The following is a 113,932-nucleotide window of genomic DNA, read 5'->3' on the forward strand; positions in this document are numbered from 1 at the left end:
GTTCGCCATCCTGGTCGGCGTGAGCTTCCTGCTGGTGCTGTGCACCAATGCAAGGACCGTGTGGTTGTCGTTCGGTGCAGTAGCCCTGGCATTCTGCTACCCGTTCATGAAGCGCTACACCTATTACCCCCAGGTGGTGCTGGGCGCTGCTTATTCCTGGGGCATCCCCATGGCCTTCACCGCCGCAGGTGGCGAGCTGCCGGCCAGCGCCTGGCTGCTGTACATCGCCAACCTGCTGTGGACCGTGGGCTACGACACCTACTACGCCATGGTCGACCGCGACGATGACCTGAAGATCGGCGTGAAGTCCACGGCGATCCTGTTCGGCGAGGCCGACCGGACGATCATCCTGACACTGCAGATGCTCTCGCTGGGGTGCCTGCTGCTCGCCGGCAGCCATTTCGACATGGGCGGCTGGTTCCACCTGGGCTTGCTGACGGCTGCGGCGTGCTTTGCCTGGGAGTACTGGTCGACGCGCAGGCTGGACCGGGAGTCGTGCTTCAAGGCGTTCCTGCACAATCACTGGGCGGGGATGCTGATCTTCATCGGCGTGGTGCTGGATTACGCGTTGCGCTGAAGGGGCTCAGGGGGCTGCCTTGCAGCCCAATCGCCGGCCCCCACCAGGGCTCAGTGCCAACAACATGTGGGAGCCGGCTCGCCGGCAATTGGGCGCAGCCTCAAGGCTTGGCGATATGCCAGACGTCCTTCACGCCATCGCCGGTCTTGTCCCCGGCCTTCTTGTCCTTGATGAAGGTGTACAGCGGCTTGCCGTCATAGGCCCACTGCTTGGCCCCGTCGTCACGGGTGACCTGGGTCCATTTGTCCTTGGCGGCTTCGTCGTCGGGCTTGACCAGCAGCGGCGGCCAGTTCTTGGCGCATTCGCCGTTGCACATGGACTTGCCGTCGGCATCCTTGTCGAATGTGTAGAGGGTCATGCCGGCATGATCGACCCACATGCCATCCTTCTCCATCGCGTGGTGGGCAGACGCCACCCCCGGTAGCGCCAGCGCAGCGAAAAGGGCCATCCAGCTCAGCGTATATCGTGTCATTGGAATCACCATCGTTTCGGGGGGAGTGGGAGCTGAAACACCGCCTCGGCGGCCCTTTCAAGCCTAGCCCAGTCATGGAATGTCGCCATAAACGCCAATGGCCTGTCACACAGCTGCAATAATTCCGTTATCTAATGCGGGCCAGACACAGTTCCTGGGAGAGGTATCAAGCATGGTTGGCAGAAACATTCTGATCGTCGACGACGAAGCGCCCATTCGCGAGATGATCGCCGTTGCATTGGAAATGGCCGGCTATGACTGCCTGGAAGCGGAGAACTCCCAGCAAGCCCACGCCATCATTGTCGACCGCAAGCCGGACCTGATCCTGCTCGACTGGATGCTGCCCGGCACCTCGGGCATCGAACTGGCGCGGCGCCTCAAGCGAGACGAGCTGACCGGCGATATCCCGATCATCATGCTCACCGCCAAAGGTGAAGAGGACAACAAGATCCAAGGCCTTGAAGTCGGCGCCGACGACTACATCACCAAGCCGTTCTCGCCGCGCGAACTGGTGGCCCGGCTCAAGGCCGTGCTGCGCCGCACCGGCCCGAGCGACAGCGAAGCGCCGATCGAAGTCGGCGGCCTGCTGCTCGACCCGATCAGCCACCGCGTCACCATCGACGGCAAGCCGGCCGAGATGGGCCCCACCGAGTACCGCCTGCTGCAGTTCTTCATGACCCACCAGGAACGCGCCTATACCCGCGGCCAACTGCTCGACCAGGTCTGGGGCGGCAACGTCTATGTCGAGGAACGCACGGTCGACGTGCATATCCGTCGCCTGCGCAAGGCATTGGGTGAAGCCTACGAAAATCTGGTACAAACCGTCCGGGGCACCGGCTACCGCTTCTCTACCAAGAGCTGATCCAGCCCGAAGCCACGCCGCAAGCCGCTGTACAAGGACCGTCAATTGAACCAGAACTGGCACGCGACCCTGATTCGCCACATGCTGCTGCTGATCACCGTCTGCCTGGTCGGCGGGCTGGTCAGCGGCTACTACGGGTGGAGCCTGGCCATCGGCCTTGCGCTCTACCTGGGCTGGACCCTCAAGCAACTGCTGCGCCTGCACGATTGGCTGCGCAACCATCAGCCCGATGAAGCCCCGCCCGACGGCTACGGCCTGTGGGGCGAAGTGTTCGACAGCATCTACCACCTGCAGCGCCGCGACCAGCGCGTGCGTGGCCGCCTGCAGGCAGTGATCGACCGCGTCCAGGAGTCCACCGCGGCGCTGCGCGACGCGGTGATCATGCTCGACAGCGAAGGCAACCTGGAATGGTGGAACCGCGCCGCCGAGACCTTGCTGGGCTTCAAGACCCCGCAGGACGGGGGCCAGCCGGTCACCAACCTGGTACGCCACCCGCGCTTCAAGGAATACTTCGAGGCCGAGAACTACCTCGAGCCGCTGGAAATCCCGTCGCCGATCAATGATCGTCTGCGCGTGCAACTGCACATCACCCGCTACGGCAACAACGAGCACCTGATGCTGGTACGCGATGTCACCCGTATCCACCAGCTCGAACAGATGCGCAAGGACTTCGTCGCCAACGTCTCCCACGAATTGCGCACGCCGTTGACGGTGATCACCGGTTACCTGGAGACCTTGCTCGACAACGTCGAGGACGTGAACCCACGCTGGAACCGGGCATTGCAGCAGATGAGCCAGCAAGGTTCGCGCATGCAGACGCTGCTCAACGACCTGTTGCTGCTGGCCAAGCTCGAGGCGACCGATTACCCCTCGGACAACCAGCCGGTGGCGGTCGACGCCCTGTTGCAATCGATCACCAGCGATGCCCAGGCGCTCTCCGGCCCGCGCAACCAGCGCATCACGCTGGACGCCGCGCCTGGGGTGCGTTTGAAGGGCAGCGAGTCGGAACTGCGCAGTGCCTTTTCCAACCTGGTGTTCAACGCAGTGAAGTACACCCAGGACGAAGGCACCATCCGGGTTCGTTGGTGGGCCGACGACCAAGGCGCCCACCTGTCCGTGCAGGACTCAGGGATCGGCATCGATGCCAAGCACCTGCCGCGCCTGACCGAACGCTTCTACCGGGTCGACTCCAGCCGCGCCTCCAACACCGGCGGCACCGGGCTGGGCCTGGCCATCGTCAAGCACGTGCTGCTGCGCCATCGTGCACGCCTTGAGATCAGCAGCGTGCCGGGGCATGGCAGTACCTTCACGTGTCATTTCGCGCCGGCGCAATTGGCCAACGGTAAGCACTGAGAGGGGCTGCCTCGCAGCCCCAACAAGACCACTACCCTTTGCTTTTGCAGCTCCAGCCGCTACATTGGATCCCCTGTGCCAGCCATCGCTGGCACTTTTTTTCTCACCATTACCAAGACGGACCCCGTAAAAACTCCATCATGGACCCTTCCCCTGGTTTCAGCTTCATCTCTCTCTTTGCCGATTTCGGCATGATTCTCTTCGCCTTCCTCCTGGTGCTGCTCAACGGCTTCTTCGTGGCCGCCGAGTTCGCCATGGTCAAGCTGCGCGCTACCCGCGTCGAGTCCATCGCCGAGCTGCATGGCTGGCGGGGCAGCATCCTGCGCAAGGTCCACAATCAATTGGACGCCTATCTGTCAGCCTGCCAGCTGGGTATCACCCTGGCGTCCCTGGGCCTGGGCTGGGTCGGCGAGCCGGCCTTCGCCCACCTGCTCGAGCCGGTGCTGGCCGCTGTGGGCGTCGACACGCCGGAGCTGGTCAAGGCGATCTCCTTCTTCGTCGCCTTCTTCGTGATCTCCTACCTGCACATCGTGGTCGGCGAGCTGGCACCCAAGTCGTGGGCGATCCGCAAGCCCGAACTGCTGTCGCTGTGGACGGCCGTACCGCTGTACCTGTTCTACTGGCTCATGTACCCGGCCATCTACCTGCTCAACGCCAGCGCCAACACCATCCTGCGCATCGCTGGCCAGGGCGAGCCCGGCCCACACCATGAGCACCACTACAGCCGCGAAGAGCTCAAGCTGATCCTGCACTCCAGCCGCGGTCAGGACCCGAGCGACCAGGGCATGCGTGTGCTGGCCTCGGCCGTGGAGATGGGCGAGCTGGAAGTGGTCGACTGGGCCAACTCCCGCGAGGACATGGTCAGCATCGATGCCCATGCCCCGCTCAAGGAGATCCTGGCGCTAGTGCGCCGCCACAAGTTCAGCCGCTACCCGGTCTACGACGCCGAGCGCGAGGAGTTCACCGGCCTGCTGCACATCAAGGACCTGCTGCTGGAGCTGGCCGAACTCGACCACCTGCCCGCGACCATCGACCTCGACGAGCTGGCACGCCCCCTGGAGCGGGTGTCCCGGCACATGCCGCTGGCCCAGTTGCTGGAGCAGTTCCGCAAGGGCGGCGCGCACTTCGTGCTGGTCGAGGAGGCCGACGGCAAGGTGATCGGCTACCTGACCATGGAGGACGTGCTGGAAGTGCTGGTGGGCGACATCCAGGACGAACACCGCAAGACCGAGCGCGGCATCCTCGCCTATCAGCCCGGCAAGCTGCTGGTACGTGGCGATACGCCGCTGTTCAAGGTCGAGCGCCTGCTGGGCGTTGACCTGGACCACATCGAGGCCGAAACCCTGGCAGGGCTGGTATACGAAACGCTCAAGCGCGTGCCGGAGGAAGAGGAAGTGCTGGAAGTCGAAGGCTTGCGCATCATCATCAAGAAAATGAAGGGGCCGAAGATCGTGCTGGCCAAGGTGCTCAAGCTCGATTGAGCGCTCTGTCCCAGGTACACCACTGAACCCTGTAGGAGCGGGCTTGTCCCGCGATTGGGCCGGTCCTGCCGCCGCGGTTGTATGGCAAGGGCTTCGCCCTTGATCGCGGGACAAGCCCGCTCCTACAGGGCATCGGCTCGGGCAATACGAATCACGGGTTCCCTGCCGTGAAATCCGGCAACCCGCCAATCGGCCGGTTGAATCGGTAGGGAATCGACTCCAGCGCCAGCCCCACATTGCGCTGCACCACGAAATGCAGGTGCGGCCCGCTGCTGTTGCCGGTATTTCCCGACTTGGCCAGCAGCGCGCCCTGGGCCACCCGCTGCCCTTCGCTGACCACCACCGACCCGCGCATCAGGTGCAAGTACACCCCCATGGTGCCGTCCGCATGCAGAATCCTGACGAAGTTGCCCGCCGGGTTGTTGCCGCGACCATGCTGGCGGTTCTCCACCTTCACCACCACGCCTTCGCGCGCCGCGACGATCGGCGTGCCTTCGGGCATGGCGATGTCCATCGCGTAGCGCCCCTTGGGCCCGAAATGGCTGAAACGCCCGTTGGGCCCCTGGCTCAAGCGGAACGGGCCACCGCGCCAGGGGAACGGATAGCGGAAGGCCTGGGGTCGCTTGCTCGGGTCGCCCAAGGCATGGCGGAATTTCGTCTCATAACGCAGGCGCCCGCCCGGCACGGCGGTCACCACGGTCAGCGCCTGGCTCGAACGCGGCGGCACCACACGCCTGATGATCCGGGGCGCATTGCCACCCTGGGCATCGACCAGGCGATACAGGCGAAGCTCGACCTCCACCGGGGCGAACAACTCGTTGCGCGCGAAGAAGCGGGTACCCCCGGCAACCTCCACGGCGCGCAAACGTACCTGGCTGTCCAGGCGCTCGATCATGGGTTCGCGCAGTACGAACGGCCTGGCGCCAGGCAGCGGGCTTTCGGAATAGGACACCACGCCAAAGGCATCGGTGGTTTTGTAGAGGGTCATGCCCAGGCTCGACGCCGAGGCCGTGAGCAAGGCACAGAACAGCAGCAGGCGGGCGGGCATGATAGTGGCTTTTTGATAGTTGTTATGAATCGAAGCCTAGCAGCCACTTTCAGGCGGGGTGTTGCAGTTGGTCGGGAATTGGTCGGCTGTCTTCATCGCGGGACAAGCCCGCTCCTCCAGGGTCGCAGTGTGCCTGTGAGAGCGGTGTGTCCCGCGATTGCGATAGCTCAGGCGCCAGGGGTGAAGTGCTTCTGGGCGGTGCCGCGGGCGATCAGCCGCGACAGGTAGTCGAGCTTCTGTGCATCCTGGTCGACGAATTTGAAGGTCAGTTGCAGCCAGTCGCTGTCGGGCTTGGGCTCCAGGGCAGCCACGGCGTGCAGGTAGCCATTGAGGCGTGCCACCTCGGCATTCTCGCCCTGCTCCAAGTCCAGCACCGCGCCTTCGAGTACCTGCGGCAAGGTCGTGCCGCGGCGTACCACCAGCAAGGCTTCCTTGAGGCTCAAGGCCTTGATCACACAAGCCTGGGTACCGCTGGAAAGCCGCAGCTGGCCCTGGCCACGCCCACTCTGGGCCGCTGCCGCCGCACTCTTGGGCGCCGGTGCGCTGATCAACGGCTTGCTGGGCGCCGCGACTGCCGCCACGGGGGCCTTGACCGTCTCGGCCCGCCCGCCGGTGAGTGCGCTCAACGAATCATTGGCGAATGCCGAGTTGATGCGAGCCGGCGCACTGTTCATCAGGCCTTCGAGTTTGCCCAGCTTGGTCAGGGCCTTCTTCACCTTGGTCAGCAATTGCTCGTTGGTGAACGGCTTGCCCACGAAATCGGATACACCAGCCTGGATGGCCTGGATCACGTTCTCCTTGTCGCCACGGCTGGTCACCATGATGAACTGGAGGTCCTTGAGCTCGGCCTGCTGGCGGCACCAGGTGAGCAGTTCCAGGCCGGACATTTCCGGCATTTCCCAGTCGCACAAGACCAGGTCGAAGCGCTCCTTGCCCAGCAGCGTCATGGCTTTGCGACCATTGACCGCGTCCTCGATGGCGATGCCCGGGAAGGCATTGCGCAGACACTTCCTCACCAGGTCGCGAATGAACGGCGCATCATCCACGACCAGCACGTTGACCTTACTCATCGATACTCCTCTTGAACCCCGACTAGCTTACCGCCGACTGATGGCCATTTGCCAAACCATGGGTCACGCCGGGACTTCTCTCATCGTTCGCGGGTGCCTGCCGGCTGCCCGACCGCAAACGAAAACGCCCGGCCTAGGCCGGGCGTCGATGCTCGGGAGCAACCTTACTTATCGTCCGATTGCGCCGGAACATTAGCGATTTCGGCATCGTCCGCCGCTTCGCCCTGCACTTCGGCCTTCATGCGCTTGAGGCCCATGTGGCGTACATCGGTGCCGCGCACGAGGTAGATCACCAGTTCGGAGATGTTGCGCGCGTGGTCGCCGATGCGCTCCAGCGAACGCAAGGCCCAGATCACGCTCAGTACGCGGGAGATCGAACGCGGGTCTTCCATCATGTAGGTGACCAGCTCGCGCAGCGCGGTCTTGTATTCACGGTCGATGGTCTTGTCGTACTGGGCCACCGACAGCGCAAGGTCGGCATCGAAGCGGGCGAAGGCGTCCAGTGCATCACGCACCATGTTACGCACCTGGTCGCCGATGTGGCGCACCTCGACGTAACCACGGGGCGACTCGCCCTCCTCGCACAGCTGGATGGCGCGGCGGGCGATCTTGGTGGATTCGTCGCCGATGCGCTCCAGGTCGATCACCGACTTGGAGATGCTGATGATCAGGCGCAGGTCGGAGGCTGCCGGCTGGCGGCGGGCGAGGATACGCACGCATTCCTCGTCGATGTTGCGCTCCATCTGGTTGATCTGTTCGTCGACTTCACGGACCTGCTGGGCCAGGCCCGAATCGGCCTCGATCAGCGCGGTGACCGCGTCGTTGACCTGCTTCTCGACCAGGCCGCCCATCGCCAGGAGGTGGCTGCGCACCTCTTCGAGCTCGGCGTTGAACTGCTGGGAGATGTGATGGGTGAGGCTCTCTTTGTTGATCATCGTTTCGCTCCGCGAAGAAGCTGCAAGCTTCAAGTAATTCGTATCGTTCCCGGGTGCCGCACAGCAGCACACATCCTGTGGGAGCCGGGGATTAGCCGTAGCGACCGGTGATGTAGTCTTCGGTCTGCTTCTTCGCCGGATTGGTGAACAGGGTGTCGGTATCACCGAATTCGACCAGCTTGCCCATGTACATGAACGCGGTGTAGTCCGAGACACGCGCCGCCTGCTGCATGTTGTGGGTCACGATGACGATGGTGTACTTGGACTTGAGCTCGTAGATCAGTTCCTCGACCTTCAGGGTCGAGATCGGGTCCAGTGCCGAGCACGGTTCGTCGAGCAGCAGGACCTCAGGCTCCACGGCGATGGTGCGGGCGATGACCAGACGCTGCTGCTGGCCACCGGACAGGCCCAGGGCCGAATCGTGCAGGCGGTCCTTGACCTCGTCCCACAGCGCGGCGCCCTTCAGGGCCCATTCCACCGCCTCGTCGAGCACGCGCTTCTTGTTGATGCCCTGGATACGCAGGCCGTAGACCACGTTTTCATAGATGGTCTTGGGGAACGGGTTGGGCTTCTGGAACACCATGCCGACCCGGCGGCGCAGCTCGGCCACGTCCTCGCCCTTGCGGTAGATGTTGTGGCCATACAGGTTGATGGCGCCTTCCACGCGGCAACCGTCGACCAGGTCGTTCATGCGGTTGAAGGTGCGCAGCAGGGTCGACTTGCCGCAGCCGGACGGGCCGATGAAGGCGGTCACGCGCTGCTTGGGGATGTTCATCTGCACGTCGAACAGGGCTTGCTTGTCGCCATAGAACAGGGACAGGCCAGGTACTTCGATGGCCACGGTTTCTTCAGCCAGGCGCAGGCTCTGCTTGTCGCGGCCCAGGGCGGACATGTCGATGCCGTGGGCGTGGGATTCTTGCTGCATGGTCAACTCCATACGCTATCAATTCGTTTCAAAGGGCCGCCCGGCTCACGGGCGGCACGCTTGCAATCAGGATCAGCTGTCGAGGGCCTTGTACTTCTCGCGCAGGTGGTTACGGATCCACACCGCCGAGAGGTTGAGGGTGGCGATCACCAGCACCAGCAGCAGCGCGGTGGCATACACCAGCGGCCGCGCGGCCTCGACGTTGGGGCTCTGGAAGCCAACGTCGTAGATATGGAAGCCCAGGTGCATGATCTTCTGGTCCAAGTGCAGGTACGGGTAGTTGCCGTCCACCGGCAACGACGGTGCCAGTTTCACCACACCGACCAGCATCAGCGGTGCCACTTCCCCCGCGGCACGGGCCACGGCGAGGATCATGCCGGTCATCATGGCCGGGCTTGCCATCGGCAGGACGATCTTCCACAGGGTCTCGGCCTTGGTCGCCCCCAGGGCCAGGGAGCCTTCGCGCACGGTACGCGGGATCCGCGCCAGGCCTTCCTCGGTAGCCACGATCACCACCGGTACGGCCAGCAATGCCAGGGTCAGCGAGGCCCACAGCAGGCCCGGGGTGCCCAAGGTCGGGGCTGGCAGCGCCTCGGGGAAGAACAGCCGGTCGATCGAGCCGCCCAGCACATAGACGAAGAAGCCCAGGCCGAACACACCGTAGACGATCGCCGGTACGCCAGCGAGGTTGTTCACGGCGATGCGGATCAGGCGCGTCACCGGGCCCTGCTTGGCATATTCGCGCAGGTAGACCGCCGCCAGCACGCCGAACGGGGTGACGATCACGGCCATGATCAGGGTCATCATCACGGTGCCGAAGATGGCCGGGAAGATACCGCCCTCGGTGTTGGCTTCACGTGGGTCGTCGCTGAGGAACTCCCAGACCTTGCTGAAATACACGCCCATCTTGGTCATGACCGACATGCCGTTGGGCTGGTACGCGTGGACCACCTTGCTCAGGTTGATCTCCACTTCGCGGCCATTGCCGTCGCGGGCCACCAGGCTGTCGCGGGAGAAGGCCTGGTGCAGGCCGGTCAGGCGCTCTTCGATGGCCTTGTAGCGGTTGTTCAGCTCGGCGCGATCGGCTTCGATATCGGCCTGGGCCGCGGCGTCCAGCTTGCCGTCGAGCTCCAGTTTGCGGGTCTGCAAGCGCAGGCGCTCCAGGCCATGGTTGATGGCGCCGATGTCCTTCTTCTCGAGGGTCTGCAGCTCGGAGGCCAGCTGGTCGGCACGCTTGAGGCGCGCCTGCAGCTCGGCCCAGGCACCCGCACCTTCGGCGACCACGCGGCCTTCTTCCTTGACGCTCACCAGGTAGCCGTAGAAATTGCCCCACTCACGACGTTCCAGGGCGATCAGGTCGGCAGGCTTCTGCTGGTCGACCAGCCACTCGCCGACCAGCCAGGTGAAGTCGCTGCCGTTGAGGTCGCGGTTACCGACCTTGACCAGCTCGCGGGTCATGAACTCCGGGCCTTCCTCCGGCACCGGCAGGCCGGCACCCTTGAGGCGGGCGCGTGGCACTTCTTCCTTCTGCACCACCTCACCGATGATCACATGGTCACCCTGGCCGGGCACCTTGTAGGTGGCCTGGATCAGGTCGGCCGGCCAGAAGTGGCCCAGGCCGCGGACGGCGATCACGGCAAGCAGGCCGACGGTCATGATCACCGCCATGGCGACCGCGCCACCGCTGATCCAGACGCCGGGGGCGCCGCTCTTGAACCAGCCTTTGAGGGAATCCTTTTTCACGGATCTCTACCTTTCTATCAAAGCGACGAGTATTTCTTGCGCAGACGCTGGCGAATCAGCTCGGCCAAGGTGTTCATGATGAAGGTGAACATCAGCAGCACGAGGGCGGCGAGGAACAGCACACGATAGTGGCTGCCGCCGACTTCCGATTCGGGCATTTCCACGGCCACGTTGGCGGCCAGGGTGCGCATGCCTTCGAACAGGTTCAGCTCCATGACCGGGGTGTTGCCGGTGGCCATGAGCACGATCATGGTCTCGCCCACCGCACGGCCCATACCGATCATCAACGCCGAGAAGATACCTGGGCTGGCGGTGAGGATGACCACGCGGGTCAGGGTCTGCCAGGGCGTCGCGCCCAAGGCCAGGGAGCCCAGGGTCAGGCTGCGTGGCACGCTGAACACGGCGTCCTCGGCGATCGAGTAGATGTTCGGGATGACCGCGAAGCCCATGGCGATACCGACTACCAAGGCGTTGCGCTGGTCGTAGGTGATACGCAGATCGTTGGTGATCCACAGGCGCATGTCGCCGCCGAAGAACCAGGTCTCGAGGAACGGGCTCATGTACAGGGCGAACCAGCCGATCAACAGGATCACCGGGATCAGGATCGCCGCTTCCCAGCCATCCGGGATGCGCAGGCGGATCGACTCGGGCAGGCGGCTCCAGGAGAAGCCGGCGACGAGGATACCGATCGGCAGGATCAGCAGCAGGCTGAACACGCCCGGCAGATGGCCTTCAAGGTATGGCGCCAGGAACAGGCCGGCGAAGAAGCCCAGGATCACCGTCGGCATCGCTTCCATCAGTTCGATCACCGGCTTGACCTTGCGGCGCATGCCCGGGGCCATGAAGTAGGCGGTGTAGATGGCTGCGGCGATGGCCAGCGGCGCGGCGAGGATCATCGCGTAGAAGGCTGCTTTCAGGGTACCGAAGGTCAGCGGCGACAGGCTCAGCTTGGGCTCGAAGTCGGTATTGGACGCGGTGGACTGCCAGACGTACTTCGGCTCGTCGTAGTTTTCGTACCAGACCTTGCCCCACAGAGCGCTGAAGGATACTTCAGGGTGCGGGTTCTTTAGGCTCAGCGGCAGCAGCTTGCCACCCTGTTCGATGATGATGCGGTTGGCGCGTGGCGACAGGGCCAGGATACCGGCACCTTCGGCAGCCGGCTCGACCAGCAGGGTACGGTGCGCGGTGCTGTGGAACACGCCCAGCTGACCTGCGCTGTCCAGGGCGATGAAGCCCTTGCGACGCTCTTCGGCATCGATCTGTACGACCGGCGCCTTGCCCATCTGGAAGCTGCGGATCAACTTGAAGCGCGACTCGCCATCCGGGTCACGGGCCATGAACCACTGGCTCAGGCCGCCCTTGGAATCACCGAAGATCAGCGAGATACCGCCGACCAGCTGGGCGCTGGCAGTGATTTCGGTATCGCCGTCCTCGGACAGTTTGTAACGCCCGTTCAGGCTCTTCTCGCGCAGGCTGAAGACATCGGCGGTGGCGCGGCCGTTGACCACGTACAGCCACTGCTGGCGCGGGTCGATGAAGATCGCCTTGACCGTCTCGGTCATCTGCGGCAGGTCGATGCGGGTCTGCTCGCTGGTGACCTCGCCGGTCATCATGTTCTCTTCGCGAGTCAGCTCGACCACCTGCAAGTGCGAACCGGTAGAACCGGCCAGCAGCAGGGTGTCACCGTTGACGTTGACGCTGACGTGTTCGAGGGCACGGCCTTGGTCGTCCAGTGTGAACGCTTGCTGGCCATACGGGAAGTCGATGGCCGGGGTGATGGTCTTCTTGTTGTCCGGGTAGGTGATCTTGTAGCTGTGGTTGAACACCAGCGCCTGGCCATTGGACAGGCCCAGCACGACCACCGGGCTGCCCGGCTGGTCGGCGCTGATCGAGGCTACCTGGACACCCGCCGGCAGCGGCAGGTCGATGCGCTTGACCTCGGCACCGGTCTTGGTATCGAAGAACAGCGCCTGGCCCTTGTCGGAAACGCGCATGCCCACGAGGTTCTGCTCCTCGAGGGCGATCATCAGCGGCTTGCCGGCGTCCTGTTGCAGCCAGGTCGGCTCCAGGGCCTTCTTGCTGGAAAGCGTGGCGCCCTGGAACAGTGGCAGCACCACATAGGCCAGGTAGAAGAAGATCAGGGTGATGGCTGCCAGCACGGCAAGCCCGCCCACCAGTACGTACCAGCGGGTCAGGCGGTCCTTCAGCGCACGCAGGCGCCGCTTGCGTTGCAGCTCGGGCGTATTGAAGTCAATCCGCACGGGGGGAGAATTTTGGGTCATTGTGGAGTTGGCCAGATCATTCATGCGCACACCCTAGCGGTCCCGTATGACAAAAACATGACAATGCAGTGACGCAAAAAAGCCCGCCGCTCAGGAGCCCTGGCTTCGGACTGGGAATTCGTGGAAAAGGCCGGGCATCAAGCACCGGCCCCTTCCTCAGTTACTTACTTTTTTGCAACGTTATCGGCGTGGGACAGGCCCAGGTCAGCCAGGGTCTTGTCGACCACCTTGGCTGGCAGCGGGATGTAGCCGTCCTTCACCACGACCTGCTGGCCAGCCTGCGACAGCACCAGCTTGACGAACTCGGCTTCCAGCGGGGCCAGAGGCTTGTTCGGGGCCTTGTTGACGTAGACGTACAGGAAGCGCGACAGCGGGTAGGTGCCGTTCAGGGCGTTGGCTTCGTTATCTTCGACGAACGCGCCACCTTCCTTCTTGGCCAACGGTACGGTCTTGACGCTGGCGGTCTTGTAGCCAATACCCGAGTAGCCGATGCCGTTCAGCGAGCTGCTGATCGACTGCACGACCGAGGCCGAGCCAGGCTGTTCGTTGACGTTAGGCTTGAAGTCGCCTTTGCACAGGGCTTCTTCCTTGAAATAGCCGTAGGTACCGGATACCGAGTTGCGGCCGAACAGCTGGATTGGCTTGTTGGCCAGGTCGCCGGTCACGCCGATGTCGCCCCAGGTCTTCACGTCGGCCTTGCCGCCGCACAGACGGGTGGAGGAGAAGATCGCATCGACCTGGGCCATGGTCAGGCCCTTGATCGGGTTGTCCTTGTGCACGAACACGGCCAGGGCGTCGACAGCAACCGGGATGGCGGTCGGCTTGTAGCCGTACTTCTGCTCGAAGGCCTGCAGCTCGACATCCTTCATCTTGCGGCTCATCGGGCCTAGGTTGGCGGTACCTTCGGTCAGCGCGGGTGGCGCAGTGGAGGAACCGGCAGCCTGGATCTGGATGTTTACGTTCGGATATTCCTTCTTGTAGGCCTCGGCCCACAGAGTCATCAGGTTCGCCAGGGTATCGGAACCGACGCTGGAGAGGTTGCCCGATACGCCAGTGGTCTTGGTGTAGGTCGGGATTGCAGGATCGACGGCGGCAACCGCATTGGCGGTAGCGACGCCAGCGGCGGCGAACGTGAGGGCCGCCATCAAACGCTTCAGTTTCATGCCTAACTCCTAGCAGGAATATTTGGGGTGTGAGATGGAACGGGCCCAAGTATCTGCAGGCCGCATGAACACTCTATGACTCGAATGTGACAATTGGATGAAAGGCCATCACCGGAAACCGGGATGGCCTTTGCAGGATGTTGCAGAGAGCGGTTGTTCAGGCCCGGTCAGCGCTTGGTCGCCAACAAGTACACCCCCACCAACAGGCCAACGGCGCACAGCCCGGCCACATAATAGGCCGGCGCCATCGGGCTGAACTTCAGCAGCGCCGTGACCACCATCGGCGTCAACCCGCCAAAGATCGCGTAGGCCAGGTTGTAAGAGAACGACAGCCCACTGAACCGCACCACCGGCGGGAACGCCTTGACCATGACGTAGGGCACCGCGCCGACGATCCCCACGCACAGGCCGGTGATCGCATACAACGGGAACAACAGGTCAGGCCGGCTCGGTAGGCTGTGGAAGAACACCCACGAAGACACGAGCAACAGCAGGCTGCCCACCACGAACACCCGCCCGGCACCGAAACGGTCGGCCAGGCTGCCGGCTGCGACGCAGCCGAAGCTCAGCAGCACGATGGCCAGGCTGTTGGCTTTCAATGAATCGGTGGGGCTGACCTGGTAAAGACTCTGCAGCAGCGCCGGGGTCATGAGGATGATCACGACGATGGCCGCCGACAGCAACCAGGTCAACAGCATCGACAGGATGATCGCGCCGCGGTGGTCGCGCAGCACCGCGCGCAACGGCAGTTCTTCGGCCAGGGCCTTGCGTTGCTGCATCTCGGCGAATACCGGGGTTTCATGTAGCCAGCGCCGCAGGTACACCGCTACCAGCCCGAACACGCCGCCCAACAGGAAAGGAATACGCCAAGCGTAGGCCGCCACTTCATCGGGGCTGTAGAGGGTGTTGATCAAAGTGGCCACCAACGAACCGAGCAGGATGCCCGAGGTCAGGCCGGCAGTCAGCGTGCCGCAGGCATAGCCGGTGTTACGGGCCGGCACGTGCTCGGACACGAATACCCAGGCTCCTGGCACCTCGCCACCGATCGCGGCGCCCTGGACCACGCGCATCGCCAACAGCAGGATCGGCGCCCACAGGCCGATCTGTGCATAGGTCGGCAGCAAGCCCATGACCAGGGTCGGCACCGCCATCATGAAGATGCTCAGGGTGAACATCTTCTTGCGCCCGAGCAGGTCGCCGAAATGCGCCATGATGATGCCGCCCAGCGGCCGGGCCAGGTAGCCGGCGGCGAAGATGCCGAAGGTCTGCATCAGGCGCAGCCACTCAGGCATGTCGACGGGGAAGAACAGTTTGCCGACCACCGTGGCGAAAAAAACGAAGATGATGAAGTCGTAGAACTCCAACGCTCCGCCAAGGGCGGACAGGGAAAGGGTTTTATAGTCGCTGCGGGTCAGCGGCCGCGAAGGCTGCTCGATACTGCTCGGCACGGAGGTCATGGCTTTTCTCTTTATTGTCGTGCAGGCCGTTTGTCATGCGGCTTCTGGAGGATGTCGCCGGCGAAGATAACAAATTGCCGCAGGTGACTCATAGCGGTACAAAATCCATACAGATATTCATGAATGCACGGTCGTCGCTGGCTGTTCAGGTCTATATACTGGCCGCTCGTAGGAAAAGGTTGCGCCTCTAATGGGATGTTGTGCGAAAACGCCGGTCAAGTGTTTCAGGCGGTTTCGCAGAGTTTCCCTTTGGCCGCCCACCGAAGCGAAATCAGCGTAGTATGGTTTCAGCTGAATCGTTTTCCCGGCGTCCGTTCTTTGCGCCAACCAACGAAGCGTCACGGGTCCGAGGCCCCCACCGCATGATTGAGCTCGAACAAGAAGATCCCATCCCACAGGGCGACCTGGCCCTGCAGATTACCGCCCTGCCGCGCGAAACCAACGGTTTCGGCGATATCTTCGGCGGCTGGCTGGTAGCCCAGATGGACCTGGCCGGCACGGCCATGGCCAGCCGTGTCGCTGGTGGCCGTGTCGCCACCGTGGCCATCGATCGCATGGCGTTCCTGGTACCGGTCGCCGTGGGCGCGCAGCTGTCCTTCTATACCCAGACCCTGGAAATCGGCCGCAGCTCCATCCGGATGATGGTGGAAGTGTGGAGCGACGACCCGCTGTCCAGCGAATGGCGCAAGGTCACCGAAGCCGTCTTCGTGTTCGTCGCCATCGATGGCAGTGGCCGCACCCGCTCCGTCCCTCGTCGCTGAGCCACAGGCGCGTTAAACTCGTTGCAAGGCATGAGGTCCAAGGCCTCATTTGCATCCCAACGAGACAAGCGCAATGGCTACCTTCCAGGTCGAAACGGAACAACACGGCGAGCTCAACTGCTGGCGCATCACCAGCGCGCATGCAGAACTGCTGATCGCCCAACAGGGCGCCCAGGTCCTGAGCTATCAGCGACTGGGCGAGCCGCCGCTGCTGTGGCTCAGCGACCAGGCCATCTTCCGCCAGGGCAAGTCGGTACGCGCCGGCGTGCCGGTGTGCTGGCCCTGGTTCGGCAACCTGCAGCGCAACCCTCAGGCCGTCCAGGCCATGTACCAAGGCGAACAGGCACCCGCCCATGGCCTGGCCCGCACCCGTGACTGGCAGCTGCTGGGTATCGAGGAAGCGGACGAAGGCCTGCGCATCGAGTTCAGCCTGCCCGAGGCCCAGGGCGACCTGCCCGGCTGGCCCCACGACGTCGAGCTCAAGCTGCTGATCGAAATGGGCACTCAACTGAAGATGACCCTGCGCAGCCAGAACATGGGCAATGGCAGCGTCACCCTCAGCCAAGCGCTGCACAGCTACTTCGCAGTGAGCGATGTGCGCCAGGCACGCGTCGAAGGCGTGGAGAGCCTGGGCTATATCGAAACCTTGGCCGATTGGGCGCTGCGCCAGCAACATGGCGCGCTGGATTTTGCCGGGGAAACCGACCGCATCTACCTGCAGGTGCCTGCCGTGCTGAAGATCGTCGACCCGCACTGGAACCGCCGCATCACCTTGCACAGCGCCGGTTCGCGTTCTGCGGTGATCTGGAACCCCTGGGCCGACCGCGCGAAGGCGTTGCCAGACATGGCGGATGATGGCTGGCAGCGGATGCTGTGCATCGAGACGGCGAACGTGTGGGATGACGTGGTGACCCTGGCGCCCGGGGCAAGTCACGTGCTGAGCGTCACCATCGGCAGCGAGGCCTTGTAGCGGGGCCTCTGCGTTACCCAATCGCCGGCAAGCCGGCTCCCACAGGTATGGCGGTGTCCCTGGAAAAAGCGCAGGACAGGTGGGAGCCGGCTTGCCGGCGATTGGGCCGGAAAGAAAATCAGAGATCGGCGTCTTCTACCACCCTCACCTTCCCCGCATCCATGGCATAGGCCGCATCCGCCAGGTCATTACTGACCTTTTCCACTTTCAGCGTCCCACTGACCCACAACGGCGTGTAGATGTCGTCGATCTTCAGCCCCTTGGGATAGCGCACCAGCACCAGCTGGTTCGGTGGCGGCGGTGGCACATGAATGCAGGCGCCGGGGTATGGCACCAGGAAGAACAGTGTGCTGTTGCCCTTGGCATCGCTCTCCAACGGAACCGGATACCCGCCCAGGCGGATCTGCCTGCCGTTCATGGCCGCCACGGTCTTGGTCGAGTACATCACCGCCGGCAAACCCTTGGCCTGCTTGAGCCCACCCTTGTCGGTGAAGGTACCCATGGCCTCGGGGGAGTTGTGGTCGATTTCGGGCATCTGCTCGAGCGCCTTCTGGTCCGATTTGGGCATCAGTTCCAGCCAGTCGGTCTCGGGCAATTCGGCATGGGCCAGGGTGCTGGCCAATAACAGGGAAGCAAGGAAAAACGCACGCATGGAGAATGCTCGGCAACTCGGGTGAATTGCCGGGCATTCTAAACCAGTCACCCGCGTTTCTTGATGAATCCGTAGATCACCAATAGGACGATGGCGCCGATCAGGGCGCCAACGAAACCGGCGGCCTGGCCCGCCTGGTAGATACCCAGGGCCTGCCCGCCGTAGGTGGCGACCAGGGAGCCGGCGATGCCCAGGAGGATGGTCATGATCCAGCCCATGCTGTCGTCCCCAGGCTTGAGGAAGCGGGCCAGCAGGCCGACGATGAGGCCGATGAAGATGGTTCCGATGATACCCATGGCGATCCCTCTGCAATGAAATGGAACAAGCCAAAGCCTAGACAGCGCTTTGGCTTGTTGCCATTTCAGAGGGTCTGCCGGGGCAGAGGTTCAATCAGCCGGCGATCAGCGCTTCGACTTCAGCGATCTTGCCTTTGAGCGTGGCCATGTCGGCGCAGCGCAGGGTGGCATGGCCAACCTTGCGACCGACCTTGAACGCCTTGCCGTAGTGGTGCAGGTGGCAGCCCTCGATGGCCACGACCTTGTCCACCGCCGGCACTTCACCGATGAAGTTGAGCATGGCGCTCTCGCCGACCTTGGCGGTGGAGCCCAGCGGCAGGCCGGCAACGGCGCGCAGGTGGTTCTCGAACTGGCTGCACTCGGCGCCTTCGATGGTCCAGTGCCCGGAGTTGTGCACCCGTGGCGCGATCTCGTTGGCCTTCAGGCCGCCGTCGACCTCGAAGAACTCGAAGGCCATCACGCCCACGTAGTCCAGCTTCTGCAGCACGCGCCCGACATAGTCTTCGGCCAGGGCCTGCAGCGGGTGCGCCTGGCTGGCCACCGACAGGCGCAGGATGCCGCTTTCATGGGTGTTGTGCACCAGCGGGTAGAAGCGGGTTTCGCCATCGCGGCCACGCACGGCCACCAGCGAAACTTCGCCGGTGAATGGCACGAAGCCTTCGAGCAGGCACGGCACGCTGCCCAGTTCGGCAAAGGTGCCCACCACGTCGTCGGCAGTGCGCAGGACCTTCTGGCCCTTGCCGTCGTAGCCCAGGGTACGGGTCTTGAGCACCGCTGGCAGGCCGATGCTGGCCACGGCGGCGTCCAGGTCTTCCTGGGAGAGGATGTCGGCGAAGGCCGGCGTCGGGATGCCCAGGTCGCGGAACATGCTCTTCTCGAACAGGCGGTCACGGGCGATGCGCAGGGCTTCGGCGCTCGGGTAGACCGGGACGAACTGCGAAAGGAAGGCCACGGTCTCGGCCGGGACGCTCTCGAACTCGAAGGTCACCAGGTCGACTTCGTCAGCCAGCTGGCGCAAGTGGTCCTGGTCGCCGTAGTCGGCACGCAGGTGCTCGCCCAAGGGCGCCGCGCAGGCGTCCGGAGCGGGGTCGAGGAAAGCGAAGTTCATGCCCAGCGGCGTTCCCGCCAAGGCCAGCATGCGGCCCAGCTGGCCGCCACCGATTACACCGATCTTCATGTTGATAGCCTCAGGCCTGGCGCGGGTCCGGGTTGTCCAGGACGGTTTCGGTCTGCTCCGTGCGGAACTGCTTGAGTGCCGCGTGGTACTGCGGGTATTTGGCGCCCAGGATACTCGCCGACAGCAATGCCGCGTTGATCGCGCCGGCCTTGCCGATGGCCAGGGTGGCGACCGGCACGCCTGCCGGCATCTGCACGATCGACAGCAGCGAATCGACACCCGACAGCATCGACGACTGCACCGGCACGCCCAGCACCGGCAGGTGGGTCTTGGCGGCGCACATGCCTGGCAGGTGGGCAGCGCCACCGGCACCGGCGATGATCACCTCGATGCCGCGGCCTTCGGCCTCCTCGGCGTACTGGAACAGCAGATCCGGGGTACGGTGGGCGGAAACCACCTTCACCTCGTAGGGAATGCCGAGTTTTTCCAGCATATCGGCGGTGTGGCTAAGGGTGGACCAATCGGACTTGGAGCCCATGATCACGCCAACCAGTGCACTCATCGTCGAGCCTCTTCGCTTGTGCGCCCGCGGGCGCGTCAAAAAACAACAAGCCACGCGGGACGACCGGCGTGGCTTGTTTGCTGATCAATGACCGGATCGATCCGGTCCAGGGGCCGCGCAGTATACCGTAAGGCAGTGCCGTAAAGGCACCCCGGCGACCAACTGTCGGCCTTATTTTTCGGGGGGTTGGCTGACTTTTGAGTCAACTGACACAGCTGCCGTGCCGCCCTCGAGCTTGCGCCACAGCAGGCGTACGTTGGCCTTGCGCACCAGGGCGCAGCGGTACAGGCGGATTTCCAGTGGTACGTGCCACTGGCTGCCCCCACAGATCGCCAGTTCGCCACGCTCCAGCTCGCCGCGCATCGACAGCCGTGGTACCCAGGCGATGCCCATGCCCTCGAGGGCCATGCTCTTGAGACTGTCGGCCATGGCGGTTTCATAGACCGTGGTATAGCGCAGGTTGCGCTGGCGCAGCAGCAGGTTCACCGAACGTCCGAGGAAGGCACCGGCACTGTAGGCCAGCAACGGCACGCTGCTTTCACCCTCGAGATCGAACAACGGCTTGCCGTCGGCACCCACCGCACACACCGGCAACATTTCCGTGGTGCCCATGTGCAGCGACGGGAAGATCTCGGCATCCATCTGCAGGGCAGCGTCCGGGTCATAGAAGGCCAGCATCAGGTCGCAACCGCCTTCGCGCAGTGCATGCACCGCATCACCTACGTTGGTGGCGACCAGGCGGGTGGCGATGTTCAAGCCGTCGTTGCGCAACTGGGCGACCCAGCGTGGGAAGAAGCCCGACGCCAGGGAGTGTGCCGCCGCCACCTGCACCACTTCGCCCTGCCCACCTTCCAGGTGATGCAAATGCCGCAGAACTTCGCTCAACTGGTCGACAACGGTGCGCGCTGTGACGAGAAATAGCTGCCCGGCTTCGGTCAGTTCGATAGGCGTGCGGGAACGATTCACCAAGGTCAGGCCCAAGGCAGCCTCAAGGCTGCGGATCCGCCGGCTGAACGCTGGCTGGGTCACGAAACGGCGTTCCGCCGCCTGGGAAAAACTGCGGGTAGCGGCCAGGGCGCTGAAGTCCTCCAGCCACTTGCTTTCGAGGTTCATGAAGCGATCTCCCAGCGTGCACCAAAATGGGACACGCTCGATTGTCAATTGGCGTCACATGAATCGGTATGCCGTTTGTGCATAGGTTAGCGTGCAACAGCATTGGCCGCAAAATCCGCCCAGGCCTAGGATTGGCGCCATTCCGGCTGGTGCCGGGTTTAAATCGAGATGATATCCGTCATGTCCTCCGCTGCATCGTTCCGCGTCGAAAAAGACCTGCTTGGTACCCTTGAAGTCCCTGCCGATGCCTACTACGGCATCCAGACCCTGCGCGCTGCCAACAACTTCCACCTCTCCGGCGTTCCGCTGTCGCACTACCCGAAGTTGGTCGTGGCCCTGGCCATGGTCAAGCAGGCCGCTGCCGACGCCAACCGTGAGCTGGGCCACCTGAGCGATGCCAAGCACGCTGCCATCAGCGAGGCCTGTGCCCGCCTGATCCGCGGCGAATACCACGACCAGTTCGTGGTGGACATGATCCAGGGCGGTGCTGGTACTTCTACCAACATGAACGCCAACGAGGTCATCGCCAACGTCGCGCTGGAGGCCATGGGCCACAAGAAGGGTGAGTACCAGTACCTGCACCCGAACAACGACGTGAACATGGCGCAGTCGACCAACGACGCCTACCCGACGGCCATCCGTCTGGGCCTGCTGCTGGGCCACGATGCCCTGCTGGCCAGCCTCGACAGCCTGATCCAGGCCTTCGCCGCAAAAGGCAAGGAATTCGACCACGTACTGAAGATGGGCCGCACCCAGCTGCAGGACGCCGTGCCGATGACCCTGGGCCAGGAATTCCGCGCCTTCGCCACCACCATGACCGAAGACTTGAACCGTCTGCGTTCCCTGGCGCCTGAGCTTTTGACCGAGATCAACCTGGGCGGTACCGCGATCGGTACCGGCATCAACGCCGACCCAGGCTACCAGGCCCTGGCCGTGCAGCGCCTGGCGACCATCAGTGGCCAGCCACTGGTCCCGGCTGCCGACCTGATCGAAGCGACCTCCGACATGGGCGCCTTCGTACTGTTCTCCGGCATGCTCAAGCGTACCGCGGTCAAGCTGTCGAAGATCTGCAACGACCTGCGCCTGCTGTCCAGCGGCCCACGCACCGGCATCAACGAGATCAACCTGCCGGCTCGCCAGCCAGGCAGCTCGATCATGCCAGGCAAGGTCAACCCGGTTATCCCGGAAGCCGTCAACCAGGTCGCCTTCGCCATCATGGGCAACGACCTGGCCCTGACCGTCGCCGCCGAAGGCGGCCAGCTGCAGCTCAACGTCATGGAACCGCTGATCGCCTACAAGATCTTCGACTCCATCCGCCTGCTCCAGCGCGCCATGGACATGCTGCGCGAGCACTGCATCGTCGGCATCACTGCCAACGAACAGCGCTGCCGTGAACTGGTCGAGCACTCGATCGGCCTGGTCACCGCCCTGAACCCGTACATCGGCTACGAAAATGCCACCCGTATCGCCCGCGTCGCCCTGGAAACCGGCCGCGGCGTGCTGGAACTGGTGCGCGAGGAACAGCTGCTGGACGAAGCGATGCTCAACGACATCCTGCGTCCAGAGAACATGATCGCCCCACGTCTGGTTCCGCTGAAGGCGTAACCGACGGCTTGAAACGTCTCACCAGGTCGAGGGACTAGACACCTCTCAACCTTTCAAGGGCCCGAGCAACGCTTTGGGCCCTTTTTTTATGCCCGCCCTTCACAGGGTCGCAGGGTCGTCCCGCCCGGCACACAACTTGCTCCATAATGCCTCCCAGCCCAACGGGATACCGAGCATGCTGCACAGCCACCTCACCACCCTCAACGCGGTTTCGCTGATTCTCAAGGTCTTCCAGGAAGAAGGCTGCGATGCCTCGCGGTTGCTGGCCGGCAGCGGCATCGCGCTGGCGGATCTGGGCCATGCCGATGCGCGCATCACCACCCAGCAGGAATTGCAGGTATGCGCCAACGCCGTGGCCTTGCGCGAGGAGATCGGCCTGGAGCTGGGCCGGCGCATGCATGTGTCGTGCTACGGGATGCTCGGTTACGCCCTGCTCTCCAGTGCCACTTTGGGTGACGCCCTGCGCCTGGCGCTCCGCTACCCGGCGTTGTTGGGCACAGCCTTCCAGCTGCGCTTGGTGGATGACGGCCAGCGGGTCTGGTTCAGCGCCAGCGACTACCGGGACAGCCCGGAACTGGCAGCCTTCAACGTGGAGTTCTGCCTGGTTTCCTTGAAGGTCATCTGCGATGACCTGCTGGGCAAACCCCTACCGCTGCTGGCGGCACGCTTCGAGTACCCCAGGCCCGGGTACCATCACCTGTATGGAGACGCCTTCCAGTGCCCGCTGGGCTTCGAGGCCAGCGACAACGCATTCGCCTTCGAGCGCCGCTGGCTGGACACGCCCCTGCCCTTAGCCGACCCCATCACCCACAAAGCCATGGCGGAACGCTGCCGGCAGCTCAACCTGGAATTCACCGGGCGCCAGGCCTGGCTGGGGCGCATTCGCCAGTTGCTGGTCCAGCAACTGGACACCGCGCCAGGGCTCGAAGGCCTGGCGCGGCAGATGAACTGCTCTTCGCGCACCTTGCGCCGGCACCTGCAGGCGCTGGGGTGCAGCTATCAGCAACTGCTCGATGAGTTGCGCTTCGAGCGGGCCAAGCAGTTGCTGGCCGAGGACCAGATGCCGATCTATCGCATCGCCGAAACCCTGGGGTTCAGCGAGACGGCGAGTTTTCGGCATGCCTTCCAACGCTGGAGCGGCGTAGCGCCCAGTCATTTTCGCGGCTGACTGCATTGACCCAATCGCTGGCTTGCCGGCTCCCACAGGTACAGCGCAGAACTGGTGGGAGTCGGCTTGCTGGCGATTGGGCCTTGAAAACCGCACACCGCCTTTGGCCACATCGATCCCCTTTTGGCCGTTTCCGTCGTTCTCCCCGGCCACGCCCCCTCACACAATGAGGCACGCCAGTAAAAACCGGAGAACAACAACGTGCTGACGATCTATTCCGATGACCACCGCCTGCACCACGGCCGCTGCGAGCTGATCGACGGCAAGCTGATGCCCTGCTTCGAGATGCCTTCGCGCGCCGACCATGTCCTGGACCAAGTAAAGAAGCGCAACCTCGGCCCCATCGAAGGCCCACGCGACTTCGGCCGCGCCCCGCTGCTGCGGGTGCATGGCGCCGACTACCTGGACTTCTTCGAAGGCGCCTGGGCGCGCTGGGCCGAACTGGGCCAGGAAGGCGACCTGCTGCCGTTCACCTGGCCGGCGCGCACACTGCGCAAGGTCAAGCCAACCGGGCTGCACGGCGAGCTGGGCTACTACAGCTTCGATGCCGGCGCACCGATCACCGCCGGTACCTGGCAAGCCGCCTACAGCGCAGCCCAGGTTGCCCTTACCGCCCAAGCGGCGATCCAGCAAGGGGCACACTCGGCCTTCGCCCTGTGCCGCCCACCAGGGCACCACGCCGCCGCCGAGGTCATGGGCGGTTATTGCTACCTGAACAACGCCGCCATCGCGACCCAGGCATTCCTCGACCAAGGCCACCGCAAGGTCGCCATCCTGGACGTCGATTACCACCATGGCAACGGCACCCAGGACATCTTCTACCAGCGCGGCGACGTGTTCTTCGCCTCGATCCACGGCGATCCCCAGGACGAATTCCCGTTCTTCCTCGGCTATGCCGACGAAACCGGCGAAGGCGCCGGGGAAGGCTGCAACATCAACTACCCCCTGCCCGCCGGCAGTGACTGGGCAGCCTGGAGCCAGGCGCTGGAAGACGCCTGCCAACGCATCGCCGCCTACGCCCCGGACGTGGTGGTGGTTTCCCTGGGCGTGGACACCTTCAAGGACGACCCGATTTCCCAGTTCAAGCTCGACAGCCCCGACTACCTGGCCATGGGCGAACGCATCGGCCGCCTGGGCAAACCGACCCTGTTCGTCATGGAAGGCGGCTACGCTGTGGAAGAAATCGGTATCAATGCCGTCAACGTGCTGGAAGGCTTCCAGCGCACCCAGCCAGGAGCCTGACCATGGCCCGTCTCACGCGTCTGCTCGCCCCGCTCATCGCCGCCGGCCTTTTGGCCGGCGGCCTGCCGGCCCAAGCCGAACAGCGCACCCTGCGGGTGTACAACTGGTTCGACTACATCACGCCGCAAACCCTGACGGACTTTCAGCAGGACAGCGGCGTCAAGCTGATCTACGACATCTTCGACACCAACGAAGCCCTGGAAGCCAAGCTGCTCACGGGCAACTCCGGCTATGACGTGGTGGTCCCGTCGAACGTGTTCCTGGCCAAGCAGATCGAGGCCGGGGTGTTCCAGCCCCTGGACCGCAGCAAACTACCCAACTGGCAGCACCTGGACCCGGCACTGATGAAGCTGATCGAGGCCAACGACCCCGGTAACAAGCATGCCGTGCCCTACATGTACGGCACCGTACTGATCGGCTTCAACCCGGACAAGGTCAAGGCCGCGCTGGGTGACGATGCCCCGGTGGACAGCTGGGACCTGATCTTCAAGGAAGAGAACATCGCCAAGCTCAAGCAGTGCGGCGTGGCCTTGCTCGATTCGCCGTCGGAGATCTTGCCGCTGGCCCTGCAGTACCTTGGGCTGCCGCCCAACAGTGAGAAGCCGGCCGACTACAAGAAAGCCGAAGCGCTGATGCTCAAGATCCGCCCGCATATCACCTACTTCCACTCCTCCAAGTACATGGCGGACATCGCCAACGGCGATATCTGCGTGGCCGTGGGCTATTCGGGGAGCTTCTCCCAGGCGGCCAACCGCGCTCGCGACGCCAAGAACGGCGTGGTGGTGGACATGCGCCTGCCCAAGGAAGGCGCGCCGATCTGGTTCGACATGCTGGCCATTCCGAAGAATGCCGCCAACCCGGAAGACGCCCATGCCTTCATCAACTACCTGCTGAGGCCGGAAGTGATCGCACCGATCAGCGATTTCGTCGGCTACCCCAACCCGAACAAGGATGCCACCGACAAGGTCAGCCCGGCGATCCGCAACAACCCCAACCTGTACCCGACCGCCGAGGCAATGGCCAAGCTGTATACCTTGAAGCCCTTGCAGCGCGACGCCGAGCGGGCACGGACCCGGGCCTGGACACGGATCAAGTCCGGGACCTGACCCGAGGCCCGATCGCCGGCAAGCCGGCTCCCACCTGTTCTGCGCGTTTTCAGAAACACCGCCAGACCTGTGGGAGCCGGCTTGCCGGCGATTTCGGGCGCTCATGTTCTCCATGCCTTGCGCACCCGCATCAACGCATCCGCGATCTGCGCCTCCGGCACAGCCGCAAACCCCAGCACCAGCCCCGCTCGTTTATCCACAGGCACCTCGCTGTCTTCGAGCCAGTAGCTGCTCAGCGGATTGACCTCCACGCCAACCGCCTCGGCCAACGCCACCAGTTCCTGCTCTCTCGCATAGTTATCCACAGCCACCCTCACATGCAGCCCCGCTGCCACTTCCGGCATATCGCCCAACCCTGGCACACCGGTAGGCCAACCCGCCTTGAGCACATTGCGCCGTGCCAGCGCTGCCTTGCGCATGCGCCGGATGTGCCGTTGGAAATGCCCTTGGGCCATGAACTGCGCCATGACGTGCTGGTTACCTATCTCCGAATGCCGCACCGCCAGTGCTCGCCCCTGGCTGAAAGGCTGCACCAGCCGCTGCGGAAGCACCAGGTAACCCAGGCGCAGGGCAGGAAAGGCGATCTTGCCAAAGGTACCGACATATAGAACCCGCCCCTGCCGGTCCAGGGCAGCCAGGGGCGCCAGAGGCGCGCCGCTGTAGCGGTACTCGCCATCGTAGTCATCCTCGATCACCCAACCGTTGCGCTGCTCGGCCCAGTCCAGCAGCGACAGCCGCCTGGCCAGGCTCATGGTGACACCGGTGGGGTACTGGTGCGCCGGTGTGACGTAGGCCAGCCGGCACTCGGCCAACTGCGCCAGGCGTTCGCAGTCCAGGCCTTCCTCATCCACAGGTACGCCTCGCACGCAGGCTCCGGCCAAGGCAAAGGTATGACCTGCCGCGCGGTATCCAGGGTTTTCCACAGCTACCTCGTCGCCCGGCTGCAACAGCAACTGTGCACAAAGGCTTATGGCTTCTTGCGCACCACTGGTGATCACAATTTGTTCAGCCGTGCAAGCAAGCCCGCGCGAGCGACGTAGGTAGGCGGCGATGAGCCCCCTGAGCAGCGGTTCACCCGCAGGGTCGCCATAGCCCAACAGTGCGGCATCCGGTTTTCGCCAGAAACCCGCTTGCAGCCTGGCCCAGAGCTGGAAAGGAAACAGGTCGAACGCCGGAACTCCAACGCGAAATGCGCGCGGCGCACCTGTACGTGGCGGCGGAAGATGATGGGTTTTCAGGCGCTCCATGGCGCTTCCAGAGCGACCTGAGCTGGATAAATCCTCAGTATCAGATACGCAAATTGTGGATAAACCTGTTGATAAACCCTGGGATAACCCTGTGGACATTTGTGTGGATAGTTTCGGAAGCTGGCTGACATAGGTGCCATCGCCGACCCGGCTTTCGATATAGCCTTCGGCGTATAGCTGGTCATAGGCACGCACCACACTGTTGCGTGAAAGCGACAGCATCACAGCCAGGTCACGCGTCGCCGGCAGACGCGTACCGCTGCCCAGGCGACCATCCAACACCCTTGCCCGCAGCGCCTGGTAGAGCTGTTGGCTGAGCCCACGACGGCGGTCCAGCACGATACCGGCAGGGTCGAAGGGCAACGCAAAGGGGCGTTCATGCATGGTATTGGACCTATCAAAACAGCTGCTATTGGCTCTTACCTGGTACCAATAGCCTGCCTAGGATGGAGCCATCGAACAAGGACCTGCGCCATGTACAACGCCAAGCCCCATCAGGAACATGATCTCGAGCGCCTGCACCAGCAGATGCTCGACACCCGCCTCGCCGTACTGGTCAGCCATGGCGAACAAGGCCTGCTGGCGACCCACCTGCCGGTTTTGCTCGCACCTCATGAAGGCGAATATGGGACCGTCTATGCCCACCTGGCCCGGGCCAACCCTCAATGGCAGGCCTTGGCCCAGGGCGGTGAAGCCTTGCTGGTATTCGCCGGCGCAGATGCCTACGTCAGCCCGTCCTACTACCCGAGCAAAGCCGAGCATCACAAGGTGGTGCCGACATGGAACTACCTGGCCGTCCATGCCTATGGCCCGGTCGAGGCGTTCCACGACGCCCCTCGCCTGCTCGAGCTTGTCAGCCGCCTGAGCGATCGTCACGAACAAGGGCGCGCCGAGCCTTGGAAGGTGAGCGATGCCCCGCGCGACTACCTAGACGGCATGCTTCGCGCCATCGTCGGCATTCGCGTGCCCATCACCCGCCTGCAAGGCGCGCGCAAGCTCAGCCAGAACCGCTCGGCCGAGGATATCCGAGGCGTACGCGAAGGCCTGGCCGCCAGCGCGGATCACCTGGACAACCAGCTTGCCGCACACATGCATTCACTCTGAAGGAAAAGGAAAACCACCATGTCCGAGATTGTCCTGCGCCCAGTAAGCGCCACCGACCATGCTGCCTGGCTCGCCCTGTGGCAGGCCTACCTGCGGTTCTATGAAACCGAACTGCCGGAAGCCGTCAGCGCCAGCACCTGGCAACGCCTGCTCGACCCGAACGAGCCTACCCATGCGGCCCTGGCTTGGGTCGATGGCAAGGCAGTGGGGATGGTCAACTGGATCTATCATCGGTCCAACTGGAGCATCGAAAATTCGTGCTACCTGCAGGACCTGTACGTGGATGGCCAGCAGCGCGGCCTGGGTATCGGCCGGCAACTGATCGAGCATGTCTATGCCACCGCCAAGGCGGCCGGCTGCATCAAGGTGCACTGGCTGACCCACGAAACCAACGCCACCGCGATCGGCCTGTACGAACAGGTCGCCGAACGGCCAGGTTTCATTCAATTCCGTAAACCACTGTAGGCCGACCATGCGCGACGCACTGAACTTCAAGCCCGCCGCAACACCCAAGGCCGAGCCCATCGAAGGCCGGTTCATCCGCCTGGAGAAGCTCGATCCGGCGCGCCATGGCGATGACCTGTGGACGGTCTTGCAGGGCCCAGGCTCCGACCCTGCCCTGTGGGATTACCTGCCCTATGGCCCCTTCAGCGAACGCGAGGCCTTCGATCGGTGGCTGCAAGGCAATGCAACAGGCCACGACCCGCTGTTCTACAGCGTCATCGACCGGGCCAACGGCCAGGTGCAGGGTATTCTCAGCCTGATGTCCATCGTTCCCGACCATGGCCGCATCGAGATCGGCCATATCGCCTTCGGCGCTGCCATGCAGCGCACCCCGAAAGGTACCGAGGCGGTCTACCTGCTGGGCAAGCTCGGCTTCGCCCTGGGCAATCGTCGCCTGGAATGGAAATGCAACAACGCCAACGCCCGCTCCAAGCGTGCAGCCGAGCGTTTCGGCTTCGTCTTCGAAGGGGTGTTCCGCAATCACATGGTGGTCAAGGACCACAATCGCGATACTGCCTGGTATTCGATTACCGACGAGGAATGGCCGGCGGTGGCAGCGGGGTTCGAGCGCTGGTTGAGCGAGGAGAATCAGCGGCCTGGCGGGCAATTGAAGACTTTGGAGGCTTGCCGCACGGACTGAGTCGCCAGAACTGACGCAATCGCGGGACAAGCCCGCTCCCACAAGGTCGACGGCGCCAAGAAAGTGGTACCGGGAGCAGTCCAGCCTGTGGGAGCGGGCTTGCCCCGCGATTGCGTACAAGGAGCAGCACAAAAAAAGGGGAGCATATCGCTCCCCATGAGGTAAACCGCTTGTCGTCGAAGGCTTCGATCAGCCTTCGATCTCGATCAGGATCTCGCCCGGCGTGACACGATCGCCCTTGGCCACGTGGATGGCGGTGACCTTGCCGGCGATCGGCGCCTGGACCTCGGTCTCCATCTTCATGGCTTCGGTGATCAGCACCGGCTGGCCGGCCTTGACCGTGTCACCTTCCTTGACCAGCACATCGACGATGTTGCCCGGCATGGTGGTGCTTACGTGGCCTGGGCCGCTGGCCTGCTTGCGCTTGCTGCCGCCACCGCTGACGAACTCGTTCAACGGTTCGAAGACCACTTCTTCCGGCATGCCGTCGATGGACAGGTAGAAGTGGCGCTTACCCTCGGCCTTGACACCCACGCCGGTGATGTCGACGCGGTAGGTCTCGCCGTGCACGTCGATGACGAACTCGGTCGGCACACCTTCGCCGCCCGGGCCGGCCACAGCGCCCGCTTCTGGAATCGGCAGCAGGGCTTCAGGAACCAAGGTGCCGGCTTCACGCTCCTCGAGGAATTTGCGGCCGATGTCCGGGAACATGGCGAAGGTCAGCACATCTTCCTCGCAGCGGGCCAGGTTGCCGATCTCGGCACGCAGCTTGGCCATCTCCGGCTTGAGCAAGTCGGCCGGACGCACGTCGATCACCTCTTCGCTACCGATCGCCTGGCGGCGAAGCTGCTCGTTGACCACGCCCGGCGCCTTGCCATAGCCACCTTGCAGGTACAGCTTCACCTCGTTGGTGATGGTCTTGTAGCGCTCGCCGGCGAGCACGTTGAAGAACGCCTGGGTACCGACGATCTGCGAGGTCGGGGTGACCAGCGGCGGGAAGCCGAGGTCTTCGCGCACCCGCGGAATTTCCGCCAGCACTTCGTTCATGCGGTTGAGCGCGCCCTGCTCCTTGAGCTGGTTGGCCAGGTTGGAAATCATGCCGCCCGGGACCTGGTTGACCTGCACGCGGGTATCCACGGCGGTGAACTCGCTTTCGAACTGGTGGTACTTCTTGCGTACGGCATAGAAATACAGGCCAATTTCCTGCAGCAGCTCCAGGTCCAGACCGGTATCGAACTCGGTGCCCTTGAGGGCGGCGACCATCGACTCGGTGCCCGGGTGGCTGGTACCCCAGGCGAAGCTGGAGATAGCGGTGTCGATGTGGTCGGCACCGTTTTCCACCGCCTTGAGCTGGCACATGGCAGCCAGGCCCGCGGTATCGTGGGAGTGGATGAACACCGGCAGCGACTGCTCGGCCTTCAGCGCCTTGACCAACTCGCCGGTAGCGTAGGGGGTCAGCAGGCCGGCCATGTCCTTGATCGCCACCGAGTCGCAACCCATGGCTTCCATCTGCTTGGCCTGGGCCACGAAGGCATCGATGGTGTGCACGGGGCTGGTGGTGTAGGCGATGGTGCCCTGGGCGTGCTTGCCTGCAGCCTTGACCGCCTCGATGGCCACGCGCAGGTTACGCACATCGTTCATGGCGTCGAAGATACGGAACACGTCGATGCCATTGACCGCAGCCTTGGCGACGAAGGCCTTGACCACGTCATCGCTGTAGTGACGGTAGCCCAGCAGGTTCTGGCCGCGCAGCAGCATCTGCAGGCGGGTGTTGGGCAGCGCGGCGCGCAGCTTGCGCAGGCGTTCCCATGGGTCTTCCTTGAGGAAGCGCACGCAGGCATCGAAAGTGGCGCCACCCCAGACTTCCAGCGACCAGTAACCGACTTTGTCGAGCTTGTCGCAGATCGGCAGCATGTCTTCGGTGCGCATGCGGGTGGCCAGCAGAGACTGGTGGGCATCGCGCAGGATTGTGTCGGTGACAAAGATTTTCTTGGACATTATTCGGTTCCTCACAGGCCTGCGTGTGCAGCAATGGCGGCGGCGATGGCCAGGGCCAGCTCTTCGGGTTTGCGCTTGATCGAGTAGTTGGTCAGTTCCGGGTGGCTTTCCACGAAGCTGGTGTTGAACTGGCCGCTACGGAATTCCGGATTGCGCAGGATCTCCTGGTAATACGCGGCGGTGGTCTTGACGCCTTGCACGCGCATGTCGTCCAGGGCCCGCAGGCCGCGGTCCATGGCTTCTTCCCAGGTCAGCGCCCAGACCACCAGTTTCAGGCACATGGAGTCGTAGAACGGCGGGATCGTGTAGCCGGTGTAGATCGCGGTATCGGTACGCACGCCTGGGCCGCCGGGCGCGTAGTAACGGGTGATCTTGCCGAAGCTGGGCAGGAAGTTGTTCTTCGGGTCTTCGGCGTTGATACGGAACTGCAATGCATAGCCGCGATGCTGGATGTCTTCCTGCTTGACCGACAGGGGCAGGCCCGAGGCGATGCGGATCTGTTCGCGAACGATGTCGATGCCGGTGATTTCCTCGGTGATGGTGTGTTCCACCTGCACACGGGTGTTCATCTCCATGAAGTACACCTCGCCATCGGCGAGCAGGAACTCCACGGTACCGGCGTTCTCGTAGTTCACTGCCTTGGCTGCGCGCACAGCCAGGTCGCCGATGTAGGCACGCTGCTCCGGGGTCAGCTGGGGGCTTGGGGCGATCTCGATGAGCTTCTGGTTACGGCGCTGGATCGAGCAGTCGCGCTCGAACAGGTGCACCACATTGCCGAAGCTGTCACCCAGGATCTGCGCCTCGATGTGCTTGGGGTTGACGATGCACTTCTCCAGGAACACTTCCGCCGAACCGAAAGCCTTGGTCGCTTCGGAAATCACGCGGGGGAAGGCCTGCTCCAGTTCCTCGCGGCTGTTGCAGCGACGGATACCACGACCGCCGCCACCGGACGTAGCCTTGAGCATTACCGGGTAACCGATGCGGTCGCCCTCGGCCAGGGCCTCATGGATATCGGCGACGTTACCTTCGGTACCCGGGGTGACCGGGACACCGGCCTGGATCATGGTGCGGCGCGCTTCGGTCTTGTCGCCCATGCGGCGAATGACATCAGCGGCAGGCCCGATGAACTTGATGCCACGCTCGGCGCAGATTTCCGCCAGCTCAGCATTTTCCGAAAGGAAACCGTAACCTGGGTGCAAGGCGTCGCAGCCGGTCTCCACAGCGAGGTTCACCAGCTTGCGCGGGTTCAGGTAGCCGGCCAGGGGCTCGGCACCGATGCTGTAGGCCTCGTCGGCGCGCTTGACGTGCAAGGCATGACGGTCGGCGTCGGAATAGATCGCCACGGAGCGAATGCCCATCTCGGCGCACGCACGTACGATCCGAACTGCGATTTCACCCCGGTTGGCGATCAGGATTTTTTTTATCACTGGAGTCTTCCCAAAGCCGATGGAACACACGAGCCGGTACTGCCGGTCGGCGTGACCAGACGCTGCTGGCCAGTCGCGCATTCACCCTAGCGCTGTAGGTTGATAAACAAAAATCAATATTTGTTAGGGTCGGCATTAGCAAAAGCTTATAGTGCCGTAACAAGGTATTGCGCGGAGGCGGGGGAAAATGCGTAAGTCATTGATGCGCATGACTTTAAGGCAGTTGCAGATCTTCAACGAAGTGTGCGACCTGCGCTCCTACAGCCGGGCGGCCGAAGAGATGGCGTTGACGCAACCCGCCGTAAGTCTACAGATCCGCCAGCTTGAAGAGCTGGTCGGCCAGCCGTTGTTCGAATATGTCGGCAAGAAGCTGTACCTCACCGAGGCGGCCGAAGCCCTGCAACGCGCCAGCCGGGACATCTTCGGGCGCCTGGAAAACCTCGATATGCAGCTGTCGGACATGCAGGGCTCGCTGCAGGGGCAACTCAAGCTGGCGATCGAATCCAGCGCCAAGTACTTCGTGCCGCACCTGTTCGCCGCGTTCAAGCAGCGCCACCCAGAGGTCAACCTGACCCTGACGGTGGTCAACCGCGCCCAAGCGATCCGGCGCCTCTCGGACAACCGCGACGACCTGATCATCATGTCGATGGTGCCCCAGGACATGGGCCTGGAATTCATGCCGTTCCTGAACAACCCTATCGTTGCCGTGGCACCGCCGGACCATCCGCTGTGCAAGCTGGAAAAACTCCGCCTGCAGGAGCTGGAGCCTCACACGCTGCTGGTTCGCGAGCAGGGCTCGGGCACGCGCAAGGCCTGCGAAGAATACTTCAAGGATAAGCGCGTGCATTTCACCCAGACCCTGGAAGTCGCCTCCGCCGACGCCCAGCGCGAGTGCGTGATCGCAGGCCTGGGCGTCGCCCTGCTGACTCGCCACGCGGTGAACATGGAGCTGGCCACCGGCGTGTTGAAGGAGTTGCCGGTCGAAGAGCTACCCCTGTATCGCAGCTGGTGCGTGGTGCAGTCCAAGGCCAAGCGTCAGTCGCCGGTGGCGTTGGCGTTCCTGGCGTTCATCCGCAATGAACGGGCGAAGATCAGCGGGCTTGTGGAGCGATTTTCGGGGAAGATGCCGCCGATACCTGCCATACCGTGATGTCTTGCAGGTCAGGGTAATCGGTGATCTCGCGAAGCAGTTGGCGCTGGTCGCAGTAGCTTTCGATCGCGCGGCGGAACTCCATACGGCGCTGGTCTTTTTCCTGCTGCTTGCGAGCCTTGGCGCTGGGTTGGTACGAACCGTCATGATCACGTGCCATTGCCTGTCTCCCAGAAAGGATGCGGGAGTTTCAGACTGGTCTTTCGGGTTTACGGTTTTGCGGTGGTTTGGTGACAGAATCGTGAATTTTCACTGCCTATACCGCCTTTTCGCGGGTTTATCCGCGAAAGCGCCAGCACAGGCTACAGCGATCAGTCGTCGGTAGCCTTGATCGACTTGGGCGACAGCCGCAGGCTGCGCAGGCTGCGCTTGACGCTCTTGAGGTGGTTGACCAGGCTCGGCCCGCGGGCCATGGCCACGCCCATCGCCAGCACGTCGATCACCACCAGGTGAGCGATACGCGAGGTCAGCGGGGTGTAGATCTCGGTATCTTCATGCACATCGATGGCCAGGTTGACGGTGGACAATTCAGCCAACGGCGTCTGGCTCGGGCACAGGGTGATCAGGTTGGCCCCACTTTCACGCACCAGGTTGGCCGTGATCAGCAGGTCCTTGGAGCGGCCCGATTGGGAAATGCACACCGCCACATCGCCAGGCTTGAGCGTCACCGCAGACATGGCCTGCATGTGCGGATCGGAATAGGCCGCGGCACTGAGCAGCAGGCGGAAGAACTTGTGCTGGGCATCGGCCGCCACCGCACCGGATGCACCAAAGCCATAGAACTCCACGCGCTGGGCCTGGGCCATGGCGGTTACCGCCTGTTGCAAGGCCTGGGGATTGAGGTGTTCGCGCACCTCCATCAAGGTATGTAGCGTGGTATCGAAGATCTTCAGGCTGTAGTCGGCGACCGAGTCGTCCTCATGGATCGCGAACTGCCCGAAACTGGCGCCAGCAGCCAGGCTCTGCGCCAGCTTGAGCTTGAGGTCCTGGAAGCCCGAACAACCGATCGCCCGGCAAAAACGTACGATGGTCGGCTCGCTGATCCCAACGCTGTGAGCCAGGTCGGCCATGGAGCTGTGCATGACGGCAGCCGGATCGAGCAGCACATGGTCGGCCACTTTCAGTTCCGATTTGCGCAGCAAATGGCGCGATTGGGCGATATGTTGCAACAGATTCACAGGCTGGACTCGGTTATGATCGGCTGGCCGGGATGTAGCTTTCTTGTAGTTATACTACAAGACCCGCGACCCGCCCAGCTAAACGAACGTGGAGAGTGGTGGTTTTGACTATTCCTTGCGACATCCTGGTATTCGGTGGTACGGGCGACCTGGCCCTGCACAAACTGCTGCCGGCGCTCTATCACCTGTATCGCGAGAGCCGCCTGCACAACGCCGTGAGGATCATCGCCCTGGCCCGGCGCAACCTGCCACGGGACGAGTATCTCAAGCTCGCCGAACGTAACTGCCGAGCCCAGATCGCCCGCAACGATTTCGAGGAAGATGTCTGGCGGCGCTTCTGTGCACGCCTGGACTACTTCGCCATGGATGCCTTGCAAAGCGCCGATTTCGTGCGCCTTGCGCGCTACCTGGGCGAGCCTGGAGGGCTGGCCCGCATCTACTACCTGGCCACCGCACCCAACCTGTTCGTGCCCATCGCCAACCACCTGCGCATCGCCGGCCTTGCCGACAGCGAAGCACGCATCGTGCTGGAGAAGCCCATCGGCCACTCGCTGGAGTCGGCTACGGCGATCAACGAAGCCATTGGTGCGGTATTCGACGAGACCCAGGTGTTTCGCATCGACCACTACCTGGGCAAGGAAACGGTCCAGAACCTCATGGCACTGCGTTTTGCCAATGCCCTGCTGGAGCCGGTTTGGCGCAATAGCCAGGTCGACCATGTACAGATCAGCGTGTGCGAAACCCTGGGCGTGGAGAACCGCGGCGCCTACTACGATCGCGCGGGAGCGACCCGCGACATGCTGCAGAACCACCTGTTGCAGCTGTTGTGCCTGGTGGCCATGGAGCCACCGGCGCAGTTCGACGCCGAGGCGGTGCGTGATGAAAAGGTGAAGATCCTGCGGGCGCTCAAGCCGATAACCGGCCAGGACGTGCAGGACAAGACCGTGCGCGGCCAGTATGGCGCCGGACACATCGGCGGCCAGGAAGTGCCGGCCTACTACTTCGAAAAGGATGTGGACAACGACAGCGACACCGAGACCTTCGTCGCCGTGCACGCGCATATCGACAACTGGCGCTGGGCCGGCGTGCCCTTCTACCTACGTACCGGCAAGCGCATGGCGCGGCGCTCATCGCAGATCGTCATCCAATTCAAACCGGTGCCACACGAGTTGTTCAACGGCGGCCAGGTCAACCAGCTGCTGATCCAGCTGCAGCCCGAGGAGCGCATCAGCCTGCGCATGATGACCAAGAGCCCGGGCAAAGGCATGCGCCTGGCGCCGGTCGAGCTGGACCTGAACCTGGCCCAGGTGTTCGGCCAGACCCGCCGCTGGGAAGCCTACGAGCGTTTGTTGCTGGACGTGCTCGAAGGGGACTCGACGCTGTTCATGCGACGTGACGAAGTGGAAGCCGCCTGGGCCTGGATCGACCCGATCCTCAAGGGCTGGGAGGAGCACTTCCAGCCTCCTCGCCACTACGCTGCCGGAAGCAACGGGCCAGAGCAGGCCAACAGTTTGCTGGCCAGGCATGGCAACCAGTGGTATCGAAGCCCAACCGCCGACCGGGCGTCATGAGCGACCCGATGAGCGACAACACCAGAAGGTGAATATTCATACAGTAGGTGTTTGTCCCTTAACCGGCTTGGCCCTAGAATGGCCGGATGCACACAGACGACCTCTCCCTCCTGTTGAACTCCCTCAATGATGCCCAACGCCAGGCCGTCGCGGCCACGCTTGGGCGTCAGCTGGTGCTTGCTGGCGCCGGTTCCGGTAAAACCCGCGTGCTGGTGCACCGCATCGCCTGGCTGATCCAGGTCGAGCAGGCTTCGCCGCATTCGATCCTGTCGGTGACGTTCACCAACAAGGCCGCCGCCGAAATGCGCCAGCGGATCGAGCAACTGCTGGGCATCAACCCAGCGGGTATGTGGGTCGGGACCTTCCACGGCCTTGCGCACCGCCTGTTGCGTGCGCATTGGCAGGAAGCGCGCCTGGTGCAGAACTTCCAGATTCTCGACAGCGACGACCAGCAGCGCCTGGTCAAGCGGGTGATTCGCGAGCTTGGCCTCGACGAGCAGCGCTGGCCGGCCCGCCAGGCCCAGTGGTTCATCAACGGGCAGAAGGACGAAGGCCTGCGCCCGCAGCATATCCAGGCCGGCGGCGACCTGTTCCTGGGCACCATGCGCAGTATCTACGAAGCCTACGAGCAAGCCTGTGAACGTGCCGGGGTCATCGATTTCTCCGAGTTGCTGCTGCGCGCCCTGGACCTGTGGCGCGACCACCCTGGGCTGCTCGAGCATTACCAGCGACGCTTCCGTCACTTGCTGGTGGACGAATTCCAGGACACCAACGCCGTGCAGTACGCCTGGCTGCGCCTACTGGCTGGCCAGAACGGCGGCAGCTTGATGGCCGTGGGCGACGATGACCAGTCGATCTATGGCTGGCGCGGAGCCAAGATCGAGAACATTCACCAGTACACGGCCGATTTTCCTGATGCCGAGCTGATCCGCCTGGAGCAGAACTACCGTTCCACCGGTGGCATCCTCAAGGCGGCCAACGCCCTGATCGCCAACAACAGCGGGCGTCTGGGCAAGGAACTGTGGACCGACATGGGCGAAGGCGAGCCGCTGACTTTGTACGCCGCCTATAACGAACACGACGAAGCACGCTATGTGGTCGAGACGATCGAGAGCCTGATCAGGCAAGGCAATGCGCGCAACGACATCGCCATCCTGTATCGCTCCAACGCCCAGTCGCGGGTACTGGAAGAAGCCCTGCTGCGCGAACGCATTCCCTATCGCATCTACGGTGGCCAACGGTTCTTCGAGCGCGCCGAAATCAAGAATGCCATGGCGTACCTGCGCCTGCTCGAGGGCCGCGGCAACGATGCCGCCCTCGAGCGGGTGATCAACGTGCCGCCGCGTGGCATCGGCGAGAAAACCGTCGAAGCCATCCGTGACCACGCTCGTCACAGCCAGCTTTCGATGTGGGAGGCGATGTGCCAGCTGCTCGCCGCCAAAGCCTTGAAAGGCCGCGCGGCAAGCGCCTTGGGCGCCTTCATCGAACTGATGGAAAACCTGGCTGCCAAGACCCTGGACATGCCGCTGCACCTGATGACCCAGACCGTCATCGAGCAGTCCGGCCTGATCATCTATCACCAGGAAGAAAAAGGCGAAAAAGGCCAGGCCCGGGTAGAAAACCTCGAGGAACTGGTCAGCGCCGCGCGCAACTTCGAGACCAGCGAAGAGGATGCCGACCTTTCGCCGCTGTCGGCCTTCCTCGGCCATGCTTCCCTGGAAGCCGGCGATGCCCAGGCGGACGAACATGAAGACAGCGTGCAGTTGATGACCCTGCACAGCGCCAAGGGCCTGGAGTTCCCCTATGTGTTCCTGGTAGGCATGGAAGAAGGCCTGTTCCCTCACAAGATGAGCCTGGAAGAGCCCGGCCGCCTGGAAGAGGAACGTCGCCTGGCTTACGTGGGCATCACCCGGGCCATGCGCCAGCTGATCATGACCTACGCCGAAACTCGTCGCCTGTATGGCAGCGAAACCTATAACAAGGTGTCGCGTTTCGTACGGGAAATTCCGGCAGGGCTGGTACAGGAAGTGCGCCTGTCCAATAGCGTCAGCCGCCCCTTCGGCGGTAACCAGACCAGCTCAAGCAGCCTGTTCGCCAACGCCAACATTCCACAAACGGCCTTCACCCTGGGCCAGCGGGTGCAGCATTCGGTGTTCGGTGAGGGCGTGATCCTCAATTTCGAAGGCTCGGGTGCCCAGGCACGGGTGCAGGTCAACTTCGTCGAGGGCAGCAAGTGGCTGATGCTGGGTTACGCCAAACTGGAAGCGATCTGATACCGGACGCAAGGGCTTCCAGTCGCTTGTAGACTTTTCTTTCGTCCACTGACGAAAGGTCCTATGCACTGAATGGGCTTGGGTACAGGCCCATCAGGCAAAAGATGGAAACATTATGGCGCTGGTCATGTGCACAACAACCTGTGCAACATGACGCGCGTGCAATCCACCCACAGGGGAAATCCCATCTATGCAACGTTTTCTTAGCATCGTACTGGCGCTGTGCGTCGGCCTGACGCTGAGCCTGGACGCCAACGCCAAGCGTTTCGGCGGCGGCAAGAGCTCGGGCTCCGCGCCTATCCACCAGACCCGCCAGGCTACGCCAACCACGCCGGCCGCCGCGCCGACCGCCCCTGGCCGCGCTCCGGCCGCCGCCAGCGGTGCTTCGCGCTGGCTGGGCCCATTGGCCGGTATCGCCGCGGGCGGCCTGCTGGCCTCCATGTTCATGGGCGACGGCTTCCAGGGCATGCAGATCCTCGACTTCCTGATCATGGGCCTGATCGCCTTCCTGGTGTTCCGCTTCATCGCCGCGCGTCGTCGTCAGCAGCAGCCGCAGCACGCGGCCGCCGGCCACGCACCCTACCAGCGTGAAAGCCATGCCCAGCCAGCCCAACCGTCGGTCTTCGGTGGCGCCGCAGCGCCTGCCGCCACACCGGTGATCAACGCACCGGCCTGGTTCAACGAGCAGAACTTCCTGAGCGCCGCACGCAGCCACTTCATGTCGCTGCAGCAGCACTGGGATGCCAACGAGATGGACAAGATTGCCGAGTTCGTCACCCCGCAGATGCTCGAGTTCCTCAAGCGCGAGCGTGCCGACCTGGGTGATGGCTTCCAATCCACCTACATCGACAACCTCGATGTGCAGCTCGAAGGCGTCGATGACCGCGCCGACAAGACCATCGCGACCCTGACCTTCCACGGCGTTTCGAAGACCTCGCGCTTCGACCAGGGCGAAGCGTTCAGCGAAAGCTGGCATATGGAGCGTGCGCAGGGCGAGAACCAGCCTTGGCTGCTCGCCGGTATCCGCCAGAACGGCTGATTCTTCGTCTGGCAAATATTGGGGCTGCCTTGCAGCCCTATCGCGGGACAAGCCCGCTCCAGGCGTTCGGTGTTGCACCGTTCTTGTAGGAGCGGGCTTGTCCCGCGATAGGGCCGCAAAGCGGCCCCAAGCTTTTTGTTTCCGCCCCTGCCCGGGGTTTTTGCTTTTGGCAGACTGGCCTACTAGGGTATAACGCGCAGCGTTGTCATCTAGGTCAGAGGATGTAAGCCGTGGAAGAAGTGATCGAACAACTCCGGGAAGCCAATGAGCCAGTCCCCGTGCCGCTGGAGCTGCCAGACGAGGACTTGCTGGTAGAGATCGAAGAGCAGCTGTTCATCAATATTCCCTTCGTGTTCAAGGAATTTCTGCTGACCGTCAGCGATGTGGTCTATGGCAGCCTGGAACCTGTCACCGTCACCGATCCGCAGTCACACACGTACCTGCCTGACGTTGCTGCAAACGCCTGGGATGCGGGCGTGCCCCGAGACCTGATCCCCCTGTGCCAGGACGGCGACAACTACTACTGTGTCGAGGAAGACGGTACCGTGGTCCTGTGGGATGGCGATGAAGAAGCCATCGCCGAAGACAACTGGGAGTCTGTCTGGCATTGGGCCAGGGATGTCTGGCTGGAAAGCTGACACCTGCGCTGCACATGGCCAGCAAAAGCCTACAGTCTTTGTAGGCTTTGCCTACATGCCAAGCATGGCTCTTAGCCACCACTCCACGTAGAATCGCCTGGCTTTCTGCGCTTGGCCGCGTCGCTACCGCTCCATCCCCTCGGACTTCGATCAAATCAAGCGCAGAAAGCCCTCCCCCTCAATGGGTTTGGTCACGATTGTTGTCCAGCGTTTCCAGCAGGGCGATCTGCATGCGGGAATGAACCCGGATGAACCAACGCCACAGCAACGCCACCACGACTGCCGCTACCACTGCGATCACCAGCAAGAGCTCGTTGGTCGGCAGGATGCTCGCCGAAAGCGCGGACAGCAGCAGGAAGATCACCAACAGCGACAACAACGGAATCACCTCGGCAATCACTCGTCTCACACGCTGGGTATGCCGCCCGGCCATCTCTGGCTTTACGCCCAGTTCGGCCAGCAACATCGAAAGCGCCTTGAGCTTGCGGTAGGCAGCAATCAGGAACGGCAGCGACAACAACAGCGCGGCGCCCCAGATCAACGCCTTCTGCCGGCTGATATCACCGACCCACTCCATGAGCCAGGTGCCGATACGCTCAGCGAAATAACCGCCACTGAAGAAGATCGCGATCACCAACGCCAGGTTCACACCCACCTGCAACAGGATGCGCCGGATCATCGCAGCCACCATGGCGCCTTCCCCATGAGGCTGGATGCTGCGCAGCCATTCACCGTAAAGCGACAACACCCGTGCCAGCCGAGCGGGCACCACCTTGCCGAGCTTCAGCGACAAGGGATCGGCGGCGCGAATCAGGTAGGGCGTGAGTAGCGTCGTAATTGCCGAAACAGCCACCGCAACCGGGTAAAGGAAGTCACTGGTGACCTGCAAAGTCATGCCCAGGGCCGCGATGATGAAGGAGAATTCGCCGATCTGCGAAAGGCCCATCCCCACGCGCAACGAGGTTCGCCCGTCGTTGCCGGCGATAAAAGCACCCATGCCGCATGACAGCATCTTGCCCAGCACCACCGCCAGGGTGATTACCGCAATCGGCCAGGCGTAGTCGACCAGCACGCGCGGGTCGATCATCAGGCCGATGGCCACGAAGAAGATGGCACTGAACAGGTCGCGTACCGGTTCGATCAGGCGCTCGATCTTCAGCAATTGCCGGGACTCGGCCATGATCGCGCCGATCAGGAACGCCCCCAGGACCATGCTGTACTCGAGCTTGACCACCAACAGGCAGAAGCCGAAGCACAGGCCCAACACGGTGATCAGCAGCATCTCGTTGCTTTCGAACTTCGCCACGTAGGCCAGCAGCCGTGGCACCAGCAGGATGCCGATGACCAGGGCGACGATCATGAACAGCGACAGCTTGCCCACTGTAGAAAACACCTCGCCCGAACTGACCGTGCCGCTGACCGCGATACCTGATAGCAGGGCAATGATGCCGATGCCAAGGATGTCCTCCACGATCAGCACACCGAAGATCAATTGAGCGAAGCGCTCGTGCTTCATCTTCAGGTCGTTGAGCGCCTTGACGATGATGGTGGTCGAGGAAATAGCCAGGATCGCGCCCAGGAACAGCGAGTCCATGGTGTTCCAGCCAAACCAGCGGCCGATCTCGAAGCCGATCCAGATCATCAGGACGATTTCCAGGAAGGCCGCGATGAACGCCGTGGCGCCGACCTTGAACAGCTTGCGCAAGCTGAATTCCAGGCCCAGGCAGAACATCAGGAAAATCACCCCGAGTTCAGCCAGGGTCTTGATGGTGTCTTCATCGTGGATCAGGCCGAAAGGTGGTGTGTGCGGGCCGATGATGAAGCCGGCGACGATGTAGCCCAACACGACAGGTTGCTTGAAACGGTGGAAAAGAATGGTGACTACCCCGGCCACCAGCATGATCACGGCCAGGTCCTGAATGAAGCTGATGGCATGCATGGCGAGGGACTCCTTTTCTCGTTGCCGGGGCAGACCGCTCCTCTGCCGAGGCAAACCCGAGCGAGCAGCAAGTACATACTGTTTCAATGCAGGAAAGCCCAAGTTGCATGGGCTCGCTCAGGTTAACATCGCGCCTGTGTGCGGAAAGCCAATGCAATATGCAGAAACAGATCGGCGATTTCGTCGCCAGCGATGGCATGATTCGCGTGACGATGGCGCTTCGGCCGACGTCCCGTACCAGAATGTGAAACCACATTGAGGGGAAACAGAAGTGTCTGCAGATACCCGCCCCGTTTCAGCGCAACCAACCCGTGAGCACACTATGGAACCTGGAAACGCCCAGTTGACGATGACTGTCCTGATGACCCCGGACATGGCCAATTTCTCGGGCAACGTACATGGCGGCACTCTGCTCAAGTACCTCGACGAAGTCGCCTACGCCTGCGCCAGCCGCTATGCCGGCACCTATGTGGTGACGTTGTCCGTAGACCAGGTGATCTTCCGCGAGCCCGTGCATGTCGGCGAGCTGGTGACGTTCCTCGCCTCGGTCAACTACACCGGCAATACCTCGATGGAAGTGGGCATCAAGGTGGTGACCGAGAACATCCGCGAGCGCTCCGTGCGCCACTCCAACAGCTGTTTCTTCACCATGGTCGCGGTCGACGACAACCGCCGCCCGGTACAGGTACCACCACGCCAGCCGCAAACCAGCGAGGAAAAACGCCGCTTCCTGCAGGGCCAGCAACGCCGGCAGATCCGCCAGGAACTGGAGCAGCGCTACCAGAACCTCAAGACCGACTCCATCTAATCCCTGCCGAATCTGCAAGGACAAGCAGCAGCTGGAGAGACCTAGATCGCCAAACGTTGCGCCTCGAAGCGCACGCGCGGGTGGGCGATACGATCCTGAGCCCGCACCAGCTGCAGTTCGTAGCTGGCGCAGGCCTGGGTTTCCAGCAGCACCTCATGCACAGCCGCAGCGGTGAACTCGAAGGCCTGGACCCAGCTCTCGCCCAACAATACCCTAGCCAGGAACAGCCCCGAGGTCAGGTCACCCACGCCTACCGGCTGACGCGGAAAGGCCAGCAGCGGGCGGCACAGATGCCAGCAGCCTTCGCCGGTAACCAGCAGCATCTCGAAGCTATCCTCCGCGCGCCCCGGGTAGGCCAGGTGCTTGACCAGCACCACCTTCGGCCCACGTTCGAGCAGGCCGCGAGCCATGGCCACGCAATCTTCCAGGGACTGGGCCCTGCGACCACAGAAGCTGTCCAGCTCAAGCTGGTTCGGGCAGAGGATGTCCGCCACCGAAGCGGCCTCGTCGAGTAGGAACTCGCTCACCTCCTCTGGGACGATGCAGCCTTTTTCCGCATGGCCCATGACCGGGTCACACAGGTACAGCGCCCTGGGGTTCACCGCCTTGATCCGCTGCACACCCGCCAGGATCGCACGCCCTTGTTCGGCACTGCCCAGGTATCCGGACAACACCGCGTCGCAGTGGCCCAGCTCGCCGATGTTGGAAATGCCTTCCACCAACGCAGGAATTTGCGCTGGAGCAAGCACTTCGCCGGCCCACTGGCCATACTGGGTATGGTTGGAGAACTGCACGGTATTGAGTGGCCAGACATTCACGCCGACCCGTTGCATGGGGAACACCGCCGCGCTGTTTCCGGCATGGCCGAAGACCACGTGGGACTGGATGGCAAGCAGATGCGGTGTACGTTTCATGCGAATTTTCCAAAGCTGTTTCAAAAGTATGCGGCGCGCAGTATGAACCCGATTGCCACCTGTACGACAGGCCAGGGACACAGTTAAGCTGGACCGACCTGTTTGGAGCATAAGCAAATGTTGACCCTGGAGAACCTGTTCGTCCTGATGGTGGTAGCCGCCGCCGGCGCCTGGTTATGGCACAACCACGGGCTACGCGAGAAGGCGCTCGCGCGGGTCAAGCAGCATTGCGCCAAGCTCGACCTCGAGTTGCTCGACGATAACGTCGCGCTCAAGCGCATCGGGTTCGTACGCGACGCCAACGGGCGCAAGCGCCTGGCTCGTATCTATGGGTTCGAATTCACCGTCACCGGCGAGCAACGCCATCCGGGTACCGTCACCCAATTCGGCGCCCACACCCTGCAGATCGAACTGGCACCCTACCCGTTCGAGATCAAGTCGCCACCCAGGTCGGACAACGTCATCGAGATGCAGCAGTGGCGCCAGGAACACAACCGCTGGCATAACTGATCAGTCATCCAGGCAGCAGGCAGCCAACGCGGCCTTCAAGGTGTCCAGCGGCTGGGGCTGGTCGAAGATCAGTTCCAGCCGCGTGTCCTTGCGCCATTCGCTCGCCTGCCAGCTCAGTTCCTCGCCGTTGAGGGCGTTGAACGACTGCCAGCCAATCGCGCTGTGGATAACACCTTTGGCCCGTCGCCACCGCCAGGCTTGCAGAAACCGCTCCAAGCGGCCCGAGTCGAAACGCTGCGTAGGGTGCCAGCGCCAACCAATACTCCATCCCCCCTCCCCGGCCTGAGCGAGACAGATAGGTTGGCGTAGATCGGGCCAAAGCACGTTCAAGGCGGGCGCAGGTTCATCCACAGGTGATTTATCCACAGATTCTGTCGATGCAAGAGCGCTGCTCGGTAGATGATCCAACGCAAATGCCCCATGCTCTGTCCAATAGGCTGGCAAATGGGGCAGTCGAGCACTTATCAACAGGCGGTTTTGTTCATCCACAGAGGCCGATTTGTTGAAGACCAGCACTCCGGCTGCCGCCAAGGCCGTCTGTTGTGCTTCCGGCAATGGCTCGCCACGTGCCAAGGCCTGGGTATCCAGGACCATCAGCAGCGGCTGCACTGCCAGCACACCTGACCACGGGGCCTGCCGGAGCTGGTCAAGCAACTGCACCGGGTGGCCAAGCCCGGACGGTTCGATGAACAAGCGGTCGGGCCTGGCCTTGCGCAGCAAACGCCCCAGGCCGACTTGGAACGGCATGCCATTGACGCAACACAAGCAGCCACCGGCGACTTCACCAATGGCAATACCCTCGTTGTCACGGCTCAAAAGCGCCGCATCCAGGCCCACCAGGCCGAACTCGTTGACCAGGACCGCCCATCGTTCATTCGACGGGCGCTGGGCCAACAGCTGACGTATCAGGCTGGTCTTGCCCGCGCCCAATGGGCCTGCGATCACGTGGGTAGGGATGTTCTGCAGCATGGGAAAGTGCCTGGAAAAAGCGGTCGCCCCACTATGCCCCTTCGGTCAAGCCCGTCAAGCGTCCTCGATATCCACAGGCTCAAGCCACCTCATACCAAGGCCCGAAAGGGTCGTTGAAACGAAGCCAGGCCATTTCGCCCAACGCCATTTCCTCGTCGGTCAACAAACACGCTTCCAGTTCTGTGGATAACTGTTTGAAGTCGACGTTCTGCCCGATGAATACCAGCTCTTGCCGGCAATCACCGCTTTCGACTGCCCAATGCTTGAGGATCGCGGCGGTACTCTCCTCGTCCTGTGGCCAGTGCTCTCGTGGAACGAAGCGCCACCAGCGTCCTGCCATGCCATGGCGCATCATGCCACCGGCCTGTGACCAACTGCCTGCCTCCTGGAATTTGCTGGCCAGCCAGAAGAACCCCTTCGAACGCAGCAAGCGGCCATTGGTCCACTCCCTGTGGATAAAGTCGTGGAAGCGCTCAGGGTGAAAAGGCCGACGAGCTTGCCAAGTGGTGGCTGCAATCCCGTATTCCTCGGTTTCCGGCACGTGCTCGCCACGCAATTCCTGTAGCCAGCCAGAGGCCTGGGCCGCCTGTTCGAAGTCGAACAGGCCGGTGTCGAGGATGCGCTCCAGAGGCACCTGGCCCATGACCATGGGGATGATCTGCGCCCGGGCATTGAGGCTGCGCAGGATAGCCATCAGCTCTTCACGTTCATGCTGGCTGATCAGGTCGATCTTGCTGAGCAGCAGCACATCGGCGAATTCCACCTGTTCGACCAGCAGGTCGGTGATCGATCGCTCATCCTCCTCGCCCAGGGTTTCGCCGCGGCTGGCCAGGCTGTCGGCGGCCTGGTAGTCACGCAGGAAGTTGAGACCGTCGACGACCGTGACCATGGTGTCCAGGCGCGCCATGTCGGACAAGCTGCGCCCCTGCTCGTCACGGAAGGTGAACGTTTCGGCCACCGGGAGGGGTTCGGAAATACCGGTGGATTCGATCAACAAATAATCGAAACGCCCTTCCCGCGCCAGCTTCGCCACTTCCTCGAGCAAGTCCTCGCGCAAGGTGCAGCAGATACAGCCATTGCTCATTTCCACCAGCTTCTCTTGCGCCCGGTTGAGGCTGACGTTGCGCTGTACTTCGCTGGCGTCGATGTTGATTTCGCTCATGTCATTGACGATCACGGCCACCCGTAGGTTTTCGCGATTGCGCAGTACATGGTTGAGCAAGGTGCTCTTGCCGGCGCCCAGGAAGCCGGACAGCACGGTGACAGGGAGACGGTTGGGCATGGGAACCTCATCGGGCAAAGGCATTCGAAGCGATACGCTGCATACGTTATATTATAACAATACAATTTCGCCAAGCCCGTGCGCCGCTGCTGCATTCACCAGGATCGCCAAGATGACCAGCCTGACCCTTCCCGATATCGCCACCCAGACCCAACCTCATACCCTTCCCCTGGACTGGGTCGGCATGCAGGGCATCGCGTTGCCGTTGCGCTATGAAGGCCGCGTTCTCTGCGGGCAAGCAGACGTCGGCGTCAATCTGGAAGATGGTGTTTCACGGGGGATACATATGTCGCGCCTGTACCTGGCGCTGGAAGCCCTCGAGCAGGCCGAGCTGAATCCGTTGTCGTTACGCCGATTACTGGCCGACTTCCTCTCGACCCATGAGGGGTTGTCTTCTGCAGCCTACGTGAGCCTACGGTTCGATCAGCTACTGAAACGGCCAGCCTTGGTCAGCCCCTTGGCGGGTTGGAAGAGCTATCCCGTTACCCTCGATGCGAAGGTCGAATATGAAATGTTCCACGTGGAACTATCCGTTGTGGTGCCGTATTCATCCACTTGCCCTTGCTCCGCCGCGCTTGCCCGGCAGCTGATTCAACAGCAATTTCTCACCGACTTCCCCACGCAAATGCCCGACCAAGCCGCAATGTTGGAATGGCTGGGCAGCAACCAGGGCATCGTCGCCACGCCACACAGCCAACGTAGCCAAGCACATGTGCGCGTCCAACTACGAGACAACCTGGATCACTTACCGATTACCGAACTGATAGACCAGGTCGAGACGGCCTTGGGCACTGCCGTGCAAACGGCGGTGAAGCGCGCCGACGAACAGGCGTTCGCCTTGGCCAATGGCCAGAACCTGATGTTTTGCGAGGATGCCGCGCGACGGCTGCACCAGGCGTTGCGTGGAGTGGAGTGGACGGCTGGCTTCAGCCTGCGTGTGGAACATGCAGAAAGCCTGCATGCCCACGATGCGGTTGCTGCCAGCCAATACCGCTGGTGAGGCTCAGGTGCGTGGCTTTACCGCACCACAATCACGGCCCAGCCAAACGGCCCGGGTGTTCATGCTGCCCTGCTGCTGTACACCGGAGGCATTGAAGGTACCGCTGACCTGGGTCAGGAATTCTCGATCGCTGAGGAAGGTTGCCTGACCGTTACCTTGGGCTCGCGGGCAGCTGAACTGGAACTTCCATACATTGCCCGTACGCTCGGTGATTTTTTGGGTGCAACCGGACTGAGGATCCTGCAAGGGGATGTCATCAGTCTGGACCTGCTCAGGCGTGAGGCACGAACGCACGCCTTTTCCCGCCAGGGTGATCCCCTGCTTGGCCAATACCCCCTCCATCATGGCTCGCTGCTCCGGTGGCAGGTTCTTCAACTGCCCGAGCATGAACTCCATATTGGGTAACGGCTTGCCATCGACCTGCATGTTACTGGTGGTCAGTTCCCACAAGCCCGGTTGCAGCATCTGCGCTTGCACCAATGGCGCACCCAGGCCCAATGCCAGGGCCAACAATGGCAGACGAATCTTCATGGATGAATGCTCCTCGAAAGACCGGCTACTGGCCGGTTGAGCCTTAGACGTCATTTCCGCTTCCGGGTTGCAAGGCGGGCCTGGAACATGCTCTGTTATCCCAGTGCTCTCAGCAAGCAGGATGCGTATGGACTACCACAGCCCCTATTTCTTCGGCTATGTACTCGGCCTGATTCATCTGCTCGGCATCGTCGCCGCGCTGCATGCCGTATTCACCGTACGCACCGCCCAGGGCGCGATCGCCTGGGCCATGTCGCTGTTCTTCATCCCTTACCTCACGCTGATTCCCTACCTGGTCTTCGGTGCTCGCTCCTTCTATGCCTACATCCAGGCCAGGCGCCAGGCCAACCAGGAAATGCACGTGGCCATGGCCAACCTCAATTGGCGGCCCTGGGTTGAGGAAGCGCTGACCGCGCGCGAGTCGCTGAGCTATGCCGCCCTACGCGCGATGCCCAAGCTCGGGCCCATGCCCTGCCTGGCGAACAACGAGGTGAAGCTGCTGATCAACGGCAAGGCCACCTTCGACGCGATCTTCGCCGCCATTGCCGAGGCACGCCAGGCGGTCCTGGTACAGTTCTTCATCATCCATGACGACACCCTCGGCCGAAAGCTGCAACAGCTATTGCTGCGCAAGGCCGCCGAGGGGGTGCGCGTTTATGTGCTGTACGACCGGGTGGGCAGCCATGCGCTGCCGGCCAGCTATAGCCAGGCCCTGCGCGATGGAGGGGTGCAGATCCATGCCTTCGCCACACGCCGTGGCTGGTTCAACCGCTTCCAGGTCAATTTCCGCAACCACCGCAAGATCGTGGTGGTCGATGGCTTGCTGGGCTTTCTGGGTGGACACAACGTCGGTGACGAATACCTCGGCGAACATCCCCGGCTATCGCCTTGGCGCGACACCCATGTCCAGGTCAGCGGCCCGGTGCTGGCCTGCCTGCAGGAGTCGTTTGCCGAGGACTGGTATTGGGCCACGCGTGAATTGCCGCCACTGATCCTGCCCGACACCTACCCGGAAAACGGCGTGCTGTGTCAGGCATTGGCCAGCGGCCCGGCCGACGCCCAGGAAACCTGTGCGCTGTTCTTCCTCGAAGCTATCCACTCAGCCACCCGCCGGGTATGGATCACCAGCCCCTACTTCATCCCCGACGAAGCGGTATTCGCGGCACTGCGCCTGGCGGTGCTGCGCGGGGTCGATGTGCGCATCCTCATTCCGGCACGGCCGGACCACCGTATCGTCTACGCCGCCTCCAGCCTGTTCGCGTTCGAGGCGGTACGTGCTGGTGTAAGAATGTTCCGCTACCAGCCAGGGTTCCTGCACCAGAAGGTGGTGCTGGTGGATGACGAGGTCAGTGCGATCGGCAGTGCCAACCTGGATAACCGTTCATTCCGGTTGAATTTCGAGATCACACTGCTGACCGTGGACCGCCCCTTCGCCGACCAGGTCGAGGCCATGTTGCTGAAGGATTTCGAAGAGGCCAGGGAGATCAGTGCTGACGACAGCCGCGATACGCATCGCCTGCAACGGCTCGGGATGCGTATCGCGCGGCTGATATCGCCGATCCTTTGAGTTAACGGTAGAGGTCTTCGCGGGTCCAAGGCAGGTCGTGGTGCCCGTCTGCATAAGGCTTGACCGCGAGGATCTGGTGCAGGTTGATCCAGCCCTTGGAGAAGGCATAGGCACAGCCGGCCAGGTACAGGCGCCAGATGCGCAAGGTCTTCTCCGGTACCAGGGCAGCTGCCTTGTGCAGCTGGTTCTCCAGGTTCTCGCTCCAGTGGTTGAGGGTCTTGGCGTAGTGCAGGCGCAGGCTTTCCACGTCAACGATTTCAAGCCCCGCTTCGCAGATACGCGCACTGATCATCGACACGTGCGGCAGCTCGCCATGGGGGAAGACATAGCGGTCGATGAACTCGCCCGCCCCCCGCCCTACAGGGCGCCCATCCACGTGCTTGGCCGTGATGCCATGGTTCATCACCAGGCCGCCTTCGCGCACGGCACCGAACAGCTTCTGGCAATACAGCTCGAGGTTGGCATGGCCGACGTGCTCGAACATACCGACACTCACCACCTTGTCGAACCGGCCATCCTGGGGCAGGTCGCGGTAGTCGAGGATCTGCAGGTCGACCTGATCGGCCAACCCTTCTTCCTTGACCCGTTGGCGGCCCAGTTTCAGCTGCTCCTTGCTCAGGGTGATGCCGAACACCTTGGCACCGTACTCCCGCGCGGCGAACCGTGCCAGCCCACCCCAACCGCAGCCCACGTCGAGCAGGTAGTCACCGGCCTGCAGGCGCAGCTTGCGGCACAGGTGGTCGAACTTGTTCTGCTGGGCCTCGTCGAGGGTGTTGTCCGGTTCGCGGAAGTAGGCACAGGAATAGGCCATGTCCTGGTCGAGCCAGAGCTGGTAGAACTCGTTGGACAAGTCATAGTGGTAGGAAATGGCTTTAGCGTCCGTGTCCTTGTCATGCGCGGTACGCTCAGGGGGTGTTTCGTCTTCGTCCTCCAGCAAGGCTTCGCTGAGCTCGTCGCAGACCCGGATGACTTCCCCGATATCGCCTTCGAGCTCAAGCTTGCCTTCGACAAAGGCGGCACCCAGTTCATCCAGGCTCGGATGGGTCAGCTGGGAGATCAGCTGAGGCTCCTTGACCAGGATGGTGACCTGCGGGCTCGGCCCCAGGTCGAACTGGTTGCCGTCCCACAGCTTCAGACGCAAAGGCAAGTGCAAGCTCTGCAACGCAGGTGGAAGTTGCGCAAGCATGAATGACCCTCCCTTTCATTTTTCCAGACGTCGCGCCTCTAATTGGGACGTCACCGGGAACAGGGTAGTTCATTCGTGGGAAGTTTCCGTGAATGCAGACCTTGGTCTAGAAGCATCCGAAACAAATTGAAGGCATTTTTGTATACAACTTTCCTCGTGCAGACTAATCTTGTGGCCCTCTTGCGCTTCTTCACTCCTGGAGTAAACCCATGAAATCCTATGATGTGGTGATCATTGGCGGCGGCCCCGGTGGCTACAACGCAGCGATCCGCGCCGGTCAGCTGGGCATGAGCGTCGCCTGCGTGGAGGGTCGCTCGACCCTCGGCGGCACCTGCTTGAATGTCGGCTGCATGCCATCCAAGGCGCTCCTGCATGCGTCGGAGCTCTACGAAGCGGCCACCGGCGAGGAGTTCGCCCACCTGGGAATCGAGGTCAAGCCTACGCTCAACCTGGCCCAGATGATGAAGCAGAAGGACGAAAGCGTGACCGGCCTGACCAAGGGCATCGAATACCTGTTCCGCAAGAACAAGGTCGACTGGGTCAAGGGCTGGGGCCGCCTCGACGGCGTCGGCAAGGTCATCGTCAAGGCCGAGGACGGCAGCGAGACTACGTTGCAGGCCAAGGACATCGTCATCGCCACCGGCTCCGAACCCACCCCGCTGCCGGGCGTGACCATCGATAACCAGCGCATCATCGACTCCACCGGCGCCCTGTCGCTGCCCCAGGTACCCAAGCATCTGGTGGTGATCGGTGCCGGCGTGATCGGCCTGGAACTGGGCTCGGTGTGGCGCCGCCTGGGTGCCGAAGTGACCGTGATCGAATACCTGGACCGTATCTGCCCCGGTATCGACGAAGAAACCGCCAAGACGCTGCAAAAAGCCCTGGCCAAGCAAGGCATGGCCTTCAAGCTCGGCAGCAAGGTGACCCAGGCCACCCCATCGGCCGACAGCGTCAGCCTCACGCTGGAACCTGCAGCCGGCGGCGCGGCCGAAACCCTGCAGGCCGACTACGTGCTGGTGGCTATCGGCCGGCGCCCTTACACCAAGGGCCTGAACCTGGAAAGCGTCGGCCTTGAAACCGACAAGCGCGGCATGCTGGCCAACGAGCATCACCGCTCCTCGGTGCCAGGCATCTGGGTGATCGGCGATGTCACGTCCGGCCCGATGCTGGCGCACAAGGCCGAGGACGAGGCGGTCTCCTGCATCGAGCGTATCGCCGGCAAGGCCCACGAGGTCAACTACAACCTGATCCCAGGCGTCATCTATACCCGCCCGGAACTGGCCAGCGTCGGCAAGACCGAAGAACAGCTCAAGGCCGAAGGCCGCGCCTACAAGGTCGGCAAGTTCCCCTTCACCGCCAACAGCCGCGCCAAGATCAACCATGAAACCGAAGGTTTCGCCAAGGTCATCGCCGATGCCAATACCGACGAGGTGCTGGGCGTGCACCTGGTGGGCCCAAGCGTGAGCGAGATGATCGGCGAGTTCTGCGTGGCCATGGAGTTCTCCGCCTCGGCCGAGGACATCGCCCTCACCTGCCACCCTCACCCGACCCGCTCCGAGGCACTGCGCCAGGCTGCGATGAACGTGGATGGCATGGCCATGCAAATCTGATCGCATCGAAACGAGGTTGCATCAAAAGGGCGAACACAGGTGTTCGCCCTTTCTTTTTTTCCTGCTCGGCTAAGGTTTCCGGGGTCGCCACCGTGCAACTGCGAGTCGCCACAGTGCGATTTTTTATTTCAGGCTGCCCGTAACGTGAGCGACAGCCACCGCTGCGCGGGGCCCCACGACATAACAACGATAACGTCCCGAGGGAGAAGTCATGAAGCGATCGATCACAGCGGCCACCTGCGCTGCGTTGTTGAGCGTTGCCAGCGGTACCTGGGCCGCCGAGCCGGCCGCCTGCCAGAATGTGCGCATGGGCTCGGTGAACTGGACCGATGTGGTCGCCAGCAGCGCAGTGGCCGAGGCCCTGCTCGACAGCCTGGGCTACAAGGTCAAGCAGACCAGCGCCTCGCAGCAGATCATCCTCGCCGGCATGGCCGAGAAACGCCTCGACATCTTCCTCGGCTATTGGCAGCCGACCATGCAATCGGTAGCCAAGCCCTACCTCGACAAGCAGCAGATCGACGTCATCAGCCCAGCCACCTTGAGCGATGCGCAGTCCACCTATGCCGTCCCCGCCTACGCTTATGACGCAGGCCTGAAGACCTTCGCCGATATCGCCAGGTTCCGTGACAAGCTGAACAACCGGATCTACCTGATCGAACCGGGCAGCGGCATGAACCGCATCACCCAGCAGATGATCGACCAGGACAAGTTCGGCCTCAAAGGCTTCCAGGGCGTGGAGTCCAGCGAGGCCGGCATGCTCACGGCGGTAAAGCGCGCGGTCAATCAGCAGAAATGGGTGGTGTTCGCCGGCTGGAAACCACACCCGATGAACCTGCAGATCGACATGAAATACCTCTCCGGCAGCGACGATGCGTTCGGCCCGAACGAAGGTTCCGCCACGGTCTCGATCATGACCGCCGCCGGCTACCAGCAGCAGTGCGGCAACGTTGCCAAGCTGCTGCACAATCTGCGCTTCACCAGCGAGGGCGTCAGCCAGGTGATGGAACCCATCCTGGACCGCACCGCGCCGCTGGAGGCCGCCCGCGCCTGGCTCAAGGCCCACCCTGAGCAGGTATCGACCTGGCTCGCCGGGGTGACCACCTTCGATGGCAAACCTGCCGACGCGACGCTGGTCGCCAGCCAGCAATGACCCCATACCCCCTGTCGGCCGGCATGACGGCCTTCATCGAGCGCACCCGCGCCTTCGCCGTGGCCGACTCGTCGCTCGCCGCTCAACGCGCGGCCTATTCGCGCATGGCAGCGGCCTTCACCCCACCAGCCCCGGCGGGCGTGCAGGTACGCGACCTGAAGCGTGCCCAGTTGCCACCGTTGCGGTTGTTCTACCCAGCCCGCCCGGCGCCGCCGGGCGGTTGGCCCACCGTGCTGTTCCTGCATGGAGGCGGCTGGATGCTCGGCGGCCTCGATTCGCACGCGTTCTTCTGTGCAGAACTGGTCACGCGGCTGGGTTTGCTCGTAGTCGCGGTGGATTACCGGCTAGCACCGGAACATCCCTTCCCCGCCGCACTGGAGGACAGCCTCGCGGCCTGGCACGCACTGCGTAATGGCCTTGTCGGCGAGCCTGTGGACTGCGCGCGCATGGCCGTGGTCGGCGACAGCGCCGGTGGCAACCTCGCCGCTGCCCTGTGCCTGGCGTTACGGGATGCCGATGAGCAGCAGCCCTGCGCCCAGGTATTGATCTACCCGGCCCTAGGAGACGAAAACACCGTCTCCCGTCATGCGTGTGCGGACGCCCCGCTGTTGTCCAGCGAGGACCTGCAGGCGTGCCTGGACGCATACCTGCCCGAACCCACCGGGAGTTCTCTGGCATTGCCATTGCGCGCGCGCGATTTGCACGGGGTGGCGCCAGCCTTTATCAGCGTCGCCGAGTTCGATCCACTGCGTGACGATGGGCGACTGTATGCCGAGCGGCTACGTGGCGATGGGGTGGCTGTGGATTATTTTCCAGGCCACGGCCTGGTACATGGGTGCTTGCGGGCGAGGGGTTTGCCGGAAGTGGATCGCTTGTACGAGGCGTTGTTCGAGATGCTGGCAGGTAGGATGACTTAACCGTCGCGATACCGAGTGGTGGCCTACTATTTATTGGGGGCCTCGACATCCGTGAATCCTGACTCGCTAGCCTGTGACCAGGCTGATATGCCTTGGCAATGCGATTGAAATCAGCGCAGCCAGGAGAACAAAGGCTGTGGAGATCCAGAGGCAGGCCAGCAGCCCGTGAGCCTGGAACACCCAGCCCGACAGGAGCGTGCCGATCAGCCGCCCCAACGCGTTAGACATGTAGTAGAACCCCACATCCAACGACACCCCATCTTCCTTGGCATAGCTGACAATCAAATAGCTGTGCAGCGATGAGTTCACCGCAAACAACACGCCAAAAAGCATCAGCCCGCCGAGCAGTATCACCGGAGCCGACCCGCCGGCAATCAGACCCAAGGCGATCAGCGCAGGCAAACCGGCCAAGGCGAGCGCCCACATAAAGGCCGCTCGGCCGTCGGGTACATGACCACGCTTCTTGCCGGTGATATGGGGAGCAAACGACTGGACAATGCCGTAGCCGATTACCCAGGCGGCCAAAAAGCCGCCGACCAGCCAGAAATCCCAGCCAAACGCAGAGCTCAGGTAAACCGGCAGTGCCACGACGAACCAAACATCCCGCGCACCGAACAAAAACAGCCGTGCAGCCGAGAGGATGTTAATGGCCCGGCTCTTGGACAACATGTCGCGGAACTTCGGCTTGGCCTTCGCCTTGCCCAAGTCCTTTTTCAGCAGGATCAGACTGCCGATCCAGATCAGGGCCAGCACCGCCGCCATGGCCAGTACCGCCTGGGTGAAACCGAGCAGCGCAAGCAGTGCTCCCCCGAGGAAGAAGCCCACGCCTTTGAGCGCGTTTTTCGAGCCCGTCAGGATGGCTACCCATTTGTAGAGGGTGCCTTGCTGGCTGTCCGGCACCAGGAGCTTGATGGAGCTCTTGGCGCTCATCTTGTTCAGGTCCTTGGCGATACCGGACAGCGCCTGGGCGGCCATTACCCACGGCACCGTCAGCGAGGCTGCTGGTGCCGTGAGCATCAGTAGGGCGACGACCTGCATGCCAAGGCCGATGTTCATGGTGCGATTGAGTCCCAGGCGGGCGCCGAGGTAGCCGCCCACCAAGTTGGTGATCACACCGAAAATCTCATAGAACAGGAACAGCGCCGCGATCTGCAGCGGCGTGTAGCCCAAGGTATGGAAGTGCAATACCACCAACATGCGCAATGCACCGTCGGTGAGGGTGAAGGCCCAATAGTTGCCGGTAACGAGCAGGTACTGACGCACTTCCGAAGACAGGGCTGACAACGCCTTCATGATCGCTGCTTACTCCGCCATACCGACCAGTCGAGCCAACTCCGCTGCACGGTTGGCATAGCCCCATTCGTTGTCGTACCAGGCGTAGATCTTCACCTGGGAGCCGTTCACCACCAGCGTCGACAGCGCATCAATGATGGAGGACCGTGGATCGGTGCGATAGTCGATGGACACCAGTGGACGTTCCTCGTAGCCCAGGATGTTCTTCAAGGGGCCTTCGGCTGCCGCTTTGAGCAGGGCGTTGACCTCTTCGATGGTGGTCGCGCGCTCCACTTCGAACACGCAGTCGGTCAGCGAGGCGTTGGCCAACGGTACGCGCACGGCATGACCGTTCAGTTTGCCGCGTAGCTCGGGGAAGATCTCGGCGATCGCGGTGGCTGAACCTGTGGTGGTAGGGATCAGGCTCATGCCTGAGGCCCGGGCGCGACGCAGATCCTTATGTGGCGTATCCAGAATGCTCTGGGTATTGGTCAGGTCGTGGATAGTGGTGATCGAGCCGTGGCGGATGCCCAGATTCTCGTGAATGACCTTGACCACTGGCGCCAGGCAGTTGGTGGTGCAGGACGCAGCGGTAACGATCCGGTGCTGCGCCGGCTCGAACAGGTGTTGGTTGACCCCCATCACCACATTCAATGCGCCCTTTTCCTTCACCGGCGCACAAACCACCACGCGTTTAACGCCCTGGTCCAGGTAGGCCTGGAGCACGGCCACCGATTTCATCTTGCCGCTGGCCTCGATGACCAGGTCACAACCCGACCAGTCGGTATCAGCGATCATCTTGTGCGCGGTGATCTTGATGCGCTTGCCGTCGATCACCACCGAGTCGCCTTGCGCACGTGCTTCACTGTGCCAGCGCCCGTGGACCGAGTCGAAGTTGATCAGGTGGGCGTGGGTCTCGGCATCTCCAGCCGGATCATTGATCTGCACGAACTCGAATTCTGGCCACTCCCAAGACGCGCGAAGCGCTAAGCGACCGATACGCCCAAATCCGTTGATACCTACTTTGATAGCCATGTTCTTGTTCTCAAGATGCGATTAGCGAGCGTTCAGATGGATCGTTGATTAACGCGCTTCGACAGCTCTTGTGCCGATTCCTTGCGTTCGGAGTATCGGTCGACCAGATAGTCGGCGCGGTCGCGCAACAGCAGGGTGAATTTCACGAGTTCTTCCATGACATCGACGACGCGGTCGTAATAGGGAGACGGCTTCATGCGGCCCGCTTCGTCAAACTCCAGGTAGGCCTTGGGCACTGACGACTGGTTAGGGATAGTGAACATGCGCATCCAACGGCCCAGCACACGTAGTTGGTTGACGACGTTGAACGACTGCGAACCGCCGCACACCTGCATCACTGCCAGGGTCTTGCCCTGGGTCGGCCGCACGGCGCCCATGCTCAACGGAATCCAGTCGATCTGCGACTTGAACACGCCGGTCATTGCGCCGTGGCGTTCAGGTGAACACCAGACCATGCCTTCGGACCAGAGCACCAGGTCACGCAGCTCCTTGACCATCGGATGGTCGTCCGGAGCGTCGTCCGCCAAAGGCAGGCCAGACGGGTTGAAGATCCGAGTCTGCGCACCGAAGTGCTCCAGCAGGCGTGCGGCTTCCTCTGTCAGCAGACGGCTGAACGAGCGTTCGCGGGTCGATCCGTATAGAAGGAGGATGCGTGGCTTGTGAGTGGACACCTGTTCAATTGCCAGCTTGTCGGCCGTCGGCAGGTCAACGAGTTTGCTGTCGATGTTGGGGATGTGGTGTTCGGTCATGCAATCACTCCTGGGGGAGGGTTCCATAGGGTTGATCGAATCAGTGACGGTTGGGCCATCAGGCAACCAGGGGAATCCTTACGCAGACTTCCCCCTGTGTTGCAGTGACAGCAGCAAACATTGATTTCTTGACGATGGTCAGCAGCAAGTGGCGACGCGCTGAGGACGATCCCCCATCAGGTCCAATCGCCTGGAGATGGAGCCCAGCCATTCGCGATTGGCCTCCAGCGTCACCGTCAGGACGTCCCGAACCCAGACGGGCAGCTGTGGATGCAGCCGATAGTAGACCCACTGGCCTTGGCGGCGGTCTGCCAGCAAGCCGCAGGTGCGAAGTTGTGCGAGGTGGCGGGAAACCTTGGGTTGGCTTTCTTCCAGGGCACAGATCAATTCACAGACGCACAGCTCTTCCTCGCGCGCAATCAGCAGCATCATCCGCACGCGGTTCTCGTCGGCGAGGCATTTGAAGACCGTGGTAGGTGTCAGTGAGTCAGTCATTAGGGGATGCTCTGAATACATATGTTTTCCCGAATATACGTTTTTTCATATGTATAGGAAAGCCCGCGAAGATCGGCGGCGCAACGGATGCCACATTTGATCGACAAAGCACTGTCGTCCCGCCAGGTAGGCGTCCTGGGGGACGACGGAGCTGCCATCGCGTCGCGTTAACCTGCCATTGATGCAGAAGTTACTGCTTGCGGATGTCTACGATCGTCGCGGCATTACCCTCCATGCGGAAGTCGAAGCCAACCTTGTCTCCAACTCCTAACCCTTCAAGCTGCTGCGCTGAGGCTTTGAACCCCATGGTCATCGCCGGCCATTTCAATGCCGCCACCGGCCCATGTGCCAAGGTGACTGTGCCTCGCTCGGTATCGATGGCCTTGATCGTTCCCTCTGCATGAGCCACAGACGCCGCCTGGGTGGCCTTCTTATCCATCCCGTCCATCGGCATGTCCTTCATATCCATGCCGGCCATACCGTTCTGGGCCTGCGCGCCAGCCGCGAAAGCAAATAGCAGCGCAGCGCTGAGGTAGACGTTTTTCATCGGGTTTCTCCTGGTTTGGGATCATGGGTTATTGCGAGATTTCGGCGTCGGATCAGCCAGTACGCCGCGGGAATAACGAACAAAGAGAGCAAGGGGGCCGTCAGCATGCCGCCCACCATTGGCACAGCGATGCGGCTCATCACTTCGCTGCCGGTACCGTCACTCCATAGAATCGGTAAAAGCCCCGCGACGATCACCGCAACGGTCATCGCCTTGGGGCGGATACGCTGTACCGCTCCCTCGCGGATCGCCTCTAGCAGCGCCAAAGGTGTGTACTCGCCATTTGCCTGGCGTTCAGCCCAAGCATTGTTCAGATAGATCAGCATAATCACGCCAAACTCCGCAGCGACTCCGGCCAAGGCGATGAAGCCAACGCCGGTGGCCACCGACAGGTTGAAGCCCATCAGGTACAACAACCACACGCCGCCGGTGAGAGCGAAAGGCAAGGTGCCCATGATCAGCAGCGCTTCGCCGAGACGACCGAAGGTCAGATAGAGCAGAACGAAAATGATCGCCAAGGTCGCCGGTACCACCCATGCCAGGCGGGCATTGGCGCGCTCCAGGTATTCGAACTGGCCGGAGTAGCTCAGGCTCATGCCCGGGTCGAGCTTCACTTCGCGATCCACCATTCGGCGTAGGTCGGTAACCACAGACGACAGATCACGACCACGTACGTCGATGTACACCCAGCCCGAGGGGCGCGCGTTCTCGCTCTTGAGCATCGGAGGGCCATCGGCGATGCGCACGCGCGCCACGGTACCGAGGGTTATCTGCCCGCCTTGCGCCGTGTAGATCGGCAATTGGCGCAAGGCATCGACCGAATCGCGCCACTCCCGGGGGTAGCGCACGCTGATTGGGTAACGAGCCAGCCCCTCGACCGTCTCGCCGATGGTCTCGCCGCCAATGGCACCTGCAACGATGGCCTGCACATCGGCGATGTTCAGGCCATAACGCGCTGCGGCCTGGCGGTCGATATCGAGATCGATGTAGCGCCCTCCGGTCAAACGTTCGGCAAGTGCAGACGTCACACCGGGCACGGTTTTGGCAGCTCGCTCGATGGCCAGGGTTACGCGGTCGATTTGCGCCAGGTCACTGCCAGCGACTTTCACGCCGATCGGGCTCTTGATACCGGTGGCCAGCATGTCGATACGGTTGCGGATCGGTGGAATCCAGATATTGGTCAGGCCTGGTACCCGCACTGTACGGTCAAGCACCTCGATCAATTTGTCGGTGGTCATGCCTGGACGCCACTGATCCTTCGGCTTGAGCCGCACAATGGTCTCGAACATCTCCAACGGCGCCGGGTCGGTCGCTGATTCAGCCCGGCCAGCCTTGCCGAACACACTGGCGACCTCGGGCACGGTTCGGATCAAACGGTCGGTGCGGTGTAGCAACTGCGCGGCCTTTTGTGCAGACAGGCCCGGTAGGGCCGAAGGCATGTACAGCAAGTCCCCCTCATCCAGCGGTGGGAGGAACTCCCCACCCAACTGACTGAACGGCCACAGGCTGCTGGACAAGATTGCCAGCGCGCCAATCAACGTCATCCAGGGGCGGCGCAGCACCACCTCCAGTGCCGGGCGGTACAAACGGATCAGTCCACGGTTGAGCGGGTTGCGCGCCTCTGCCGGCAGTGGGCCACGAATCCAGTAGCCCATCAGCACGGGCACCAAGGTCACCGCCAGCCCTGCTGCAGCAGCCATGGCATAGGTCTTGGTAAATGCCAAGGGTGCGAACAGTCGTCCCTCCTGGGCCTGCAAGGTAAATACCGGTACGAACGACAAGGTGATGATCATCAGGCTGAAGAACAACGCTGGTCCCACCTCGACGGCGGCTTGCGTCATGACTTTCCAATGCTGCTCACCCCGCAGCGGCACCCCAGGGTTGCGTGCATGCCAGGCCTCGACACGCTTGTGTGCGTTTTCGATCATCACCACGGCTGCATCGACCATTGCCCCGATGGCGATGGCGATCCCACCGAGCGACATGATGTTGGCGTTGATTCCCTGATGCCGCATGACGATCAGCGCGATCAATACCCCCACCGGCAACGAGACGATCGCCACCAGCGATGACCGCAGGTGCCAGAGGAAGGCCGCGCATACCAGCGCAACCACGATGAATTCCTCGAGCAGCTTGTCGCTGAGGTTGTCCACAGCACGCTCGATCAGCTGGCTCCGATCATAGGTGGTGACAATATCCACTCCCGCGGGCAAGCTCTTTTCGAGCGTCGCCAGCTTGTCCTTGATGTGGACAATGGCCTCTTGTGCATTCTTGCCACTGCGCAGGATCACAACCCCACCCACGGCCTCGCCCTGGCCATCCAGTTCGCCGATACCACGACGAGCTTCAGGGCCAAGCTGCACTGTAGCTACATCCCCAAGTGTCACCGGTACACCCTTAGCGGCCAGGCGCAGGGGAATGGCGCGGAAATCGTTCAGCGACTGCAGGTAGCCCGACGCACGTACCATGAACTCCGCTTCGCCCTGTTCAAGCACGCCACCACCGGTCTCCTGGTTGGCCTTGGCAATTGCGTCCGTTACCTCACCTTGGGTGATACCTCGACTGGCCATACGCAACGGATCAAGTACCACTTGGTACTGCTTCACCATCCCACCAATGCTCGCAACTTCGGCGACATCCGGCAGGGTCTTGAGCTCGAAGCGCAGGAACCAGTCCTGCAGGCTACGCAGTTGCGCCAGGTCATGGCCGCCCGTGCGGTCGACCAGCGCGTACTGATAGATCCAGCCCACCCCAGTGGCGTCCGGCCCGAGCACCGGCTTGGCCGACACTGGCAGACGCGACTGCACCTGGCTTAGGTACTCAAGGACCCGGGACCGCGCCCAATACAGGTCGGTACCGTCCTCGAACAGCACATAGACGAAGCTGTCACCAAAGGCGGAAAAGCCGCGGACGGTCTTGGCGCCAGGCACCGAGAGCATGGTAGTGGTCAGCGGATAGGTCACCTGGTTTTCGACGATCTGTGGCGCCTGTCCGGGGTAGGAGGTGCGGATGATCACCTGCACGTCCGACAAGTCAGGCAAAGCGTCGATCGGCAGGCTGCGCAGCGAGAATATGCCCCAGGCCACCAGAAACAGCGTGGCAAGCAGCACCAGGATGCGATTGGCCACCGACCAGAGAATCAGTTTCGCGATCATGGCTGGCTCTCCAGCGCGTTGATCTGCTCGATCACCATGCCCTCGTCGCGCTCGCGAATACCGAAGCGGATGCGCTGACCCACTTTCAGTCCGCCAACCAGAGCCGGATCGACCACCGGGAAAGTCATGGTCATTCCAGGCATGCCCAGTGTGAGGAAGGGACCATGGGCTATGGTCAACCGATTGCCTTCGATCTGCACGATACGCCCATCTGCCTCATGCAATGCCGGCGGGGCCGGAACAGGCGGGGTATCCGGCGCAGTCGCGGCTTCGATGCCTTTGAGACTGGCTTCGGAATCGATCAGGAACTGACCGGACGCTACCACCCGCTGACCTGCCTGCAGCCCTTGCAGCACAACAACCTGGCCACCGCTCTCCTGGCCTAGCACCACTTCCACCGGACGAAAGCGGCCTTGATCTTCGGCAAGCATTACCAGATCACGTTTGCCGGTGTGGATCACGGCCTCGGCAGGCAGCAACAGACTGTCATCGGTTTGCCCGGCCAGGTACAAGGCGACTTGCGCAGTCATACCTGGACGCAGCCGCCCATCGGTATTGGGAAGCTCGATGCGTAAGCGCAGAGTACGGCTCTGCACATCGGCGTCAGCCAACACCGCCGTCAGCTTGCCCGGCACCGCTTGACCGGGATAGGCCGCCAGGTATGCCTGCACTGTCTGCCCCTCGCGCAAGCCTTGTGCCTGCGCCTCGGGTACGGCAGCCTCAAGCCAGACATTGGCCACACCATTGATCCGTGCCAGGGTCGCGCCTGGTGTCACGGTCATGCCAGGACGCAGATCCAGCGCTTGGATCACACCAGCGCTAGGCGCAACCAGCGTCACCAGGCTCTGCACCTTGCCACTTCGTGATACCCGGTCAATCAGTTCGGCAGGCATCCCTGCCAACAACAGGCGCTGATGGGCTGCGGCCTGCAGCTGCCTATCACCCGAGCGGTACAGCGCCAGAAATTCTTCCTGTAGGCCTGCCCATTCCGGTGCCAGCACATCCGCCAGTGGGGCCCCTTTGGGCACGACATCACCTGTGGCTCGCCCATAGGTACGTTCGACGAATCCTGCAGTGCGCGCCTGCAGCACGCTGAAGTCGCGTTCATCGAAGGCCAACACACCACTGACCTGCAGCGTACGCTCGAGCCGACCTGGAGTGACTGTTGCCAACCGTACACCAAGGTTCTGCTGTATGCCCGGTGAGATCTGCACAGCAGGCACGGCGTCGTCCGCAGCACTATCGGCGTATTTCGCCACCAGCGGCATATCCATGAACGGCGACTTGCCCGGCGCAGAAAAGTGCTGCTGTGGATACATCGGGTCATACCAGTAGAGAACCTTCTGCTCTCCTACGGTCGGAGTCGTGGTGCCCTGGCCCCGTTGCGCCAACCAATAGCCCGCACCGCCACCGACGGCCAATGCGACTACCACTGCCAGGCCGACAGACGTGTTTTTCATGCTTGCACCTCTCCATATGCGAAGTGCAACCGCGCTGCTGTCGCGGCCAACTGCCCTTGCAAGTCAATTTCCTGTAACCGTGCTTCCAGCCGCTGACGCCGTGCGGCGAGCACTTCACTCAACGCCGATTTGCCGGCCCGATAATCGGACAGCGCCAAGCGCACACGCTCTTCGGCTAACGGCAGCAGCGTTTCGCGACTGCGCACCACCGCTCGCTGCAGGCGCTGATACTCCGCCAGGTCCGCTTCCAGCTGCGCGGTATGTTCACGTAGGGCTGCATCCTGCTCATCCTCCAACTGGCGCACTTGCGCTCGCCGCGCGGCGATCATCGGGTCCTGTCGCGAACCTGCGAACAACGGCAACTGGAAACTGAATTGCACACTCACCATGTTGCTGAAGTCCGGCCCACGGCGCTGATAATCCACCTGCCACCCCCAGTCCGACTTTTTCTCGGCCAGTGCCTGCTGTACCTGGGCTTGCGCTTCCCGTGTCATGGCTCCGTAAGTTGCCAGTTCCGGATGGGCATGGAGCGCATGAAGGTACTCAGAAGCATTCACTGTCCATTGAGGAAATGCCGGTGCTTGCACATCCCCGTCCTGTCCAATCCAACGTTTAAGGGCAGCCCGCGCCTGGGCTGCCTGGCTCAGCAGCAAGTCTCTACGTTCGTCCAGCTGCGCTGCCTCCTGGTTCGGTGCAAGCGCATCGGCTGCCGCTCCTCCTCCTGCGGCCAATCGAGCCTTCACAGCTGAAGCTAACAGGCGATTTTCTTTATATAACGCGTCGAACTGCTCCAGCTTCCGTTGCACTGTATAGGCCGAGATCCATGCCAACGCCGTCGCCGCGCGGACTTTCTGTCGCTCGAAGACTGCTTGGGCATCAGCTCGCTCAACTGCAGCTCTGGCTGTCTCAACCCGCGCCTTGCGTTTGTCACGGTTAGGCACGTCCTGGGAAAGACCGACCGTTTGCATGGTCATGAAGTCCCGGCTGGTACTCCAGCGATCACTGCCGTCTACCGGTAGGTTCTGCACCCCGAGATTAAGCCGCGGGTCGGGCAGTTCACCCGCTGGAACGACCGCGCTGCGGGCCGCCGATACCTGCTCCTGACGTGCTTGCAATGAGGGGGCATTTCGCTCGGCCAGTTGCAGCGCATCGTCCAGCGAAAGCGGAGCTGCCTGCCCCGATAGCGTCGGCAGCAGGCTTACCAGGGCGACCGTTAGCGTTCGTCCTGGATGGAAATGGAGGGGAGTCATGAACATGATTCCTCGAAAAAACCAGCGCACACGCGCATGCCATCATCCACCCGCCCGGGCAGAACAATGGTGTGTGAGGTTTACGAAGAAATCAGGTGCGGGGAGGACGCCAATGATCAGGGGGCGCCCGTGTTACCAGGCTAACGGCGTAGGTATCTGCTGGTCGTGGCGTGGAAAAAGTTAGCGCGGGCTCCAGAAGACTGACTTGCAGTGCGCTCGCCGTTCTACATTCCTGGCCGACCTTGCACGCTTTGGATGCGTGTGGTTTGGACGTCTCCAGCTCCTGGTCCTGACAGCAGTCATGGTCCATACCCGCCATCATCTCCATGCCAATGGCCTCCATCGGGCAAGGCTCGATGGACGACTCGACCCCCGCCATCCCGTTGAGGGGAAGCGCCAAAATGAGCATCAGGACGGTGAGTAGTCTCAGCATGCGAGTCATGTGAGCGAGTGTAGGTGAATTTGGTTAGAACAGCATTAACACTGGGTCGAGGCAGATCCGATCGAGCCTAAGCGCTCTGCGCCAGGGTGGGCCTCTTCAGCTGGGATCAGACAAAAGAGCTAAGCGAATCATCTGGTTGAATTTGCAGAAGCACAGGATACGCAAATAGGGGGACAGGGAGCCCCTGAGGGCTCCCGTGGCTGCTGTGACAGTTCTTGTTGTTCAGTGACAGACGTTATTGTCTCAATCCAGCCCCATGAATATGAAACCGCCTTACTCCACCGTCACCGATTTCGCCAGGTTACGCGGCTGGTCGACGTCAGTGCCCTTGAGCACCGCCACGTAGTACGACAGCAGCTGCAACGGGATGGTGTACAGGATCGGCGCCAGCGCGTCGATGATGTGCGGCACCTTGATCACATGGGTGCCTTCGCCGTTGGTCATGCCGGCCTGTTCGTCGGCGAACACCACCAGCTCGCCACCACGAGCACGCACCTCCTGCAGGTTGGACTTGAGCTTCTCCAGCAGTTCGTTGTTCGGCGCCACGGTGACCACCGGCATATCGCTGTCCACCAGGGCCAACGGGCCGTGCTTGAGCTCGCCGGCCGGATAGGATTCGGCGTGGATGTAGGAGATCTCCTTGAGCTTGAGCGCACCTTCCATGGCCACCGGGTACTGGGCGCCACGGCCGAGGAACAGGGTGTGGTGCTTGTCGGCGAACAGTTCGGCGGTTTTCTCGACGATGCCGTCCATCGCCAGGGCTTCGCCCAGGCGGGTCGGCAGGCGGCGCAGTTCTTCCACCAGTTCGGCCTCGACCCCGGCTTGCAGGGTACCGCGCACCTGGCCCAAGGCCAGGGTCAGCAACATCAGCGAAACCAGCTGAGTGGTGAAGGCTTTGGTCGAGGCCACGCCAATTTCAGGGCCCGCCAGGGTCAGCAGGGTCAGGTCGGATTCGCGCACCAGCGAACTGATACCCACGTTGCAGATGGCAAGGCTGCCCAGGAAGCCCAGCTCCTTGGCGTTGCGCAGCGCCGCCAGGGTGTCGGCGGTTTCGCCGGACTGGGAGATGGAGACGAACAGGGTGTCCGGCTGCACCACCACCTTGCGGTAGCGGAATTCGCTGGCCACTTCCACCTGGCAAGGAATGCCGGCCAGTTCTTCCAGCCAGTAACGGGCGACCATGCCGGCGTGATAGCTGGTGCCGCAGGCGACGATCTGCACGTTACGCACCTTGGCGAACAGCTCGGCAGCCTGTGGGCCGAAGGCCTGTACCATGACATGGTCCTTGCCCAGACGGCCTTCCAGGGTGCGCTGGACCACGTTCGGCTGCTCGTGGATCTCCTTGAGCATGAAGTGGCGATAGGCGCCTTTGTCGGCTGCTTCGGCGCCTTCGTGGTACTGCACGGTCTCGCGCTGCACCTTGTGCCCGGCCTGGTCCCAGATGCTTACCTGGTCACGACGGATCTCGGCGATGTCGCCTTCCTCGAGGTACATGAAGCGGTCGGTGACCTGGCGCAACGCCAGCTGATCGGACGCCAGGAAGTTCTCGCCCAGGCCCAGGCCGATCACCAGCGGGCTGCCGCTGCGCGCGGCGACCAGGCGGTCCGGCTGCTGCTTGCTGATCAGCGCCAGACCGTAGGCGCCATGCAGGCGCTTGACAGCGGCCTTGAGGGCGTCGGTGAGGTCGGGAACGGTCTTGAGGGTGTGGTGGATCAGGTGGACGATGACTTCGGTGTCGGTTTGCGAAGCGAAGACATAACCCAGGTCCTTGAGCTCTTCACGCAGGGCTTCGTGGTTCTCGATGATGCCGTTGTGCACCACCGCCACATCATCGCTGGAGAAGTGCGGGTGGGCGTTGGTTTCGCTTGGCGCACCGTGAGTGGCCCAACGGGTGTGGGCGATGCCCAACTGGCCGGCCAGTGGCTCGGCTGCCACGGCGGCCTCCAGTTCGCTGACCTTGCCAATGCGACGACGGCGTTCGAGCTCACCGGCCTGGGTGAAGACCGCCAGGCCAGCGCTGTCATATCCACGGTATTCAAGGCGCTTGAGGCCTTCGATGAGGATGGCGGTGATATTACGTTCGGCTACGGCCCCGACGATTCCACACATGATTATTGCTCCTGGCTGATCGCGGCGCAGATCAGGTTGATGCCGCGGGCTTGAATCTGTTCGCGTGCCTCCATCGGCAGGCGATCGTCTGTAATGAGGGTGTTGATGCTGCCCCAGGGCAGCTCGAGGTTGGGAATCTTGCGCCCTACCTTGTCCGACTCGACCATGACGATCACTTCCCGGGCCACCTCTGCCATCACCCGGCTCAGGCCGAGCAACTCGTTGAAGGTGGTGGTACCACGGGCCAGGTCGATGCCGTCGGCACCGATGAACAGTTGGTCGAAGTCGTAAGAGCGTAGTACCTGCTCGGCGACCTGGCCCTGGAAGGATTCGGAATGGGGATCCCAGGTGCCGCCGGTCATCAGCAGCACCGGTTCGTGCTCGAGTTCGCTGATGGCGCGGGCGACGTTCAGGGAGTTGGTCATCACCACCAGGCCGGGCTGGCGGCCCAGTTGGGGAATCATGGCGGCCGTGGTGCTGCCGCTGTCGATGATGATGCGCGCGTGTTCGCGGATGCGCCCTACCGCTGCCTTGGCGATCGCTTGCTTGTGGCTCGACACCGGCTGCACCGTTTCCACCAACATCTCCTGGGGGACGGGGATGGCGCCGCCATAGCGGCGTAGCAGCAGGCCGTTGGCTTCGAGCGCGGCCAGGTCCTTGCGGATGGTCACCTCTGAGGTTTCGAAACGCTTGGCCAAGGCGTCCACGCTCACCTCGCCCTGCTCGTTGAGCAAAGCCAGGATATTGTGTCGCCGCTGGGGGGTGTTTCGTTTCGACATTTCGGACTTAAGTTTCGATTCGAAAGATAATGGTTGCAATCAAAACCTAAGACAGGCATTTCGTCAAGCCGTTGTGTTCTTCGTGGGTAACCCACACCCACAAGCTGTATGCACAGGCACAAAAAAGCCGGCTTATTCACATAAGCCGGCCTGTGCATAACCGATTGTGGATAAATCAGTCCTTCTTGATTTTCTCCGGTCGCTTCCAGCCGTCGATGTTGCGCTGCCGTGCCCGGCCGACTGCCAACTGACCGGCTTCAACGGCCTGGTTGATGGTCGAACCGGCAGCCGTGGTGGCGCCGGCCTGGATTTCCACAGGCGCGACCAGCGAATTGTTCGAACCGATGAACACATCCTCGCCCATCACGGTTTTGAATTTGTTGGCGCCATCATAGTTGCAGGTAATGGTACCTGCACCGATGTTGGTGCGCGCACCGACCTCAGCGTCGCCCAGATAAGTCAGGTGACCAGCCTTGGCGCCCTCGCCCAGGTGGGCGTTCTTCAGTTCGACAAAGTTACCCACATGGGCCTTGGCCTCCAGCACGCTGCCAGGGCGCAACCGGGCGAATGGGCCGGCATCGCTGCCCTCACCCATCACAGCGCCTTCAAGGTGGCTGTTGGCCTTGATGATCGCACCCTTGCGCAGGGTGCTGTTCTTGATGACGCAGTTCGGGCCGATCTGGACGTCGTCCTCGATCACCACCTTGCCTTCGAGGATCACGTTGATATCGATCAACACATCGCGCCCAACGGTCACTTCACCCCGCACATCGAAGCGCGACGGGTCACGCAAGGTCACGCCCTGGGCCATCAGGCGACGGCCTTCGCGCAGTTGATAGTGCCGTTCCAGTTCGGACAGCTGGCGACGGTCGTTGGCGCCCTGCACTTCCATCGGGTCATGGGGCTGCTCGGTGGCGACCACCAGGCCATCGGCCACGGCCATCGCGATCACGTCGGTGAGGTAATACTCGCCCTGGGCGTTGTTGTTGGACAGGCGGCCCATCCAGTCGGCCAGGCGCGCCGCCGGCATGGCGAGGATGCCGGTGTTGCCTTCCTTGATCGCCCTTTGCGCCTCGCTGGCATCCTTGTGCTCGACGATCGCCGCTACCTGGCCCTGATCATCGCGAACGATACGGCCGTAACCCGTCGGGTCCTCGAGGTTGACGGTCAACAAGCCCAATTGGCTGTCGCTGACCTTGGCCAGCAAGCGCTGCAGGGTTTCTACCTCGATCAGCGGTACATCACCGTAGAGCACCAGCACGGTGTCTGCGGTAATCGCCGGCAGCGCCTGGGCCACGGCATGGCCGGTACCCAATTGCTTGTCCTGCATGACGAAGTTCAGGTCGTCTGCAGCCAGGCGCTCGCGTACCTGTTCCGCCCCATGGCCGATGACCACGTGGATACCCTTGGGCTGCAGCTGGCGAGCGCTGTGGATAACATGGCCCAGCATGGAGTTGCCGGCGACCGGGTGCAGTACCTTGGGCAACGCCGAGCGCATGCGGGTGCCTTGGCCGGCGGCGAGAATAACGATATCGAGAGACATTGACTGGCTACCAATCCTGGGCGGTCAGTGGCATGACCGTGTAATGGGGATTAAAAAAGAAAAAGGGTAGCCGATGGCTACCCTTTTTCTCAATCTGCATGAAGCCTGCGGTATCAGCCGCCGAACTTCTTGCGGATCTGCTGGACGGTACGCAGCTGGGCTGCGGCCTCGGCCAGACGTGCGGATGCGGCACTGTAGTCGAAATCCGCGCCTTTCTCATGCAGGGCCTTCTCAGCAGCCTTGACGGCTTCCTGAGCGGAGGCTTCGTCCAGGTCGGCTGCACGCTGCACGGTGTCGGCGAGTACCTTGACCATGTTCGGCTGCACTTCCAGGAAACCACCGGAGATGTAGAACACCTCGCGATCGCCACCCTGCTTGGTCAGCGTGATCGGACCTGGCTTCAGATTGGTGATCAGCGGCGCGTGGCCTGGAGCGATACCCAGATCGCCCAGGTTGCCGTGCGCAACCACCATCTCGACCAGACCGGAGAAGATTTCTCCTTCCGCGCTGACGATATCGCAATGGACTGTCATAGCCATCTGCTTGCCTCAACCTGATTAGCGCCCCTTGCGGGGCGCCGGGATTACAGTTTCTTGGCTTTCTCGATCGCTTCGTCGATGCTGCCGACCATGTAGAACGCTTGTTCTGGCAGGTGGTCGTAGTCACCTTTGAGGATGCCGCTGAAGCCAGCGATGGTGTCTTTCAGGGAAACGTACTTGCCTGGCGAACCGGTGAAGACTTCGGCCACGAAGAACGGCTGCGACAGGAAGCGCTGGATCTTACGAGCACGGGCTACCAGTTGCTTGTCGGCTTCGGACAGTTCGTCCATACCCAGGATCGCGATGATGTCCTTCAGCTCTTTGTAGCGCTGCAGAACATACTGGACCTGACGGGCAGTTTCGTAGTGCTCGTTGCCGATCACGTTCGGGTCCAGCTGGCGCGAAGTCGAGTCCAGTGGATCGACCGCTGGGTAGATACCCAGGGAGGCGATGTCACGGGACAGAACGACGGTGGCGTCCAGGTGGGCGAAGGTGGTGGCAGGCGATGGGTCGGTCAAGTCGTCCGCAGGAACGTAAACGGCCTGGATCGAGGTGATCGAACCTTCTTTGGTCGAAGTAATACGCTCTTGCAGAACGCCCATCTCTTCGGCCAGGGTCGGCTGGTAACCTACTGCCGAAGGCATACGGCCCAGCAGTGCGGATACTTCGGTACCGGCCAGGGTGTAACGATAGATGTTGTCGACGAACAGCAGAACGTCGTTACCTTCGTCACGGAACTTCTCAGCCATGGTCAGGCCGGTCAGCGCTACGCGCAGACGGTTTCCTGGTGGCTCGTTCATCTGACCGTAGACCAGCGCTACCTTGTCGAGAACGTTGGAGTCCTTCATCTCGTGGTAGAAGTCGTTACCCTCACGAGTACGCTCACCCACACCGGCGAATACGGAGTAACCGCTGTGCTCGATGGCGATGTTACGGATCAGTTCCATCATGTTCACGGTCTTGCCGACGCCGGCGCCACCGAACAGACCAACCTTACCACCCTTGGCGAACGGGCAGACCAGGTCGATAACCTTGATGCCGGTTTCCAGCAGGTCGTTGCCGCCTGCCTGGTCAGCGAACGAAGGGGCTTTCTGGTGGATGCCACGACGCTCTTCTTCGCCGATCGGGCCAGCTTCGTCGATCGGGTTGCCCAGAACGTCCATGATACGGCCCAGAGTGGCCTTACCAACCGGAACGGAAATGGCAGCGCCGGTGTCGACGACATCCAGACCGCGCTTCAGGCCTTCGGTGGAGCCCATCGCAATGGTACGAACCACGCCGTCGCCCAGCTGCTGCTGAACTTCCAGGGTGGTTTCCGCGCCTTGTACTTTCAGCGCGTTGTAAACACTCGGCACGACGTCACGTGGGAATTCCACGTCGATGACGGCGCCGATGATTTGAACGATACGTCCGCTACTCATAGCTGGATCCTCTGAATATTTGAACCGTTAAACCGCGGCAGCGCCGCCGACGATTTCCGAGATCTCCTGGGTGATCGCAGCCTGACGCGCCTTGTTGTAGATCAGCTGGAGTTCGCTGATCAGGTCACCGGCGTTGTCTGTGGCGTTCTTCATGGCGATCATCCGGGCCGCTTGTTCAGCAGCGTTGTTCTCGACCACCGCCTGGTACACCTGCGACTCCACGTAACGCACCATCAAGCCGTCCAGCAGCTCTTTTGCGTCGGGTTCGTACAGGTAGTCCCAGTGATGCTTGAGTTCCTGATCCGGGGTTGCCACCAACGGTACCAATTGCTCGACCGTCGGCTTTTGGGTCATGGTGTTGATGAACTTGTTCGAAACCACCGAAAGGCGATCGATACGGCCGTCCAGGTAGGCGTCCAGCATCACCTTGACGGAGCCGATCAGATCGTTGATCGATGGCTCTTCGCCCAAGTGGCTGATCGCGGCTACGACGTTGCCGCCAAAGTTGCGGAAGAAAGCCGCACCCTTGCTGCCGATCACGCACAGGTCGATTTCCACGCCCTGTTCGCGGTTTTCGTTCATGTCCTTGACCAGGGCCTTGAACAGGTTGGTGTTCAAGCCACCGCACAGACCACGGTCACTGCTCACCACGATATAACCGGCACGCTTTACAGGGCGCTCGATCATGAACGGGTGGCGGTATTCCGGGTTGGCGTTGGCCAGATGACCGATCACCTGGCGGATACGCTCCGCGTAAGGACGGCTAGCAGCCATGCGCAGTTGAGCCTTGCGCATCTTGCTGACCGCCACTTTCTCCATGGCGCTGGTAATTTTTTGCGTGCTTTTGATGCTCGCAATCTTACTGCGAATCTCTTTTGCGCCTGCCATGTATCACCTATCAGGTTAGCAAGCGGGGGCCAGGGCCCCCGCTGCGGCTTACCAGGTCTGGGTGGCCTTGAACTTCTCGATACCGGCTTTGATACCAGCGTCGATTTCGTCGTTGAAGTCACCCTTCACGTTGATCTTCGCCATCAGTTCGGCGTGATCACGGTGGAAGTAGGCGATCAGTGCTTGCTCGAAGCTACCGACCTTGGAGACTTCTACGTCGGTCAGGAAGCCACGCTCAGCGGCGTACAGCGACAGCGCCATGTCCGCGATGGACATCGGAGCGTACTGCTTCTGCTTCATCAGCTCGGTAACGCGCTGACCATGCTCCAGCTGCTTGCGGGTAGCCTCGTCCAAGTCAGAAGCGAACTGGGCGAATGCCGCCAGTTCACGGTACTGAGCCAGAGCGGTACGGATACCACCGGACAGCTTCTTGATGATCTTGGTCTGAGCGGCACCACCTACGCGGGATACCGAAACACCGGCGTTCACTGCAGGGCGGATGCCCGAGTTGAACATGGCCGATTCCAGGAAGATCTGACCGTCGGTGATCGAGATCACGTTGGTCGGAACGAACGCGGAAACGTCGCCAGCCTGGGTTTCGATGATCGGCAGAGCGGTCAGGGAACCGGTCTTGCCAGTTACGGCACCGTTGGTGAACTTCTCGACGTACTCTTCGGAAACGCGCGATGCACGCTCCAGCAGACGGGAGTGGAGATAGAACACGTCGCCTGGATAAGCTTCACGTCCTGGCGGACGGCGCAGCAGCAGGGAGATCTGACGGTAGGCAACGGCCTGCTTGGACAGGTCATCGTAAACGATCAGTGCGTCTTCACCGCGGTCACGGAAGTATTCGCCCATGGTGCAGCCGGCGTACGGAGCCAGGAACTGCAGTGCGGCGGATTCCGAGGCGCTGGCGGCAACAACGATGGTGTTGGCCAGGGCGCCGGCTTCTTCCAGCTTGCGAACGACGTTGGCGATGGTCGACTGCTTCTGGCCGACGGCCACGTAGACGCAGAAGATGCCGCTGTCTTTCTGGTTGATGATCGCGTCGACCGCCATGGCGGTCTTACCGATCTGACGGTCACCGATGATCAGCTCGCGCTGGCCACGGCCAACCGGGATCATGGCGTCGACCGACTTGTAGCCGGTCTGTACAGGCTGGTCTACCGACTTACGCCAGATAACGCCCGGAGCGACCTTTTCGACCGCGTCGGTTTCGGTGGTGGTCAGAGGACCTTTACCATCGATCGGGTTGCCCAGCGCGTCAACGACGCGGCCCAGCAGGCCCTTGCCGACCGGCACTTCGAGGATGCGACCGGTGCACTTGGCGCTCATGCCCTCGGCGAGGGAGGTGTACGCACCCAGTACCACCGCACCTACGGAGTCTTGCTCCAGGTTCAGTGCCATACCGTATACGCCGCCCGGGAACTCGATCATTTCGCCGTACATGACGTCGGCCAGACCGTGGATCCGCACGATACCGTCGGAAACGCTTACGACGGTACCTTCGTTACGGGCTTGGGAGCCGACATCGAGCTTCTCGATGCGACCCTTGATGATTTCACTAATTTCGGAAGGATTGAGTTGCTGCATTGCTCTGCTGCCCCTTCAAACTCAAGATTTCAATGCTTCGGCCAGTTTCGCGATCTTGCCGCGAACCGAGCCATCGATTACCAGGTCGCCGGCGCGGATGACGACGCCGCCGATCAGGTTGGCATCCTCCGACGCGTGCAGGCGCACTTCCCGGCTGAGCCGTGCACTGAGAACCTTGGCGAGTTTGTCTTGCTGTTCTTGGTTCAACGCAAAAGCACTGGTGACTTCCACGTCCACGGACTTCTCTTGCTCGGCCTTGTACAGGTCGAACAGAGCCGCAATCTCCGGCAGAAGCAGGAGACGGTCGTTTTCCGCGGCAACATGAATGAAATTCTGTGCCTGTGCATCGAACTTGTCACCGCAGACTTCAATGAATGCGGCGGCCTTTTCTGCGCTTGTCAGTCGCGGGGCCTTGAGCAGGCGCTGCATGGTGTCGTCTTCCGACACCGCAGCAGCCAGGCCGAGCATGGCTGACCAATTGGCCAGTTGCTGATGGGCCTGGGCATGCTCAAAGGCAGCCTTAGCGTAAGGTCGGGCCAACGTGGTCAGTTCTGCCATGATCGCCCTCGCTTAAATTTCAGCGGCCAGTTTGTTAACCAGCTCCGCATGCGCGTTTTGATCGATTGTGGCGCCAAGGATCTTTTCAGCACCGCCAACGGCCAGGGCACCCACTTGGGCACGCAGGGCGTCTTTGACGCTGTTGAGTTCCTGTTCGATCTCGGCTTGAGCCTGAGCCTTCACACGGTCAGCTTCGACGCGAGCCTGTTCACGGGCTTCCTCGACAAGCTGAGCAGCGCGTTTCTTGCTTTGCTCAATGATTTCGGCTGCCTGTGCCTTTGCTTCACGCAGTTGCTGACCCGCTTTCTCTTGGGCCAGCTCCAGGTCGCGAGCTGCGCGGTTGGCAGCGTCCAAGCCGTCGGCAATCTTCTTTTGGCGCTCTTGCAGGGCAGTGATGACCGGAGGCCATACGTACTTCATGCAGAAGAGCACAAAAATCAGGAAAGCAACGGATTGGCCAATCAGGGTTGCATTAATGTTCACGCCAACACCTCGCTCGGTCTTTGTCCATCACACCAATCAACTCGTGGGAACGAGTGATTAGCCGGCGATCTGACCAACGAAGGGGTTCGCGAAGGTGAAGAACAGAGCGATACCAACACCGATCATGGTTACGGCGTCGAGCAGACCGGCGACGATGAACATCTTGACCTGCAGCATCGGAACCATCTCAGGCTGACGAGCAGCGCCTTCCAGGAACTTGCCGCCCAGCAGGCCGAAACCAATGGCGGTACCCAGAGCACCCAGGCCGATCAGCAGAGCAACAGCGATAGCGGTCAGACCAACTACAGTTTCCATCTTTCCTCCCGACTTTTACGTCGTATTGGTTAGGTTTTTAGTTTGAAGCGGTAAAACAAATCGTTTGGTACAGCTGCCCTTGCGGACGTTTTTGGCCTTCCCCCCAAACAGGCGGGGAAGGCTATCAGACACGCGAGGCGGTCTTAATGGTTATCTTCGTGAGCCATCGACAAGTAGACGATGGTAAGCATCATGAAGATGAAGGCTTGCAGGGTGATGATCAGGATGTGGAACACAGCCCACGCCCACTGCAGCACCACACCCAGGCCGCTGAGCCACAGGATGCCGGCGCCGAACATCACGGCGATCAGGATGAACACCAGCTCGCCGGCGTACATGTTGCCGAACAGACGCAGTGCCAGGGAGATCGGCTTGGCGATCAGGGTGACGAATTCCAGCAGGAAGTTCACCGGGATCAGCAGGATCTGCACGAAGATGTTCTTGCTGCCGAACGGGTGCAGGGTCAGCTCACCGATGAAGCCGCCCAGGCCCTTGACCTTGATGCTGTAGAAGATGATCAGCGCGAACACGCAGAAGGCCATGGCCAGGGTCGCGTTCGGGTCGGTGGTCGATACGGCACGGAACGGGATGTGCGGGTCGCCGGAGATCAGGATGGCCAGCTGAGGAATCCAATCGACCGGTACCAGGTCGATGGCGTTCATCAGGAATACCCAGACGAAGATGGTCAGCGCCAGCGGGGCGATCACCGGGCTGCGGCCGTGGAAGGAGTCCTTCACGCTGCCGTTGACGAAGTCCACCAGCACTTCGACGAAGTTCTGCAGGCCGCCAGGCTGGCCGGAAGTCGCCTTCTTGGCCGCCATGCGGAAGATGAACAGGAAGATCAGACCCAGCGCGACGGACCAACCCAGGGTGTCCAGGTGGAACGCCCAGAAGCCCATTGCCTTGGCTTCTGCAGCCGAATGGGCGAAGCCCCAGCTGCCGTCTGGTAGTTGACCGTAGGTCAGGTTCTGCAAGTGGTGCTGGATATAGCCCGAAGCGGTTTCTGCTGCCATGGTTGCCTCAAACGCCCTAAGGTCTCGAAAGTCTTTTATTCATCAGCAGGGGCGCGAACCAGCTGACCAGTAGGGTCAGCAGGAAGACGCCGAATACTGCTAACGGCGCCAATGGCTTCACTCCTGCGAAGGTCAGTGCAAAAAGCACTGCCGTCAAAATCAATTTGCCTGCCTCGCCCGCGTAGAACGACTTGACGATGGCCTGCGCTGCCCTGGCCCCGCTATAGCGAAATGCCTTCCAGGCGAAATACACATTGGGCAGCCAGGCGATCAACCCTCCGCAGAGGCCTGAATAACCGCTGACCGCGCCTTGCCACTGCCACAACACCAGAGTTGCCAGCAGAAACACGATACATTGAGCCAGCAGCACCGGAAAAACCGCCCAGCGATGGAAAGGCAAGCGGTTTGGCGTGCGGATTTCCATCACAACTGCTCCTCGAAAGTCGACCGTCAAGTCAGCAATGACTTGGCATAATTTGTGCCGACAAAATGCGCGCAGAGTATAGGGGTGGTTTAACCCCTATTCAACTCTTCGTAGTGATTTCCGACTGCGCGCTACAACGGGAATTGTTTCAGCGGATGTGAGCAAGCACGCCTTGCAGCTCATCGAGGGAGTTGTAGCGAATTACAAGTTGGCCCTTGCCCTTGTTGCCATGGCGTATCTGCACGGCCGAGCCCAGGCGCTCTGCCAGACGCTGTTCGAGGCGCGCGATATCCGGATCAGGTTTGGCCTGTTCGACCGGATCAGATTTGCCGTTGAGCCACTGGCGTACCAGCGCTTCGGTTTGGCGTACGGTCAGGCCACGTGCGACAACATGCCGCGCCCCCTCTTCCTGGCGATCTTCCTCCAGCCCAAGCAGTGCACGGGCGTGGCCCATCTCCAGGTCGCCATGGGCGAGCATGGTCTTGATCGCCTCGGGCAGCGAGATCAGCCGCAGCAGGTTGGCCACGGTGACCCGCGACTTGCCCACGGCATCGGCGACCTGTTGCTGGGTCAGCTCGAACTCCTGCTGCAGGCGCTGCAACGCCAGGGCCTCTTCCAGAGGGTTGAGGTCCTCGCGCTGGATGTTTTCGATCAGCGCCATGGCGATGGCCGCTTCGTCGGGCACCTCGCGGACCATGGCCGGGATGGTGTCCAGGCCAGCCTGCTGGGTGGCACGCCAACGGCGTTCACCGGCGATGATCTCGTAGCGGTTCTCGCCGATCGGGCGGACCACGATCGGTTGCATCACGCCCTGGTTGCGAATCGAGTGCGCCAGTTCTTCCAGCGCTTCGGGGTCCATGTCACGGCGTGGCTGGTACTTGCCACGCTGGATCAGCTCGACCGGCAGGTGTTGCAGTTCCTTCTGGTCGACCTTCACAGCCTGCTCTTCGAGCGTGCTGACGGAGGGACCACTGAGCAGTGCATCCAACCCACGTCCGAGACCCCGTTTCTTAACGGCCATGCGGATTCCTTAAGTTGTTTGTGCAGTGCGTGATTGACGGCGTTGACGGCGAACCAGTTCCCCAGCCAGGGCCAGGTAGGCCAGCGCGCCACGCGATTGTTTGTCGTAGGCCAGGGCCGGCATGCCGAAACTCGGCGCCTCGGCCAGGCGGATGTTGCGCGGGATGACCGTGTCGTACAGCTGGCTGCCGAAATGTTCCTTGAGCTGGGCCGAAACGTCGTTGTTCAGACTCAGGCGCGGGTCGTACATGGTCCGCAACAAGCCCTCGATCTTCAGCTCCGGGTTCAGGCGGGCAGCGATACGCTTAATGTTATCCACAAGGTCGCTGAGACCTTCCAGTGCGTAGTACTCGCACTGCATCGGGATGATCACGCCATCGGAGGCGACCAGGGCATTGAGGGTCAGCATCGACAGCGAAGGCGGGCAGTCGATGAGAATGAAATCGTAGTTGTCGCGAATCGGCGCCAACGCATTGCGCAGGCGGCTCTCCTTCATCTGCATCTCGAGCAGCACCACTTCCGCGGCAGTCAGGTCGCGGTTGGCCGGCAACAGCTGGAAACCGCCATGCTCGGAGAAATGCATCGCCTGGGCCAGGTCGCACTCCCCGATCAGCAGGTCATAGACCGAATGCTCGAGCTCGTGCTTGTCCACACCGCTGCCCATGGTGGCGTTGCCCTGCGGATCGAGGTCGATCAGCAGCACGCGGCGCTTGGTCGCGGCCAGCGATGCGGCGAGATTGATACAGGTGGTGGTCTTGCCCACACCACCCTTCTGGTTCGCGATTGCGAATACCTTAGCCATTGTTGCGTGTGTTCCCAGTCATGCCTTGCGGCGCAGTATCAGCAGATGGCGCTGGCCCTGGCAACCCGGAACGGTCAGGGCCTGCTCGCTTTCCACTGTGAAGTCTGCAGGCAATGCTACCAGTTCATCGGCAGGATGCAGCCCCTTCATTGCAAGCCATTGCGTCCGCGCGTCGCCCAGGTGGCGCGTCCAGTTGGTGAAATTCTCCATGCTGCTGAAGGCCCGCGAAATGATCCCGCAGAACGGCTGCGGGGGCTGGAACGCCTCGACCCGGCTGTGGATAACCTCCAGGTTGTCCAGCTTCAGCTCCATTTTCACCTGAGTGAGGAAGCGGGTTTTCTTGCCGTTGCTGTCGAGCAGTGTCACCTGCTTGTGTGGATGCAGGATCGCCAGCGGGATGCCAGGCATGCCACCACCGCTGCCGACATCGAGCCAACGTTGCGTGTCGCTGTGGATAAACGACATCACGCTCAGGCTGTCGAGCAGGTGGCGCGACACCATCTCGTCGGGGTCGCGTACGGCGGTGAGGTTGTAGGCCTTGTTCCACTTGATCAGCAGGGCCAGGTAACCCAGCAGCTGCTCGTGCTGCTGCGGGCTCAGCTCGACACCGAGCTGGCGCGCACCTGTGGACAACTCTTCTGCGTGTTGCGGGGTGACCAGGGAACTCAAGCGCTTTGCTCCAATTCGCGGCCGGCGCCGCGTTTCTTCAGATGAATCAGCAACAGGGAAATCGCCGCCGGGGTCACGCCAGGGATGCGCGACGCCTGGCCCAGGGTTTGCGGACGGGTCTGGCCGAGCTTGCTCTGGATCTCCTTGGACAGGCCGGAGATCGTGGTGTAGTCGATATCCACAGGCAGGCGGGTGTCTTCGCTGGCACGCAGACGGGCAATCTCTTCCTGCTGGCGATCGATGTAGCCGGCGTACTTGGTCTTGATCTCGACCTGTTCGGCCACCTGTGGATCGATTTGTTCCCCACCGGTCACTTCGACCAGCCCAGCGTAGTCGATTTCCGGGCGAGCCAGCAGGTTGAGCAGGCTGTATTCATGGCTCAGCGGCGTGCCGAACTTATCCACAATGGCCTGGCCTTGTTCGGTGTTCGGGCGCACCCAGGTCGACTTCAACCGCTGTTCCTCACGCTCGATGCCTTCGCGCTTGGCGCAGAAGGCTGCCCAGCGCACATCGTCGATCAACCCGAGTTCGCGGCCTTTCTCGGTCAGGCGCAGGTCGGCGTTGTCCTCGCGCAGGATCAGCCGGTATTCGGCGCGCGAGGTGAACATGCGGTACGGCTCCTGGGTACCCAGGGTGATCAGGTCATCGACCAGCACGCCGATGTATGCCTCGTCACGGCGTGGGCACCAGCTTTCGCGCCCCTGCGCGCGCAGCGCAGCGTTGGTGCCGGCCAGCAGACCCTGGGCGCCGGCTTCTTCGTAACCGGTGGTGCCGTTGATCTGACCGGCGAAGAACAAGCCGCCGATGACCTTGGTCTCCAGGCTGTACTTGAGGTCACGCGGGTCGAAGTAGTCGTACTCGATGGCATAGCCCGGCCGCACGATATGGGCGTTTTCCATACCGCGGATCGAACGCACCAGCTCCAGCTGCACATCGAACGGCAGCGACGTGGAAATGCCGTTGGGGTACAGCTCGTGGGTGGTCAGGCCTTCCGGCTCGATGAACACCTGGTGGCTTTCCTTGTCGGCGAAACGGTGGATCTTGTCCTCGATCGACGGGCAATAGCGCGGCCCGACACCTTCGATCACGCCCGAGTACATGGGCGAGCGGTCGAGGTTCGAGGCAATGATTTCGTGGGTGCGCGCGTTGGTATGGGTGATCCAGCAGCTCACCTGGCGCGGGTGCATCTGGGCATTGCCCATGAACGACATCACTGGGATCGGCGTGTCGCCCGGCTGTTCGGTCATTACCGAGAAATCCACCGAACGCCCGTCGATACGCGGTGGGGTACCGGTTTTCAAGCGACCGACGCGCAGCGGAAGTTCACGCATGCGGTGGGCCAGGGCAATCGAGGGCGGGTCGCCGGCACGGCCACCGGAATGGTTCTGCAAGCCGATGTGGATAAGCCCACCGAGGAAGGTGCCGGTGGTCAGTACCACGGCGTCGGCGAAGAAACGCAGGCCCATCTGGGTGACCACGCCCTTGACCTGGTCCTGCTCGACGATCAGGTCATCACAGGACTGCTGGAATATCCACAGGTTCGGCTGGTTTTCCAGGATCTCGCGGACCACTGCCTTGTAGATGGCGCGGTCTGCCTGTGCACGGGTGGCACGCACGGCCGGGCCCTTGCGGTTGTTCAGGATGCGGAACTGAATGCCGCTCTTGTCGGTGGCCAGCGCCATCGCGCCGCCGAGCGCATCGATTTCCTTGACCAGATGGCTTTTGCCGATGCCACCGATGGCCGGGTTGCAGCTCATGTGACCGAGGGTTTCCACGTTATGGGTCAGCAGCAGGGTTTTCACACCCATGCGTGCGGACGCAAGCGCAGCCTCGGTACCGGCATGGCCGCCGCCGATGACGATCACTTCAAAACGGGAAGGGAAATCCACCACGCACCTCGTGCCTGTTTTTGCGAATAGAGAAGGTAAGTGGACAAGTATAGGGACTTCCCCCCGCTTAAAGAAACCTTTTGCGCAAATTTTGACCAGGCTGTGGATGAGTGGCGGGCAAAAGAAAACAAAGAGGAAAAATTTAAAAAAGCTTTGTTTTTATGTTTATTCTTAGGCAGCCATCCACATGTGGATAACTTGATGTAGCCCAGTAGAGACAAGGCCTAGAACGATTCATAACCCTGTGTTGGACAGGGGGTGAGGGTTCTGGATAACGGCGTTTAACCTGTGGATTAAAGTGCCGCTTACCCACAGGCCGGTTTGTCCTCAGCAAAAAAGGCCGGTTATCAACGGAGCTGAAGGCGAGTTTTCCACAGAGCTCCTGCGGGCAGCATTCGGCCTGTGAATGAAATTGAGCAAGGTCTCCTCGAGCTGATTCGCGGGGAACCTGGCGCCCACATGGTCAAATCGCAGGCAAAAAAAAGCCGCTCCAGAAGGAGCGGCCTTGGGCCTTGCCGGGCTGTGGATCATTTACCGATGCAGAAACTCGAGAAAATCCGCCCCAGCAGGTCGTCCGAGCTGAAGGCCCCGGTGATTTCGCCCAGAGCCTGCTGCGCCTGGCGCAGGTCCTCGGCCAGCAGTTCCCCGGCGCCCGCCAGTGTCAGCTGGGCACGGCCATGCTCGAGGTGAGCGCCAGCCTGGCGCAGGGCTTCCAGATGCCGACGTCGGGCGCTGAAGCTGCTTTCGGCGGTCTGCTCATAACCCATGCAGGCCTTGAGGTGATCGCGCAGCAAGTCCAGCCCCAAGCCAGTATCGCGGGCGCTCAAGGTGATGGTCACATGGCCATCGTCGCACTGCTCCAAGCCGACCTGCTCGCCACTGAGGTCGGCCTTGTTGCGAATCAGGGTCACCTTGGCGACATCCGGCCGTTGGTCGAGGAATTCCGGCCATAGGGCGAATGGATCGCTGGCCTCGGGTGCCGTGGAGTCCACCACCAGAAGCACACGATCGGCCTCGCCTATGGCCTTGAGCGCCCGTTCCACGCCAATCTTTTCCACATGGTCGTCGGTGTCGCGCAGGCCTGCCGTGTCGACCACATGAAGCGGCATGCCATCAATGTGGATATGTTCGCGCAGGATATCCCGGGTGGTGCCGGCGATATCGGTGACGATTGCCGCCTCACGCCCCGCCAGCTGGTTGAGCAGGCTCGATTTGCCAGCATTCGGTCGCCCAGCGATGACTACGGTCATGCCGTCGCGCAACAAGGCGCCCTGCCCAGCTTCGCGCTCGACTGTGGACAACTCACCGCGAACCGCATCCAGCATGGACAACACATTGCCATCGGCAAGAAAGTCGATTTCTTCCTCAGGAAAGTCGATAGCCGCCTCTACGTAGATGCGCAGGGCGATCAGGGCTTCGGTGAGCGCATGCACGCGCTTGGAGAATGCGCCCTGTAACGATCGCAATGCATTGCGCGCCGCCTGGGTGGAACTGGCCTCGATCAGGTCTGCGATCGCCTCGGCCTGGGCCAGGTCGAGCTTGTCGTTGAGAAATGCCCGCTCGCTGAATTCGCCCGGGCGCGCCAGGCGGCAACCCAACTGCAGGCAGCGCTGCAGCAGCATGTCCATGACCACCGGGCCGCCATGGCCTTGCAGCTCCAGGACGTCCTCGCCGGTGAAGGAGTTCGGCCCCGGGAAGAACAAGGCGATGCCTTCGTCCAGTACCAGCCCGTCGCTGTCGCGGAACGGTCCGTAATGGGCATGACGTGGCGCCAGCGTGCGGCCGGTGATGGCCTGTCCAGCCTGGCTGGCCAACGGGCCCGACAACCTGACGATGCCAACCCCACCTCGCCCTTGGGCGGTGGCGATGGCCGCGATGGTTTCACGCACAGTGTTCATGCTCGAAAACCTCTAGGAAAAATACACAGATAGCAAAAACGCCCCACAAGGGGGCGTTTTATTCACAGACCAGCGTAGCCGTCCGTCAAGCAGCGGCTTTCTTGGTCGCGGCCTCGATGCTACGGGTGATGTACCACTGCTGCGCGATGGACAGGCAGTTGTTCACAACCCAGTACAGCACCAGGCCTGCAGGGAACCACAGGAAGAAGAAGGTGAAGATGATCGGCATCATTTTCATGACCTTCGCCTGCATTGGATCCGGCGGCGTCGGGTTCAGGCGCTGCTGGATGAACATGGTGGCGCCCATGATGATCGGCAGGATGAAGAACGGATCCTTGATCGACAGGTCGGTGATCCACAGCATCCACGGAGCCTGGCGCATCTCGACGCTTTCCAGCAGCACCCAGTACAGGGCCAGGAATACTGGCATCTGCACCAGGATCGGCAGGCAGCCGCCCAGCGGGTTGATCTTCTCTTTCTTGTACAGCTCCATCATCGCCTGGGACATCTTCTGGCGATCGTCACCGAAGCGTTCCTTGAGCTGGGCCAGTTTTGGCGCAACGGCACGCATGCGCGCCATCGAACGGTAGCTGGCGGCGGACAGCGGGAAGAACAGGCCCTTGATCAGCATGGTCAGGACGATGATCGACCAGCCCCAGTTGCCCAGCAGGCTGTGGATATGTTGTAGCAGCCAGAAGATCGGCTGGGCGATAAACCACAGGAAGCCATAGTCGACGGTCAGTTCCAGGCCTGGGGAGAGTTCCTTGAGCTTGGACTGGATCTTCGGACCGGCGTACAGCATGGCGCTGGTTTCGGCCTTGGCGCCGGCAGGTACGTTCAATGCCGGGCCGGTGTAGCCGATGATGTAGTTGCCCTGGCTGTCCTTGCGGGTCTGGACGACGTTGTTGTCCGACTTGCTCGGGATCCAGGCGGTTACGAAGTAGTGCTGCAGCCAGGCAACCCAGCCGCCGGACACATTTTCTTTCAAACTGCCCTTGTCGATGTCCTTCATCGACACTTTCTTGTACGGCTCCGAAGCTGTCCACAGGGCAGCACCCAGGTAGGTGGCGGTGCCGGTGGCGGTGCTCGACGAAGGGTCGGAACTGGCGTCACGCTTGAGCTGGGCAAACAGGTTGCCGGTCCAGGCCTGGGCGCTCTGGTTGTCGATCAGGTAGCTGACGGTCAGGTCGTACTCACCGCGCTTGAAGCTGAAGCGCTTGATGTAGTTGACACCGTTCTCGCTGAACTTCAGGTCGACCACCAGCTGATCCTGGCCATCGGCCAGCTGGTAGCTCTTGCGTTCGGAGGCATACAGCGGGCGACCGGTGGCACGGGCATCCGGGCCGTTGGCGCCGGTCAGGCCGCTCTGTGCCAGGTAAACACGCTCGCCGCCGTTATCGAACAGCTGGAACGGAATGTCCGGATGGTCCTGACGACGCGGGTACTTGGGCAGGGTCAGCTGGACGATGTCACCACCCACCGGGTCGATAGCCAGGTCCAAGACATCGGTCTTGATCCGTACCAGGTCCTTGCTGACCGCAACTGGCGCCAATTCGGCTGGGCTGGATTCAGCATTGGCGCTCGGCACATCGGCACTGGCGCCGTTATTGCCGGCCGGCACGGTGTCCGGCAACGCCGGGGCAACATTGCTGGCAGCAGTATTCTGAGTCGGCAAGGCAGCCTGGCCGTAGTCCTGGTTCCATTTCAGGACCATGACGTAGGACACGATTGCCAGGGCGACGATCAGGATCGTGCGTTTAATATCCATGATTACTCGGCTATCGAAGAAGTTCGGGAGGAAGGAGCGGGTGGAACGGGATCGAAACCACCGTCGTTCCACGGATGACAACGCCCCAGGCGACGAACGGCCAGCCACCCACCACGCATGAGGCCATGGTTTTCAATGGCTTCATAGGCGTAACAGGAGCAACTGGGGTAGAAACGACAGTGGCTGGCCATCAGTGGACTAATGGCATAACGGTAAAACTGGATCGGAACGAGTGCCAGTTTACGCATCGTGACTGTCTACCCCTGCGGAATCGGCATTAACCGCTGGAGAGGGCCGACTGCGTACCAGTCGCTTCCAGAGCTTGCCAAAGTGTTGGTGCAATTCTGGGTTTTCAATCTCGCCCAATCCCTTGCGCGCGACGATCACGATGTCCAGCCCAGCGAGCATTTGCTGGTTCAGACGGAACGAATCGCGCATCAAGCGCTTGAGGCGATTGCGTTGAACGGCGAGCTTGACGCTCTTCTTGCCGATCACCAGGCCAAGGCGTGGATGATCGAGGCCGTTCTCGCGAGCAAGGATAAGCAGGTTTTTCCCTGGAACCTTGCCGGTTGGGGAGTCGAAGACCGCTTTGAAATGCCGGGGTGTAAGCAGTCGCTTGTCCCGACTGAAGTCCTGACTCACCACCTGTGCCGAAAAATCAAATTGCCAGACGCTTACGGCCTTTGGCACGACGACGCGACAGAACAGCGCGGCCGTTCTTGGTAGCCATACGGGCACGGAAGCCGTGGGTGCGGGCGCGCTTGATGGTGCTTGGTTGGAAAGTACGTTTCATGGCGTGTTACCTGGGTTTGTCGACAACGGGCCGGAATGGCCCCCTTTTTAAGAGATCGGCGATTCTAGAGAAAGCAAGCCCATAGGTCAATTTCCAACCAACGTTTGCTTATGGAAGGCGCGACCCGGCGCTCGTGCCTTTGGCTTGATCGAACGCCTCACGGGAAGACAACATGAAAAAAAGAAGGACATATAAAAAGCTTTTCTGAAGAACTTATAAAGCTTAGGTGGATAACCTGCTGTGGATAACCACCTCAAGGCCTTAATTCATGCGTTGTACAGAGATTCAAAACCCTGTCGGTAAGGCGTGCTCCCGCTGTGCTGTGCCCGCGGAAAAGCTGTGGATTAAATGCATGGTTACCCACAGCCAAGTTATCAACAGTCTTGAGGTTGGGGTTGTGCATAGGCCTCAGGCGCGGTTATCCACAGGCCTTATTCACACGGCAGGAGGTCATTTGGGTGACGTTTTGGGAGGTTGGTCCGGGCCCAAGTCGTTGCCACATGTGGATAAGTGGCTGACCTCCCGGTACAATGGCGGTTTGTTTTTTGCCTCATCCGGCTTTCAACTCAGGGGATATCCGTGTCAGTGGAACTTTGGCAGCAGTGCGTGGAGCTTCTACGCGATGAACTGCCTGCCCAGCAATTCAACACCTGGATCCGTCCGCTACAGGTCGAAGCCGAAGGCGACGAGTTGCGCGTGTATGCGCCCAACCGTTTCGTTCTCGATTGGGTCAATGAAAAATACCTGGGCCGCCTGCTCGAACTGTTGGGCGAGCATGGCAGCGGCATCGCGCCTGCCCTTTCCTTATTAATAGGTAGCCGCCGCAGCTCCGCGCCGCGTGCCGCGCCCAATGCGCCGGTCAGTGCTGCCGTGGCGGCATCCATGGCCCAGCAGACCCAGGTGCAACAGCCAGCCCAGGTCGTCGCAGCCAGCGAACCGGTCGTCGAGCCTGCGCTGGAGCTTGCCCCTGCCCTCGAGATCGAAGAGCCGTCTTCGCGTGACAATTTCGACGCCATGGGCGATTCCGCCTCGGCGCCGGCTACCACCGGTCGTACCGAGCAGCGCACCGTTCAGGTCGAAGGCGCCCTCAAGCACACCAGCTACCTGAACCGCACCTTCACCTTCGAGACCTTTGTCGAAGGTAAATCGAACCAACTGGCCCGTGCCGCTGCATGGCAGGTCGCCGACAACCCTAAGCATGGCTACAACCCGCTCTTCCTTTATGGTGGCGTGGGCCTGGGTAAAACCCACCTCATGCATGCTGTGGGTAACCATCTGCTCAAGAAGAACCCCAATGCCAAGGTTGTCTACCTGCATTCCGAGCGGTTCGTGGCAGACATGGTCAAGGCGCTGCAGCTCAATGCAATCAACGAGTTCAAGCGTTTCTATCGCTCCGTCGATGCGCTGCTGATCGACGATATCCAGTTCTTTGCCCGCAAGGAGCGCTCCCAGGAAGAGTTTTTCCACACCTTCAACGCCCTGCTCGAGGGTGGTCAGCAGGTGATCCTCACCAGTGACCGCTATCCGAAGGAAATCGAAGGGCTGGAAGAGCGCCTGAAGTCACGTTTCGGCTGGGGCCTGACGGTTGCCGTCGAGCCTCCCGAGCTGGAAACCCGCGTGGCGATCCTCATGAAGAAGGCCGACCAAGCCAAGGTCGAGCTGCCCCACGACGCTGCGTTCTTCATCGCCCAGCGCATTCGCTCCAACGTACGTGAGCTGGAAGGCGCACTGAAACGGGTGATCGCTCATTCGCACTTCATGGGCCGGGACATCACCATCGAGCTGATTCGTGAATCGCTCAAGGACCTGCTGGCGCTTCAGGACAAGCTGGTCAGTGTGGATAACATCCAGCGTACCGTGGCCGAGTACTACAAGATCAAGATCGCCGACCTGTTGTCCAAGCGGCGTTCGCGGTCTGTCGCTCGCCCACGTCAGGTCGCCATGGCCTTGTCCAAGGAGCTGACCAACCACAGCTTGCCGGAAATCGGCGACATGTTCGGCGGTAGGGACCACACCACGGTGTTGCACGCCTGCCGCAAGATCAACGAATTGAAGGAATCCGACGCGGACATCCGCGAGGACTACAAGAACCTGCTGCGTACGCTGACGACCTGATGGGCGTCGGAGCAGCTAATTGAAGGCAAGGGACTAGACCATGCATTTCACCATTCAACGCGAAGCCCTGTTGAAACCCCTGCAACTGGTCGCAGGCGTCGTCGAGCGCCGCCAGACCTTGCCGGTCCTGTCCAACGTGCTGCTGGTCGTACAAGGCCAGCAACTGTCGTTGACCGGTACCGACCTGGAAGTCGAACTGGTTGGCCGCGTGCAACTGGAAGAGCCGGCGGAGCCTGGCGAGATCACTGTCCCGGCCCGCAAGCTGATGGACATCTGCAAGAGCCTGCCCAACGATGTCCTGATCGATATCAAGGTCGACGAGCAGAAGCTGTTGGTAAAAGCAGGCCGCAGCCGTTTTACACTGTCGACCCTGCCGGCCAATGACTTCCCGACTGTCGAGGAAGGCCCTGGCTCGCTGACCTGCAACTTGGAGCAAAGCAAGCTGCGCCGCTTGATCGAACGCACCAGCTTCGCCATGGCCCAACAGGACGTGCGCTATTACCTCAATGGTATGCTGCTGGAGGTGTCGACCGACACTCTGCGCGCCGTTGCCACCGATGGTCACCGCTTGGCGCTGTGCTCCATGCAGGCAGCGATCGGCCAGGCCGAACGTCACCAGGTCATCGTTCCACGCAAAGGTATCTTGGAACTGGCGCGTCTGCTGACTGACCCGGAAGGCATGGTCAGCATCGTTTTGGGCCAGCACCACATTCGCGCGACTACCGGTGAGTTCACCTTCACGTCGAAGCTGGTCGATGGCAAGTTCCCGGACTACGAGCGTGTCCTGCCTAAAGGTGGCGACAAGCTGGTGATCGGTGATCGTCAGGCGCTGCGCGAAGCGTTCAGCCGCACCGCGATCCTGTCCAACGAAAAGTACCGGGGCATTCGCCTGCAGCTGGCTTCCGGCCAATTGAAGATCCAGGCCAACAACCCTGAGCAGGAAGAAGCGGAAGAAGAAATCAGCGTCGACTACACCGGCAGTTCGCTGGAGATCGGGTTCAACGTCAGCTACCTGCTGGACGTGCTGGGGGTCATGACCACGGAGCAGGTGCGCCTGATCCTGTCCGACTCCAACAGCAGCGCCCTGCTCCAGGAAGCCGGCAACGATGATTCCTCGTACGTCGTCATGCCGATGCGCCTGTAACCTGTAGCAGGTCAAATGTCCCTTCGACGTATCATGGTCACCGCGGTGCGCAACCTGCACCCGGTGACTCTCTCTCCCTCTCCTCGCATCAATATCCTCTACGGCGCCAACGGCAGCGGCAAGACCAGTGTGCTGGAGGCGGTGCACCTGTTGGGGTTGGCTCGGTCCTTCCGCAGTACACGCTTGAACCCGGTCATTCAATACGAGCAGCCAACCTGCACGGTATTTGGAGAGATTCAGCTTGTCGAAGGTGGTACCAGCAGCCTGGGCATTGCCAGGGATCGCCAGGGAGAATTCACTATCCGTATTGATGGGCAGAATGCGCGCAGTACGGCCCAGTTAGCCGAGTTGCTGCCGCTGCAGCTGATCAACCCGGACAGTTTTCGTCTGCTTGAAGGCGCCCCTAAGATTCGACGGCAGTTCCTGGATTGGGGAGTGTTCCACGTGGAACCTCGGTTCATGGCTGCCTGGCAGCGCCTGCAGAAGGCACTGCGGCAGCGGAACTCATGGTTGCGTCATGGTACACTTGACGCTGCTTCGCAAGCTGCCTGGGACCGGGAATTGTGCCTGGCCAGCGCGGAGATAGATGAATACCGTCGCAACTACATCAAGGCCTTGAAGCCTGTCTTCGAGCGAACCCTGAGCGAACTGGTGGAGCTGGACGGGTTGACCCTGAGCTACTACCGAGGCTGGGACAAGGACCGGGAACTCAACGAAGTACTCGCCTCTTCTCTTCTTCGGGATCAGCAGATGGGCCATACCCAGGCCGGCCCACAGCGTGCAGATTTGCGCCTTCGACTGGGTGCGAACAACGCCGCCGACATCCTCTCACGGGGCCAGCAGAAGCTCGTGGTGTGTGCCTTGCGGATTGCCCAAGGCCACCTCGTCAGCCAGGCTCGCCGCGGTCATTGTATTTATCTCGTGGATGACTTGCCGTCCGAGTTGGATGAGCAGCATCGCCGTGCGCTATGCCGCTTGCTGGAAGAATTACACTGCCAGGTTTTTATCACCTGTGTAGATCACGAATTACTGAGGGAAGGCTGGCAGACGGAAACGCCAGTTGCTTTGTTCCACGTGGAACAAGGCCGTATCACCCAGACCCACGACCATCGGGAGTGAAGGCATGAGCGAAAATCAAACGTACGACTCCTCCAGCATCAAGGTGCTGAAAGGGCTGGATGCCGTGCGCAAGCGTCCCGGCATGTACATTGGCGACACCGATGATGGCAGCGGCCTGCACCACATGGTCTTCGAAGTGGTCGATAACTCGATCGACGAAGCGCTCGCCGGTCACTGCGACGACATCACTGTCATCATTCACCCAGACGAATCCATCAGTGTTCGCGACAACGGTCGCGGCATTCCTGTCGATGTTCACAAGGAAGAAGGCGTATCGGCTGCCGAGGTCATCATGACCGTCCTGCACGCAGGCGGTAAATTCGATGACAACTCCTACAAGGTTTCCGGTGGCCTGCACGGTGTGGGTGTATCCGTGGTGAACGCGCTGTCCGAGAAGCTGGTACTGACCGTACGCCGCAGCGGCAAGATCTGGGAGCAGACCTACGTCCATGGAGTTCCACAGGCACCTATGGCCGTTGTCGGTGATAGCGAAACCACCGGCACCCATATCCACTTCAAGCCTTCGGCTGAAACCTTCAAGAACATCCACTTCAGCTGGGACATCCTGGCCAAGCGGATTCGCGAGCTGTCATTCTTGAACTCGGGCGTCGGCATCCTGCTCAAGGACGAACGCACCGGCAAGGAAGAGTTCTTCAAGTACGAAGGTGGTCTGCGTGCATTCGTTGAATACCTGAATACCAACAAGACCCCGGTCAACTCCCAGGTGTTCCACTTCAATGTTCAGCGTGATGACGGCGTGGGTGTCGAAGTAGCCCTACAGTGGAACGACAGTTTCAACGAAAACCTGCTGTGCTTCACCAACAACATTCCGCAGCGCGATGGCGGTACCCACCTGGTCGGTTTCCGTTCTTCGCTGACGCGTAGCCTGAACAACTACATCGAGCAAGAAGGCCTGGCGAAGAAGAACAAGGTTGCGACCACCGGTGACGATGCCCGCGAAGGCCTGACCGCAATCATTTCGGTCAAGGTGCCGGATCCGAAGTTCAGCTCCCAGACCAAGGACAAGCTGGTTTCCTCGGAGGTGAAGACCGCCGTGGAACAGGAGATGAACAAGTACTTCGCCGACTTCCTGTTGGAAAACCCCAACGAAGCCAAGGCGGTGGTCGGCAAGATGATCGATGCTGCCCGTGCCCGTGAAGCGGCGCGAAAGGCACGTGAGATGACCCGCCGCAAAGGTGCGTTGGACATCGCCGGCCTGCCAGGCAAACTCGCTGATTGTCAGGAAAAGGACCCTGCCCTTTCCGAACTCTACCTGGTGGAGGGTGACTCCGCGGGTGGCTCGGCCAAGCAAGGCCGTAACCGTCGCACCCAGGCGATCCTGCCGCTCAAGGGCAAGATTCTCAACGTCGAGAAAGCACGTTTCGACAAGATGATCTCCTCCCAGGAAGTGGGCACGCTGATCACCGCGCTGGGCTGTGGCATCGGTCGCGAAGAGTACAACATCGACAAGCTGCGTTATCACAACATCATCATCATGACCGATGCTGACGTTGACGGTTCGCACATCCGTACCCTGCTGCTGACCTTCTTCTTCCGTCAGCTGCCGGAGCTGGTCGAGCGTGGCTACATCTATATCGCTCAGCCGCCGCTGTACAAGGTGAAGAAAGGCAAGCAGGAGCAGTACATCAAGGACGACGAGGCCATGGAAGAATACATGACCCAATCGGCCTTGGAGGATGCCAGCCTGCACCTGGACGAGTCGGCGCCAGCCGTTTCCGGCGTGCAACTCGAAGCGCTGGTGAACGAGTTCCGTGGTGTGATGAAAACGCTCAAGCGTCTGTCGCGCCTGTATCCGGAGGAGCTGACCGAGCACTTCATCTACCTGCCGGAAGTGACCCTCGATCATCTGGCAGATCATGCAGGCATGCAGGCATGGCTGAGCAAATTCCAGGAGCGCCTGAACAACAGCCAGAAGTCCGGCCTGACCTACCAGGCCAGCCTGCGCGAAGACAAGGAGCGCAACATCTGGCTGCCGGAAGTGGAAGTCACCTCCCACGGCCTGGCCAGCTACGTCACCTTCAACCGCGACTTCTTCGGAAGCAACGACTACCGCTCGGTCGTCGCGGTGGGCGCCAAGCTGGCGACCCTGCTGGGTGAGGGCGCCTATGTTCAGCGTGGCGAGCGTCGCAAGGCGGTCACCGAGTTCAAGGAAGCTCTCGACTGGCTGATGAACGAAACCACCAAGCGTCACACCATCCAGCGATACAAAGGTCTGGGCGAGATGAACCCTGACCAGCTGTGGGAGACCACGATGGACCCAACCGTGCGTCGTATGCTCAAGGTGACCATCGAAGATGCCATCGCTGCCGACCAGCTGTTCAACACCTTGATGGGTGATGCGGTCGAGCCGCGCCGCGACTTCATTGAAAGCAATGCGCTGTCGGTGTCCAACCTGGACTTCTGATTAGCAAGCAGCAATTAGAAGCCAATCCTTATGGGTTGGCTTTTTTTTGTCTGGAGGAAAGTGTTTCACGTGGAACGTTCTATAAACCCAACGCTTTCAGGCGCCTGTACAAGGTCCGTTCACTCATCCCCAAATGCTCGGCCAGTTCACTTCGAGACCCTTTGAAGGTCTCCAATGCGTGTATCAGGTCGGCCATCTCTTTACGGCCACGTCCGCGTGAAACGGTCGGCTCGACCATAGGGTAGATATCCTCCGGAAGGTGCTCCGGGCGGATCAGCCCGTCATCGGCAAATAACCTGGCCCGCTCAAGAATGTTGCGCAGTTCGCGAATATTCCCCGGAAAGGTATGCAGGCTAAGCCGATCCAGGGCTTCGGCGGTCATCTGTGGCGACTGTTTGCCCGCCATCCGTTGCAACAGGCTTTCACACAGCAGGGGCAGATCTTCTACCCGCTCACGCAAGGCAGGCAGGCGGATCGGAAAACCGCTGATGCGGTAATACAGGTCTTCACGGAAGGAGCCTTCCGCAGCCATCTGCTTCAAGGGCTTGTGAGTCGCCGAAACCAGGCGGAAATCCGAATGGACCGTTCGCGTGCTGCCCACCGGGCGGAAACTGCCCGACTCGATCAGACGCAGCAGTTTGACCTGCATGGCCAAGGGCACTTCACCGATTTCGTCGAGAAACAGCGTGCCCCCGTGGGCGGCTTCGGCCAAGCCAATCTTGCGTTGGGTCGCACCGGTAAATGCACCTTTCTCGTAGCCGAACAGCTCGCTCTCGAACAACGACTCGGTCAGACCGGTGCAGTCCACTACCACCAGTGGACCATTAGCCCGAGGGCTGCCCAAGTGCAAGGCACGTGCGAACAATTCCTTGCCAGTACCGGACTCACCCTGCAGCAGCACCGGGATCTGTGCCGGTGCGGCCCGCTGCAGGCTGGCGACCGCCGATTTGAACGCAGGAGCCCGACCGACCAGCCCTTGCTCTTGTGGCTGGGCGGAGGCCAGGGTCACGCTGGTCAGACGCTCGACGAACGCCACCACCCTGCCCTCGTCATCGAGGATCGGGCGCAGTTCTACATCCACATGCTCAGGGCCTCGGGGGGTGTGATGAATATGCAGCACGCGCTCCGGCATCTTGCTGTCCAGTGACTTGCGCAACGGGCAATGCTCGCCAGCCTGATCACAAGGCACAGCATAGTGGTGCGAGACCCGGTGGCATTTCTGGCCGATGGGCGCGTGGTCCTGGCTGGCGAACTGACGACGATATGCGGCATTGGCGGCCAGGATGTTGTAGTCGGTGTCCAGCACGATGCTGGGTAGTACATCGTGTTCGAGGTAGGACACCAGCGCGAGGATCGCGGGATGGGAAGCGGCTTGCATGACGGCACCAGATAAAGGACCAAGCGAGCGTAGCAAGGACTGCCAAACACTGCCATTGGCTGTCAGTCGACTGCCAGATGCTGTCACGTCTGACAGGCACATAGGGCTCTAATCACAGGGCAAGCCCGCATTTATGGAGGGAAGAGGTAGCGAAAACTGTGGCATGCATCTTGATAAAGCACTTTGCACTGCCTAAGCCTTCAAGAAGGCCCGGTGGATAATGGGAGAGTGAAATGATCATCGGCAACAACCTTCATGTGGAAGCCTTGTTCGACAAGGCAACCTCGACCATCAGCTACCTGGTCATGGATGGCGAGACGCGCCAGTGCGCACTGATCGACAGCGTGCTGGACTACGACCCAAAATCCGGACGCACCAGCACCGAGTCGGCCGACCGCCTGATCGCTCTGGTCGAGTCGCACGAGGCCAAGGTGCAATGGATTCTTGAAACGCACGTTCACGCCGATCACTTGTCTGCCGCGGCCTACCTGAAGCGCCGGCTCGGTGGCACCACCGCTATCGGTGCGCAGATCACCCAGGTGCAGAAGACCTTCGGCACGCTGTTCAATGCCGAGCCCGGTTTCGCCCGTGACGGCAGCCAGTTCGATGTGTTGTTCGAGGACGAAGAAGGCTTTCGCATCGGCAACCTGCATGCCCGCGCACTGCACACACCTGGGCATACCCCGGCCTGCTTGAGCTATAGGGTCGAGGATGCAGGCGAAACGGCTGTGTTCGTCGGCGATACCTTGTTCACGCCTGACTACGGCACTGCCCGCTGCGATTTCCCTGGCGCCAGCGCCCGCACCTTGTATCGGTCGATCCGTCGTCTGTTGGCCTTCCCCGACCAGACCTACCTATTCATGTGCCACGACTACCTGCCAGGTGGCCGCGAGCTGCGTTACGTAACCACTGTCGCCGAGCAGCGTGCCGGCAATATTCATATCCATGAAGGGGTCAGCGAGGACAGTTTCGTCTCCATGCGCGAAGCCCGTGACGCGACCCTCGACATGCCTGTGCTGATCCTGCCTTCGGTACAGATCAACATGCGCAGCGGGCAGTTCCCCGAGCCCGAAGCCAATGGCGTGAGCTATTTGAAGATCCCGCTGAACACGCTGTAAACCCGCGCTACACCCATAACGAGATTCGAGGAAACCGCCATGCCTGCCCTGCTGTCCCCTGCCGATACGTCCCGTGCCGACCATCACAAAGTGGTGATCGTCGGTGCCGGTGCTGCCGGTATCGCCACCGCCTCGAGCCTGATCGCCCGTGACCCTTCCCTGGACGTCGCCCTGGTCGATCCAGCCGATGTGCACTATTACCAGCCTGGCTGGACCATGGTCGGTGCCGGTGTGTTCACGGCGCCGAGCACGGCTCGCACCATGGCCTCGACCATTCCCCGTGGGGTGCGTTGGATCAAGGCGCGGGTCGAAGGCTTCGACCCCCACGCGCAGTTGGTCACCTTGGAAGATGGTCGTGCCATCAGCTATGAGCAATTGGTGGTTTGCCCAGGCCTCAAGCTGGATTGGAGCGCCATCGAAGGGCTGAACGAAACCCTGGGCCGCAACGGCGTGACGTCCAATTACCGCTACGACCTGGCGCCTTATACCTGGCAATTGGTGCAAACGCTCAAGCAAGGCCGTGCGCTGTTCACCCAGCCGCCGATGCCAATCAAGTGCGCGGGTGCGCCACAGAAGGCGCTGTACTTGTCGTGTGACCACTGGTTGCGCCAAGGGCACCTGGGCGCAATCAAGCCCAGCTTCTTCAACGCTGGTGCGGTGTTGTTCGGTGTTGCCGACTATGTGCCCGCGCTCATGGCCTATATCGACAAGTACGGTGTCGACCTCAACTATTCCCATCGCCTGGTGGCGGTGGATGGGCCGAACAAGCGCGCTACCTTCGTGCGCACGCTGGCAGACGGTAGCAGCGAAACCCGGGTCGAGGCCTTCGACATGCTCCATGTGGTGCCGCCACAGGTCGCGCCGGACTTCATTCGGCAAAGCCCGCTGGCCGACGCCGCCGGTTGGGTGGAGGTGGACCCGGCGACCTTGCGCCACCGCCGATTCGCCAATATCCACGCGCTGGGGGACGTCACCAATACCAGCAACGCCAAGACCGCCGCGGCCGCGCGCAAGCAGGCACCGGTAGTCGCCAATAACGTGCTGGTGGCCCTTGGGCGCTTGGCTACGCTGGCCCAATACGATGGCTACGGCTCCTGCCCGTTGACGGTCGAGCGAGGCAAGATCGTGCTTGCCGAATTCACCTACGGCGGCAAGGTGGCGCCGAGTTTTCCTCGCTGGTTGCTTGACGGGCGCCAGCCCACGCGCCTGGCCTGGTTGCTCAAGGCACGGATACTGCCGCCGTTGTACTGGAAGGGAATGCTCAAGGGCCGCGAGTGGTTGGCGCGGCCACAACCCTTGGTAGTCGAGGCTGGGCAGTGATCGAACAGCAACTTGTTGGTGCTGTGTTGGGGGCTTCTATTGGCGCTGTACTGGCCTTGACGGGAGCCGGTGGCGGCATCCTCGCCGTGCCCTTGCTGGTGTTCGGCCTGGGGCTGTCGATGGTCGAAGCGGCTCCCATCGGCTTGCTCGCCGTGGGTTTGGCGGCGGCGGTCGGAGCGGTGTTGGGGTTGCGCCAGGGCCTGGTGCGCTACCGCGCGGCAATGTTCATCGCGGCTATCGGCGTGGTCGCAGCGCCGTTCGGCTTGATGTTGGCCCATCGCTTGCCGAACACCCCGCTCGCGCTCGTGTTCGCCGGGGTGCTGGTCTATGCCTGCCTGCGTATTTGGCGCAAGGCGAACCGTGAGTTGCGCGGCGAACCAGCCTGCGGTGAGCGGCAGATCATGCCCTGCGTGCTCAACCCTCTGCAGGGGCGGTTGCGCTGGACCCTCCCCTGCGCCCGCGCACTGGCGTTCACTGGCGTGCTGGCGGGGCTGCTGTCCGGCTTGCTGGGTGTTGGCGGTGGCTTCGTCATCATCCCGGCCTTGAACCGCTACACCAACTTGGACATGAAGAGCATCGTCGCCACATCGCTGGCCGTGATCGCCCTGGTCTCCGTGGGCAGCGTAGCCAGCGCCAGCCTGGCTGGCGTCATGCATTGGGCAGTAGGCGCGCCGTTCGCCGTGGGTGCCGTGCTCGGTCTGCTGCTGGCGCGCCCCTTGGCGAGCAAGCTGGCCGGGCCGCGCCTGCAGCAATTGTTCGCCGTGACCGGCATCGGCGCGGCGCTGTTGCTGGCGGGCAAGGCGCTAGTCGGCTAGCAGCTCGGCCTGCTGCGCGTTGCACAGCGCCAGCAGGTAGTCCCAGACCACCCGCAGACGTACCGACTTGTGCAGTTCCCGGCGCGTACAGATCCAGTAGCTGCGCTGGATGGTTTCGCTGGGTAATACGCGAACCAGCGCAGGATCATGCCGCGCCATGTAGTTGGGCAGCACGGCAATGCCCAGCCCGGCACGGGCGGCTTGTTGCTGGGCGATCACGCTGGTGCTGCGGAATACCACGTTGGGCGCACGGCAGAAGCTGTTGAGAAACAGCAGTTCCTGGCTGAACAGCAGGTCATCGACGTAACCGATCCAGCTGTGCCGGGCCAGGTCTTCACGGTTACGCAGCGGCGGTGCCCGGTCCAGGTACGCCTGGCTGGCATACAGGGCCAGGCGGTAGTCGGTGAGCTTGCGCGTGATCAACAGGTCGGCGCTGGGCCGTTCCAGGTGGATGCTGATTTCCGCCTCCCGGTTGAGAATGCTGACGAAGCGCGGCACCGCCACCAACTCAACCTCGAGCCCCGGGTAGCGTTCGAACAGCGCATTCATGCGCGGGGTGAAGAACATGATGCCGATGCCTTCGGTGACGCCGAGACGGATCTTGCCCAGCGGCGTGATGGCCTGGGTGATTTCCTCCTGGGCGAGCAGGGCCACGTTTTCCATGGCTTCGGCATGCTTGAGCAGGGCCTGGCCGGAGGGTGTGAGTTCGTAGCCCTGAGCGTGCTGGACGAACAGCGCGGTGCCCAGGCTCTGCTCGATGTTCTCGATATGCCGGGCGACCGTGCTGTGGGTGGTGTTGAGGCGTTTGGCGGCGGTCAGCAGCCGGCCGCTGCGCTGCAACTCGAGGAAGTACCGCAGATCATTCCAGTCGAACATGCTGTTCCCTGTGAATTTGGGGCTTCACTGCCCCCCTGTGTGAGCGGGCGGTATTACGGCTCCGGTAGGCGTTGCGCTAAAACGCACAGCGGCTGCGCGAAATTTCGTGTTTCGTCAGCGAAATTAATCAATAAGATGGTCCTCGACAAGAATAAAAATCAGGCGCGAGGTTTCACATGCCATCAGCCGATTCTGTCTTCGACTATGTGGTCGTCGGTGCCGGCCCCGCCGGCTGCCTGCTGGCCAACCGCTTGTCTGCCGACCCCTCCTGTCGCGTCCTGTTGCTCGAAGCGGGTGGGCCTGACAATTACCCTTGGATTCACATTCCCGTCGGCTACCTGCGCTGCATCGGCAACCCACGTACCGACTGGTGCTTCAACACCGAGGCGCAGCCAGGCCTGGGCGGGCGCAGCCTGGGCTACCCGCGGGGCAGGGTGCTGGGCGGCTGCTCTTCGATCAACGGCATGATCTACATGCGCGGCCAGGCCGCCGACTACGACCGCTGGGCCGAGCAAGGCAACGATGGCTGGGCGTGGAAGGACGTACTGCCATTGTTCAAGGCCAGCGAGCGCCATTTCGCCGGCGCCAGCGACAGCCATGGTGGCGAGGGGGAATGGCGGGTCGAGCAGCAACGCTACAGCTGGCCGATCCTGGATGCCTTCCGCGACGCCGCCGAGCAGAGCGGCATTGCCAAGGTCACGGACTTCAACACCGGCGACAATGCCGGCTGTGGATATTTTCAGGTCAACCAGCGCAGTGGCGTGCGCTGGAATGCTTCCAAGGCCTTCCTGCGGCCAGTGCAGGCGCGCCCCAACCTGACCGTGCTCACCGGCGTGCAGGTCGACCAGGTGATCCTGGACAACACCCGCGCCAAGGCCGTGAAGGCGCACTGGCAAGGCGCCTGGCATGCGTTCAAGGCGCAGCGGGAGATCATTCTTTGCGCAGGCTCCGTGGGTTCGCCCGGGATTCTCCAGCGTTCAGGCATCGGCCCGCGCAAGCTGCTCGAGGGTCTTGGAATCGGCGTGCGTCATGAGCTGCCCGGTGTGGGTGGCAACCTGCAGGATCACCTGCAATTGCGCCTGATCTACCAGGTGCGCAACACCCGTACGCTCAACCAGATGGCCAACAGCCTCTGGGGCAAGATGGAGATGGGCCTGCGCTATCTCTATGACCGCAGTGGCCCGTTGGCCATGGCGCCAAGCCAGCTGGGTGCGTTCGTTCGCTCCGGGCCGGAGCAGGCCACCGCCAACCTGCAGTATCACGTCCAGCCCCTGTCGCTGGAGCGCTTCGGCGAGCCGTTGCATCGTTTTGCCGCGTTTACCGCGTCAGTGTGCAATCTACGCCCCGCGAGCCGTGGCCGTGTGGACATCCGCTCTGCCGACATGCTCGCCGCGCCCCTGATCGACCCCAACTACCTGAGCGACCCCGAGGACCTGCGTGTGGCCGCCGATGCCATCCGCCTCACGCGGCGTATCGTACAGGCCCCTGCCCTGGCGGCGTTCGACCCTCGTGAATACCTGCCAGGTCCTGCCCTGCAGACCGAGGCGCAATTGCACGAGGCTGCCGGCAGGATCGGCACCACCATCTTCCACCCGGTTGGCACCTGCCGCATGGGCTCAGGCCCGCTGGACGTTGTGGATAACCAGCTGCGCGTCCATGGAATACCGGGCTTGCGCATAGCCGACGCCTCGATCATGCCGCAGATCGTCTCGGGCAATACCTGTTCACCCACACTGATGATCGCCGAGAAGGCGGCTCAACTGATCCGAAACGGGAGCCCCACACAGACCAACCTCAACGACCTGAACGCGATACCGACGCCCTGACCCGGGTGCGTGCAACACCGGCGGCTCGCGGTCAGAAGCCGCCGACAGTGGAAAACAACAATAATCACTGTGGCCTGCGGGCCGAGGACAGCAACGATGTCGGATTACATCCAAGAGCAAGGCACGGCAGCCAGCACGGTCAGCCGACGTGAGGAACGCAAGATCATTTTCGCGTCATCCCTCGGGACGGTGTTCGAGTGGTATGACTTTTTTCTCTATGGCGCCCTGGCTGCGGTCATCAGCAAGCAGTTCTTTGCTGGAGTGAACGACACCACGGCGTTCATCTTCGCCTTGATGGCGTTCGCCGCAGGCTTTTTGGTGCGGCCATTCGGTGCGCTGGTGTTCGGTCGGCTGGGTGACATGATCGGGCGCAAGTACACCTTCCTGGTGACCATCGTGCTGATGGGGCTTTCTACCTTCGCCGTTGGTTTGCTGCCGACCTACGCCAGCATCGGCATCGCCGCGCCGATCATCCTGGTGCTGCTGCGCATGCTCCAAGGCCTGGCCCTGGGCGGCGAATACGGTGGCGCGGCGACCTATGTGGCCGAGCACGCCCCGCCCGGCAAGCGGGGTTTCCATACCGGTTTCATTCAGTCCACCGCCACCCTTGGCTTGCTGCTTTCGCTGGTGGTCGTGCTGGGCAGCCGCTATGTCAGTGGCGACCAGTTCGAGACCTGGGGCTGGCGCTTGCCGTTCCTGCTGTCGATCGTCCTGCTGGCCATCTCCACCTGGATCCGCATGAGCATGGAAGAGTCACCAGCCTTCGTGAAAATGAAGGCCCAGGGTAAGGTCAGCAAGTCGCCGATTCGCGAGTCCTTCACCTCCTGGCCCAACCTCAAGGTGGTGCTCACCGCCCTGTTCAGCATCAATGCCGGCCAGGCCGTGACCTTCTATACCGCGCAGTTCTACGTGCTGTTCTTCCTGACCCAGATGCTCAAGATGGACCCGGCCCAGGCGAACACGCTGTTGATCATCAGCGTGGTGATCGGCGCGCCGTTCTTCGTGTTCTTCGGCTGGTTGTCCGACCGGGTGGGCCGCAAGCCGATCCTGATGATCGGCCTGCTGCTGGCCACCGTACTGTATTTCCCGATGTTCAAGGCCCTGAGCCATTACGCCAACCCGCAGATCGCTGCGGCCAGCCAGCAGGCTCCGATCGTCGTGACAGCTGACCCGCAGGGCTGCACCTTCCAGTTCGACCCGGTCGGCAAGGCACGCTTCGACAGCCCCTGCGACAAGGTCAAGACGTTCCTGGTCAAGCAGGGCCTGCCCTACAGCTCGGTGGATGCCCCTGCGGGCGACCCGGTGGTGGTGAGTATCGGCGAGCAGCACATCGATGGTTTCGACGAAGCGGCCATGCGCATGGCCATCGAAGAAGCGGGGTACCCGGCCAAGGCGGACCCGGCGAGCGTCAACCAAGTGATGGTGGTGGTGCTGATCGTCGCCATGATCCTTATCGCCACGATGACCTACGGGCCGTTGGCGGCGGTGATGGTCGAGCTGTTCCCGACCCGCATCCGCTACACCTCCATGTCGCTGCCGTATCACATCGGCAATGGCTGGTTCGGCGGCCTCCTGCCTACCGTGTCGTTCGCACTGGTGGTGTATACCGGGGATATCTTCTATGGGCTGTGGTATCCAGTGTTGATCACCGGAGTGAGCCTGGTGGTGGGGATCTTCTGCTTGAAGGAGACCAAGGATGTGGATATCGACAAGGTTTGAAAGCTGACGCGTGTGGGCGCTTGAATCCCAGGTACAAAAAAACCGGCGTAAAAGCCGGTTTTTTTATGCCGCGAAAAAACTTATGCACGATTTTCAGAAAAAGGTCATACAAAGAAATAAACAGCTAAATCAATTACTTAGCTCACTTTTCAAGGTATTGATCCAAAACTTGCTCACACGTTATCCACAGATCGTCAGGCGCTCTGCTGTGCAGGATTTTCTGCCACCGGTGGCAGCGAACCCATGGCCCGCTGGGCTGCTTCGTTCCAGGCCTGGGCGCGGTCGTTGAGCTCGGCGATGGCACGTGGGCCGGTACCGACCGGGTACATCGGCTCGCCGATCACCACCTCGATGGTGCCTGGACGCTTGCCCCAGCCTTCCCGTGGCCAGAACTTGCCGGCGTTATGGGCAATCGGCAGTACCGGCAAGCCCGCATTCACCGCCAGTGCGGTGCCGCCTCGAGAGAATTTGCCGACCTGGCCATGGGGTACGCGGGTGCCTTCCGGGAAGATCAGCACCCACACGCCCTGCTTGAGCAACTCGTCGCCCTTGCTGGCGACTTGGCGCAGGGCTTCCTTGGGGTTCTTCCGGTCGATGGCGATGGGCCGCAGCATGGCCATGGCCCAACCGAAGAACGGCACGTACAGCAGCTCGCGCTTGAGCACCTGGCTCAATGGCGAGAAGTAGGCCGACAGGAAGAACGTTTCCCAGGTGCTCTGGTGGTTCGACAGGATCACGCAGGGTTCCTTGGGGACGTTCTCGGCCCCGGTGACCTTGTAACGAATCCCCAGAATCACTCGCGCCAGGAACACAGCGCAGCGGCACCAGTACACGTTGATGAAGCGATAGCGCTTGTGAAACGGCAGGAACGGCGCGACGAAGAAGCTCAGCGAGCACCACAGCAGCGAACTGGTGCCCAACAGCAGGTAAAAAAGAAAGATTCTGATCGCCTGCAGGATCGACATAGTGGCATGTACCGTTGCGGGGCGTGCCCGCCTAAGGAAAAGTGCGCCACGGTGGGCGCACTGCTTAAATTAGTGCTCTGGCGATGGCTGCCAGATCGTCGAAAATCAAAGTGCCTTGAGGGACGCCTTTCTCCAGCGTTCGCTCACCTTTGCCGGTCTTCACCAGCACAGGTTGTGCATCGACGGCCAGGGCGGCCTCCAGGTCACCTTTACTATCGCCGACAAACCACACGCCGGCCAGGGCCACCTGGTAATGCTCGGCGATCGCCCGCAGCATGCCAGGCTTGGGCTTGCGGCAATCGCAACCGTCGTCCGGCCCGTGCGGGCAATGCACGATGTAACCCACCTCGCCGCCCTGCTCGGCCACCAGCGCGCGCAGGCGCGCGTGCATGGCCTCGAGGGTTGCCAGCGGGTAGTAGCCGCGGGCAATGCCGGACTGGTTGGTGGCCACGGCCACCGTCCAGCCCGCCTTGCTCAACTGCGCGATGGCCTCGATCGAGCCGGGAATGGGCACCCACTCCTCCAGCGACTTGATATAGGCGTCCGAGTCGTAGTTGATCACGCCGTCCCGATCAAGAATCAGCAGTTTCAAGGCTTACCCCAGCAGCGAAATGTCGGCCACGCCCAGGAACAGGCCGCGCAGGCGGCTGAGCAGGGCATAACGGTTGGCGCGTACCTTGGCATCCTCGGCGTTGACCATCACCGCCTCGAAGAAGGCGTCGACCGGGTCACGCAGGGCAGCCAGGCGGGCCAGCGACTCGCTGTACTGGCGCGCGGCGGCCATCGGCTGCACGGCCTGGTCGGCCTGCTGGATGGCCGAATACAGCGAGAACTCGTTGGCGTTGTCGAAGTACTTCGGCTCGACCTGCTCGGCGATCGCGCCTTCGGCCTTGCTCAGCAGGTTCGAGACGCGCTTGTTCACCGCCGCCAGGGCCTCGGCTTCCGGCAGCTTGCGGAAGGCCTGCACGGCCTGTACGCGCTGGTCGAAGTCCAGGGCCGAGCCCGGTTTCAGGGCACGTACCGACAGGTAGGTGGCGACGTCGATGCCTTCATCCTCGTAGCGCGCGCGCAGGCGGTCGAAGACGAACTCCAGTACCTGCTCGGACAGGCCCGCGGCCTTGACCTTGCTGCCGTACTGCTTGACCGCGAACTCGACTGCAGTGGTCAGGTCCAGGTCCAGCTGCTTCTCGATCAGGATGCGCAGCACGCCCAGGGCGGCGCGACGCAACGCGTACGGGTCCTTGCTGCCGGTGGGCAGCATGCCGATGCCGAAGATGCCGACCAGGGTGTCGAGCTTGTCGGCGATGGCCACGGCAGCACCGGTCAGGGTCTGCGGCAGCTCGGCGCCAGCACCGCGCGGCATGTACTGCTCGTTCAGCGCCAGGGCGACGTCTTCGGGCTCGCCATCGTTGAGTGCGTAGTAGTAGCCGGCCACACCCTGCATCTCAGGGAACTCGCCGACCATCTCGGTGGCCAGGTCGCACTTGGACAGCAGGCCGGCACGACCGGCGCGCTGGGCGTCGCCGCCGATCAGCGGGGCGATGAACGCAGCCAGCTTGGAAACCCGCTCGGCCTTGTCGTAGACAGTACCCAGCTGGGCCTGGAACACGACGTTCTTCAAGCGCTCGTTGAAGGTTTCCAGCGGTTGCTTCTTGTCTTGCTTGAAGAAGAACTCGGCGTCTGTCAGGCGTGGGCGCACGACCTTCTCGTTGCCCTGCACGATCTGCTTCGGGTCGCGGCTCTCGACGTTGGCCACGGTAATGAAGCGCGGCAGCAGCTTGCCTTCGCTGTCCAGCAGGCAGAAGTATTTCTGGTTGTCCTGCATGGTGGTGATCAGGGCTTCCTGCGGTACCTCCAGGAAACGTTCCTCGAACGAGCACACCAACGGCACCGGCCATTCGACCAGGGCAGTCACTTCATCCAGCAGTGCAGGCGGCACGATGGCCGAGCCTTCCTGTTGCATGGCCAGTTCCGCGGTGCGCTTGGCGATCAGCTCGCGACGCTCGGCGAAGTCAGCCAGGACGTAGGCCTTGCGCAGGTCTTCGACGTAGTTGGCCGGGGTGGTGATGAGCACGTTTTCCGGGTGGTGGAAACGGTGGCCGCGGGATTCGCGACCGGCCTGCTGGGCCAGGATGGTGCAGTCGACGACCTGGTCGCCGAGCAGCATCACCAGCCACTGGGTCGGGCGCACGAACTCTTCACGGCTGGCGCCCCAGTGCATGCGCTTGGGGATCGGCAGGTCGTTGAGCGAGTCTTCGACGATGGTCGGCAGCAGGCTGGCGGTGGCCTTGCCCGGGATGTGCTGGGAGAAGCGCAGCTTGGCGCCGCTCTGGTCGATCTCGGCCAGCTCCACGCCGCACTTCTTGGCGAAGCCCAGGGCGGCCTGGGTCGGGTTGCCTTCGGCGTCGAAGGCCGCCTGGCGGGGTGGGCCGTCGATGTTGATGCTGCGATCGGGCTGCTGCACGTCCAGCTGGCGGATCAGCACGGCCAGGCGGCGGGGAGCGGCATACACCTGCTTGCCGGTGTAGTTCAGGCCAGCGGCCTGCAGGCCTTTCTCGATGCCGGCCAGGAAGGCGTCGCCGAGGCTGGCGAGGGCCTTGGGTGGCAGCTCTTCGGTGCCCAGTTCAACCAGGAAATCTTGAGCACTCATTGTGCAGCCTCCAGCTTAGCCAACACTTCGTCACGCAGTTCAGGGGTAGCCATCGGGAAGCCCAGGCGTGCGCGGGCTTGCAGGTAGCTTTGCGCCACGTCCCGGGCCAGGGTACGCACGCGCAGGATGTAGCGCTGACGCTCGGTCACCGAGATGGCGCGGCGGGCGTCGAGCAGGTTGAAGGTGTGCGATGCCTTCAGGACCATTTCGTAGGTCGGCAGCGGCAGCTCCAGCTTGATCAGGCGGTTGGCTTCGCTTTCGTAGAAATCGAACAGTTCGAACAGCTTCTCGACGTTGGCGTGTTCGAAGTTGTAGGTCGACTGCTCCACTTCGTTCTGGTGGAACACGTCGCCATAGGTGACCTTGCCGAACGGGCCGTCGGCCCAGACCAGGTCATAGACCGAGTCCACGCCTTGGATGTACATGGCCAGGCGCTCGAGGCCATAGGTGATTTCGCCGGTGACCGGGAAGCACTCGATGCCGCCGACCTGCTGGAAGTAGGTGAACTGGGTCACTTCCATGCCATTGAGCCAGATTTCCCAACCCAGGCCCCAGGCGCCGAGGGTCGGCGATTCCCAGTTGTCTTCGACGAAGCGGATGTCATGGACCAGCGGGTCCAGGCCGATCGCCTTCAGCGAGCCGAGGTACAGCTCCTGGAAATTGGCCGGGTTCGGCTTGAGCACCACCTGGAACTGGTAGTAGTGCTGCAGGCGGTTGGGGTTTTCGCCATACCGCCCGTCGGTTGGGCGACGGCTGGGCTGCACATAGGCAGCGTTCCAGGTTTCCGGGCCGACGGCACGCAGGAAAGTGGCGGTGTGGAAAGTGCCGGCGCCTACTTCCATATCGTAGGGCTGAAGCACCACACAACCTTGCTCGGCCCAGTACTGCTGCAGGGCGAGGATCAGGTCTTGGAAGGTACGCACGGCTGGCGTAGGCTGGCTCACGAAATTCACCTGTATCTGGGGATGCGGATGTAAAGAGCGGGAGTATAACCTGATTCGCCTCGCCCTCTACTCATGGAATGGAGCCTTATGCCACGCTGCTTCTGGTGTACCGACGATCCGTTGTACCAGGCCTATCATGACCAGGAGTGGGGAACGCCGCAGCGAGACCCGGCGTTGCTCTTCGAGATGCTTTTGCTCGAAGGGTTCCAGGCCGGGCTCTCATGGATCACCGTATTGAAGAAGCGCGAGCGCTACCGCCAGGTGTTGCACGGCTTCGACCCGGTGCAACTGGCCCAGATGAGCGACGAACGGATCGAGGAGCTGATGCTCGATGCCGGCATCATCCGCAACCGCCTCAAGCTCAAGGCCGCCCGGCGCAATGCCCAGGCCTGGCTGGCTGTGGATAACCCCAGCCAGTGGCTGTGGTCGTTCGTGGGCGGTGAGCCGAAGGTCAACCACTTCACCAGCCGCAGCGAAGTGCCGGCGGTCACCGACGAGGCCAAGGCCATGAGCAAGGCCTTGCAGAAGGCCGGCTTCACCTTCGTGGGCCCCACCATCTGCTACGCCTTCATGCAGGCCACCGGCATGGTCATGGACCACACCACCGACTGCGATCGCTACGCCGCGCTGGTGCGCTGAAGCGTTACAATGCCCGCCTTGCAGAAATAAGGAATCGGCCTGTGGAAAAATTCAAAGGCGCCCTGATGGTCGGGGTGCTGCGACTGTTCGCCAAGCTGCCCTGGGGTGCTGTGCAGCGCGTCGGCGCGGGGATCGGCTGGCTCATGTGGAAGGTCCCCAACGGTTCGCGCAACGTGGTGCGCATCAACCTGGCCAAGTGCTTCCCGGAGATGGACGCTGCCGAGCGTGAAAAGCTCGTGGGCCGTGCGCTGATGGACATCGGCAAGTCCTTCGTGGAAAGCGCCTGCGCCTGGATCTGGCCGCCGCAGCGTTCGCTGGATCTGGTCAAGGAAGTGCATGGTCTGGAGGTGCTGGAACAGGCCCTGGCCTCGGGCAAGGGCGTGGTGGGGATCACCAGCCACCTGGGTAACTGGGAAGTGCTGAACCACTTCTATTGCAGCCAGTGCAAGCCGATCATCTTCTACCGCCCGCCCAAGCTCAAGGCTGTGGATGACCTGCTGCGCGAGCAGCGGGTGCAGATGGGCAACCGCGTGGCGCCTTCGACCAAGGAAGGCATCCTCAGCGTGATCAAGGAAGTGCGTCGTGGCGGCCAGGTGGGGATCCCGGCCGACCCGGAGCCGGCCGAGTCGGCGGGCGTGTTCGTGCCGTTCCTCGGCACCCAGGCGCTGACCAGCAAGTTCGTGCCGAACATGCTTGCCGGCGGCAAGGCTGTCGGCGTGTTCCTGCATGCCCTGCGCCTGCCGGACGGGTCGGGTTTCAAGGTGTTCCTGGAGGCGGCGCCCGAGGAGATGTACAGCGAGGATGTGACCGTGTCGGCGGCGGCCATGAGCAAGGTGGTGGAGCGTTATGTGCGCGAGTACCCGAGCCAGTACATGTGGAGCATGAAGCGCTTCAAGAAGCGCCCTGCGGGCGAAGCGCGCTGGTATTGAGAGTTTGGGGGCGCTGTGCGCCCCTTTCGCGGCACAAGGCCGCTCCTACAGCAAACCGCGGGCCCCTGTAGAGCGGCCTTGTGCCGCGAAAGGGCTGCAACGCAGCCCCGGCAATCTCAGGCCTTGTCCAACTTCTTCAGGAACACGGCCATCTCTTTCTCGGCCTGCTTGTCCCCGTGGGCCTGCGCCGCCACGATCCCCTCCTCCCAGGCCTTGCGCGCCGCCGCCAGGTCACCCTGCAGCTGATAGGCCTTGCCCAGCAGCTTCCACGCCGCGGAATACTTGGGGTCGTGTTCCACACAGCGCGCCAGGTGCACCGCCGCCTCGGCACCGTTGCCTTCGTCGAGCCAGGCCTTGCCCAGGCCGAAGCGCAGCAGGGCGTTATCCACACCCTTGGCCAGCATCTTTTCCAGTGATTCGCGCATGTCGCTTTCTCCTTAGAAGAAGCTCAGGCCCACGTGGAACAGCTTCTCCACGTCACGGATATGCTTTTTATCCACAACGAACAGGATCACATGGTCGCCCGCTTCGATCACCGTGTCGTCGTGGGCGATCAGCACCTCTTCGTCGCGGATGATCGCGCCGATGGTGGTACCTGGTGGCAGGGCGATGTCCTCGATCGCCTTGCCGATCACCTTGCTCGACTTGGCATCACCGTGGGCCACCGCCTCGATCGCTTCGGCCGCGCCACGGCGCAAGGAGTGCACGCTGACGATATCGCCACGGCGCACGTGTGCCAATAGCGTGCCGATGGTGGCCAACTGCGGGCTGATGGCGATGTCGATGTCGCCACCCTGGACCAAGTCCACGTAGGCCGGGTTGTTGATGATGGTCATCACCTTGCGCGCACCCAGGCGCTTGGCCAGCAGCGAGGACATGATGTTGGCCTCGTCGTCGTTGGTCAGGGCCAGGAAGATGTCGGCGTCGGCGATGTTCTCCTCGAGCATCAGGTCCTTGTCCGAGGCGCTGCCCTGCAGCACCACGGTGCTTTCCAGGGTGTCGGAGAGCTGGCGGCAGCGGGCCGGGCTCATCTCGATGATCTTGACCTGGTAGCGGCTCTCGATGGCCTCGGCCAGGCGCTCGCCGATCTGTCCACCACCGGCGATCACCACACGCTTGTTGGTTTCGTCGATGCGCCGTAGCTCACCCATGACCGCACGGATGTCCTTGCGTGCGGCGATGAAGAAGACTTCGTCGTCGGCTTCGATCACCGTGTCGCCACGTGGCGTGATCGGGCGGTCGCGGCGGAAGATCGCCGCCACGCGGGTATCGACGTTGGGCATGTGGGCGCGGATCTGGCGCAACTGCTGGCCCACCAGCGGGCCGCCGTAGTAGGCCTTGACCGCCACCAGCTGTGCCTTGCCTTCGGCGAAGTCGATCACCTGCAGCGAGCCTGGGTGCTCGATCAGGCGCTTGATGTAGTTGGTCACCACCTGCTCGGGGCTGATCAGCACGTCCACCGGGATGTGGTCGTTGTCGAACAGCTCTTCGCGGGTGAGGTAGGCCGATTCACGTACCCGGGCGATCTTGGTCGGGGTATGGAACAGTGAGTAGGCCACCTGGCAGGCGACCATGTTGGTCTCGTCGCTGTTGGTCACCGCCACCAGCATGTCGGCATCGTCGGCACCGGCCTGGCGCAGCACCGTGGGCAGCGAGCCGCGGCCTTGCACGGTGCGGATATCCAGGCGGTCGCCCAGGTCGCGCAGGCGGTCGCCATCGGTGTCGACCACGGTGATGTCGTTGGCTTCGCTGGCGAGGTGTTCCGCCAGCGTGCCGCCTACCTGCCCTGCTCCGAGGATGATGATCTTCATCCGCTCACTCCTAACCTGTTTTTATCCGCGCGAGGCGGCGATCTTGATCAGCTTGGCATAGTAGAAACCGTCGTGGCCGCCTTCCTGAGCCAACAGCTGGCGGCCGTGGGGCTGGCGCAGGCCGGCTTCGGTGGCCAGGTCCAGCTCACGGGCGCCCGGGGTGCGGGCGAGGAAAGCATCGATCACTTCGGTGTTCTCGGTCGGCAGGCTGGAACAGGTGGCGTACAGCAGCATGCCGCCCACTTCCAGCGTCGGCCACAGGGCATCGAGCAGCTCGCCTTGCAGCGTGGCCAGGGCCGGGATGTCCTCGGCCTGGCGGGTCAGCTTGATGTCCGGGTGACGGCGGATCACCCCGGTGGCCGAGCACGGCGCGTCGAGCAGGATGCGCTGGAACGGCTTGCCGTCCCACCAGCTGGCGGTGTCACGGGCATCGCAGGCGATCAGCTTGGCGTTCAGTTGCAGGCGGTCGAGGTTCTCGCGTACCCGCACCAGGCGCTTGGCCTCCAGGTCGATGGCCACCACTTCGCCCAGGTTCGCCTCGGCTTCCAGCAGGTGGCAGGTCTTGCCGCCGGGGGCGCAGCAGGCATCGAGCACGCGTTGGCCGGGCGCTAGCTCCATCAGGTCGGCGGCCAGCTGCGCGGCCTCGTCCTGGACGCTGACCCAGCCTTCGGCGAAGCCTGGCAGACCACGCACGTCGCAGGCGTCAGCCAGCAGGATACCGTCGCGGCTGTACGGGCAGGCGCTGGCTTCAACGCCCGCCTCAGCCAGCAGTGCCAGGTAGGCGTCGCGGCTGTGGTGGCGACGGTTGACCCGCAGGATCATCGGCGGGTGGGCGTTGTTGGCGGCACAGATGGCCTCCCACTGCTCAGGCCAGAAGGCTTTGAGCGACTTCTGCAGCCAGCGCGGGTGGGCGGTGCGCACTACCGGGTCACGTTCGAGGCCCGCGAGTATCTGCTCGCCTTCACGTTGGGCGCGGCGCAGCACGGCATTGAGCAGGCCCTTGGCCCACGGCTTCTTCAGCTTGTCGGCGCAACCAACGGTTTCGCCGATGGCGGCGTGGGCCGGAATACGGGTGTAGAACAGCTGGTACAGGCCGACCAGCAGCAACGCCTGCACGTCTGCGTCGGCTGCCTTGAAGGGCTTTTGCAGCAGCTGGGCGGCCAGCAGCTCCAGACGTGGCTGCCAGCGGGCAGTGCCGAAGGCCAGGTCCTGGACCAGGCCACGGTCGCGTTCCTCGACCTTGTCCAGTTGCGCCGGCAACGAGCTGTTCAGCGAGGCCTTGCCGCTGAGCACGGCGGCCAGGGCGCGGGCGGCGGCCAGGCGTGGGTTCATTGGCCGAGTACCTTGTGGCTTGCGAATTTCTCGCGGCGGCTGTTGAACAGGTCGCTGAAGGCCAGGGCCTTGCCGCCGGGCAATTGCAGACGGGTCAGGCTCAGGGCGCCTTCACCGCATGCGACGACCAGGCCGTCCTTGCTGGCGCTGAGGATTTCGCCGGGCGCGCCCTTGCCTGTGGACAAGTTCGCAGCCAGGACCTTCACACTTTCCCCATCGAGGGTGCTGTGGCACACCGGCCACGGGTTGAAGGCGCGGACCAGGCGTTCCAGCTCGACCGCCGGACGGCTCCAGTCGATGCGGGCTTCATCCTTGTTGAGCTTGTGTGCGTAGGTGGCCAGGGCGTCGTCCTGCACTTCGCCTTGCAGGCTGCCGTCGGCAAGGCCTGCGATGGCCTGCACCACTGCGCCCGGGCCCATCTGGGCGAGGCGGTCGTGCAGGGTGCCACCGGTGTCTTCGGCGTTGATCGGTGTGACCACTTTGAGCAGCATGGGGCCGGTGTCCAGGCCCGCCTCCATGCGCATCACGGTCACGCCGCTTTCGGCGTCGCCCGCTTCGACGGCGCGCTGGATCGGCGCCGCACCGCGCCAACGCGGCAGCAGGGAGGCGTGGCTGTTGATGCAGCCCAGGCGCGGGATATCCAGCACCGCTTGCGGCAGGATCAGGCCATAGGCGACCACCACCATCAAGTCTGGCGCGAGTGCGGCGAGCTCGGCCTGGGCCTCGGCATTGCGCAGGGTCGGCGGCTGGAACACCGGGATATCGTGGGCCACCGCCAATTGCTTGACCGGGCTCGGCATGAGCTTCTGGCCGCGCCCGGCCGGGCGGTCGGGTTGGGTGTAGACGGCCACGATCTCATAGGGGCTGTCGAGCAGGGCTTTGAGGTGTTCGGCGGCAAACTCTGGGGTGCCTGCGAAGACGATGCGCATGGAGTTCTCGCTTGAAAAAGAAAAAGGCTTGCCGGGGCAAGCCTTCTGGAAGGTAGGGATCAGGCTTGCTGGCGGTGCTGCTTTTCCAGCTTCTTCTTGATCCGGTCGCGTTTGAGCTGGGACAGGTAGTCCACGAAGAGCTTGCCGTTGAGGTGGTCGAATTCGTGCTGCACGCATACGGCCAGCAGGCCTTCGCATTCCAGTTCGAACGGCTTGCCGTCGCGGTCCTGGGCCTTGACCCGCACACGCAGCGGGCGATCGACGTTCTCGTAGAAGCCCGGTACCGACAGGCAGCCTTCCTGGTACTGGCCCATGTCGTGGGTCAGTTCCTCGACCGAGGGGTTGATGAAGACGCGCGGCTCGCTGCGGTCTTCGCTCAGGTCCATGACCACGACCTGCTTGTGCACGTTGACCTGGGTGGCGGCCAGGCCGATGCCCGGGGCTTCGTACATGGTTTCAAACATGTCGTCGATCAACTGGCGCAGGGCGTCGTCGAACTCTGTCACCGGTTTGGCGATGGTGCGCAGGCGCGGGTCCGGGAATTCGAGAATGTTCAAGATGGCCATAAGGTCAGGCAGTCACTGTGCGTTCGGTTGAAAACTGAGCACACATAATAAAGGGAATCGGGGGATTCGGCACCTGGCAAAGCTCGGCTAGGGTGTGAAAGGACGGCTGGAACGCCATTTCATGGACAGCTTGTCAAAGTATTATTCACAAAGTTATCCACAGGCTGTGTGCCTGGGATGACCCCTCGTCGATCAAGGATGATCCGCCATGTGCGACCTGTTCCAAGCCCCTTGCTCCCCTGCCGAACTGGAAGCGCGTCTGCGCCTGCATCGGCTTCCCGACATCGGCCCCCGACGATTCCAGACCTTGATCGAAGCCTTCGGCAGTGCGTCTTCGGCCTTGAGCGCACCGGCCAGTGCCTGGCGCGCGCTGGGGCTGCCCGCCAGGTGTGCCGAGGCCCGGCGCAGCCCCGAGGTGCGCGATGGCGCCAGCGCCGCAATCGCCTGGCTAGAGCGGCCAGGCCAGCATTTGCTGATGTGGGACGCACCTGGATACCCCGCCTTGCTTGGCGAAACGGACGATGCCCCGCCGCTGCTTTTCGTGGCCGGAGACCCTGCCGTGCTGGAGCGTCCCCAGCTCGCCGTGGTGGGCAGTAGACGTGCTTCACCGTCGGCGCTGGACACGGCCAGGGCCTTCTCCCGTTGCCTGGCCCAAGCCGGTTTCACCATCACCAGCGGGCTCGCGCTGGGTATAGACGGTGCCGCTCATCGGGCGGCGCTGGAGGCGGGTGGGCACACCATTGGCGTGCTCGGCACGGGCCTGCAGAAACTTTATCCACAGCGTCACCGGGAGTTGGCGAAGGCCATGATCGACCGAGGTAGCGCGGTGGTTTCCGAGTTTCCCCTGGACGCTGCACCACAACCTGCGAACTTCCCCCGGCGCAACCGGATCATCAGCGGCATGTCGCTGGGCGTGCTGGTGGTGGAGGCGAGCCTGGCCAGCGGTTCGTTGATCACAGCCCGGCTGGCGGCCGAGCAAGGCCGCGAGGTGTATGCGGTACCGGGGTCGATCCATCACCCAGGCGCCAAAGGCTGCCACCAGTTGATCCGCGAGGGTGCCTTGCTGGTGGAAAGCCTCGAGCAGATCCTCGAGAGCCTGCGCGGCTGGCAGAATCTGCCACCGGCACCTGTGGAAAACCCCGTCCATCCCCTGCTCGCCTTGCTCCATGCCGCACCCCAGACCAGCGAAGGCCTGGCCAGCAGCAGCGGCCTGCCACTGGCCCAGGTGCTGGCCAGTCTTACGCAACTGGAACTCGAAGGGCGTGTCAGCAACGAAGCCGGGCGTTGGTTT

The 113,932-nt window shown here is 62.0% G+C and carries 102 protein-coding genes (2 of these 102 only partly in view); 37 read left to right on the top strand and 65 right to left on the bottom strand.

The features are described from left to right. Positions 1-577, top strand: the 3' portion of a protein-coding gene (gene ubiA / locus ACNFCI_RS04100) for a 4-hydroxybenzoate octaprenyltransferase (protein WP_084855320.1). The gene continues 314 nt to the left of window position 1, outside the view; the window shows 577 of its 891 coding nt (coding positions 315-891); the start codon falls outside the window, past its left edge; its stop codon occupies positions 575-577. A gap of 100 nt (positions 578-677) precedes the next feature. On the opposite strand, the gene ACNFCI_RS04105 is transcribed toward ubiA, so the two are convergent. Beyond that, a complete protein-coding gene (locus tag ACNFCI_RS04105; protein ID WP_084855319.1) occupies positions 678-1,049 on the bottom strand; it encodes a hypothetical protein in 372 nt (123 codons plus the stop codon). A 172-nt stretch (positions 1,050-1,221) separates the two neighbouring features. Here ACNFCI_RS04105 and phoB point away from each other — a divergent pair, with 172 nt between their 5' ends. From phoB to ACNFCI_RS04120, 3 genes are all read left to right on the top strand, one after another. Beyond that, positions 1,222-1,911 carry a phosphate regulon transcriptional regulator PhoB gene (phoB, locus tag ACNFCI_RS04110; protein ID WP_003253341.1) on the top strand — a complete coding sequence of 230 codons (690 nt, stop codon included), beginning with the start codon at positions 1,222-1,224 and terminating at the stop codon, positions 1,909-1,911. An 81-nt stretch (positions 1,912-1,992) separates the two neighbouring features. Beyond that, entirely contained in the window at positions 1,993-3,264 is a 1,272-nt protein-coding gene (phoR, locus tag ACNFCI_RS04115) for a phosphate regulon sensor histidine kinase PhoR (protein ID WP_253249311.1), read from the top strand. 140 nt (positions 3,265-3,404) lie between these two features. Next, positions 3,405-4,745 carry a hemolysin family protein gene (locus ACNFCI_RS04120; protein WP_084855317.1) on the top strand — a complete coding sequence of 447 codons (1,341 nt, stop codon included), beginning with the start codon at positions 3,405-3,407 and terminating at the stop codon, positions 4,743-4,745. Positions 4,746-4,896: 151 nt separating this feature from the next. Here ACNFCI_RS04120 and ACNFCI_RS04125 read toward each other — a convergent pair whose 3' ends face one another. From ACNFCI_RS04125 to ACNFCI_RS04160, 8 genes are all read right to left on the bottom strand, one after another. After that, positions 4,897-5,793 (bottom strand): peptidoglycan DD-metalloendopeptidase family protein, encoded by an 897-nt coding sequence (locus tag ACNFCI_RS04125; protein ID WP_416767471.1) that lies wholly within the window; start codon positions 5,791-5,793, stop codon positions 4,897-4,899. A 167-nt stretch (positions 5,794-5,960) separates the two neighbouring features. Then, on the bottom strand, positions 5,961-6,863 hold the full coding sequence (locus ACNFCI_RS04130) for a response regulator (RefSeq protein ID WP_084855315.1): 903 nt from the start codon (positions 6,861-6,863) through the stop codon (positions 5,961-5,963). A gap of 164 nt (positions 6,864-7,027) precedes the next feature. Further along, complete coding sequence (gene phoU, locus ACNFCI_RS04135; protein WP_084855314.1) at positions 7,028-7,798, bottom strand: phosphate signaling complex protein PhoU; 771 nt, start codon at positions 7,796-7,798, stop codon at positions 7,028-7,030. 91 nt (positions 7,799-7,889) lie between these two features. After that, positions 7,890-8,723: a phosphate ABC transporter ATP-binding protein PstB gene (gene pstB, locus ACNFCI_RS04140; RefSeq protein WP_084855420.1), complete on the bottom strand. Its 834-nt coding sequence runs from the start codon at positions 8,721-8,723 to the stop codon at positions 7,890-7,892. Between the two features lie 72 nt (positions 8,724-8,795). Further along, the gene (pstA, locus tag ACNFCI_RS04145) at positions 8,796-10,466 is read right to left on the bottom strand and encodes a phosphate ABC transporter permease PstA (RefSeq protein ID WP_084855313.1); all 1,671 of its coding nucleotides are present in this window, start codon (positions 10,464-10,466) and stop codon (positions 8,796-8,798) included. A gap of 17 nt (positions 10,467-10,483) precedes the next feature. Continuing rightward, entirely contained in the window at positions 10,484-12,772 is a 2,289-nt protein-coding gene (locus ACNFCI_RS04150) for a phosphate ABC transporter permease (protein WP_324813440.1), read from the bottom strand. 140 nt (positions 12,773-12,912) lie between these two features. After that, positions 12,913-13,911 (bottom strand): phosphate ABC transporter substrate-binding protein PstS, encoded by a 999-nt coding sequence (locus ACNFCI_RS04155; protein ID WP_084855311.1) that lies wholly within the window; start codon positions 13,909-13,911, stop codon positions 12,913-12,915. Between the two features lie 167 nt (positions 13,912-14,078). After that, complete coding sequence (locus ACNFCI_RS04160) at positions 14,079-15,368, bottom strand: MFS transporter (protein WP_084855310.1); 1,290 nt, start codon at positions 15,366-15,368, stop codon at positions 14,079-14,081. A 362-nt stretch (positions 15,369-15,730) separates the two neighbouring features. Here ACNFCI_RS04160 and ACNFCI_RS04165 point away from each other — a divergent pair, with 362 nt between their 5' ends. Together ACNFCI_RS04165 and ACNFCI_RS04170 are read left to right on the top strand one after the other, a co-directional pair. After that, a complete protein-coding gene (locus ACNFCI_RS04165) occupies positions 15,731-16,129 on the top strand; it encodes an acyl-CoA thioesterase (protein ID WP_016712731.1) in 399 nt (132 codons plus the stop codon). A gap of 73 nt (positions 16,130-16,202) precedes the next feature. After that, positions 16,203-17,099 carry a D-hexose-6-phosphate mutarotase gene (locus ACNFCI_RS04170; RefSeq protein ID WP_324813447.1) on the top strand — a complete coding sequence of 299 codons (897 nt, stop codon included), beginning with the start codon at positions 16,203-16,205 and terminating at the stop codon, positions 17,097-17,099. A 118-nt stretch (positions 17,100-17,217) separates the two neighbouring features. Here ACNFCI_RS04170 and ACNFCI_RS04175 read toward each other — a convergent pair whose 3' ends face one another. From ACNFCI_RS04175 to ACNFCI_RS04195, 5 genes are all read right to left on the bottom strand, one after another. Next, the gene (locus ACNFCI_RS04175; RefSeq protein ID WP_084855308.1) at positions 17,218-17,751 is read right to left on the bottom strand and encodes a DUF3299 domain-containing protein; all 534 of its coding nucleotides are present in this window, start codon (positions 17,749-17,751) and stop codon (positions 17,218-17,220) included. A gap of 47 nt (positions 17,752-17,798) precedes the next feature. After that, a complete protein-coding gene (locus ACNFCI_RS04180; protein WP_084855307.1) occupies positions 17,799-18,047 on the bottom strand; it encodes a GlsB/YeaQ/YmgE family stress response membrane protein in 249 nt (82 codons plus the stop codon). Between the two features lie 94 nt (positions 18,048-18,141). Further along, a complete protein-coding gene (locus ACNFCI_RS04185; RefSeq protein WP_084855306.1) occupies positions 18,142-19,224 on the bottom strand; it encodes a 5-(carboxyamino)imidazole ribonucleotide synthase in 1,083 nt (360 codons plus the stop codon). 10 nt (positions 19,225-19,234) lie between these two features. Then, positions 19,235-19,726, bottom strand: a complete 492-nt coding sequence (gene purE / locus ACNFCI_RS04190; RefSeq protein WP_043209945.1) for a 5-(carboxyamino)imidazole ribonucleotide mutase — start codon at positions 19,724-19,726, stop codon at positions 19,235-19,237. A gap of 171 nt (positions 19,727-19,897) precedes the next feature. After that, the gene (locus tag ACNFCI_RS04195) at positions 19,898-20,839 is read right to left on the bottom strand and encodes a LysR substrate-binding domain-containing protein (protein WP_368828736.1); all 942 of its coding nucleotides are present in this window, start codon (positions 20,837-20,839) and stop codon (positions 19,898-19,900) included. Positions 20,840-21,019: 180 nt separating this feature from the next. Here ACNFCI_RS04195 and aspA point away from each other — a divergent pair, with 180 nt between their 5' ends. From aspA to ACNFCI_RS04215, 4 genes are all read left to right on the top strand, one after another. Continuing rightward, a complete protein-coding gene (gene aspA / locus ACNFCI_RS04200; RefSeq protein ID WP_084855303.1) occupies positions 21,020-22,444 on the top strand; it encodes an aspartate ammonia-lyase in 1,425 nt (474 codons plus the stop codon). 175 nt (positions 22,445-22,619) lie between these two features. Further along, positions 22,620-23,612: an AraC family transcriptional regulator gene (locus tag ACNFCI_RS04205; RefSeq protein WP_084855302.1), complete on the top strand. Its 993-nt coding sequence runs from the start codon at positions 22,620-22,622 to the stop codon at positions 23,610-23,612. A gap of 201 nt (positions 23,613-23,813) precedes the next feature. Next, on the top strand, positions 23,814-24,854 hold the full coding sequence (locus tag ACNFCI_RS04210) for a histone deacetylase family protein (RefSeq protein WP_224457445.1): 1,041 nt from the start codon (positions 23,814-23,816) through the stop codon (positions 24,852-24,854). A gap of 2 nt (positions 24,855-24,856) precedes the next feature. Then, the gene (locus tag ACNFCI_RS04215; RefSeq protein WP_368828735.1) at positions 24,857-25,960 is read left to right on the top strand and encodes a polyamine ABC transporter substrate-binding protein; all 1,104 of its coding nucleotides are present in this window, start codon (positions 24,857-24,859) and stop codon (positions 25,958-25,960) included. Positions 25,961-26,061: 101 nt separating this feature from the next. Here ACNFCI_RS04215 and ACNFCI_RS04220 read toward each other — a convergent pair whose 3' ends face one another. Then, positions 26,062-27,591, bottom strand: a complete 1,530-nt coding sequence (locus ACNFCI_RS04220) for a PLP-dependent aminotransferase family protein (protein WP_368828734.1) — start codon at positions 27,589-27,591, stop codon at positions 26,062-26,064. Positions 27,592-27,681: 90 nt separating this feature from the next. On the opposite strand from ACNFCI_RS04220, the gene ACNFCI_RS04225 reads away from it, so the two are divergent. From ACNFCI_RS04225 to ACNFCI_RS04235, 3 genes are read left to right on the top strand one after another with little or no spacing between them, the layout of a single operon-like run. After that, positions 27,682-28,311 carry an FMN-binding negative transcriptional regulator gene (locus ACNFCI_RS04225; protein ID WP_324813463.1) on the top strand — a complete coding sequence of 210 codons (630 nt, stop codon included), beginning with the start codon at positions 27,682-27,684 and terminating at the stop codon, positions 28,309-28,311. 18 nt (positions 28,312-28,329) lie between these two features. After that, entirely contained in the window at positions 28,330-28,776 is a 447-nt protein-coding gene (locus tag ACNFCI_RS04230) for an N-acetyltransferase family protein (protein ID WP_368828733.1), read from the top strand. 7 nt (positions 28,777-28,783) lie between these two features. Further along, positions 28,784-29,455: a GNAT family N-acetyltransferase gene (locus ACNFCI_RS04235; RefSeq protein ID WP_368828732.1), complete on the top strand. Its 672-nt coding sequence runs from the start codon at positions 28,784-28,786 to the stop codon at positions 29,453-29,455. Between the two features lie 189 nt (positions 29,456-29,644). Here ACNFCI_RS04235 and oadA read toward each other — a convergent pair whose 3' ends face one another. Together oadA and ACNFCI_RS04245 are read right to left on the bottom strand one after the other, a co-directional pair. Next, positions 29,645-31,453 carry a sodium-extruding oxaloacetate decarboxylase subunit alpha gene (gene oadA / locus ACNFCI_RS04240; protein WP_084855295.1) on the bottom strand — a complete coding sequence of 603 codons (1,809 nt, stop codon included), beginning with the start codon at positions 31,451-31,453 and terminating at the stop codon, positions 29,645-29,647. Positions 31,454-31,464: 11 nt separating this feature from the next. Continuing rightward, entirely contained in the window at positions 31,465-32,880 is a 1,416-nt protein-coding gene (locus tag ACNFCI_RS04245) for an acetyl-CoA carboxylase biotin carboxylase subunit (RefSeq protein ID WP_070093419.1), read from the bottom strand. Positions 32,881-33,067: 187 nt separating this feature from the next. On the opposite strand from ACNFCI_RS04245, the gene ACNFCI_RS04250 reads away from it, so the two are divergent. Then, positions 33,068-34,030, top strand: a complete 963-nt coding sequence (locus ACNFCI_RS04250) for a LysR family transcriptional regulator (protein WP_368828731.1) — start codon at positions 33,068-33,070, stop codon at positions 34,028-34,030. Here the strand turns inward: ACNFCI_RS04250 and ACNFCI_RS04255 are convergent. Next, positions 33,972-34,190 carry a PA3496 family putative envelope integrity protein gene (locus tag ACNFCI_RS04255; protein ID WP_084855293.1) on the bottom strand — a complete coding sequence of 73 codons (219 nt, stop codon included), beginning with the start codon at positions 34,188-34,190 and terminating at the stop codon, positions 33,972-33,974. The genes ACNFCI_RS04250 and ACNFCI_RS04255 overlap by 59 nt on opposite strands. 151 nt (positions 34,191-34,341) lie before the next feature. Next, positions 34,342-35,208: a transcriptional regulator HexR gene (gene hexR, locus ACNFCI_RS04260; protein WP_043209971.1), complete on the bottom strand. Its 867-nt coding sequence runs from the start codon at positions 35,206-35,208 to the stop codon at positions 34,342-34,344. A 104-nt stretch (positions 35,209-35,312) separates the two neighbouring features. Between hexR and zwf the strand changes: the two genes are divergently transcribed. The 4 genes from zwf (at position 35,313) to ACNFCI_RS04280 (ending at position 40,729) form a co-directional block, all read left to right on the top strand. Beyond that, positions 35,313-36,779, top strand: a complete 1,467-nt coding sequence (gene zwf / locus ACNFCI_RS04265) for a glucose-6-phosphate dehydrogenase (protein WP_084855419.1) — start codon at positions 35,313-35,315, stop codon at positions 36,777-36,779. Between the two features lie 86 nt (positions 36,780-36,865). Continuing rightward, complete coding sequence (uvrD, locus tag ACNFCI_RS04270) at positions 36,866-39,052, top strand: DNA helicase II (protein ID WP_416767480.1); 2,187 nt, start codon at positions 36,866-36,868, stop codon at positions 39,050-39,052. Between the two features lie 190 nt (positions 39,053-39,242). Then, positions 39,243-40,091 (top strand): Tim44 domain-containing protein, encoded by an 849-nt coding sequence (locus ACNFCI_RS04275; RefSeq protein WP_224457454.1) that lies wholly within the window; start codon positions 39,243-39,245, stop codon positions 40,089-40,091. A 230-nt stretch (positions 40,092-40,321) separates the two neighbouring features. Continuing rightward, a complete protein-coding gene (locus ACNFCI_RS04280; protein WP_084855290.1) occupies positions 40,322-40,729 on the top strand; it encodes an SMI1/KNR4 family protein in 408 nt (135 codons plus the stop codon). Between the two features lie 178 nt (positions 40,730-40,907). Here ACNFCI_RS04280 and ACNFCI_RS04285 read toward each other — a convergent pair whose 3' ends face one another. Beyond that, a complete protein-coding gene (locus ACNFCI_RS04285; protein WP_084855289.1) occupies positions 40,908-42,668 on the bottom strand; it encodes a cation:proton antiporter in 1,761 nt (586 codons plus the stop codon). A gap of 322 nt (positions 42,669-42,990) precedes the next feature. On the opposite strand from ACNFCI_RS04285, the gene ACNFCI_RS04290 reads away from it, so the two are divergent. Further along, the gene (locus ACNFCI_RS04290; RefSeq protein WP_084855288.1) at positions 42,991-43,476 is read left to right on the top strand and encodes an acyl-CoA thioesterase; all 486 of its coding nucleotides are present in this window, start codon (positions 42,991-42,993) and stop codon (positions 43,474-43,476) included. 41 nt (positions 43,477-43,517) lie between these two features. Here ACNFCI_RS04290 and pdxY read toward each other — a convergent pair whose 3' ends face one another. Then, on the bottom strand, positions 43,518-44,390 hold the full coding sequence (gene pdxY, locus ACNFCI_RS04295; protein WP_084855287.1) for a pyridoxal kinase PdxY: 873 nt from the start codon (positions 44,388-44,390) through the stop codon (positions 43,518-43,520). 117 nt (positions 44,391-44,507) lie between these two features. On the opposite strand from pdxY, the gene ACNFCI_RS04300 reads away from it, so the two are divergent. Next, a complete protein-coding gene (locus ACNFCI_RS04300; RefSeq protein ID WP_416767482.1) occupies positions 44,508-44,900 on the top strand; it encodes a DUF3301 domain-containing protein in 393 nt (130 codons plus the stop codon). Here the strand turns inward: ACNFCI_RS04300 and ACNFCI_RS04305 are convergent, their stop codons facing one another. Together ACNFCI_RS04305 and zigA are read right to left on the bottom strand one after the other, a co-directional pair. Then, on the bottom strand, positions 44,901-45,869 hold the full coding sequence (locus ACNFCI_RS04305) for a CobW family GTP-binding protein (protein ID WP_416767484.1): 969 nt from the start codon (positions 45,867-45,869) through the stop codon (positions 44,901-44,903). A gap of 79 nt (positions 45,870-45,948) precedes the next feature. After that, entirely contained in the window at positions 45,949-47,151 is a 1,203-nt protein-coding gene (gene zigA, locus ACNFCI_RS04310) for a zinc metallochaperone GTPase ZigA (protein WP_084855284.1), read from the bottom strand. 112 nt (positions 47,152-47,263) lie between these two features. On the opposite strand from zigA, the gene folE2 reads away from it, so the two are divergent. Then, entirely contained in the window at positions 47,264-48,151 is an 888-nt protein-coding gene (gene folE2 / locus ACNFCI_RS04315; protein ID WP_416767486.1) for a GTP cyclohydrolase FolE2, read from the top strand. A 3-nt stretch (positions 48,152-48,154) separates the two neighbouring features. Here the strand turns inward: folE2 and ACNFCI_RS04320 are convergent, their stop codons facing one another. Further along, on the bottom strand, positions 48,155-48,682 hold the full coding sequence (locus ACNFCI_RS04320; protein WP_084855282.1) for a DUF3617 domain-containing protein: 528 nt from the start codon (positions 48,680-48,682) through the stop codon (positions 48,155-48,157). 127 nt (positions 48,683-48,809) lie between these two features. Between ACNFCI_RS04320 and cls the strand changes: the two genes are divergently transcribed. Then, a complete protein-coding gene (gene cls / locus ACNFCI_RS04325) occupies positions 48,810-50,249 on the top strand; it encodes a cardiolipin synthase (protein ID WP_416767489.1) in 1,440 nt (479 codons plus the stop codon). A 1-nt stretch (position 50,250) separates the two neighbouring features. Here the strand turns inward: cls and cfaB are convergent, their stop codons facing one another. Further along, positions 50,251-51,435 (bottom strand): C17 cyclopropane fatty acid synthase CfaB, encoded by a 1,185-nt coding sequence (cfaB, locus tag ACNFCI_RS04330; protein WP_084855280.1) that lies wholly within the window; start codon positions 51,433-51,435, stop codon positions 50,251-50,253. Between the two features lie 209 nt (positions 51,436-51,644). Between cfaB and lpdA the strand changes: the two genes are divergently transcribed. The 3 genes from lpdA (at position 51,645) to ACNFCI_RS04345 (ending at position 55,112) form a co-directional block, all read left to right on the top strand. Further along, positions 51,645-53,045: a dihydrolipoyl dehydrogenase gene (gene lpdA / locus ACNFCI_RS04335; RefSeq protein ID WP_084855279.1), complete on the top strand. Its 1,401-nt coding sequence runs from the start codon at positions 51,645-51,647 to the stop codon at positions 53,043-53,045. Positions 53,046-53,256: 211 nt separating this feature from the next. Next, positions 53,257-54,195: a choline ABC transporter substrate-binding protein gene (gene choX / locus ACNFCI_RS04340; RefSeq protein ID WP_368828725.1), complete on the top strand. Its 939-nt coding sequence runs from the start codon at positions 53,257-53,259 to the stop codon at positions 54,193-54,195. Beyond that, positions 54,192-55,112, top strand: a complete 921-nt coding sequence (locus ACNFCI_RS04345) for an alpha/beta hydrolase (RefSeq protein ID WP_324816310.1) — start codon at positions 54,192-54,194, stop codon at positions 55,110-55,112. The genes choX and ACNFCI_RS04345 overlap by 4 nt, the downstream gene beginning before the upstream one ends. A 66-nt stretch (positions 55,113-55,178) precedes the next feature. Here ACNFCI_RS04345 and arsJ read toward each other — a convergent pair whose 3' ends face one another. From arsJ to rpmH, 29 genes are all read right to left on the bottom strand, one after another. Next, complete coding sequence (gene arsJ / locus ACNFCI_RS04350; RefSeq protein WP_416767491.1) at positions 55,179-56,405, bottom strand: organoarsenical effux MFS transporter ArsJ; 1,227 nt, start codon at positions 56,403-56,405, stop codon at positions 55,179-55,181. A gap of 9 nt (positions 56,406-56,414) precedes the next feature. Next, on the bottom strand, positions 56,415-57,419 hold the full coding sequence (locus ACNFCI_RS04355; RefSeq protein ID WP_324816312.1) for an ArsJ-associated glyceraldehyde-3-phosphate dehydrogenase: 1,005 nt from the start codon (positions 57,417-57,419) through the stop codon (positions 56,415-56,417). 32 nt (positions 57,420-57,451) lie between these two features. Then, positions 57,452-58,168 (bottom strand): arsenical resistance protein ArsH, encoded by a 717-nt coding sequence (arsH, locus tag ACNFCI_RS04360; RefSeq protein ID WP_324816314.1) that lies wholly within the window; start codon positions 58,166-58,168, stop codon positions 57,452-57,454. A gap of 138 nt (positions 58,169-58,306) precedes the next feature. Beyond that, the gene (locus tag ACNFCI_RS04365; protein WP_084855273.1) at positions 58,307-58,663 is read right to left on the bottom strand and encodes a metalloregulator ArsR/SmtB family transcription factor; all 357 of its coding nucleotides are present in this window, start codon (positions 58,661-58,663) and stop codon (positions 58,307-58,309) included. Between the two features lie 190 nt (positions 58,664-58,853). Further along, on the bottom strand, positions 58,854-59,210 hold the full coding sequence (locus ACNFCI_RS04370; protein ID WP_324816317.1) for a copper-binding protein: 357 nt from the start codon (positions 59,208-59,210) through the stop codon (positions 58,854-58,856). Further along, positions 59,207-62,365: an efflux RND transporter permease subunit gene (locus ACNFCI_RS04375; RefSeq protein ID WP_416767493.1), complete on the bottom strand. Its 3,159-nt coding sequence runs from the start codon at positions 62,363-62,365 to the stop codon at positions 59,207-59,209. The genes ACNFCI_RS04370 and ACNFCI_RS04375 overlap by 4 nt, the downstream gene beginning before the upstream one ends. Beyond that, positions 62,362-63,825, bottom strand: a complete 1,464-nt coding sequence (locus tag ACNFCI_RS04380; protein ID WP_416767494.1) for an efflux RND transporter periplasmic adaptor subunit — start codon at positions 63,823-63,825, stop codon at positions 62,362-62,364. Before ACNFCI_RS04380 ends, ACNFCI_RS04375 begins: the two co-directional genes overlap by 4 nt. Further along, positions 63,822-65,075 carry a TolC family protein gene (locus ACNFCI_RS04385; protein ID WP_324816323.1) on the bottom strand — a complete coding sequence of 418 codons (1,254 nt, stop codon included), beginning with the start codon at positions 65,073-65,075 and terminating at the stop codon, positions 63,822-63,824. Before ACNFCI_RS04385 ends, ACNFCI_RS04380 begins: the two co-directional genes overlap by 4 nt. Before the next feature lie 715 nt (positions 65,076-65,790). Continuing rightward, positions 65,791-67,626 (bottom strand): glutamine--fructose-6-phosphate transaminase (isomerizing), encoded by a 1,836-nt coding sequence (gene glmS, locus ACNFCI_RS04390; protein WP_416767496.1) that lies wholly within the window; start codon positions 67,624-67,626, stop codon positions 65,791-65,793. Between the two features lie 2 nt (positions 67,627-67,628). Next, positions 67,629-68,405: a DeoR/GlpR family DNA-binding transcription regulator gene (locus ACNFCI_RS04395; RefSeq protein WP_084855266.1), complete on the bottom strand. Its 777-nt coding sequence runs from the start codon at positions 68,403-68,405 to the stop codon at positions 67,629-67,631. 175 nt (positions 68,406-68,580) lie between these two features. Continuing rightward, positions 68,581-69,948 carry a bifunctional UDP-N-acetylglucosamine diphosphorylase/glucosamine-1-phosphate N-acetyltransferase GlmU gene (glmU, locus tag ACNFCI_RS04400; RefSeq protein ID WP_416767497.1) on the bottom strand — a complete coding sequence of 456 codons (1,368 nt, stop codon included), beginning with the start codon at positions 69,946-69,948 and terminating at the stop codon, positions 68,581-68,583. Between the two features lie 113 nt (positions 69,949-70,061). Further along, positions 70,062-70,487 carry a F0F1 ATP synthase subunit epsilon gene (locus ACNFCI_RS04405; RefSeq protein ID WP_084855264.1) on the bottom strand — a complete coding sequence of 142 codons (426 nt, stop codon included), beginning with the start codon at positions 70,485-70,487 and terminating at the stop codon, positions 70,062-70,064. A gap of 44 nt (positions 70,488-70,531) precedes the next feature. Then, entirely contained in the window at positions 70,532-71,908 is a 1,377-nt protein-coding gene (gene atpD, locus ACNFCI_RS04410) for a F0F1 ATP synthase subunit beta (protein ID WP_023383132.1), read from the bottom strand. 27 nt (positions 71,909-71,935) lie between these two features. Further along, entirely contained in the window at positions 71,936-72,796 is an 861-nt protein-coding gene (atpG, locus tag ACNFCI_RS04415; protein WP_084855263.1) for a F0F1 ATP synthase subunit gamma, read from the bottom strand. A 48-nt stretch (positions 72,797-72,844) separates the two neighbouring features. Further along, entirely contained in the window at positions 72,845-74,389 is a 1,545-nt protein-coding gene (gene atpA / locus ACNFCI_RS04420) for a F0F1 ATP synthase subunit alpha (RefSeq protein ID WP_084855262.1), read from the bottom strand. A 21-nt stretch (positions 74,390-74,410) separates the two neighbouring features. Continuing rightward, positions 74,411-74,947, bottom strand: coding sequence for a F0F1 ATP synthase subunit delta (locus tag ACNFCI_RS04425; protein ID WP_416767498.1), 537 nt, complete (start codon positions 74,945-74,947; stop codon positions 74,411-74,413). A 12-nt stretch (positions 74,948-74,959) separates the two neighbouring features. After that, positions 74,960-75,430 (bottom strand): F0F1 ATP synthase subunit B, encoded by a 471-nt coding sequence (locus tag ACNFCI_RS04430; RefSeq protein WP_023383136.1) that lies wholly within the window; start codon positions 75,428-75,430, stop codon positions 74,960-74,962. Between the two features lie 57 nt (positions 75,431-75,487). Beyond that, complete coding sequence (atpE, locus tag ACNFCI_RS04435) at positions 75,488-75,745, bottom strand: F0F1 ATP synthase subunit C (protein WP_003097235.1); 258 nt, start codon at positions 75,743-75,745, stop codon at positions 75,488-75,490. A gap of 143 nt (positions 75,746-75,888) precedes the next feature. After that, positions 75,889-76,758: a F0F1 ATP synthase subunit A gene (atpB, locus tag ACNFCI_RS04440; protein ID WP_023383137.1), complete on the bottom strand. Its 870-nt coding sequence runs from the start codon at positions 76,756-76,758 to the stop codon at positions 75,889-75,891. A 16-nt stretch (positions 76,759-76,774) separates the two neighbouring features. Further along, positions 76,775-77,182: a F0F1 ATP synthase subunit I gene (locus tag ACNFCI_RS04445; protein ID WP_084855261.1), complete on the bottom strand. Its 408-nt coding sequence runs from the start codon at positions 77,180-77,182 to the stop codon at positions 76,775-76,777. 148 nt (positions 77,183-77,330) lie between these two features. Continuing rightward, positions 77,331-78,203, bottom strand: coding sequence for a ParB/RepB/Spo0J family partition protein (locus ACNFCI_RS04450; RefSeq protein WP_084855260.1), 873 nt, complete (start codon positions 78,201-78,203; stop codon positions 77,331-77,333). 9 nt (positions 78,204-78,212) lie between these two features. Further along, entirely contained in the window at positions 78,213-79,004 is a 792-nt protein-coding gene (locus tag ACNFCI_RS04455) for a ParA family protein (RefSeq protein ID WP_084855259.1), read from the bottom strand. An 18-nt stretch (positions 79,005-79,022) separates the two neighbouring features. Further along, on the bottom strand, positions 79,023-79,673 hold the full coding sequence (gene rsmG, locus ACNFCI_RS04460) for a 16S rRNA (guanine(527)-N(7))-methyltransferase RsmG (RefSeq protein WP_084855258.1): 651 nt from the start codon (positions 79,671-79,673) through the stop codon (positions 79,023-79,025). Then, positions 79,670-81,562 carry a tRNA uridine-5-carboxymethylaminomethyl(34) synthesis enzyme MnmG gene (gene mnmG / locus ACNFCI_RS04465; protein WP_224457475.1) on the bottom strand — a complete coding sequence of 631 codons (1,893 nt, stop codon included), beginning with the start codon at positions 81,560-81,562 and terminating at the stop codon, positions 79,670-79,672. The genes rsmG and mnmG overlap by 4 nt, the downstream gene beginning before the upstream one ends. A 527-nt stretch (positions 81,563-82,089) precedes the next feature. Continuing rightward, the gene (mnmE, locus tag ACNFCI_RS04470) at positions 82,090-83,460 is read right to left on the bottom strand and encodes a tRNA uridine-5-carboxymethylaminomethyl(34) synthesis GTPase MnmE (protein WP_084855256.1); all 1,371 of its coding nucleotides are present in this window, start codon (positions 83,458-83,460) and stop codon (positions 82,090-82,092) included. Between the two features lie 85 nt (positions 83,461-83,545). Further along, on the bottom strand, positions 83,546-85,228 hold the full coding sequence (gene yidC, locus ACNFCI_RS04475; protein ID WP_084855255.1) for a membrane protein insertase YidC: 1,683 nt from the start codon (positions 85,226-85,228) through the stop codon (positions 83,546-83,548). 2 nt (positions 85,229-85,230) lie between these two features. Then, positions 85,231-85,476, bottom strand: a complete 246-nt coding sequence (gene yidD / locus ACNFCI_RS04480; protein WP_084855254.1) for a membrane protein insertion efficiency factor YidD — start codon at positions 85,474-85,476, stop codon at positions 85,231-85,233. Beyond that, a complete protein-coding gene (gene rnpA, locus ACNFCI_RS04485) occupies positions 85,469-85,873 on the bottom strand; it encodes a ribonuclease P protein component (protein WP_084855253.1) in 405 nt (134 codons plus the stop codon). Before rnpA ends, yidD begins: the two co-directional genes overlap by 8 nt. Before the next feature lie 13 nt (positions 85,874-85,886). After that, on the bottom strand, positions 85,887-86,021 hold the full coding sequence (gene rpmH, locus ACNFCI_RS04490; RefSeq protein ID WP_003253163.1) for a 50S ribosomal protein L34: 135 nt from the start codon (positions 86,019-86,021) through the stop codon (positions 85,887-85,889). A gap of 579 nt (positions 86,022-86,600) precedes the next feature. Between rpmH and dnaA the strand changes: the two genes are divergently transcribed. Genes dnaA through gyrB form a run of 4 tightly spaced genes read left to right on the top strand, consistent with a single transcriptional unit; the run spans position 86,601 to position 92,824 of the window. Beyond that, positions 86,601-88,136, top strand: a complete 1,536-nt coding sequence (gene dnaA / locus ACNFCI_RS04495) for a chromosomal replication initiator protein DnaA (RefSeq protein ID WP_084855252.1) — start codon at positions 86,601-86,603, stop codon at positions 88,134-88,136. A 40-nt stretch (positions 88,137-88,176) separates the two neighbouring features. Beyond that, entirely contained in the window at positions 88,177-89,280 is a 1,104-nt protein-coding gene (gene dnaN / locus ACNFCI_RS04500) for a DNA polymerase III subunit beta (RefSeq protein ID WP_084855251.1), read from the top strand. A 15-nt stretch (positions 89,281-89,295) separates the two neighbouring features. After that, positions 89,296-90,399, top strand: coding sequence for a DNA replication/repair protein RecF (gene recF / locus ACNFCI_RS04505; protein ID WP_416767501.1), 1,104 nt, complete (start codon positions 89,296-89,298; stop codon positions 90,397-90,399). A 4-nt stretch (positions 90,400-90,403) separates the two neighbouring features. Then, positions 90,404-92,824, top strand: a complete 2,421-nt coding sequence (gene gyrB, locus ACNFCI_RS04510; protein ID WP_368828718.1) for a DNA topoisomerase (ATP-hydrolyzing) subunit B — start codon at positions 90,404-90,406, stop codon at positions 92,822-92,824. A gap of 79 nt (positions 92,825-92,903) precedes the next feature. Here gyrB and ACNFCI_RS04515 read toward each other — a convergent pair whose 3' ends face one another. Next, on the bottom strand, positions 92,904-94,202 hold the full coding sequence (locus tag ACNFCI_RS04515) for a sigma-54 interaction domain-containing protein (protein ID WP_368828717.1): 1,299 nt from the start codon (positions 94,200-94,202) through the stop codon (positions 92,904-92,906). 233 nt (positions 94,203-94,435) lie between these two features. On the opposite strand from ACNFCI_RS04515, the gene ACNFCI_RS04520 reads away from it, so the two are divergent. The 3 genes from ACNFCI_RS04520 to ACNFCI_RS04530 are packed head-to-tail and all read left to right on the top strand — an operon-like array spanning position 94,436 to position 97,455. After that, positions 94,436-95,320, top strand: coding sequence for an MBL fold metallo-hydrolase (locus ACNFCI_RS04520; protein ID WP_084855247.1), 885 nt, complete (start codon positions 94,436-94,438; stop codon positions 95,318-95,320). Positions 95,321-95,359: 39 nt separating this feature from the next. Then, a complete protein-coding gene (locus tag ACNFCI_RS04525) occupies positions 95,360-96,640 on the top strand; it encodes an FAD/NAD(P)-binding oxidoreductase (RefSeq protein WP_368828716.1) in 1,281 nt (426 codons plus the stop codon). Beyond that, on the top strand, positions 96,637-97,455 hold the full coding sequence (locus ACNFCI_RS04530) for a sulfite exporter TauE/SafE family protein (protein ID WP_084855245.1): 819 nt from the start codon (positions 96,637-96,639) through the stop codon (positions 97,453-97,455). Before ACNFCI_RS04525 ends, ACNFCI_RS04530 begins: the two co-directional genes overlap by 4 nt. Here ACNFCI_RS04530 and ACNFCI_RS04535 read toward each other — a convergent pair. Further along, a complete protein-coding gene (locus ACNFCI_RS04535; RefSeq protein WP_084855244.1) occupies positions 97,444-98,331 on the bottom strand; it encodes a LysR family transcriptional regulator in 888 nt (295 codons plus the stop codon). The two genes, ACNFCI_RS04530 and ACNFCI_RS04535, sit on opposite strands and share 12 nt — an antisense overlap. 176 nt (positions 98,332-98,507) lie before the next feature. On the opposite strand from ACNFCI_RS04535, the gene ACNFCI_RS04540 reads away from it, so the two are divergent. Both ACNFCI_RS04540 and ACNFCI_RS04545 read left to right on the top strand, forming a co-directional pair. Beyond that, positions 98,508-100,157 (top strand): GMC family oxidoreductase, encoded by a 1,650-nt coding sequence (locus tag ACNFCI_RS04540; protein ID WP_368828715.1) that lies wholly within the window; start codon positions 98,508-98,510, stop codon positions 100,155-100,157. Between the two features lie 96 nt (positions 100,158-100,253). Further along, positions 100,254-101,876, top strand: a complete 1,623-nt coding sequence (locus tag ACNFCI_RS04545) for an MFS transporter (protein WP_368828714.1) — start codon at positions 100,254-100,256, stop codon at positions 101,874-101,876. A gap of 194 nt (positions 101,877-102,070) precedes the next feature. Here the strand turns inward: ACNFCI_RS04545 and ACNFCI_RS04550 are convergent, their stop codons facing one another. From ACNFCI_RS04550 to glyQ, 4 genes are all read right to left on the bottom strand, one after another. After that, positions 102,071-102,841: a lysophospholipid acyltransferase family protein gene (locus tag ACNFCI_RS04550; protein WP_084855241.1), complete on the bottom strand. Its 771-nt coding sequence runs from the start codon at positions 102,839-102,841 to the stop codon at positions 102,071-102,073. 64 nt (positions 102,842-102,905) lie between these two features. Next, positions 102,906-103,433 (bottom strand): D-glycero-beta-D-manno-heptose 1,7-bisphosphate 7-phosphatase, encoded by a 528-nt coding sequence (gene gmhB / locus ACNFCI_RS04555; protein ID WP_084855240.1) that lies wholly within the window; start codon positions 103,431-103,433, stop codon positions 102,906-102,908. 3 nt (positions 103,434-103,436) lie between these two features. Next, positions 103,437-105,491: a glycine--tRNA ligase subunit beta gene (gene glyS, locus ACNFCI_RS04560; protein WP_084855239.1), complete on the bottom strand. Its 2,055-nt coding sequence runs from the start codon at positions 105,489-105,491 to the stop codon at positions 103,437-103,439. Beyond that, complete coding sequence (gene glyQ / locus ACNFCI_RS04565; RefSeq protein ID WP_084855238.1) at positions 105,488-106,435, bottom strand: glycine--tRNA ligase subunit alpha; 948 nt, start codon at positions 106,433-106,435, stop codon at positions 105,488-105,490. The genes glyS and glyQ overlap by 4 nt, the downstream gene beginning before the upstream one ends. A gap of 87 nt (positions 106,436-106,522) precedes the next feature. Between glyQ and ACNFCI_RS04570 the strand changes: the two genes are divergently transcribed. Together ACNFCI_RS04570 and ACNFCI_RS04575 are read left to right on the top strand one after the other, a co-directional pair. Beyond that, a complete protein-coding gene (locus tag ACNFCI_RS04570) occupies positions 106,523-107,074 on the top strand; it encodes a DNA-3-methyladenine glycosylase I (RefSeq protein ID WP_084855237.1) in 552 nt (183 codons plus the stop codon). Between the two features lie 41 nt (positions 107,075-107,115). Further along, positions 107,116-108,003 carry a lysophospholipid acyltransferase gene (locus ACNFCI_RS04575; protein WP_084855236.1) on the top strand — a complete coding sequence of 296 codons (888 nt, stop codon included), beginning with the start codon at positions 107,116-107,118 and terminating at the stop codon, positions 108,001-108,003. Positions 108,004-108,119: 116 nt separating this feature from the next. Here the strand turns inward: ACNFCI_RS04575 and ACNFCI_RS04580 are convergent, their stop codons facing one another. From ACNFCI_RS04580 to def, 5 genes are read right to left on the bottom strand one after another with little or no spacing between them, the layout of a single operon-like run. Beyond that, positions 108,120-108,428: a tetratricopeptide repeat protein gene (locus ACNFCI_RS04580; RefSeq protein ID WP_084855235.1), complete on the bottom strand. Its 309-nt coding sequence runs from the start codon at positions 108,426-108,428 to the stop codon at positions 108,120-108,122. A 12-nt stretch (positions 108,429-108,440) separates the two neighbouring features. Then, complete coding sequence (trkA, locus tag ACNFCI_RS04585) at positions 108,441-109,814, bottom strand: Trk system potassium transporter TrkA (protein ID WP_084855234.1); 1,374 nt, start codon at positions 109,812-109,814, stop codon at positions 108,441-108,443. Between the two features lie 21 nt (positions 109,815-109,835). Next, on the bottom strand, positions 109,836-111,146 hold the full coding sequence (gene rsmB, locus ACNFCI_RS04590; RefSeq protein ID WP_084855233.1) for a 16S rRNA (cytosine(967)-C(5))-methyltransferase RsmB: 1,311 nt from the start codon (positions 111,144-111,146) through the stop codon (positions 109,836-109,838). Next, complete coding sequence (gene fmt / locus ACNFCI_RS04595) at positions 111,143-112,075, bottom strand: methionyl-tRNA formyltransferase (protein ID WP_084855232.1); 933 nt, start codon at positions 112,073-112,075, stop codon at positions 111,143-111,145. Before fmt ends, rsmB begins: the two co-directional genes overlap by 4 nt. 59 nt (positions 112,076-112,134) lie before the next feature. Continuing rightward, complete coding sequence (gene def, locus ACNFCI_RS04600) at positions 112,135-112,641, bottom strand: peptide deformylase (protein WP_016394290.1); 507 nt, start codon at positions 112,639-112,641, stop codon at positions 112,135-112,137. 208 nt (positions 112,642-112,849) lie between these two features. Here def and dprA point away from each other — a divergent pair, with 208 nt between their 5' ends. Continuing rightward, positions 112,850-113,932, top strand: the 5' portion of a protein-coding gene (gene dprA / locus ACNFCI_RS04605) for a DNA-processing protein DprA (protein WP_084855231.1). It continues 15 nt past the right edge of the window; 1,083 of the gene's 1,098 nt are visible here — the first part of the coding sequence; it begins with the start codon at positions 112,850-112,852; its stop codon lies beyond the right edge, outside the window.

This window comes from Pseudomonas sp. NY15356, assembly GCF_048068175.1.
GTDB lineage: Bacteria > Pseudomonadota > Gammaproteobacteria > Pseudomonadales > Pseudomonadaceae > Aquipseudomonas > Aquipseudomonas putida_K.

What these genes read in the sequence shown, in the direction of transcription:
- ACNFCI_RS04105 (WP_084855319.1), bottom strand. Translation starts at nt 1,049, where the DNA reads ATGACACGATATACGCTGAGCTGGATGGCCCTTTTCGCTGCGCTGGCG.
- phoB (WP_003253341.1), top strand. Translation starts at nt 1,222, where the DNA reads ATGGTTGGCAGAAACATTCTGATCGTCGACGACGAAGCGCCCATTCGC.
- phoR (WP_253249311.1), top strand. Translation starts at nt 1,993, where the DNA reads ATGCTGCTGCTGATCACCGTCTGCCTGGTCGGCGGGCTGGTCAGCGGC.
- ACNFCI_RS04120 (WP_084855317.1), top strand. Translation starts at nt 3,405, where the DNA reads ATGGACCCTTCCCCTGGTTTCAGCTTCATCTCTCTCTTTGCCGATTTC.
- ACNFCI_RS04125 (WP_416767471.1), bottom strand. Translation starts at nt 5,793, where the DNA reads ATGCCCGCCCGCCTGCTGCTGTTCTGTGCCTTGCTCACGGCCTCGGCG.
- ACNFCI_RS04130 (WP_084855315.1), bottom strand. Translation starts at nt 6,863, where the DNA reads ATGAGTAAGGTCAACGTGCTGGTCGTGGATGATGCGCCGTTCATTCGC.
- phoU (WP_084855314.1), bottom strand. Translation starts at nt 7,798, where the DNA reads ATGATCAACAAAGAGAGCCTCACCCATCACATCTCCCAGCAGTTCAAC.
- pstB (WP_084855420.1), bottom strand. Translation starts at nt 8,723, where the DNA reads ATGCAGCAAGAATCCCACGCCCACGGCATCGACATGTCCGCCCTGGGC.
- ACNFCI_RS04150 (WP_324813440.1), bottom strand. Translation starts at nt 12,772, where the DNA reads ATGAATGATCTGGCCAACTCCACAATGACCCAAAATTCTCCCCCCGTG.
- ACNFCI_RS04155 (WP_084855311.1), bottom strand. Translation starts at nt 13,911, where the DNA reads ATGAAACTGAAGCGTTTGATGGCGGCCCTCACGTTCGCCGCCGCTGGC.
- ACNFCI_RS04160 (WP_084855310.1), bottom strand. Translation starts at nt 15,368, where the DNA reads ATGACCTCCGTGCCGAGCAGTATCGAGCAGCCTTCGCGGCCGCTGACC.
- ACNFCI_RS04165 (WP_016712731.1), top strand. Translation starts at nt 15,731, where the DNA reads ATGATTGAGCTCGAACAAGAAGATCCCATCCCACAGGGCGACCTGGCC.
- ACNFCI_RS04170 (WP_324813447.1), top strand. Translation starts at nt 16,203, where the DNA reads ATGGCTACCTTCCAGGTCGAAACGGAACAACACGGCGAGCTCAACTGC.
- ACNFCI_RS04175 (WP_084855308.1), bottom strand. Translation starts at nt 17,751, where the DNA reads ATGCGTGCGTTTTTCCTTGCTTCCCTGTTATTGGCCAGCACCCTGGCC.
- ACNFCI_RS04180 (WP_084855307.1), bottom strand. Translation starts at nt 18,047, where the DNA reads ATGGGTATCATCGGAACCATCTTCATCGGCCTCATCGTCGGCCTGCTG.
- ACNFCI_RS04185 (WP_084855306.1), bottom strand. Translation starts at nt 19,224, where the DNA reads ATGAAGATCGGTGTAATCGGTGGCGGCCAGCTGGGCCGCATGCTGGCC.
- purE (WP_043209945.1), bottom strand. Translation starts at nt 19,726, where the DNA reads ATGAGTGCACTGGTTGGCGTGATCATGGGCTCCAAGTCCGATTGGTCC.
- ACNFCI_RS04195 (WP_368828736.1), bottom strand. Translation starts at nt 20,839, where the DNA reads ATGAACCTCGAAAGCAAGTGGCTGGAGGACTTCAGCGCCCTGGCCGCT.
- aspA (WP_084855303.1), top strand. Translation starts at nt 21,020, where the DNA reads ATGTCCTCCGCTGCATCGTTCCGCGTCGAAAAAGACCTGCTTGGTACC.
- ACNFCI_RS04205 (WP_084855302.1), top strand. Translation starts at nt 22,620, where the DNA reads ATGCTGCACAGCCACCTCACCACCCTCAACGCGGTTTCGCTGATTCTC.
- ACNFCI_RS04215 (WP_368828735.1), top strand. Translation starts at nt 24,857, where the DNA reads ATGGCCCGTCTCACGCGTCTGCTCGCCCCGCTCATCGCCGCCGGCCTT.
- ACNFCI_RS04220 (WP_368828734.1), bottom strand. Translation starts at nt 27,591, where the DNA reads ATGCATGAACGCCCCTTTGCGTTGCCCTTCGACCCTGCCGGTATCGTG.
- ACNFCI_RS04225 (WP_324813463.1), top strand. Translation starts at nt 27,682, where the DNA reads ATGTACAACGCCAAGCCCCATCAGGAACATGATCTCGAGCGCCTGCAC.
- ACNFCI_RS04230 (WP_368828733.1), top strand. Translation starts at nt 28,330, where the DNA reads ATGTCCGAGATTGTCCTGCGCCCAGTAAGCGCCACCGACCATGCTGCC.
- ACNFCI_RS04235 (WP_368828732.1), top strand. Translation starts at nt 28,784, where the DNA reads ATGCGCGACGCACTGAACTTCAAGCCCGCCGCAACACCCAAGGCCGAG.
- oadA (WP_084855295.1), bottom strand. Translation starts at nt 31,453, where the DNA reads ATGTCCAAGAAAATCTTTGTCACCGACACAATCCTGCGCGATGCCCAC.
- ACNFCI_RS04250 (WP_368828731.1), top strand. Translation starts at nt 33,068, where the DNA reads ATGCGTAAGTCATTGATGCGCATGACTTTAAGGCAGTTGCAGATCTTC.
- ACNFCI_RS04255 (WP_084855293.1), bottom strand. Translation starts at nt 34,190, where the DNA reads ATGGCACGTGATCATGACGGTTCGTACCAACCCAGCGCCAAGGCTCGC.
- uvrD (WP_416767480.1), top strand. Translation starts at nt 36,866, where the DNA reads ATGCACACAGACGACCTCTCCCTCCTGTTGAACTCCCTCAATGATGCC.
- ACNFCI_RS04275 (WP_224457454.1), top strand. Translation starts at nt 39,243, where the DNA reads ATGCAACGTTTTCTTAGCATCGTACTGGCGCTGTGCGTCGGCCTGACG.
- ACNFCI_RS04285 (WP_084855289.1), bottom strand. Translation starts at nt 42,668, where the DNA reads ATGCATGCCATCAGCTTCATTCAGGACCTGGCCGTGATCATGCTGGTG.
- ACNFCI_RS04290 (WP_084855288.1), top strand. Translation starts at nt 42,991, where the DNA reads ATGGAACCTGGAAACGCCCAGTTGACGATGACTGTCCTGATGACCCCG.
- pdxY (WP_084855287.1), bottom strand. Translation starts at nt 44,390, where the DNA reads ATGAAACGTACACCGCATCTGCTTGCCATCCAGTCCCACGTGGTCTTC.
- ACNFCI_RS04300 (WP_416767482.1), top strand. Translation starts at nt 44,508, where the DNA reads ATGTTGACCCTGGAGAACCTGTTCGTCCTGATGGTGGTAGCCGCCGCC.
- ACNFCI_RS04305 (WP_416767484.1), bottom strand. Translation starts at nt 45,869, where the DNA reads ATGCTGCAGAACATCCCTACCCACGTGATCGCAGGCCCATTGGGCGCG.
- zigA (WP_084855284.1), bottom strand. Translation starts at nt 47,151, where the DNA reads ATGCCCAACCGTCTCCCTGTCACCGTGCTGTCCGGCTTCCTGGGCGCC.
- folE2 (WP_416767486.1), top strand. Translation starts at nt 47,264, where the DNA reads ATGACCAGCCTGACCCTTCCCGATATCGCCACCCAGACCCAACCTCAT.
- ACNFCI_RS04320 (WP_084855282.1), bottom strand. Translation starts at nt 48,682, where the DNA reads ATGAAGATTCGTCTGCCATTGTTGGCCCTGGCATTGGGCCTGGGTGCG.
- cls (WP_416767489.1), top strand. Translation starts at nt 48,810, where the DNA reads ATGGACTACCACAGCCCCTATTTCTTCGGCTATGTACTCGGCCTGATT.
- cfaB (WP_084855280.1), bottom strand. Translation starts at nt 51,435, where the DNA reads ATGCTTGCGCAACTTCCACCTGCGTTGCAGAGCTTGCACTTGCCTTTG.
- lpdA (WP_084855279.1), top strand. Translation starts at nt 51,645, where the DNA reads ATGAAATCCTATGATGTGGTGATCATTGGCGGCGGCCCCGGTGGCTAC.
- choX (WP_368828725.1), top strand. Translation starts at nt 53,257, where the DNA reads ATGAAGCGATCGATCACAGCGGCCACCTGCGCTGCGTTGTTGAGCGTT.
- ACNFCI_RS04345 (WP_324816310.1), top strand. Translation starts at nt 54,192, where the DNA reads ATGACCCCATACCCCCTGTCGGCCGGCATGACGGCCTTCATCGAGCGC.
- arsJ (WP_416767491.1), bottom strand. Translation starts at nt 56,405, where the DNA reads ATGAAGGCGTTGTCAGCCCTGTCTTCGGAAGTGCGTCAGTACCTGCTC.
- ACNFCI_RS04355 (WP_324816312.1), bottom strand. Translation starts at nt 57,419, where the DNA reads ATGGCTATCAAAGTAGGTATCAACGGATTTGGGCGTATCGGTCGCTTA.
- arsH (WP_324816314.1), bottom strand. Translation starts at nt 58,168, where the DNA reads ATGACCGAACACCACATCCCCAACATCGACAGCAAACTCGTTGACCTG.
- ACNFCI_RS04365 (WP_084855273.1), bottom strand. Translation starts at nt 58,663, where the DNA reads ATGACTGACTCACTGACACCTACCACGGTCTTCAAATGCCTCGCCGAC.
- ACNFCI_RS04370 (WP_324816317.1), bottom strand. Translation starts at nt 59,210, where the DNA reads ATGAAAAACGTCTACCTCAGCGCTGCGCTGCTATTTGCTTTCGCGGCT.
- ACNFCI_RS04375 (WP_416767493.1), bottom strand. Translation starts at nt 62,365, where the DNA reads ATGATCGCGAAACTGATTCTCTGGTCGGTGGCCAATCGCATCCTGGTG.
- ACNFCI_RS04380 (WP_416767494.1), bottom strand. Translation starts at nt 63,825, where the DNA reads ATGAAAAACACGTCTGTCGGCCTGGCAGTGGTAGTCGCATTGGCCGTC.
- ACNFCI_RS04385 (WP_324816323.1), bottom strand. Translation starts at nt 65,075, where the DNA reads ATGACTCCCCTCCATTTCCATCCAGGACGAACGCTAACGGTCGCCCTG.
- glmS (WP_416767496.1), bottom strand. Translation starts at nt 67,626, where the DNA reads ATGTGTGGAATCGTCGGGGCCGTAGCCGAACGTAATATCACCGCCATC.
- ACNFCI_RS04395 (WP_084855266.1), bottom strand. Translation starts at nt 68,405, where the DNA reads ATGTCGAAACGAAACACCCCCCAGCGGCGACACAATATCCTGGCTTTG.
- glmU (WP_416767497.1), bottom strand. Translation starts at nt 69,948, where the DNA reads ATGTCTCTCGATATCGTTATTCTCGCCGCCGGCCAAGGCACCCGCATG.
- ACNFCI_RS04405 (WP_084855264.1), bottom strand. Translation starts at nt 70,487, where the DNA reads ATGGCTATGACAGTCCATTGCGATATCGTCAGCGCGGAAGGAGAAATC.
- atpD (WP_023383132.1), bottom strand. Translation starts at nt 71,908, where the DNA reads ATGAGTAGCGGACGTATCGTTCAAATCATCGGCGCCGTCATCGACGTG.
- atpG (WP_084855263.1), bottom strand. Translation starts at nt 72,796, where the DNA reads ATGGCAGGCGCAAAAGAGATTCGCAGTAAGATTGCGAGCATCAAAAGC.
- atpA (WP_084855262.1), bottom strand. Translation starts at nt 74,389, where the DNA reads ATGCAGCAACTCAATCCTTCCGAAATTAGTGAAATCATCAAGGGTCGC.
- ACNFCI_RS04425 (WP_416767498.1), bottom strand. Translation starts at nt 74,947, where the DNA reads ATGGCAGAACTGACCACGTTGGCCCGACCTTACGCTAAGGCTGCCTTT.
- atpE (WP_003097235.1), bottom strand. Translation starts at nt 75,745, where the DNA reads ATGGAAACTGTAGTTGGTCTGACCGCTATCGCTGTTGCTCTGCTGATC.
- atpB (WP_023383137.1), bottom strand. Translation starts at nt 76,758, where the DNA reads ATGGCAGCAGAAACCGCTTCGGGCTATATCCAGCACCACTTGCAGAAC.
- ACNFCI_RS04445 (WP_084855261.1), bottom strand. Translation starts at nt 77,182, where the DNA reads ATGGAAATCCGCACGCCAAACCGCTTGCCTTTCCATCGCTGGGCGGTT.
- ACNFCI_RS04450 (WP_084855260.1), bottom strand. Translation starts at nt 78,203, where the DNA reads ATGGCCGTTAAGAAACGGGGTCTCGGACGTGGGTTGGATGCACTGCTC.
- ACNFCI_RS04455 (WP_084855259.1), bottom strand. Translation starts at nt 79,004, where the DNA reads ATGGCTAAGGTATTCGCAATCGCGAACCAGAAGGGTGGTGTGGGCAAG.
- mnmE (WP_084855256.1), bottom strand. Translation starts at nt 83,460, where the DNA reads ATGAACACTGTGCGTGAAACCATCGCGGCCATCGCCACCGCCCAAGGG.
- yidC (WP_084855255.1), bottom strand. Translation starts at nt 85,228, where the DNA reads ATGGATATTAAACGCACGATCCTGATCGTCGCCCTGGCAATCGTGTCC.
- yidD (WP_084855254.1), bottom strand. Translation starts at nt 85,476, where the DNA reads ATGCGTAAACTGGCACTCGTTCCGATCCAGTTTTACCGTTATGCCATT.
- rpmH (WP_003253163.1), bottom strand. Translation starts at nt 86,021, where the DNA reads ATGAAACGTACTTTCCAACCAAGCACCATCAAGCGCGCCCGCACCCAC.
- dnaN (WP_084855251.1), top strand. Translation starts at nt 88,177, where the DNA reads ATGCATTTCACCATTCAACGCGAAGCCCTGTTGAAACCCCTGCAACTG.
- recF (WP_416767501.1), top strand. Translation starts at nt 89,296, where the DNA reads ATGTCCCTTCGACGTATCATGGTCACCGCGGTGCGCAACCTGCACCCG.
- gyrB (WP_368828718.1), top strand. Translation starts at nt 90,404, where the DNA reads ATGAGCGAAAATCAAACGTACGACTCCTCCAGCATCAAGGTGCTGAAA.
- ACNFCI_RS04515 (WP_368828717.1), bottom strand. Translation starts at nt 94,202, where the DNA reads ATGCAAGCCGCTTCCCATCCCGCGATCCTCGCGCTGGTGTCCTACCTC.
- ACNFCI_RS04520 (WP_084855247.1), top strand. Translation starts at nt 94,436, where the DNA reads ATGATCATCGGCAACAACCTTCATGTGGAAGCCTTGTTCGACAAGGCA.
- ACNFCI_RS04525 (WP_368828716.1), top strand. Translation starts at nt 95,360, where the DNA reads ATGCCTGCCCTGCTGTCCCCTGCCGATACGTCCCGTGCCGACCATCAC.
- ACNFCI_RS04535 (WP_084855244.1), bottom strand. Translation starts at nt 98,331, where the DNA reads ATGTTCGACTGGAATGATCTGCGGTACTTCCTCGAGTTGCAGCGCAGC.
- ACNFCI_RS04540 (WP_368828715.1), top strand. Translation starts at nt 98,508, where the DNA reads ATGCCATCAGCCGATTCTGTCTTCGACTATGTGGTCGTCGGTGCCGGC.
- ACNFCI_RS04545 (WP_368828714.1), top strand. Translation starts at nt 100,254, where the DNA reads ATGTCGGATTACATCCAAGAGCAAGGCACGGCAGCCAGCACGGTCAGC.
- ACNFCI_RS04550 (WP_084855241.1), bottom strand. Translation starts at nt 102,841, where the DNA reads ATGTCGATCCTGCAGGCGATCAGAATCTTTCTTTTTTACCTGCTGTTG.
- glyS (WP_084855239.1), bottom strand. Translation starts at nt 105,491, where the DNA reads ATGAGTGCTCAAGATTTCCTGGTTGAACTGGGCACCGAAGAGCTGCCA.
- ACNFCI_RS04570 (WP_084855237.1), top strand. Translation starts at nt 106,523, where the DNA reads ATGCCACGCTGCTTCTGGTGTACCGACGATCCGTTGTACCAGGCCTAT.
- ACNFCI_RS04580 (WP_084855235.1), bottom strand. Translation starts at nt 108,428, where the DNA reads ATGCGCGAATCACTGGAAAAGATGCTGGCCAAGGGTGTGGATAACGCC.
- trkA (WP_084855234.1), bottom strand. Translation starts at nt 109,814, where the DNA reads ATGAAGATCATCATCCTCGGAGCAGGGCAGGTAGGCGGCACGCTGGCG.
- rsmB (WP_084855233.1), bottom strand. Translation starts at nt 111,146, where the DNA reads ATGAACCCACGCCTGGCCGCCGCCCGCGCCCTGGCCGCCGTGCTCAGC.
- fmt (WP_084855232.1), bottom strand. Translation starts at nt 112,075, where the DNA reads ATGCGCATCGTCTTCGCAGGCACCCCAGAGTTTGCCGCCGAACACCTC.
- def (WP_016394290.1), bottom strand. Translation starts at nt 112,641, where the DNA reads ATGGCCATCTTGAACATTCTCGAATTCCCGGACCCGCGCCTGCGCACC.